This is a genomic window from Rhodococcus sp. P4_F3_2 (assembly GCF_056401335.1).
Genome location: NZ_JBFUJN010000001.1, coordinates 380,552 through 495,894, shown reverse-complemented (window position 1 = coordinate 495,894; position 115,343 = coordinate 380,552). Strand labels below are relative to the sequence as shown.

The 115,343-nt window shown below is 62.0% G+C and carries 104 protein-coding genes, 3 pseudogenes and 2 riboswitches (2 of these 109 running past the window's edge); of the genes and pseudogenes, 61 read left to right on the top strand and 46 right to left on the bottom strand.

Annotated features, from left to right (window positions below):
• Positions 1-491, top strand: partial view of a sigma-70 family RNA polymerase sigma factor gene (locus tag AC1DWA_RS02415; RefSeq protein WP_060938147.1) — the 3' portion only. It extends 472 nt beyond the left edge of the window; the window shows 491 of its 963 coding nt (coding positions 473-963); the start codon falls outside the window, past its left edge; it ends in the stop codon at positions 489-491.
• On the opposite strand, the gene AC1DWA_RS02410 is transcribed toward AC1DWA_RS02415, so the two are convergent.
• Positions 467-2,188: an FUSC family protein gene (locus AC1DWA_RS02410; RefSeq protein WP_477846839.1), complete on the bottom strand. Its 1,722-nt coding sequence runs from the start codon at positions 2,186-2,188 to the stop codon at positions 467-469. The genes AC1DWA_RS02415 and AC1DWA_RS02410 overlap by 25 nt on opposite strands.
• A gap of 187 nt (positions 2,189-2,375) precedes the next feature.
• Between AC1DWA_RS02410 and AC1DWA_RS02405 the strand changes: the two genes are divergently transcribed.
• The gene (locus AC1DWA_RS02405; protein WP_477846838.1) at positions 2,376-3,554 is read left to right on the top strand and encodes an acyl-CoA dehydrogenase family protein; all 1,179 of its coding nucleotides are present in this window, start codon (positions 2,376-2,378) and stop codon (positions 3,552-3,554) included.
• A gap of 4 nt (positions 3,555-3,558) precedes the next feature.
• Here AC1DWA_RS02405 and AC1DWA_RS02400 read toward each other — a convergent pair whose 3' ends face one another.
• Complete coding sequence (locus tag AC1DWA_RS02400) at positions 3,559-4,185, bottom strand: TetR/AcrR family transcriptional regulator (protein WP_477846837.1); 627 nt, start codon at positions 4,183-4,185, stop codon at positions 3,559-3,561.
• Positions 4,182-4,838, bottom strand: a complete 657-nt coding sequence (locus tag AC1DWA_RS02395) for a TetR/AcrR family transcriptional regulator (protein WP_477846836.1) — start codon at positions 4,836-4,838, stop codon at positions 4,182-4,184. Before AC1DWA_RS02395 ends, AC1DWA_RS02400 begins: the two co-directional genes overlap by 4 nt.
• A 183-nt stretch (positions 4,839-5,021) precedes the next feature.
• Here AC1DWA_RS02395 and AC1DWA_RS02390 point away from each other — a divergent pair, with 183 nt between their 5' ends.
• The 7 genes from AC1DWA_RS02390 to fadD11 are packed head-to-tail and all read left to right on the top strand — an operon-like array spanning position 5,022 to position 13,291.
• A complete protein-coding gene (locus AC1DWA_RS02390; protein ID WP_477846835.1) occupies positions 5,022-6,578 on the top strand; it encodes a flavin-containing monooxygenase in 1,557 nt (518 codons plus the stop codon).
• A complete protein-coding gene (locus AC1DWA_RS02385) occupies positions 6,578-7,510 on the top strand; it encodes a metal-dependent hydrolase (protein ID WP_195790563.1) in 933 nt (310 codons plus the stop codon). The genes AC1DWA_RS02390 and AC1DWA_RS02385 overlap by 1 nt, the downstream gene beginning before the upstream one ends.
• Positions 7,507-8,598 (top strand): PDR/VanB family oxidoreductase, encoded by a 1,092-nt coding sequence (locus AC1DWA_RS02380; protein ID WP_020908820.1) that lies wholly within the window; start codon positions 7,507-7,509, stop codon positions 8,596-8,598. Before AC1DWA_RS02385 ends, AC1DWA_RS02380 begins: the two co-directional genes overlap by 4 nt.
• The gene (locus tag AC1DWA_RS02375) at positions 8,595-9,095 is read left to right on the top strand and encodes an SRPBCC family protein (RefSeq protein ID WP_477846834.1); all 501 of its coding nucleotides are present in this window, start codon (positions 8,595-8,597) and stop codon (positions 9,093-9,095) included. Before AC1DWA_RS02380 ends, AC1DWA_RS02375 begins: the two co-directional genes overlap by 4 nt.
• A complete protein-coding gene (locus AC1DWA_RS02370; RefSeq protein WP_477846833.1) occupies positions 9,092-10,525 on the top strand; it encodes an aldehyde dehydrogenase family protein in 1,434 nt (477 codons plus the stop codon). The genes AC1DWA_RS02375 and AC1DWA_RS02370 overlap by 4 nt, the downstream gene beginning before the upstream one ends.
• Before the next feature lie 4 nt (positions 10,526-10,529).
• Positions 10,530-11,492 carry an SDR family oxidoreductase gene (locus AC1DWA_RS02365; RefSeq protein ID WP_029536915.1) on the top strand — a complete coding sequence of 321 codons (963 nt, stop codon included), beginning with the start codon at positions 10,530-10,532 and terminating at the stop codon, positions 11,490-11,492.
• A complete protein-coding gene (fadD11, locus tag AC1DWA_RS02360; protein WP_477846832.1) occupies positions 11,489-13,291 on the top strand; it encodes a fatty acid--CoA ligase FadD11 in 1,803 nt (600 codons plus the stop codon). Before AC1DWA_RS02365 ends, fadD11 begins: the two co-directional genes overlap by 4 nt.
• Here fadD11 and AC1DWA_RS02355 read toward each other — a convergent pair.
• The 5 genes from AC1DWA_RS02355 to AC1DWA_RS02335 form a co-directional block, all read right to left on the bottom strand.
• The gene (locus AC1DWA_RS02355; RefSeq protein WP_477846831.1) at positions 13,267-14,352 is read right to left on the bottom strand and encodes a sulfate/molybdate ABC transporter ATP-binding protein; all 1,086 of its coding nucleotides are present in this window, start codon (positions 14,350-14,352) and stop codon (positions 13,267-13,269) included. The genes fadD11 and AC1DWA_RS02355 overlap by 25 nt on opposite strands.
• Positions 14,349-15,158, bottom strand: coding sequence for an ABC transporter permease (locus tag AC1DWA_RS02350; RefSeq protein WP_020970514.1), 810 nt, complete (start codon positions 15,156-15,158; stop codon positions 14,349-14,351). Before AC1DWA_RS02350 ends, AC1DWA_RS02355 begins: the two co-directional genes overlap by 4 nt.
• Complete coding sequence (gene modA, locus AC1DWA_RS02345) at positions 15,155-15,964, bottom strand: molybdate ABC transporter substrate-binding protein (protein ID WP_477846830.1); 810 nt, start codon at positions 15,962-15,964, stop codon at positions 15,155-15,157. Before modA ends, AC1DWA_RS02350 begins: the two co-directional genes overlap by 4 nt.
• A gap of 24 nt (positions 15,965-15,988) precedes the next feature.
• A complete protein-coding gene (locus AC1DWA_RS02340; protein ID WP_020908827.1) occupies positions 15,989-16,384 on the bottom strand; it encodes a TOBE domain-containing protein in 396 nt (131 codons plus the stop codon).
• Between the two features lie 137 nt (positions 16,385-16,521).
• Positions 16,522-17,088 (bottom strand): carboxymuconolactone decarboxylase family protein, encoded by a 567-nt coding sequence (locus AC1DWA_RS02335; RefSeq protein WP_477846829.1) that lies wholly within the window; start codon positions 17,086-17,088, stop codon positions 16,522-16,524.
• Positions 17,089-17,223: 135 nt separating this feature from the next.
• Here AC1DWA_RS02335 and AC1DWA_RS02330 point away from each other — a divergent pair, with 135 nt between their 5' ends.
• Entirely contained in the window at positions 17,224-18,414 is a 1,191-nt protein-coding gene (locus AC1DWA_RS02330; RefSeq protein ID WP_477846828.1) for a pyridoxal phosphate-dependent aminotransferase, read from the top strand.
• Positions 18,411-19,421: an AraC family transcriptional regulator gene (locus tag AC1DWA_RS02325; protein ID WP_019744973.1), complete on the top strand. Its 1,011-nt coding sequence runs from the start codon at positions 18,411-18,413 to the stop codon at positions 19,419-19,421. The genes AC1DWA_RS02330 and AC1DWA_RS02325 overlap by 4 nt, the downstream gene beginning before the upstream one ends.
• Here AC1DWA_RS02325 and AC1DWA_RS02320 read toward each other — a convergent pair.
• Positions 19,418-19,843 carry a VOC family protein gene (locus AC1DWA_RS02320; protein WP_003940409.1) on the bottom strand — a complete coding sequence of 142 codons (426 nt, stop codon included), beginning with the start codon at positions 19,841-19,843 and terminating at the stop codon, positions 19,418-19,420. The two genes, AC1DWA_RS02325 and AC1DWA_RS02320, sit on opposite strands and share 4 nt — an antisense overlap.
• Positions 19,844-19,900: 57 nt before the next feature.
• Entirely contained in the window at positions 19,901-20,341 is a 441-nt protein-coding gene (locus AC1DWA_RS02315) for an Lrp/AsnC family transcriptional regulator (RefSeq protein WP_020970517.1), read from the bottom strand.
• A 79-nt stretch (positions 20,342-20,420) separates the two neighbouring features.
• Here AC1DWA_RS02315 and AC1DWA_RS02310 point away from each other — a divergent pair, with 79 nt between their 5' ends.
• The 4 genes from AC1DWA_RS02310 (at position 20,421) to AC1DWA_RS02295 (ending at position 23,282) form a co-directional block, all read left to right on the top strand.
• A complete protein-coding gene (locus tag AC1DWA_RS02310) occupies positions 20,421-21,158 on the top strand; it encodes an AzlC family ABC transporter permease (RefSeq protein WP_020970518.1) in 738 nt (245 codons plus the stop codon).
• Complete coding sequence (locus tag AC1DWA_RS02305; RefSeq protein ID WP_070385591.1) at positions 21,151-21,480, top strand: branched-chain amino acid transporter permease; 330 nt, start codon at positions 21,151-21,153, stop codon at positions 21,478-21,480. Before AC1DWA_RS02310 ends, AC1DWA_RS02305 begins: the two co-directional genes overlap by 8 nt.
• A 140-nt stretch (positions 21,481-21,620) precedes the next feature.
• Positions 21,621-22,754: a Nickel transporter NicT gene (nicT, locus tag AC1DWA_RS02300; protein WP_477846827.1), complete on the top strand. Its 1,134-nt coding sequence runs from the start codon at positions 21,621-21,623 to the stop codon at positions 22,752-22,754.
• Positions 22,755-22,880: 126 nt separating this feature from the next.
• Complete coding sequence (locus tag AC1DWA_RS02295) at positions 22,881-23,282, top strand: hypothetical protein (RefSeq protein WP_197941789.1); 402 nt, start codon at positions 22,881-22,883, stop codon at positions 23,280-23,282.
• Positions 23,283-23,306: 24 nt separating this feature from the next.
• Here the strand turns inward: AC1DWA_RS02295 and AC1DWA_RS02290 are convergent, their stop codons facing one another.
• Positions 23,307-23,768 (bottom strand): hypothetical protein, encoded by a 462-nt coding sequence (locus tag AC1DWA_RS02290; RefSeq protein ID WP_020970521.1) that lies wholly within the window; start codon positions 23,766-23,768, stop codon positions 23,307-23,309.
• Positions 23,769-23,851: 83 nt separating this feature from the next.
• The gene (locus AC1DWA_RS02285) at positions 23,852-24,643 is read right to left on the bottom strand and encodes a MerR family transcriptional regulator (RefSeq protein ID WP_197941788.1); all 792 of its coding nucleotides are present in this window, start codon (positions 24,641-24,643) and stop codon (positions 23,852-23,854) included.
• A gap of 246 nt (positions 24,644-24,889) precedes the next feature.
• Between AC1DWA_RS02285 and AC1DWA_RS02280 the strand changes: the two genes are divergently transcribed.
• Complete coding sequence (locus AC1DWA_RS02280; RefSeq protein WP_477916456.1) at positions 24,890-25,117, top strand: hypothetical protein; 228 nt, start codon at positions 24,890-24,892, stop codon at positions 25,115-25,117.
• Positions 25,118-25,161: 44 nt separating this feature from the next.
• Here the strand turns inward: AC1DWA_RS02280 and AC1DWA_RS02275 are convergent, their stop codons facing one another.
• Positions 25,162-25,578: a DUF7144 family membrane protein gene (locus AC1DWA_RS02275; protein WP_003940106.1), complete on the bottom strand. Its 417-nt coding sequence runs from the start codon at positions 25,576-25,578 to the stop codon at positions 25,162-25,164.
• Positions 25,579-25,725: 147 nt separating this feature from the next.
• On the opposite strand from AC1DWA_RS02275, the gene AC1DWA_RS02270 reads away from it, so the two are divergent.
• The gene (locus tag AC1DWA_RS02270; RefSeq protein WP_151531549.1) at positions 25,726-26,358 is read left to right on the top strand and encodes an alpha-ketoglutarate-dependent dioxygenase AlkB; all 633 of its coding nucleotides are present in this window, start codon (positions 25,726-25,728) and stop codon (positions 26,356-26,358) included.
• On the opposite strand, the gene AC1DWA_RS02265 is transcribed toward AC1DWA_RS02270, so the two are convergent.
• Together AC1DWA_RS02265 and AC1DWA_RS02260 are read right to left on the bottom strand one after the other, a co-directional pair.
• Positions 26,351-27,889 (bottom strand): AMP-binding protein, encoded by a 1,539-nt coding sequence (locus tag AC1DWA_RS02265; RefSeq protein ID WP_021332179.1) that lies wholly within the window; start codon positions 27,887-27,889, stop codon positions 26,351-26,353. The genes AC1DWA_RS02270 and AC1DWA_RS02265 overlap by 8 nt on opposite strands.
• Positions 27,886-28,713 (bottom strand): crotonase/enoyl-CoA hydratase family protein, encoded by an 828-nt coding sequence (locus AC1DWA_RS02260; protein WP_019744984.1) that lies wholly within the window; start codon positions 28,711-28,713, stop codon positions 27,886-27,888. Before AC1DWA_RS02260 ends, AC1DWA_RS02265 begins: the two co-directional genes overlap by 4 nt.
• Before the next feature lie 105 nt (positions 28,714-28,818).
• Between AC1DWA_RS02260 and AC1DWA_RS02255 the strand changes: the two genes are divergently transcribed.
• Entirely contained in the window at positions 28,819-29,592 is a 774-nt protein-coding gene (locus AC1DWA_RS02255; RefSeq protein ID WP_019744985.1) for a hypothetical protein, read from the top strand.
• A gap of 22 nt (positions 29,593-29,614) precedes the next feature.
• Here the strand turns inward: AC1DWA_RS02255 and AC1DWA_RS02250 are convergent, their stop codons facing one another.
• Positions 29,615-30,307 carry an SDR family NAD(P)-dependent oxidoreductase gene (locus AC1DWA_RS02250; RefSeq protein ID WP_113683351.1) on the bottom strand — a complete coding sequence of 231 codons (693 nt, stop codon included), beginning with the start codon at positions 30,305-30,307 and terminating at the stop codon, positions 29,615-29,617.
• Positions 30,308-30,441: 134 nt separating this feature from the next.
• On the opposite strand from AC1DWA_RS02250, the gene AC1DWA_RS02245 reads away from it, so the two are divergent.
• From AC1DWA_RS02245 to AC1DWA_RS02210, 8 genes and pseudogenes are all read left to right on the top strand, one after another.
• Positions 30,442-31,359 (top strand): LysR family transcriptional regulator, encoded by a 918-nt coding sequence (locus AC1DWA_RS02245; protein ID WP_047889918.1) that lies wholly within the window; start codon positions 30,442-30,444, stop codon positions 31,357-31,359.
• Between the two features lie 139 nt (positions 31,360-31,498).
• Positions 31,499-32,824 (top strand): annotated as a pseudogene (locus tag AC1DWA_RS02240) (MFS transporter); the annotation flags it as partial.
• 25 nt (positions 32,825-32,849) lie between these two features.
• The gene (locus AC1DWA_RS02235) at positions 32,850-33,731 is read left to right on the top strand and encodes a shikimate dehydrogenase (protein WP_477846824.1); all 882 of its coding nucleotides are present in this window, start codon (positions 32,850-32,852) and stop codon (positions 33,729-33,731) included.
• Between the two features lie 44 nt (positions 33,732-33,775).
• Entirely contained in the window at positions 33,776-35,728 is a 1,953-nt protein-coding gene (locus tag AC1DWA_RS02230; RefSeq protein ID WP_477846857.1) for an NADH:flavin oxidoreductase, read from the top strand.
• On the top strand, positions 35,725-36,549 hold the full coding sequence (locus AC1DWA_RS02225) for an aldo/keto reductase (protein WP_084325180.1): 825 nt from the start codon (positions 35,725-35,727) through the stop codon (positions 36,547-36,549). The genes AC1DWA_RS02230 and AC1DWA_RS02225 overlap by 4 nt, the downstream gene beginning before the upstream one ends.
• Positions 36,549-37,643: a Gfo/Idh/MocA family protein gene (locus AC1DWA_RS02220; RefSeq protein WP_084325179.1), complete on the top strand. Its 1,095-nt coding sequence runs from the start codon at positions 36,549-36,551 to the stop codon at positions 37,641-37,643. Before AC1DWA_RS02225 ends, AC1DWA_RS02220 begins: the two co-directional genes overlap by 1 nt.
• The gene (locus AC1DWA_RS02215; RefSeq protein ID WP_084325178.1) at positions 37,640-39,367 is read left to right on the top strand and encodes an FAD-dependent oxidoreductase; all 1,728 of its coding nucleotides are present in this window, start codon (positions 37,640-37,642) and stop codon (positions 39,365-39,367) included. Before AC1DWA_RS02220 ends, AC1DWA_RS02215 begins: the two co-directional genes overlap by 4 nt.
• On the top strand, positions 39,364-40,167 hold the full coding sequence (locus tag AC1DWA_RS02210) for a sugar phosphate isomerase/epimerase family protein (RefSeq protein WP_084325177.1): 804 nt from the start codon (positions 39,364-39,366) through the stop codon (positions 40,165-40,167). The genes AC1DWA_RS02215 and AC1DWA_RS02210 overlap by 4 nt, the downstream gene beginning before the upstream one ends.
• Before the next feature lie 54 nt (positions 40,168-40,221).
• Here AC1DWA_RS02210 and AC1DWA_RS02205 read toward each other — a convergent pair whose 3' ends face one another.
• Positions 40,222-41,310, bottom strand: coding sequence for a 3-deoxy-7-phosphoheptulonate synthase (locus tag AC1DWA_RS02205; RefSeq protein WP_003940571.1), 1,089 nt, complete (start codon positions 41,308-41,310; stop codon positions 40,222-40,224).
• Between the two features lie 355 nt (positions 41,311-41,665).
• Between AC1DWA_RS02205 and AC1DWA_RS02200 the strand changes: the two are divergent.
• Positions 41,666-42,589: pseudogene (locus AC1DWA_RS02200) on the top strand (ABC transporter substrate-binding protein); the annotation flags it as partial.
• Here AC1DWA_RS02200 and AC1DWA_RS02195 read toward each other — a convergent pair.
• From AC1DWA_RS02195 to AC1DWA_RS02180, 4 genes are read right to left on the bottom strand one after another with little or no spacing between them, the layout of a single operon-like run.
• The gene (locus tag AC1DWA_RS02195; protein ID WP_477916459.1) at positions 42,566-42,700 is read right to left on the bottom strand and encodes a hypothetical protein; all 135 of its coding nucleotides are present in this window, start codon (positions 42,698-42,700) and stop codon (positions 42,566-42,568) included. The pseudogene AC1DWA_RS02200 and the gene AC1DWA_RS02195 overlap by 24 nt on opposite strands.
• Entirely contained in the window at positions 42,701-43,801 is a 1,101-nt protein-coding gene (locus AC1DWA_RS02190) for a DNA alkylation repair protein (RefSeq protein WP_400819209.1), read from the bottom strand. It abuts the gene before it with no gap.
• Positions 43,801-44,118, bottom strand: coding sequence for a nuclear transport factor 2 family protein (locus tag AC1DWA_RS02185; RefSeq protein WP_317830558.1), 318 nt, complete (start codon positions 44,116-44,118; stop codon positions 43,801-43,803). The genes AC1DWA_RS02190 and AC1DWA_RS02185 overlap by 1 nt, the downstream gene beginning before the upstream one ends.
• A complete protein-coding gene (locus tag AC1DWA_RS02180) occupies positions 44,115-45,785 on the bottom strand; it encodes a PucR family transcriptional regulator (RefSeq protein WP_477846823.1) in 1,671 nt (556 codons plus the stop codon). The genes AC1DWA_RS02185 and AC1DWA_RS02180 overlap by 4 nt, the downstream gene beginning before the upstream one ends.
• Before the next feature lie 195 nt (positions 45,786-45,980).
• Here AC1DWA_RS02180 and pruA point away from each other — a divergent pair, with 195 nt between their 5' ends.
• The gene (gene pruA / locus AC1DWA_RS02175; protein WP_060938131.1) at positions 45,981-47,642 is read left to right on the top strand and encodes an L-glutamate gamma-semialdehyde dehydrogenase; all 1,662 of its coding nucleotides are present in this window, start codon (positions 45,981-45,983) and stop codon (positions 47,640-47,642) included.
• Complete coding sequence (locus AC1DWA_RS02170; RefSeq protein ID WP_477846822.1) at positions 47,642-48,607, top strand: proline dehydrogenase family protein; 966 nt, start codon at positions 47,642-47,644, stop codon at positions 48,605-48,607. The genes pruA and AC1DWA_RS02170 overlap by 1 nt, the downstream gene beginning before the upstream one ends.
• On the opposite strand, the gene AC1DWA_RS02165 is transcribed toward AC1DWA_RS02170, so the two are convergent.
• The gene (locus AC1DWA_RS02165; RefSeq protein WP_477846821.1) at positions 48,604-49,902 is read right to left on the bottom strand and encodes an NtaA/DmoA family FMN-dependent monooxygenase; all 1,299 of its coding nucleotides are present in this window, start codon (positions 49,900-49,902) and stop codon (positions 48,604-48,606) included. The two genes, AC1DWA_RS02170 and AC1DWA_RS02165, sit on opposite strands and share 4 nt — an antisense overlap.
• Before the next feature lie 113 nt (positions 49,903-50,015).
• Entirely contained in the window at positions 50,016-50,561 is a 546-nt protein-coding gene (locus tag AC1DWA_RS02160; protein WP_020908856.1) for a CGNR zinc finger domain-containing protein, read from the bottom strand.
• A gap of 68 nt (positions 50,562-50,629) precedes the next feature.
• Here AC1DWA_RS02160 and AC1DWA_RS02155 point away from each other — a divergent pair, with 68 nt between their 5' ends.
• The 7 genes and pseudogenes from AC1DWA_RS02155 to metE all read left to right on the top strand — a co-directional run.
• Complete coding sequence (locus tag AC1DWA_RS02155; protein WP_097386986.1) at positions 50,630-51,577, top strand: EamA family transporter; 948 nt, start codon at positions 50,630-50,632, stop codon at positions 51,575-51,577.
• 45 nt (positions 51,578-51,622) lie between these two features.
• Positions 51,623-52,579: an ABC transporter ATP-binding protein gene (locus AC1DWA_RS02150; protein WP_019745004.1), complete on the top strand. Its 957-nt coding sequence runs from the start codon at positions 51,623-51,625 to the stop codon at positions 52,577-52,579.
• Positions 52,579-53,373: an ABC transporter permease gene (locus AC1DWA_RS02145; RefSeq protein WP_019745005.1), complete on the top strand. Its 795-nt coding sequence runs from the start codon at positions 52,579-52,581 to the stop codon at positions 53,371-53,373. The genes AC1DWA_RS02150 and AC1DWA_RS02145 overlap by 1 nt, the downstream gene beginning before the upstream one ends.
• Positions 53,374-54,498: a sensor histidine kinase gene (locus AC1DWA_RS02140; RefSeq protein WP_477846820.1), complete on the top strand. Its 1,125-nt coding sequence runs from the start codon at positions 53,374-53,376 to the stop codon at positions 54,496-54,498.
• Positions 54,495-55,124, top strand: a complete 630-nt coding sequence (locus AC1DWA_RS02135; RefSeq protein ID WP_019745007.1) for a response regulator transcription factor — start codon at positions 54,495-54,497, stop codon at positions 55,122-55,124. Before AC1DWA_RS02140 ends, AC1DWA_RS02135 begins: the two co-directional genes overlap by 4 nt.
• A 220-nt stretch (positions 55,125-55,344) precedes the next feature.
• Complete coding sequence (locus tag AC1DWA_RS02130) at positions 55,345-55,782, top strand: helix-turn-helix domain-containing protein (protein ID WP_019745008.1); 438 nt, start codon at positions 55,345-55,347, stop codon at positions 55,780-55,782.
• 97 nt (positions 55,783-55,879) lie between these two features.
• A riboswitch (cobalamin riboswitch) is annotated at positions 55,880-56,088 on the top strand.
• Between the two features lie 159 nt (positions 56,089-56,247).
• A pseudogene (metE, locus tag AC1DWA_RS02125) lies at positions 56,248-58,437 on the top strand (5-methyltetrahydropteroyltriglutamate--homocysteine S-methyltransferase); the annotation flags it as partial.
• Between the two features lie 20 nt (positions 58,438-58,457).
• On the opposite strand, the gene AC1DWA_RS02120 reads toward metE, so the two are convergent.
• Positions 58,458-60,056, bottom strand: coding sequence for an ABC transporter substrate-binding protein (locus AC1DWA_RS02120; protein ID WP_084325169.1), 1,599 nt, complete (start codon positions 60,054-60,056; stop codon positions 58,458-58,460).
• Positions 60,057-60,230: 174 nt separating this feature from the next.
• Complete coding sequence (locus tag AC1DWA_RS02115; protein WP_477846819.1) at positions 60,231-60,845, bottom strand: TetR/AcrR family transcriptional regulator; 615 nt, start codon at positions 60,843-60,845, stop codon at positions 60,231-60,233.
• A gap of 104 nt (positions 60,846-60,949) precedes the next feature.
• Between AC1DWA_RS02115 and AC1DWA_RS02110 the strand changes: the two genes are divergently transcribed.
• From AC1DWA_RS02110 to AC1DWA_RS02090, 5 genes are all read left to right on the top strand, one after another.
• Entirely contained in the window at positions 60,950-61,501 is a 552-nt protein-coding gene (locus AC1DWA_RS02110; protein ID WP_019745012.1) for a MarR family winged helix-turn-helix transcriptional regulator, read from the top strand.
• Between the two features lie 109 nt (positions 61,502-61,610).
• Positions 61,611-62,810, top strand: coding sequence for a homogentisate 1,2-dioxygenase (locus tag AC1DWA_RS02105; RefSeq protein ID WP_084325167.1), 1,200 nt, complete (start codon positions 61,611-61,613; stop codon positions 62,808-62,810).
• Positions 62,807-63,676, top strand: coding sequence for a hypothetical protein (locus AC1DWA_RS02100; RefSeq protein ID WP_019745014.1), 870 nt, complete (start codon positions 62,807-62,809; stop codon positions 63,674-63,676). Before AC1DWA_RS02105 ends, AC1DWA_RS02100 begins: the two co-directional genes overlap by 4 nt.
• Positions 63,673-64,863 carry a fumarylacetoacetase gene (gene fahA / locus AC1DWA_RS02095; RefSeq protein ID WP_029256074.1) on the top strand — a complete coding sequence of 397 codons (1,191 nt, stop codon included), beginning with the start codon at positions 63,673-63,675 and terminating at the stop codon, positions 64,861-64,863. Before AC1DWA_RS02100 ends, fahA begins: the two co-directional genes overlap by 4 nt.
• Before the next feature lie 78 nt (positions 64,864-64,941).
• A riboswitch (SAM riboswitch) is annotated at positions 64,942-65,035 on the top strand.
• A 4-nt stretch (positions 65,036-65,039) separates the two neighbouring features.
• Positions 65,040-66,869 (top strand): FAD/NAD(P)-binding protein, encoded by a 1,830-nt coding sequence (locus tag AC1DWA_RS02090; RefSeq protein WP_477916455.1) that lies wholly within the window; start codon positions 65,040-65,042, stop codon positions 66,867-66,869.
• Here the strand turns inward: AC1DWA_RS02090 and AC1DWA_RS02085 are convergent.
• From AC1DWA_RS02085 to AC1DWA_RS02065, 5 genes are all read right to left on the bottom strand, one after another.
• Complete coding sequence (locus AC1DWA_RS02085) at positions 66,862-69,285, bottom strand: ATP-dependent Clp protease ATP-binding subunit (protein ID WP_283567790.1); 2,424 nt, start codon at positions 69,283-69,285, stop codon at positions 66,862-66,864. The two genes, AC1DWA_RS02090 and AC1DWA_RS02085, sit on opposite strands and share 8 nt — an antisense overlap.
• A 114-nt stretch (positions 69,286-69,399) precedes the next feature.
• Positions 69,400-69,915 carry an Rv2253 family sensor-like surface protein gene (locus AC1DWA_RS02080; RefSeq protein ID WP_019745018.1) on the bottom strand — a complete coding sequence of 172 codons (516 nt, stop codon included), beginning with the start codon at positions 69,913-69,915 and terminating at the stop codon, positions 69,400-69,402.
• Positions 69,916-69,927: 12 nt separating this feature from the next.
• Positions 69,928-70,917 (bottom strand): MFS transporter, encoded by a 990-nt coding sequence (locus AC1DWA_RS02075; RefSeq protein WP_477916458.1) that lies wholly within the window; start codon positions 70,915-70,917, stop codon positions 69,928-69,930.
• The gene (locus tag AC1DWA_RS02070; protein WP_477846859.1) at positions 70,887-71,126 is read right to left on the bottom strand and encodes a hypothetical protein; all 240 of its coding nucleotides are present in this window, start codon (positions 71,124-71,126) and stop codon (positions 70,887-70,889) included. The genes AC1DWA_RS02075 and AC1DWA_RS02070 overlap by 31 nt, the downstream gene beginning before the upstream one ends.
• The gene (locus AC1DWA_RS02065) at positions 71,123-72,025 is read right to left on the bottom strand and encodes an NAD(P)-dependent oxidoreductase (RefSeq protein ID WP_046379105.1); all 903 of its coding nucleotides are present in this window, start codon (positions 72,023-72,025) and stop codon (positions 71,123-71,125) included. The genes AC1DWA_RS02070 and AC1DWA_RS02065 overlap by 4 nt, the downstream gene beginning before the upstream one ends.
• Before the next feature lie 102 nt (positions 72,026-72,127).
• On the opposite strand from AC1DWA_RS02065, the gene AC1DWA_RS02060 reads away from it, so the two are divergent.
• Entirely contained in the window at positions 72,128-72,712 is a 585-nt protein-coding gene (locus tag AC1DWA_RS02060) for a CGNR zinc finger domain-containing protein (protein WP_019745021.1), read from the top strand.
• Here the strand turns inward: AC1DWA_RS02060 and AC1DWA_RS02055 are convergent.
• The gene (locus tag AC1DWA_RS02055; RefSeq protein ID WP_477846817.1) at positions 72,709-73,338 is read right to left on the bottom strand and encodes a TMEM175 family protein; all 630 of its coding nucleotides are present in this window, start codon (positions 73,336-73,338) and stop codon (positions 72,709-72,711) included. The genes AC1DWA_RS02060 and AC1DWA_RS02055 overlap by 4 nt on opposite strands.
• A 213-nt stretch (positions 73,339-73,551) precedes the next feature.
• Positions 73,552-73,800 (bottom strand): hypothetical protein, encoded by a 249-nt coding sequence (locus AC1DWA_RS02050; protein ID WP_477916454.1) that lies wholly within the window; start codon positions 73,798-73,800, stop codon positions 73,552-73,554.
• Positions 73,801-73,852: 52 nt separating this feature from the next.
• Here AC1DWA_RS02050 and AC1DWA_RS02045 point away from each other — a divergent pair, with 52 nt between their 5' ends.
• From AC1DWA_RS02045 to AC1DWA_RS02035, 3 genes are all read left to right on the top strand, one after another.
• Positions 73,853-74,785: an MFS transporter gene (locus tag AC1DWA_RS02045; protein WP_477916453.1), complete on the top strand. Its 933-nt coding sequence runs from the start codon at positions 73,853-73,855 to the stop codon at positions 74,783-74,785.
• A 16-nt stretch (positions 74,786-74,801) separates the two neighbouring features.
• Positions 74,802-76,469: an amidohydrolase gene (locus tag AC1DWA_RS02040; RefSeq protein WP_477846815.1), complete on the top strand. Its 1,668-nt coding sequence runs from the start codon at positions 74,802-74,804 to the stop codon at positions 76,467-76,469.
• A gap of 93 nt (positions 76,470-76,562) precedes the next feature.
• Entirely contained in the window at positions 76,563-77,222 is a 660-nt protein-coding gene (locus tag AC1DWA_RS02035) for an LppP/LprE family lipoprotein (protein ID WP_060938120.1), read from the top strand.
• Between the two features lie 94 nt (positions 77,223-77,316).
• Here AC1DWA_RS02035 and AC1DWA_RS02030 read toward each other — a convergent pair whose 3' ends face one another.
• Entirely contained in the window at positions 77,317-80,772 is a 3,456-nt protein-coding gene (locus tag AC1DWA_RS02030) for an indolepyruvate ferredoxin oxidoreductase family protein (protein WP_195790535.1), read from the bottom strand.
• 321 nt (positions 80,773-81,093) lie between these two features.
• Between AC1DWA_RS02030 and AC1DWA_RS02025 the strand changes: the two genes are divergently transcribed.
• Positions 81,094-81,849, top strand: a complete 756-nt coding sequence (locus AC1DWA_RS02025; protein WP_019745027.1) for a MerR family transcriptional regulator — start codon at positions 81,094-81,096, stop codon at positions 81,847-81,849.
• Positions 81,850-81,855: 6 nt separating this feature from the next.
• Here the strand turns inward: AC1DWA_RS02025 and AC1DWA_RS02020 are convergent, their stop codons facing one another.
• Positions 81,856-84,375, bottom strand: coding sequence for a helix-turn-helix transcriptional regulator (locus AC1DWA_RS02020; protein WP_477846814.1), 2,520 nt, complete (start codon positions 84,373-84,375; stop codon positions 81,856-81,858).
• A gap of 364 nt (positions 84,376-84,739) precedes the next feature.
• Here AC1DWA_RS02020 and AC1DWA_RS02015 point away from each other — a divergent pair, with 364 nt between their 5' ends.
• Positions 84,740-85,741 (top strand): helix-turn-helix domain-containing protein, encoded by a 1,002-nt coding sequence (locus tag AC1DWA_RS02015; RefSeq protein ID WP_477846855.1) that lies wholly within the window; start codon positions 84,740-84,742, stop codon positions 85,739-85,741.
• A 747-nt stretch (positions 85,742-86,488) separates the two neighbouring features.
• Here AC1DWA_RS02015 and AC1DWA_RS02010 read toward each other — a convergent pair.
• The 3 genes from AC1DWA_RS02010 to sthA all read right to left on the bottom strand — a co-directional run bounded on the left by AC1DWA_RS02010 (position 86,489) and on the right by sthA (position 89,910).
• Complete coding sequence (locus AC1DWA_RS02010) at positions 86,489-87,355, bottom strand: class I SAM-dependent methyltransferase (protein ID WP_047889873.1); 867 nt, start codon at positions 87,353-87,355, stop codon at positions 86,489-86,491.
• Between the two features lie 88 nt (positions 87,356-87,443).
• Entirely contained in the window at positions 87,444-88,346 is a 903-nt protein-coding gene (locus AC1DWA_RS02005) for a hypothetical protein (protein ID WP_019745033.1), read from the bottom strand.
• Between the two features lie 151 nt (positions 88,347-88,497).
• Positions 88,498-89,910 carry a Si-specific NAD(P)(+) transhydrogenase gene (gene sthA / locus AC1DWA_RS02000; protein ID WP_007733953.1) on the bottom strand — a complete coding sequence of 471 codons (1,413 nt, stop codon included), beginning with the start codon at positions 89,908-89,910 and terminating at the stop codon, positions 88,498-88,500.
• Positions 89,911-90,381: 471 nt separating this feature from the next.
• Here sthA and AC1DWA_RS01995 point away from each other — a divergent pair, with 471 nt between their 5' ends.
• The 6 genes from AC1DWA_RS01995 to AC1DWA_RS01970 all read left to right on the top strand — a co-directional run bounded on the left by AC1DWA_RS01995 (position 90,382) and on the right by AC1DWA_RS01970 (position 96,739).
• Positions 90,382-91,896 carry a condensation domain-containing protein gene (locus AC1DWA_RS01995; protein WP_477846812.1) on the top strand — a complete coding sequence of 505 codons (1,515 nt, stop codon included), beginning with the start codon at positions 90,382-90,384 and terminating at the stop codon, positions 91,894-91,896.
• Positions 91,829-93,301: a condensation domain-containing protein gene (locus tag AC1DWA_RS01990; RefSeq protein ID WP_477916452.1), complete on the top strand. Its 1,473-nt coding sequence runs from the start codon at positions 91,829-91,831 to the stop codon at positions 93,299-93,301. Before AC1DWA_RS01995 ends, AC1DWA_RS01990 begins: the two co-directional genes overlap by 68 nt.
• The gene (locus tag AC1DWA_RS01985) at positions 93,301-94,683 is read left to right on the top strand and encodes a condensation domain-containing protein (protein ID WP_477846810.1); all 1,383 of its coding nucleotides are present in this window, start codon (positions 93,301-93,303) and stop codon (positions 94,681-94,683) included. Before AC1DWA_RS01990 ends, AC1DWA_RS01985 begins: the two co-directional genes overlap by 1 nt.
• Positions 94,684-94,761: 78 nt before the next feature.
• Positions 94,762-95,223, top strand: a complete 462-nt coding sequence (locus tag AC1DWA_RS01980) for a MarR family winged helix-turn-helix transcriptional regulator (protein ID WP_003940568.1) — start codon at positions 94,762-94,764, stop codon at positions 95,221-95,223.
• Positions 95,220-95,648 (top strand): organic hydroperoxide resistance protein, encoded by a 429-nt coding sequence (locus AC1DWA_RS01975; protein WP_003939720.1) that lies wholly within the window; start codon positions 95,220-95,222, stop codon positions 95,646-95,648. The genes AC1DWA_RS01980 and AC1DWA_RS01975 overlap by 4 nt, the downstream gene beginning before the upstream one ends.
• The gene (locus AC1DWA_RS01970; protein WP_477916451.1) at positions 95,645-96,739 is read left to right on the top strand and encodes an NADP-dependent oxidoreductase; all 1,095 of its coding nucleotides are present in this window, start codon (positions 95,645-95,647) and stop codon (positions 96,737-96,739) included. The genes AC1DWA_RS01975 and AC1DWA_RS01970 overlap by 4 nt, the downstream gene beginning before the upstream one ends.
• Here the strand turns inward: AC1DWA_RS01970 and AC1DWA_RS01965 are convergent.
• From AC1DWA_RS01965 to AC1DWA_RS01950, 4 genes are all read right to left on the bottom strand, one after another.
• Positions 96,634-97,509, bottom strand: coding sequence for an oxidoreductase (locus AC1DWA_RS01965; protein WP_477846808.1), 876 nt, complete (start codon positions 97,507-97,509; stop codon positions 96,634-96,636). The genes AC1DWA_RS01970 and AC1DWA_RS01965 overlap by 106 nt on opposite strands.
• Positions 97,510-97,560: 51 nt before the next feature.
• Entirely contained in the window at positions 97,561-98,517 is a 957-nt protein-coding gene (yidC, locus tag AC1DWA_RS01960; RefSeq protein ID WP_477846807.1) for a membrane protein insertase YidC, read from the bottom strand.
• A gap of 113 nt (positions 98,518-98,630) precedes the next feature.
• Positions 98,631-98,936, bottom strand: coding sequence for a DUF6412 domain-containing protein (locus AC1DWA_RS01955; RefSeq protein ID WP_029256089.1), 306 nt, complete (start codon positions 98,934-98,936; stop codon positions 98,631-98,633).
• A gap of 34 nt (positions 98,937-98,970) precedes the next feature.
• On the bottom strand, positions 98,971-99,867 hold the full coding sequence (locus AC1DWA_RS01950) for a LysR family transcriptional regulator (protein ID WP_021332143.1): 897 nt from the start codon (positions 99,865-99,867) through the stop codon (positions 98,971-98,973).
• Between the two features lie 203 nt (positions 99,868-100,070).
• Here AC1DWA_RS01950 and AC1DWA_RS01945 point away from each other — a divergent pair, with 203 nt between their 5' ends.
• Positions 100,071-101,537 (top strand): MFS transporter, encoded by a 1,467-nt coding sequence (locus AC1DWA_RS01945; protein ID WP_477846806.1) that lies wholly within the window; start codon positions 100,071-100,073, stop codon positions 101,535-101,537.
• On the opposite strand, the gene AC1DWA_RS01940 is transcribed toward AC1DWA_RS01945, so the two are convergent.
• Positions 101,476-102,369: an alpha/beta fold hydrolase gene (locus AC1DWA_RS01940; RefSeq protein ID WP_477916450.1), complete on the bottom strand. Its 894-nt coding sequence runs from the start codon at positions 102,367-102,369 to the stop codon at positions 101,476-101,478. The genes AC1DWA_RS01945 and AC1DWA_RS01940 overlap by 62 nt on opposite strands.
• 299 nt (positions 102,370-102,668) lie before the next feature.
• On the opposite strand from AC1DWA_RS01940, the gene AC1DWA_RS01935 reads away from it, so the two are divergent.
• Both AC1DWA_RS01935 and AC1DWA_RS01930 read left to right on the top strand, forming a co-directional pair.
• Positions 102,669-103,208 (top strand): C40 family peptidase, encoded by a 540-nt coding sequence (locus AC1DWA_RS01935; protein ID WP_021332140.1) that lies wholly within the window; start codon positions 102,669-102,671, stop codon positions 103,206-103,208.
• A 190-nt stretch (positions 103,209-103,398) separates the two neighbouring features.
• The gene (locus AC1DWA_RS01930) at positions 103,399-103,635 is read left to right on the top strand and encodes a PhlB family protein (protein WP_020970572.1); all 237 of its coding nucleotides are present in this window, start codon (positions 103,399-103,401) and stop codon (positions 103,633-103,635) included.
• On the opposite strand, the gene AC1DWA_RS01925 is transcribed toward AC1DWA_RS01930, so the two are convergent.
• Together AC1DWA_RS01925 and AC1DWA_RS01920 are read right to left on the bottom strand one after the other, a co-directional pair.
• On the bottom strand, positions 103,610-105,970 hold the full coding sequence (locus tag AC1DWA_RS01925) for an ATP-binding protein (protein WP_046379118.1): 2,361 nt from the start codon (positions 105,968-105,970) through the stop codon (positions 103,610-103,612). The two genes, AC1DWA_RS01930 and AC1DWA_RS01925, sit on opposite strands and share 26 nt — an antisense overlap.
• A gap of 88 nt (positions 105,971-106,058) precedes the next feature.
• On the bottom strand, positions 106,059-108,392 hold the full coding sequence (locus AC1DWA_RS01920) for an ATP-binding protein (protein ID WP_477846804.1): 2,334 nt from the start codon (positions 108,390-108,392) through the stop codon (positions 106,059-106,061).
• 197 nt (positions 108,393-108,589) lie between these two features.
• Here AC1DWA_RS01920 and AC1DWA_RS01915 point away from each other — a divergent pair, with 197 nt between their 5' ends.
• The 3 genes from AC1DWA_RS01915 (at position 108,590) to AC1DWA_RS01905 (ending at position 111,731) form a co-directional block, all read left to right on the top strand.
• Positions 108,590-109,315 carry a GntR family transcriptional regulator gene (locus tag AC1DWA_RS01915; protein ID WP_020908886.1) on the top strand — a complete coding sequence of 242 codons (726 nt, stop codon included), beginning with the start codon at positions 108,590-108,592 and terminating at the stop codon, positions 109,313-109,315.
• A gap of 107 nt (positions 109,316-109,422) precedes the next feature.
• Complete coding sequence (locus AC1DWA_RS01910; RefSeq protein WP_029256096.1) at positions 109,423-110,997, top strand: NCS1 family nucleobase:cation symporter-1; 1,575 nt, start codon at positions 109,423-109,425, stop codon at positions 110,995-110,997.
• A 5-nt stretch (positions 110,998-111,002) separates the two neighbouring features.
• The gene (locus AC1DWA_RS01905; protein ID WP_256063150.1) at positions 111,003-111,731 is read left to right on the top strand and encodes an aspartate/glutamate racemase family protein; all 729 of its coding nucleotides are present in this window, start codon (positions 111,003-111,005) and stop codon (positions 111,729-111,731) included.
• Here the strand turns inward: AC1DWA_RS01905 and AC1DWA_RS01900 are convergent.
• A complete protein-coding gene (locus tag AC1DWA_RS01900) occupies positions 111,698-112,873 on the bottom strand; it encodes an MFS transporter (RefSeq protein ID WP_031333776.1) in 1,176 nt (391 codons plus the stop codon). The genes AC1DWA_RS01905 and AC1DWA_RS01900 overlap by 34 nt on opposite strands.
• A gap of 99 nt (positions 112,874-112,972) precedes the next feature.
• Positions 112,973-113,284, bottom strand: a complete 312-nt coding sequence (locus AC1DWA_RS01895; protein ID WP_021345375.1) for an ArsR/SmtB family transcription factor — start codon at positions 113,282-113,284, stop codon at positions 112,973-112,975.
• A gap of 339 nt (positions 113,285-113,623) precedes the next feature.
• Here AC1DWA_RS01895 and AC1DWA_RS01890 point away from each other — a divergent pair, with 339 nt between their 5' ends.
• Both AC1DWA_RS01890 and AC1DWA_RS01885 read left to right on the top strand, forming a co-directional pair.
• Positions 113,624-114,874 (top strand): MCE family protein, encoded by a 1,251-nt coding sequence (locus AC1DWA_RS01890; RefSeq protein WP_153211727.1) that lies wholly within the window; start codon positions 113,624-113,626, stop codon positions 114,872-114,874.
• A gap of 82 nt (positions 114,875-114,956) precedes the next feature.
• Positions 114,957-115,343 carry the 5' portion of a class I SAM-dependent methyltransferase gene (locus AC1DWA_RS01885; protein WP_029256099.1) on the top strand. The gene runs 366 nt beyond the window's last position, so 387 of the gene's 753 nt are visible here — the first part of the coding sequence; it begins with the start codon at positions 114,957-114,959; its stop codon lies off the right edge, out of view.

Below are 115,343 nucleotides of genomic sequence, written 5' to 3'. Positions count from 1 at the left end.
TCGAAGTAGCCACTGCCCGTCAGTTGGCCTCGCGGGCCCGTAAAGCCGCAGCGTCGGCGCCGGTCCCGGTCAGTAGCGAGGAGCATGCTGCCGCCGTCGAACGATTGGTGACGGCTATCGCGAGTGGAGATCTGAACGCCGTGATCGATGCACTCGATCCCGATGCCGTCCTGATCGGTGACGCAGGCGGAACTACCCGCACGGCTGTCAACATTGTGCGCGGCAGCGATCGTGTGGCGCGGTTCTACCTGGGATTGGCCCGCAAGTACGGACCGGCAGCGGTGTTCTCGATGTCACCGGTTCTCGTCAACGGACGGCTCGGCGGTGTATTCGCCGGCTCACCAGGGGATGACCAGTACCCGAAGTTCGCCGCTCGCGTTGCCGGCTTCACTGTCCGCGACGGAGTTGTGTGCGCAGCCTACGACATTGCGAATCCAGCCAAGTTCAGCGCTGTGCCGATGCTCGATCACACCGAACCCGAACGCAAGTAGCGAGACTCCCATTCCTCGAGGTGTGATCTGGACACCTGCGTTCCGAACCACAGTCGGTGCAGTACATCCGATCCCAGATGATGCAATTCGGTGTGCGTCCTCCACTGCTGCGACGCCCACTCGGGTTCGTTGTGGGCGGCGTCGATCCCGGCCATCGCGCTACCTCGCAGTTCGAAGTCCAGGTCCCGTCGAAGCTCCGAAAGCTCCGACCAATTCGCCTGTGGTGCATAGTGCCTCGCGCGAATTTCAGTCAGTAGCTTGAACAGGACGCTACTCGCCCGTTCGTCGACCCAGATCAGAGTGCGTCGATGCGCACCGCGCCCCACCGTCCACAGGACCACCAACGCCACGACGACGCCGATTGCCGTCTCGAGCATGCGGCTGAGGATCAGATGTTGGACGGTCCCGTGCGCACCACCGGCCGCGCCGAGGAGAATCGCGAGGGCGGTGATGAAGATGACGGCTATCCCGTAATTCCGCACCAGGAAGAGCTCGATCCCGGCCATCAGGACAGCAAGTACCGCCACCAACCACAGACCGGTCGGACTCCAGGCGTAGATGGCACCCAACAGAATCAACCCGAGGACGGTTCCGCCGATGCGGTGAATTCCGCGATAGGTGCCCAGTATTCGATCCGGTCCTTGATGAAGGACCATCGCCGCGGCGATCACCGCCCAGTCCGGGCGATCGATGCCGAGCAGGACGGTGAGGGTTCCCGCGGCCATGCAGGCAATGGACAGCCGAAGTGCCGTGACCGACGCTCGGCTGGACGGATTGCAGGCGCGGAGGAACCGATATCGGATCGTCGGATCGGGCAGAGGCGGGTGAGCCCCGACCTCGTCGACGTCGAACGCGGGGTCCGCCATGAGCTCCGGATCGTGGTCGTCGGAGATCGCTCTGGCCATCGAGATCTGCGCTCGTTCGAGTTCACGGGTCAACGGGTGGTCTTTCCCGACGATTGCGCCGCGGTAAAGGCACTGCCACGCGTCGTGCAGCCGAAGTGCTGCAGCGTGGCGTTTGTCTCGCGTGAGTTCGGGTGGGGCGTACGCCGCCTGAGCGTCCGTGTACTCCGCAACGGCCGATACGGCTGCCTGTACAGCGCTGCGTTCGACAGCTCTCGGTGCCCACAGGATTCCCGTCATCGAGACGACCACCGCGCTGATCCCACCGATTGCCGTCCACATCGCGACCTCGACCGGCGGCTGGCCGGGAGTGGCGATCACGGAGCTGATCTCGGTGGTGAGCAACAGAAAGAACGCGCCCGGTGGACCCAATCGAAGCGCGTCGACGGTGAAGGCGCAGGTCGACACCACGACGGCCATGATCAGCACGACAAAGACGAGCAGCACCGTCGGCGCTCCCTCGGCGATGGCTCGGTGGACGGGCTCACCCACTGATGCCCCGATGAAGGACAGGATCGTCAGCGTCGTCGCGGCGATACCGACTGCCTTCCACCTGCTCCGGTACGGACGACCCTCACCGTAGATCGATGCAAATGCGCCGAGGCCGACCAGGAGCGAAGCAGACCCGAATCCGAGCAGTGTGGCGATGGCTGCCGGAATCGCCAGGGCGAGGGCGACGCGAACTGCTCCGGGGTACCGGTTTCCCACCGGTGGCAATCCGAACAGGACACTGCGCGCCGGCCGCGGAGCCGGGAGGTTGGACTCGTGACCCGCTGATGTTTCTTCGGGGTCCACTGCCCATCCTTCGCGCCGGCCTGTTCGTGTCTGTGTCCTCCCATTCTTGCGGGCGGCCGACGTGGAATTCGAGGCGGGTCCGGAGGTCGATTCGACCACCCCGTTATTGACACTCTGTCAACAGTGTGGATGATAGGTGGAGTCGGATCCGCTCGCGGGTCGCACTTCATCGATCGGGAGAATCACGATGACGCAAGGATCTACCGCAACCCGAACCACCGAACGCCGGTCCCCGTGGATGGACGACGAATTGGAGGCCGTGGCCGACCTGGCAAGGAACTTCTTCGCCAAACACGTCACACCGCATCAGAAACGCTTCGCGTCCCAGGGTTTTCCCGACAAATCCGCATATCGGGAACTCGGGACGCTCGGGCTCGCCGGCATGTCGATCCCCACCGAGTACGGCGGCGGAGGAGGAACGTTTGCGCACGACGCCGTGCTGTTCCACGAGCAGGTCATGGCGGGCGATCATTCACTCCAACTCGGCGTGCACTCGGGAATCGTGCCGCACTACCTCAATGCCTACGCCGATCACGAGCACAAACTGCGCTGGCTACCGAAGCTGGTGAGTGGCGAGTGGGTGGGCGCAATCGCCATGACCGAGCCCGGCACCGGATCCGACTTGCAGAACATCACCACCCGCGCCGTCCGCGACGGTGACGACTATCTGATCAGCGGCGCAAAGACATTCATCTCGAACGGTCGCAATTGTGATCTGGTGATCATTGCCGCCAAGACCGATCCCAGCCTCGGAGCGCGTGGAGTGTCGCTCATCGTGGCCGAGGTCGATGACAACACACCGGGTTTCGAGCGCGGGCGAATACTCGAGAAGGTCGGACAGAAGGGCCAGGACACCACCGAGCTGTTCTTCGAACGCTTGCGGGTGCCTGCAACAAACCTGCTCGGGGACCGCGAAGGCACGGGGTTTGCCCAGCTGATGCAGCAGCTACTGCCCGAACGATTGATCTGTGGGGTTGCAGCCACTGCGGCAATGGAGCGTGCCGTCGCCCTCACCGTCGAGTACACCAAATCCCGAAACATGTTCGGACAACCGCTCTTCGATCTGCAGAACACCCGCTTCGAACTTGCCGAGTGTGCGTCCATCGCTCGTATCTCACGAACATTCATCGACGACTGCATCGTCAAATACCTTGCCGGGCAGCTCGATGCGACTACCGCCGCGATGGCCAAGTACTGGCTCACCGACCAGCAGTGCGCCGTGATCGACCGCTGCGTGCAACTACACGGCGGGTACGGCTACATCCTCGAATATCCCATCGCTCAGATGTACGCCGACGCTCGTATTCAGCGAATCTACGCCGGATCGAACGAAGTCATGAAAGACCTCGTGGCGAGATCACTCTGAGCAATCAGGAATCCGCCTCGCACGCCGGCAGAACGTCACGCACGATGGCGAGCAAACTGCGTACCAGCAGAAGGTGCACCTGTTCGCGGTCGAGCGCTCCCGTCACCAACCACTGCTTACTGGCGGCCTTCGCCAATCCTCCGTACGCCACGATCATCGAATGAACAGCAGCCTCGCTGCCTTCGCTCGGTCGAATCGCGAGCGCATCCATCATGCGTCGCGCAGCAACGTCGTCAGCGTCCCGCAGGATCCGATCCATCTCGCGGTCACGGCGGAGGTCGTCGGACATGACTGTCGAGATCCACATGTCGCGATGACGCCAGGCGACGTCGAGCCACCGATCGATCACGGCGCCGATCCGCTTCTCCTGGCTCGCCGATCGCGGAATGCGGTCCACCGCCACTTCGGGAATGAAGACGAATCGCCGCACGACGTCGAGGTACAACTCCCGCTTGGAGCCGAAGTAATGATTGAGCAGCGGACGACCGACCCCGGCCGCCTTGGCCAACTCGGTCATCGAGACGTCGGCAAAAGACTTCTCCTCGAAAACCTTTGCCGCGCTGACAATGATCTGCTCACGCCGGTCTTCAGGACCGAGACGCTTTCCGCCTGTGGCCGACGCGGACGTCATTCTTTTCTCGCGGGCGTGCTGTTGACCGTCGCCTGCGCTTCGACCATGAGCGAAATGTGTTCCACCAAACGCTTTCGAGAGATCTTGGAGGACGGGGTGTGCGCCTGATAGATGAACGCGAGGGCACCGAACAGCCCCACCGAATTGAGTTCGGAGTTCGCGGAGTCGGTTGCCTCGCCGCCGTACATCAGCTCGAGCGACGCGGAGATCGGATTGGTGAACTCCGCCATCAATTCTCGCCCTCGATCCCACAGCGCAGGTTCCGCCTGGGATTCGACGAACATGATGCGTCCACGGCGCGGATCCTTGAATACGTAGGTGGTGAAGGCCTTCACCACGTGACGGATCAGGGCCGACGGTTCGGAAGGCGCCGCCTCGAGAGCGTCCAGAATAGTGTCGCGTGCCCCGAGAACGACCTCGTCGAGCACGGCGACCAGCAGTTCGTCACGATTGGCGAAGCTCTCGTAGAAGTACCGTTCGGTCAGCGCAGCCTCGCGGCAGGTCGCACGCATGGTCGCGGCGGCCGCACCCTCGGTGCCCATGATCTGCAGCCCGGCTTCGATCAGCCGTGCCCGGCGCGCGGCGCGGCGATCTTCTGGTTCCTGCCCACGCCACCTGCGCGGGCCGGTGCGCCGAGCCTCGGTATCCGTCATGTCCCCATGTTCTCACTGACCGGCACTGCTCTCGACCTCAGGTTATCGCGGCGACCTCGGCAAGCGAACTGACATCGCACGATGTCAATCAATTCAATTCTGACATCAATCGCTGTTGACATCACTTGATGTCAGACTTACTCTTCGTTCAGTTGTTCACGCACCAATCAGGAGGCGTCACACATGGTCGACATCGACCCAACCTCGGGGCCATCGGCCGGTGACGAGGAAACTCGAACTCGCCGAACACGAGTCGTCGTCATCGGAGCCGGTTTCGGCGGCATCGGAACGGCTGTCCGCTTGAAGCAGTCCGGGATCGACGACTTCGTCGTTCTGGAACGTGCCGCGGAGCCCGGGGGGACCTGGCAGGTCAATACCTACCCCGGTGCACAGTGCGACATCCCGTCGATTCTGTACTCGTTCTCGTTTGCGCCCAATCCGAACTGGACGCGGCTGTATCCGCTACAGCCCGAGATCTACGACTATCTCCGGGATTGCGTCCATCGCTTCGGACTGGCCGGTCATTTCCACTGCAACCAGGACGTGACAGAAGCTTCGTGGGACGAGCAAGCCCAGATCTGGCGGGTACACACTGCGGAAACCGTCTGGGAGGCACAGTTCCTGGTCGCGGCCACCGGCCCGTTCAGTGCCCCCGCCACACCCGACCTTCCCGGGCTCGAATCGTTTCGTGGTCAGATGTTCCACACCGCGGACTGGAACCACGACCACGACCTTCGCGGTGAGCGGATAGCCGTGGTCGGCACCGGCGCCTCTGCGGTGCAGATCATCCCCAGACTGCAACCGCTCGCGGACACGTTGACCGTGTTCCAGCGGACACCGACGTGGATCCTGCCGCATCCGGATCAGCCGATGACCGGCTGGCCAAGCGCTCTCTTCGAGCGGGTGCCGCTCACCCAACGACTGGCACGCAAGGGACTCGACCTGCTTCAAGAAGCCCTGGTACCCGGATTCGTGTACAAGCCGTCACTGCTCAAAGGGCTGGCCGCACTCGGCCGAGCACACCTTCGCCGGCAGGTGCGGGACCCGGAGCTTCGCGCAAAGCTGCTCCCCCACTACGCATTCGGATGCAAGCGTCCGACGTTCTCGAACACCTACTATCCCGCGCTGGCGTCACCCAATGTGGAGGTGGTGACGGACGGAATCGTCGAGGTGCAGGAGCGCGGAGTTCTCACCGCGGACGGCGCCTTCCGGGAAGTCGACACCATAGTCATGGGAACCGGCTTTCGGATGGGAGACAACCCGTCTTTCGACATCATCCGAGGCCAGGACGGCCGCAGCCTCGCGCAGACGTGGAACGGCAGTGCCGAGGCCTTCCTCGGCACCACTATCAGCGGTTTTCCGAACTTCTTCATGATCCTCGGCCCCAATTCCGTGGTCTACACCTCGCAGGTCGTCACGATCGAAACCCAGGTCGAGTACATCGTGAGCTGCATTCTTCAAATGGACGAGCGCGGCATCGGCAGCATCGACGTCCGCGCAGACGTGCAACGCGAGTTCGTACGCGCAACAGACCGCCGACTCGCCACCAGCGTGTGGAACGCCGGCGGGTGCAGTAGTTACTACCTCGTCGACGGCGGCCGCAACTACACCTTCTATCCCGGATTCAACCGATCATTCCGCGCCAGGACCAAACGAGCCGACCTCGCTCACTACGCGCAGGTACAACCCGTCTCGTCCGGAGCACTCACCACTGCTCGAGAAACCGTGAGGAGCCGATAATGCTCGGCATCAACGCCTTCCGAGGCACACCCGTCGTCGCACCGTCCGGCGCTCGCCGCTACACCGACGAAGCACATGCGATCGCCGCCCGTGACGTCGAATTCGACTGGGACGGCGTACCACTGCATTACGTGCCGAACGAACCGATGGTCACCCACGTCATCAACTTCATGCATCTCGTGTTACCCGAGGGAGAGCGCGCCATGTCCGCAACGCTCGCCGAAGCACTCCCGCTCATCGAGGACGCCCGCCTGCACGAAGAGGTGGTGGGATTCGTCGGCCAGGAAGCAACACACGCGTCGTCGCACAAAGGTGCACGCGAGCATCTTGCGGACCTCGGCATGGACATGAAACCGATGTCACGCCGGATGGACTGGCTCGTGGACAAGATATTGGGCGACAAAGGATTGACCGGAAAAGCCAAGCACGCCTGGCTCTGTGAACGTCTCGGCTTGTTTGCCGCCATGGAGCACTACACGGCAGTGGTCGGGGAATGGCTGCTCACCGATCCCGCCCTCGAAGATGCCGGCATGCACCCGATGATGCTCGACATGGTGAAGTGGCACGGCGCCGAGGAAGTCGAACACCGCAACGTAGCCTTCGACGCCTACATGTACGTGGACGGCAGCTACGCCAGACGTGTTCGCACGGCGCTGCTGGCCAGCTTCACGTTGTTCGTGCTGTTCATCGCCTCGATGAACTACCTGTTCCGACAGGACCCGTCCGCGACGAAAGGCCGACTGTGGCCTCTCCAACTGATAAGCGCCACCCGTCGTGGCCTGGTACCCAACATGAAATTCCTGATCACCGAGATTCCTCCGTATCTGCGGCCGAGCTTCCATCCTTCCCAGATCGGGGACATGGACGTCGCCATGCGTTACCTCGCTCGCTCGCCTGCTGCCAATCGTTCTTCCGAAGCGAGCGCAGGATGAACAAGACGACTGCCGACAGTTCCCACGACGCACCCGACTTCACACCGACCCGGTCGTTGAGGTTTGCCGCGCAAGCCACCGGCGCATACCGCCGAATCTTTGCAGCAAGTCCAGCAGCGCACATACTTTCGCGCCCCAGCCCGGTCCGCTACAGCGGGTTCGACATGACTCTGGACGTGAAGTCCGTCCGGTCAGAGTGCGACGACGTCCTGAGTGTCACCTTGACCCCGAGGGAAGGAATCACCCTTCCGTCGTGGATTCCCGGCGCCCACCTCGACATCTTTCTCCCCTCGGGAAGGCAACGACAGTATTCGCTGTGCGGCGACCCCGACGACTTGTCCTCGTATCGGATCGCCGTCCGGAGGATCGACGAGGGTGGGGGCGGCTCGCGCGAGATACACGAGTCGCTGAAACCCGGCATGGTTGTGGACGTCCGAGGGCCACGCAACGCATTTCCGTTTGTCGCGGCTCCGTCGTACCTCTTTGTTGCGGGCGGAATCGGGATCACTCCGCTCCTTCCCATGGTGCAACGTTGTCACCGCCGCGGAATCCCATGGCGTTTGGATTATCTCGGACGAACTCGGACGGCCATGCCATTTCTCGACGAGATCGAGGAATACTCCAGCGGCCGGGTAACCATCCGACCGGACGACGAGTTGGGCCCGACGGATATCGAAACACTGGTCGCTGCTGCGGATCCCGGTGCCGCGGTGTACACGTGCGGACCGGCGCCGCTGATGAACATGGTGCGCGCGGCGACCTTCGCCGGCAATCCGACCGGATCGGTGCACAGCGAGAGGTTCTCCCCACTCCCGGTAGTCGACGGCAAGGAGTTCACGGTGCATCTGGCGCGCACCGGTCTCACCGTCGATGTGGGCGAGTCCGAAAGTGCTTTGGCTGCGATACGACGTGCACTTCCCGGAGTCGCGTATTCCTGCCAACAGGGCTTCTGCGGTACGTGCAAGGTTCGGGTGCTCTCGGGGAGCGTCGATCATCGAGACACCTTGCTCACCGAATCCGAACGTGCCGATTCGATGTTGACCTGTCGATCACGTTCCACCGGTGCTTCTTTGGTGGTGGACCTGTGAGGGGAAAATTCTCTCTTGCGGCAGCCGACGCAGACTTCGTCCGATCCGCGCCGCTGGTGATCACTCACCGGATCGAATCCGAAGCGACGTGCGAAAGCTTGTGGCAGACGTTGACCGCGGACGGAGCGCTCACGTCGTGGGCGCGCGGGATCACCGGAGCCGACTGGACCTCGGCCAGACCATTCGGCATCGGGACTACCCGAACCGTGCGCGCCGGCGCTTTTGCTGCACTGAACGAGAGATTCTTCCGCTGGGACGAGGGGCACCGAATGACGTTCTACGTGGAGTCGGCGTCACTGCCGGGGTTCAAACGCTTCGCCGAAGATCTGGTGCTGGAACCGACTTCGACTGGCAGCCGCCTCACCTGGACGTTCGCTGTCCAAGCGCAGCCGTTGTTCGCCCCGATTCTGTCTCTGTCCCGACCGATCCTCGAACGCGTCACTCGCAGCTGGGCCGACGGCGCCGTCCACCACACACTTCAAGGAACTCCACAATGACGGCGACCGAGATCGACACGACTACACAGGCGTCCGACGACACGGTGACACAGGCAGTGCGCGACGCCCGAACTGCTTCCGAGTGGTGGGCAGAACTGACATTCGAGCAACGCGCTCGTCGACTGGATCGGTGGCGTGGAATCATCGCTCGTCGAGCATCCGAACTCGCCGACGTCGTGCACCGGGACATGGGCAAGCCGCACCCTGACGCGATGCTCGAAATCGCCATGGCACTCGAACATCTCGCGTGGGCGTCGAAGAATGCCCGAAAGGTATTGGGCAGGCGCAGCGTCCGCTCCAGTTTGTTGACGGTCAATCAGGCCGCCTCGGTGGAGTATCGACCTCTCGGGGTGATCGGTGTGATCGGTCCGTGGAACTATCCGGTCTTCACCCCGCTCGGTTCGCTCTCGTTCTCGCTGGCTGCAGGCAATGCCGTGGTCTACAAGCCGAGTGAGTTCGCCCCGGCAGTCGGGCAATGGTTGGTCCGAGCGTTTGCCGAGGTCGTCCCTGAACATCCTGTGCTGCAAGTTGTCACAGGCGACGGTTCAGTCGGCGCGGCACTGTGCCTGGCCGGTGTCGACAAGATCGGGTTCACCGGATCGACCGCGACGGGCAAGAAAGTCATGGCAGCGTGCGCCGGGCCCCTCACACCGGTGTTGATGGAATGTGGCGGTAAGGACGCACTCATCCTTGATGCCGACGGAAATGTTGGTGCCGCCGCGGATGCTGCGGTGTGGGGCGCATTATCCAACTCCGGTCAAACCTGTCTGGGCGTCGAGCGTGTATACGTGCACGAACAGGTCTACGACGAGTTTATCGACAAGACAATCACTTTGGCTGCCCGAGTTCATGCCGGTCCGGGTGCCGAGGACAAGATCGGTCCGATCACCATGCCCGCGCAAGTGGCTGTAATCCGGCGCCACATCGACGACGCGGTGTCTCGAGGTGGACGTGTCGTTCTCGGAGGGCTCGGCTCGATCTCCGGCCAGTATGTGCAACCGACCATCATGGTCGACGTCCCCGAAGACAGCCTCGCCGTCACGGAGGAAACTTTCGGCCCGACGATGACGATCACCAAGGTCGCCTCGATGGACGAGGCTGTGGAGTTGGTCAATGCGTCGCCATATGCATTGGGAGCAAGCGTGTTCGGCAAGGATGGAGTGGCTGTTGCCGATCGGCTCCGATCCGGAGGAGCGTCGGTGAACTCTTACGTGATGTATGCCGCGGTTCCCAACCTGCCACTGGGTGGGGTCGGAGCATCTGGTTTCGGACGCGTTCACGGCCCAGATGGTCTGAAGGAGTTCACCTATGCCCGGTCGATGACCAGGCAACGATTCCGTTCGCCCCTACCACTGACGACGTTTCGACGGACCGCCCGAATCGAGTGGCTGGTCAAGGTTCTCATCCGCGCGCTACACGGAAGGCACTGAAGCAATGACGGGACGCATGTCCGCAATTGCGGGAACAGTCCGCGATCTGGGCATTCCACTGCCCGGACGCCGAATCGACTACGACGTTGCCGGAAAGGTCGTGCTGATCACCGGCGGAGGCGACGGTATCGGTTCCGCGCTGGCGCGCACTCTCCACCGGCGTGGGGCCACCGTGGCGCTGGTCGACGTCAACGAAAGTTCATTGGCAACGGCCGAGCGCTCATTCGAGTCACAGCGAGTCGTGACGGTCACGGCCGATGTCCGAGATCGGGACGGCATGACCGCAGCCGTGCAAACGATCATCGAGCAGCTGGGCAGAATCGACGTCGTGGTGGCCAACGCCGGAATCACCCCTCCCCCGGCAACATTGCGCCAGATCGATCCCGACGCCTTCGATCGCGTGCTCGACGTCAATCTCACCGGCGTCTTCAACACAGTGCATCCGACCATCGACGAGGTGATCCGCAACAGTGGGCACATCGTCGTCGTGTCATCGGCAGCGTCGTTCGCCCCAGGTTTGGGCGGCGCTTCGTACATGATCAGCAAGGCTGGGGTCGAAGCGCTCGGCCGGGCGCTGCGTCTCGAGGTTGCCGGCTACGGCGCCACTGCCGGCATCGCGTACTTCGGGATGGTGGATACACAACTTGCACGCGCCACACTCGACGACGACGAGATCGGGCGCAAACTCGACGCTCGACTACCCGGTCCCCTCCGTCATCGAATCTCCCCGGACCGTGCCGCCACGGTGATCGCAGACGCGATCGCGCGCCGCGCCGCGCGGACCCTTGCCCCCGCTGCCTGGGAACCCTGGGCGTGGGGACGCGGATTCATCAATGTCCTGGCCGACGGCTATCTGGCCAGGGACAAACAGGCACACGACCTGATCCGCGAACTCGAAGACAGAACCACCGCTGCGGCCCCGACGAATGCATCAGCCCTGACAAAGGCATCCAGGAGATCATCATGACCACGTTGTGTGCAGCCTTCCAGCGAGTGTCGGCGGTAGCGCCCGACGCGGTGGCCCTGCGAGACATCGGCGATGCGCGAACACTGACGTGGCGCGAGTACGCCGAACAGGTCCGCGAGGTTGCCGCGGGATTGGCCGGAATCGGCGTGGGACACGGCGATACGGTTGCCCTGATGATGAGTAACCGCATCGAGTTCTATCCGATCGACGTCGGTGCCCAACATCTCGGCGCGACGTCCTTCTCCATCTACAACACGTCGGCACCCGAAGCCATCCGTTACATCCTCGCCAATTCCGGTGCACGGGTTCTCGTCTGCGAAGACCGGTACGTGGATACGGTCCTCCGCTCGGGCGCCACACTCGAGACGATCGTCGTCGTCGACGCGCAATCGCATGTCCACCAGCCCGGCACCGTGACCCGGGAGCAGATGAAGAATTCTGCCGCATCGGATTTCGATTTCGAGGGCACCTGGCGTGCGGTGAAACCGAACGACGTCGCCACGTTGATCTACACCTCCGGCACGACCGGCAACCCCAAGGGCGTCGAGACGACTCATGCATGCCTGTTGTTCGAAACCAACGCCGTAAGCGCTGTACTCCCCGTCGAATTCGGTGACCGCATCACCTCGTACATGCCGTCGGCGCACATCGCCGATCGGCTCACCTGCCTGTACATGCAAATGGTGTTCGGCACCCAGATCACTGTCGTACCGGATCCGAGCCAGGTAGCGGCCGCGCTTCCGGACTGTCGTCCCACGATCTGGGGCAGCGTCCCCCGTGTGTGGGAAAAGCTGAAAGTTGCAGTCGAATCGGCTGTCGCCAACGAACCGGACGACGCGCGGCGAGCGGCGTTGCAGTGGGCACTCGACGTCGGTCGCACTCGTCTCGCACACTTGCGAGCCGGTGAAACAGTCCCCGCCGAACTGGAAGCGGACTACGCCCGAGCCGATACGATGGTCCTGTCCGCTCTGCGTGCGAAACTCGGCTTTGCCGAACTGAAGTGGGCCATCTCTGGCGCCGCACCGATTCCGCCGGAAACCTTGGCATTCTTTGCGGCCCTGGGAGTTCCGATCTCGGAGATCTGGGGAATGTCCGAGCTGACATGCATCGCAAGCACCGCGCCGGCCGAGCCGACCAAGCTCGGAACGGTCGGAAAGTTGCTCCCAGGCATGGAAATGCGCATCGAGGCGGACGGCGAGCTACTGGTTCGAGGACCGTTGGTCATGAAGGGGTACCGCGGCGAACCCGCAAAAACGGCCGAAGCGATCAGTGCAGACGGGTGGCTCTCGACCGGAGATGTCGTCACCGCCGACGCGGACGGCTACCTCACGGTGATCGATCGCAAGAAGGAGCTGATCATCAACGCGTCGGGAAAGAACATGTCACCGGCCGCCATCGAGACGGCAGTGAAGACGTCGTCGTCGTTGATCGGTGAGGTCGTGACGATCGGAGACGGCCGAAAGTTCAACACAGCGTTGATCACACTCAGCGCCGACGCCGCGGTCGGAGCGGCACGCTCACTGGGACTTGCGTCCGAGGCCGCGGTACTCGCCAAGGACGCTCGGATCGTCGACATCGTTGCAACTGCTGTCGCCGAGGGAAACTCGCGTCTGTCGAGGGCCGAGCAGATCAAGCGGTTTCACGTACTCACCACGTTCTGGGAGCCAGGCGGCGACGAGCTGACACCGACGATGAAGCTCAGGCGCAAGCCGATAGCCGAGAAGTACGCATCCGAAATTGCAGCCCTCTATGCGGATTCGGTCGTAGAGGACGTCTACGAGCCTGCGCCCTGTGCATAGATCAGCGTCTCGGTGGCCTTGACCACAAACGTAGCGGCCGATCCCGGAACGAGATCGAGTTCGGCCGCTGCGCTCGCCGTGATGTCGGCAGACAAGCCCGGCTGGCCGGCTTCGTCCTCCGCTCGCACTCGGACGACATCGCCTCGGTTTTCGATCTCCGCGATCGTGACCGCAAACGCATTTCGTGGGCTGCCGTGCGGCGGATCCAGGTAGACCGACACTGCTCGCGGCTCGAAGACCGCCACGGCGGCACTGCCGGCCGGTAGGTCGGTCTCCGTCTGGCCCGCGATATCCACCCCGACCGGACTTCTGAGCACTCCGTCTCCGGCCATCGTGCCGCTGCGCAAGTTGATCCCGGCGATGCGTGCTGCGAATGCACTACGCGGGCGGGTCAGAACTGTTCGTACGTCACCACGTTCGACGACCCGGCCACCGTCCATGACGACAACCGTGTCGGCCAGCGCAAGTGCGTCCAGAGCGTCGTGCGTGACCAGTACGGCAGTGCGATCGCCGGTCCTGAGCACTCGGCGCAGTAACGACCGCAGCGCGGGGGCGGAGGCGACATCGAGCGCGGACATCGGTTCGTCGAGTAGAAGCAGTTCGGGTTCAGCAGCCAATGCCCTCGCCACTGCAATCCGTTGCGCTTGGCCACCGGAGAGTTGTGAAGGCTTGCGGTCAGCCAAATCACCGGCGTCGACTGCGTCCAGCCAATGGCGCGCGGACTCGGCGGAATCGCGACGCGACCGCCCTGCACTGCGCGGCGCGAACGCCACGTTCGCAGCCGCACTGAGATGGGGAAAGAGAAGTGCCTCTTGCGCGAGTAGGGCAGTGCCGCGCCGATGGGGTGCCAACGCGACTCCCCTACGGGTATCGGTGAGAACGCGGGAATTGAGTTCGATCAATCCGCGCCGCGGATGATGCAGTCCGGCTACCGCCGCCAGTACCGTCGACTTGCCGGCGCCGTTCGGCCCGAGGATGGCGGTCACCTCGCCCGCCGCGACGTCGAACGTCGCAACGACGTCGCGCTCCGGAATCTCGATGTCGACGTGGAGGCCACTCACAACGAACCCGCCGATCCGCGTCCACGCACCGCAACCACGATGACCACCGCGACTACGACCAACACCAGCGAAAGCGCTACCGCTGCATCCGGATCGGTCTCGCGCTGGAGATAGATTTCCAGCGGCAGGGTACGCGTCACCCCTTGCAGACTCCCCGCGAAGGTCAGCGTCGCACCGAATTCCCCCAGTGCGCGAGCGAAAGCCAGAACTGCCCCTGACACCAGACCGGGAAGCACCAGCGGCAGAGTCACCCGGCGAAGCACGGTGGTCGGGCGGGCTCCGAGCGTCGAGGCAACGGCCTCGTATCTTGTACCCGCAGTGCGTAGTGCACCTTCGAGGCTGACGACGAGGAACGGTAGCGCAACAAACGTCTGCGCCAGGACCACCGCGGTTGTCGAGAATGCTATCTGGATGCCGAGCACTTCCAACTGCTCACCGATCAACCCTTTGCGCCCGAACGTGTACAGCAACGCGATACCGCCCACCACGGGCGGCAGAACCAGCGGGAGCAGAATCAAGGATCGAAGAACGGACAGCCCCCGAAAATGACTGCGCGCCAACACCGCGGCCATCGGTACCCCGAACAGGATGCACAGCAGCGTGCTCATTGCCGCTGTCTTCAAACTCAGTTTCAACGCGGCAACCGACGATTCGGAAGTCACGAGTTCCCAGAACTGCGACCACTGCACGGTGGCCAGCATCGCCGCCAAGGGCGCGATGACAAACGCTCCGCCGATCAGCGCCGGAAGGTAAATCCATACCGGCAACCCGAGCGGAGCCCGGACTGCCGGTCTTAGGTGTGTCACGGGGCAGCGAATCCCGCGTCACTCAGAACTGCCAGGCCCTTGGGCCCCTTCACGAGATCGACGAATTTGGTTGCCGTTCCCGAATTCTTCGAATCCTTCAGCACCGCAATCTGGTACAGGTTGACCACCGTGGTGGCTTCCGGGAACGCGACCGTCTGCACCTTGTCACCCGCGGACTTCGCGTCGGTGACGTAAACGATGCCGGCATCGGCCTGCCCGGACGTCACCTTGTTGAGAACGTCCGTCACCGACGATTCCTCACTGACGGGCGAGAGGGTCTCACCTGTGGCCGTCTCGACCTTCTTCGTAGCCGCGCCACACGGGACCTGCGGAGCGCAGATCACCAGTTGTGTCCCCTCCTTTGCCAGATCGGCGAAGGTCGCGATGCCCTTCGGATTGCCAGGCGGTACAACGATCGTCAAGGTATTGCTCGCGAAATCCGAGGGCGACCCCGCGACGACACCGGCATCGGTGGCCTTGGTCATGTTGGCGGCGTCAGCCGAGGCGAACACGTCAGCCGGTGCGCCCTGGGTGATCTGGGCGACGAGATCCGAGGACCCGGCAAAGCTGAATGTGACCGATGAACCGGGGTTCTCGGACTCGAACTCCTTGCCGAGTTCGGTGAAGCTGTTCTTGAGTGACGCCGCCGCGAAGACGGTGATGCTTCCCGTGGCACTGTCACTGGAAGTGGTCGTGGTCGGAGCGGCCGACGACGTCTCCGACGACGAATTGTCGGAGGAACTACAACCGGTCACCAGGGCAAGCGAAAAGGCACCTGCTGCAACAAGTCCGACTACACGCTTCACGAATTTCCTCCAGTATGTTCAGAACTACGGCGTTTCCACGATGACCGTGGTGGCCTTCACGATTGCGACTCCGATACTCCCGACCTCGAGTCCGAGCTCCCGAACCGCGTCGGTACTCATCAACGAGACGACAGTGAAGGGCCCACACTGCATTTCGACCTGGGCCATCACCTTGTCGGTGACGACCTTGGTGACGAGGCCGGCGAACCGGTTGCGGGCCGAACTCGCACCCGCGAGCGGATCGGCCGGTGCGGGTCCGGCGTTGGACCGGGCGAAGCCCGCCAACTCGGCACCGTCGATGACCTTGCGGCCGGAGTCGTCCGTCCTCGCGGTGAGAAGCCCACCGTCGACCCACCGTCGAACGGTGTCGTCACTGACACCGAGCAGACCGGCAGCTTCGCGGATTCGAATGTTGGGCACCAGGTGATCGTAGGTCGCAAGTGCGGACCTAACAAGCCGAAATACTCCGCAGATGCGTGAACTAGTCAATCATGATCACGTATCTGCGGAGCATTGTCGATAGTTGCCGTAGACGAGTCAGCGCATCATTCTTCGGCCTAGGGCACGCGGCAGGAGTCGGTGCTGAACCCTTGCTCGGTGATCCCCAACGCCGAATACATCCGGGCGCGCATGTTTTCGAGCCCGATCTGATAGGTCAGTTCCACGACGCCCGCTCGCCCGAACCTGCGCTCGAGATCCGCGACCTGCTCGTCCGTCACCCCGTTCTCCCCGTGCGGGTCACCGGTCATGGCATCGGCGTAGGCGATCGCGGCCCGCTCGTCCTCGCTGTACTTCGGTGAATCCCGGTAATTCGCGATCCCTTTCAGCTTGTCGATGTCCAAACCGTCCAAGCGCGAGAGCATCGTCCCGAAGTCGACACACCACGAGCAGCCGACAGTCCAGGCGACGCGATAGACGGCCAGTTCACGAATGTTCGACGGCAGCACCTTCGACGCCTTCTGCACGGCCAACTCGTGACGGGCAGCCGCGACGAACAATTTCCGATGGTTGGCCAGGACGGCAAAGGGCTCGGGGACTTCGTCGTACTGCCTGGCGGCGAATTTGTATGCCACTTTGATCAACGGACTGGCTTCCGACGGTGTCACTGCGGGAATGCGAGTCATGGCAAGCCTCCGTATGTTCTGGGGCACCGGATTCGATGCTCTCTACAGAGTTGGACGATGGCGGCGAATCAAACGTGACAAGCACCGCGTCCGAGCGGATGTGAGGATGCGGTGTCAGCCGACTAAGCTGCAAAGATGCCTTCGACGCCCCGCAACCGCACCGTCTCGCGTCTGCAGCCGTTCGCATCCACGATCTTCGCCGAGATGACAGCGTTGGCCACACTTCACGACGCGGTCAACCTCGGTCAGGGCTTTCCGGATACCGACGGTCCTGCGGCCATGCTCGAAGTAGCGCGCCGAGCCATCGCCGAGGGCGTCAATCAATACCCGCCCGGTCCGGGCATGCCCGTCTTGCGTCAGGCCATCGCGGAGGATCGGCGCATCCGCTACGGACTCGACAGTGATCCCGACTTCGAAGTTCTGGTCACCGTCGGCGCCACCGAGGCGATCAGTGCTGCAATTCTCGGACTGGTCGAACCCGGCGAAGAAGTAGTGCTGATCGAGCCGTACTACGACTCCTACGCTGCATCCGTCGCATTGGCAGGCGCTGTGCGTCGGACTGTTCCGCTGGTCGCCGCGGGAGACGGATTCGCGGTCGATCTCGATGCATTGCGCGGCGCGATCACCGCCAAGACGAAGATGCTGATCGTCAACAGTCCTCACAACCCCACCGGCACCGTATTCACCGATCATGAACTTCGAGCGATCGCCGAACTCGCGTGCGAACGCGACCTGATCGTGTTGAGTGACGAGGTCTACGAGCACTTGGTCTTCGACGGCCTCACCCACACACCGATGGCGTCGCTCCCGGGCATGCGTGAGCGCACCGTCACTGTGTCCAGTGCCGCAAAGACTTTCAATGTCACCGGCTGGAAGACCGGCTGGGCGATCGGCCCCCGAGAACTCATCGACGGAGTCCGTGCCGCCAAGCAGTTCATGTCATTTGTTGCCGGTGCACCATTCCAACCGGCCGTTGCCTACGCGCTGACCAACGAACAGCCGTGGGTCGTCGAACTTCGACAGAGCTTGCAGGGCAAACGGGACGTACTCGGAAAAGCTCTGACCGAGGCCGGTTTCACGGTGCATTCCGGCGGCGGCACGTACTTCCTCCTTGCCGACATCAGACCGTTGGGTGAAACCGACGCGGGAGATTTCTGTCGCGCACTGCCCGAGCGTATCGGCGTCGCGGCCGTACCGGTCGACGTGTTCGCGGACAACCGCGACGATTGGAAGCACCTGGTGCGCTTCGCCTTCTGCAAGCAGGACCACATTCTTTCCGAAGCTGCACGCCGTCTCCACCTGCTCCAAGAAACAGCGCACCCATGACAGCGCGGACCATCCCGACCGCATTCGTCCACCGCTACCTCGCGTTCTCGCCGGACAACGACGTCGATTTGTCTGGTGCACTGCGAGCTGCTGGGATCGACCTGGAGACATTGTCGGACGCTCGCGCGCGGCTGACCCCAACTCAGGTCACCACCTTCATTCAAACCACCTGGCAGATCACCGACGACGAATTGTTCGGCCTCGGATCCGCCCCGGTCCCCCGTGGCACTTTCCGATTGATCTGCCTGACGTTGATCCATTGCCCTGACCTCGGATCAGCGTTCGCTCGAATGTCCGACGTGATCCGTGCGCTACCGGCTCTGGCCCCACTGGCGATCGAAAAGGGCGAGGAAAGCACGCGGGTGAGCTTCGCAGTCCGCGCTCGCGAAGGCGTCGCCGAACCTGATGTCGCAGAACGTGTCACAACCGATTTTGTCCTGATCTTGCTGCACCGATTTTCCGCGTGGTTGATCGGAAAGCGCGTCCGACTTCGGGCAGTCGAATTTCCGTACTCGGCACCGGATGCGCGGTTGGCGCAGGACTACGACTACATCTTCGGAGCGCCGGTCACCTTCGGCGCGCAGCGAGCGGCACTGGAGTTCGACAACTCGGCCATGCGCGCACCGATCATCCAAACCGAGGAGACGTTGGAGGAGTACCTCCGAGAATCTCCGATTCAGCTCATGTCCGAACGCGATTACGACAGCACTGCGTCGGCGCAGGTGCGACGGGTCCTGGAACTCGGGGTGAAGGGGCGAACCTCCACGGCCGAGGAGATCGCCGAGATGCTCTCGATCAGCGTTCCCCATCTGCGTCGACTGCTGCGGCGTGACGGAACATCACTGAATCAACTACGCGAGGAAGTGCTCCGCGACGTAGCCATCGCTGGTTTGCGGCGCGGAGAATCCGTCGAAGTACTCTCGGCGCGATTGGGGTTCTCCGAGCCCAGCGCGTTCCGTCGGGCCTTCAAACGATGGACCGGCGACACTCCGAGTTCGTACCGCTAGCTGACGCAGAACTCGTTTCCTTCGGGATCGGTCATCGTGATCCACACGCTCGGCCCCTGCGCTCCCCGGTGCAGGATCGTCGCCCCCACCGTCTCGAGGTGCGCTGCGACATCCTCGCGCTTGTCGCCCACTCGTATGTCGAAATGGAGCCGGTTCTTCACCGTCTTCGATTCCGGAACCAGTTGGAACAGAACGCGGGGACGTTCGGGATGCTCCGGATCGCTGATGGCTGCACCTTCGCGCCAGACGAGAACTCCCTCGAAGGTCGTGGTGTCAGATTCCTTGGCGTGACCAGCAGCGACGAGGCCCCTGATGAAGTCTTCGTCGCTGGGCTCCGCTGCCCACCCGAGTGCTGCGGCCCACCACTTCGCCTGTTCGTGCGGGTGTGCCGAATCTACTGTGACTTGAAATTCGTATCCCATGTTCCGACGTTAACGCCGACCACCGACACCTAGTGAAGGTTCAGCCGAGCCCGGGCATCAGTCGACACTCTTGATGGTCTTCATGGTGATCAGCGATGTCACCCGCGAGACAGCCGGAAGCCCGCTGAGCTTGGTGACCATGAAGTTCTCGTACGTCGCGAGATCTTTCACCGCGACCCGAATGAAGTAGTCGGGAATTCCGAACAACCGCCGACATTCGATCACTTCGTCGAAGGCGGCGACCTGGGATTCGAAGTCCTCGATGGTCGCCTGGTCGTTGACTCCGATCTCGGCGGTGACGATCACTTGAAATCCTCGGCCAAGCGCTTCCTGACTGACGATCGCGCGGTACCCGGTGATGATTCCGTCGGCTTCGAGCTTTTTCACGCGGCGCAGGCAAGGGGACGGTGTCAGACCCACCAGATCCGCCAATTCCGTGTTCGTCAGACTCGAGTCCTGACGGAGGTGAAACAAAATTGCGTCATCCATGGCATCCATCGCACTATTATTGCGCACTGTTCAATATGTGGGCATTCTGAGCAATCGATCACCTCGATCTTTGTTATAGATTTGCGTCGTGATCGAACCAGCATCGTCGACGGCCGCGCCTGCCGTCGAACTCTCGCCGCGAACCCCGGCGTGGCGGCATGCCTTCCAACTGTCGCTGCCGGTCGGATTCGGCCTGCTCCCACTCGGGATAGCCCTGGGCGTTCTTGTGGTCCAACAGGGCCTCAACCCTTGGTGGGCAGTCGCTTTCACCTCGCTGATCTACGCCGGATCGCTGGAGTTTCTCGCCGTCGGAATGGTCGCGGCCATGACACCACTGCCGTACGTCGCTCTGACCGCACTGCTGGTCAACTTTCGACATGTGTTCTACGCCTTGAGTTTTCCGCTGGAAAAGATTCGCAACCCATTCGCTCGCTTCTACAGCATGTTCGCGCTGACCGACGAGGCCTATGCGATGTCGGTAACTGCCGATCCCAAGGCACTCACCGGACGCGTCATCGTCTACTCCCAGCTGTACCTCCACGGCTACTGGATCGGTGGCGCGATCCTGGGCGCGACGGCAGGACAGTGGATTCCAGATTCGATAGTCGGTCTCGACTTCGCTCTGACCGCACTGTTCGTCGTCCTCTCGATCGAGGCAATTCGCGCACAAAACGGATTCGCGGTGCCGGTCGCTGCGGTCACCTGCGCTCTGGTCGCCCGGCTCGCAGCCCCGGATCACATGCTGCCAATTGCAATGGGCGCCTTCGTGCTCTTCCTGATCGGCCGCTTTGTCTACGACTCACGAAAGGCGAAGATCGATGCCTGACACCTCGTACATCTTTGCGGCGGTCGCAGTCATGGCCGTGGTCACCTTCGCGCTGCGCGCAATCCCCTTCGCCGCGCTCATGCCGCTGCGCTCCTCCGCCCTGGTCGGCTACCTCGGCATCTACATGCCGGCGGGCGTCATGCTGATCCTCGTGATGTATTCACTCAAAGGGGTGTCGATCACCGCCCCGTCTCACGGCCTCCCCGAACTGATTGCAGTGTGTGCCACGATCGTCGCGCACCTGTGGCGAAAGAATGCCGTCCTGAGCATCGTTGTCGGAACGACGATCTACGTTGCGCTGGTCAATACCGTGTTTGCCTGAGCAATTCCCATCCGGGAGCAAAGCAGCTTTACTCCCGGATGGGTGATTTGTAACCTCCAGGCGCTTATCTGAACAGTTGAACACTTATACGATTTCAGTAGGGTGGCCGCCGGCCGCGACTGAAAGATCGGTGAGGTTCGATGTCCACGACAATGACCACGACGGGCACCCGAATCGCCGGCGCTTGGCACAGTCTGGATCGAGGCCAGCGTCGAAGCATCATCGGAATGACCGTCACCGTCGTTGCACTCAACGTCGTCGGGTGGGCAGTTCTTCTCGGTCTGGTTGTCCCCGGCCACTACACGATCGAAGGCAGTGTCTTCGGCATCGGACTCGGTGTCACGGCGTACACGCTCGGCATGCGCCATGCTTTCGACGCCGATCACATCGCCGCCATCGACAACACCACTCGGAAGTTGGTGGCGGACGGCAAGAAACCGATGTCCGTCGGTTTCTGGTTTTCACTCGGGCACTCCACCATCGTCTTTGTTCTCGTCGCACTTCTGGCGTTGGGTGTGCGGCAACTTGCCACCAGCCTTTCCGACGACAACTCCGATCTGGAAAAGTGGACCGGCTTGTTCGGCACCACCATTTCCGGAACGTTCCTGATCTTGATCGGCCTCCTGAATCTTTTCTCTCTCATCGGGATTCATCGGGTGTACACGAAGTACAAGGCCGGAACCTTCGACGAGGAGCAACTCGAGAAGGAACTCGACAGCCGCGGCGCCCTCAACAAGATCCTGGGCCCGGTGATGAAGATGGTTCGCAAGCCCTGGCACATGTACCCGGTCGGCCTACTGTTCGGACTGGGATTCGACACCGTCACCGAAGTGGGACTGTTGGTGATCGCCGGCGGCGCGGCAGCGACAGGGCTCCCGTGGTATTCGATCCTCGTTCTACCGATACTCTTCTGCGCCGGGATGTCTCTGTTCGACTCGATCGACGGATCGTTCATGAACTTCGCTTACGGTTGGGCATTTGCCCAGCCGGTACGAAAGATCTACTACAACATGGTGATCACCGGACTCTCGGTGGCAGTGGCACTGCTGATCGGGACCCAGGAAATCATCTCGATCTTCACCGACAAACTCGACATCCACGACGGGATTCTCGGCGCCATCGGGAACTTGGATCTCGGCGCGATGGGCTTCATCATCGTCGGACTCTTCGTCGTCACATGGATGATCGCCCTCCTCGTGTGGCGGTACGGCCGCATCGAAGAACGGTGGCAGGCACAATCCGTTGCCGCCGCACCTCGATCGACCGCTGCATAGTTTGGCAATCCGAGTCTTCTACGCACATTCAGTGCGTTTCCCACATTTATCGGAAGACGCATCCCGCGGAGTTGGCGAGATGCAATAGTGGAGTTCGAACGGGGTCAGCCCCGGCTAGGAGAAACGGTGCGGATACGTCATGCGGTAGTGGGTGCGGCAATCACGGGACTTGTTCTTGCAGTGGCAGGCTGCGGTAGCGGCGACGGCGAAGCTGCCGAAGGACCAGGCATCGCCGTGGCGACGGAAACCAAGCAAGTTCCCGACCGGGTGACCGTGCATCGACCTGGCTTCATCGACACCAGCATTTCCCCGTTCGACGTGCCTGCATGGCCAGGGCCGCACCCCTCCGAATTCCTCGAGCCCAACCCGCCGTCGGGCGAGAGCGGTGAGATCGCCGGCGACCAAGCTGCGGCAACGTACGCGGCCTCGCTCGACAACCCCGGTGCACTATGGAATGTCGGTGGCACGGTGCAATGGCTGGTTGTCGATCCGTTCCGTGAAGGTCTTCCACCGAGGTCTCCGCACTGACCGGATCCAACGATCGTTGCGAATTCAGTTCGGCCCCAATGCAGCACAGAACTCGCCGGGTTGATCGACATGCAACCGCAGCCCACCGATCGTGGTGGGACTGGCCTTCGAGAGCCGTTTCGGGAGCGTGACCGAGAGCGGCCGATCGAAGTCTATGTCCACGACAGTGCCGTCGGGCCCCGGCAGAACCAAGCGATCGTCGACAATCACATTTGCTGTCTCACCGAACCTTCGGACCATGCTCGCCCGCGAAATCCGTGATCGGTCCACCTCGACTCGAATGCCCGTGCCGGATCGAAACACTACCGTTCGAGCCGAGACGAGGTGCGGGTGCACGACGCGTCCGGCAAGCCAACCGCCAATCGCAATCAGCGACAACACCGTTGCAACGAGCAGCACGACGCGAAGCCACTGCCACGGCACCAGGAAGTGAATCGCTACGGCCTCGATCACACTCGCCGCAACAAATGCCACCGGTATCGACATTGTCCCCCTCGCGTAGCCGAAAGTCGCTGTATCACTGGAACCTCCGTCTCTCCGACCCGTCGAGAGCAACCACAGTGATCGGATCACTCTGTACCGCCTGACATGAGACGTGTTGAGACGCGCGCGACCACTTCACGTTGCGCTGGATCGGGCACCAGGTCCGCGATCCCAACCGAGAATCCCACACCTGCGGAGTCTCCGTCTGAGTACACATCGCCGAGCACCCCGTCCAGTGATTCCTCCAGTTCGTCCGACAAGTACGCGATCTCGTCTGCAACCTCGGCTACCTCGCGCCCAGACAGAGCGGCGAAACGACGGTACAGATCGACAATTCTCTTCCGGTCGCCCTCGTCGGACAGCAATCGCGCAGCCGTGGAGAACAGTTCGTGTGGCGCTGCTCCCGAGATCGCCACCAATTCCCACATGTCGCGTTCACGCTCGAACAGACGCCGAACCGAATCCGTCGGGGACGACGCGATCAACTCGTCGAACGCAGACAGCAACTCCACCGGAAGCGGCGAGACCACCCGGCCGGCGCCTCGCGCCGAGAGCATTTCCTGGAGGCGCACTCGCTGGTCTGCGAGGACGCGCTGTTTCCGGTCTATCTCCGCGATCACGGAGGAAAGATCTTCGGCGAAGTCGTCCGGTTCTCGTGCATCGATCGGCTTCGGTTCGATCATCGCGGCAATGGATCCGAGTGGAATGCCGGCGGCGGAGAGCCAACGAATGCGCATCAGCCTGACCAGATCGGGAAGTTCGTAAGTTCTGTAACCGTTGGACAGTCGTCTCGGCTCGGCCAGCAGCCCCAGTCGGTGATAGTGCCGAACGGTCCGCGGAGTGGTGCCTGCCGCACTGGCCACGTCGCTGATTCGCATACGAACAGCATCAACTATGACGCTACGTCATAGTCAAGGCCGGCATGCCGGCCTTGAGGCCTAAGGTCCTGTTCTGCCTGCCAATAGTTTCGCAGACGAATTTCGCGGGTATTGATCACTTGCGGCGGCGATTTCCAGAGCGAGGGGTCAGCCGCGCAAGGTCTGCCCCCGGCTGTCACTCGCCGGGTGGCGGGCCGCCAAAACCAGCGGGCCGCCKAAAACAATCTGTGCCAGGCGATGATTTCGATGCAAACGACACGACTCGACACCATCCTGATTCTGATCGTCGGGACGGCAATCGGACTGAGCGTCTGGCTGGCCACGCAGGAACCATTCGTGTCGATCGGACTCGGAATCGCAACGGTGGTGATCTGCTGGATCTCTTGCTCGATGATCCACGGCTTCCCACACCGATCGACGAAGGACATGCGTCCGCGCGAGAACCAGGATCGCGAGTCACCGAAACGGCAGTGAGTGGTTCACCTGTCGCAGGTGAACCACTCACTTCGGTCAGAGGATCACACCTCGTCAGGTCGCCAGGTCGCGACGGCCCAGATCACGGCGACGTCGAGGGCGATGATCACGATCGACCACAGCGGGTAGTACGGCATCCACAGGAAATTCGCCACGATCGAGAGCGCCGCGATCACGAAGGCCATGCCGCGGGCCCACGTCATGCCGACGAACAATCCCAGCGACACCGCGATGCCGATGATTCCGAGCACGATGTGGATCCAACCCCATGTCGTGACATCGAATTCGAAGGTGTAGTTGACTCCGACGATCAGCAGGTCGTTGTCTGCGAGAGCCGCGATGCCCTGGAGCAACGCGACGATTCCCGCGACGAAGAGCAGGCAGGCTGCCGCCACCGTGGTCCCGATGGCAAAGCCCTGTCGGACAGGATGGTTCGCATGAGATTGGTGCGGAGCAGTCATGACGTCCCCTTCTTCGGCGAAATAGCGTGAGAACAGTATTCAAAGGTTCACGCCGACGGACATCACCCAGCAAGGATGAACAGCCGTCCAGCACTGCAATCAAAATTCATGGGAACATATGTTCGATTTCGGTGTACGGTGGAGCCTATGACCGCCACGATGCAACCGTCTCTGTTCGACAACGGTGAGCTCGGCGTTTCTTTGGCCGATCTCGACGGCACGGTGCAGCGACGTATTCTCACCGCCGGCGCATGGGTCGACCATCGCCCGGCCTGGCTGACCGGATCGGAGGCCGTGTTCGACAATCTGGAGGCTACGGTGCCGTGGCGTTCCGAACGGCGTCAGATGTACGACCGCGTTGTCGACGTCCCTCGTCTGGTGTGTTTCTACGCAGAGAATCAACCACTGCCGGACGCGCTTCTCACCGAAGCCAAAGACGCGCTGAGCAGTCACTACTTCGACGAACTCGGTGAACCATTCGCCACGTCGGGTCTGTGTTTCTATCGCGACGGTTCCGACAGCGTTGCCTGGCACGGGGACGACACGGGACGAAGTCGCACCGAGGACACGATGGTGGCCATCCTGTCTCTCGGTGCGGCTCGCCCGCTCCTATTGCGCCCTCGTGGGGGCGGCGAATCCATCCGCTTCAATCTCGGACACGGAGATCTACTCGTCATGGGCGGATCCTGCCAACGCACGTGGGAACACTGTGTCCCGAAGAGTGCGCGGGCCCTCGGGCCGAGAATCAGCGTTCAATTCCGCACTCGCGGAGTTAGATAGCGTCGCGGAGTTCGTCTCGCAGCGCCTTTCGATTGAGCTTGCCGACGGCCGTCTTCGGTATGGATTCTGCGAAAACAACCCGACGCGGTTTCTTGTACGACGCCAGTCGTTCGCCGACGTGCGCGACCAATGATGCTTGCAGTGCGTCGTTTTCGACGGTCCCGTCCTCGAGTACCACCACAGCCGTGACCGCCTCCACCCACTTGGCGTCGGCGGTACCCACCACGGCGACCTCACGGACAGACGGATGCGTCAGGAGTGCATCCTCGACTTCACGGGGGTAGACGTTGTATCCGCCGCTGATGATCATGTCCGAAGCTCGGTCCTTCAAGAACAAGAATCCTTCGGCGTCGAACTGACCGATGTCACGGGTGTGAACCCAGCCGTCTTCGGTGAAGGTGTCCGCATTCAGTTCCGGTGCATTGAAGTATCCGGCGATCGCCGATGGCGAGCGGATCACGATTTCACCCGGTTCTCCCTGGGGCACTTCGTTTCCCTCGCCGTCGAGCAGCCTGATCTCGACGTCGATGGCGGGCTGACCACAGGACAGCAGGCGATCTTCCGTGTGATCCTCGGGCCGTAGGACTGCGATACACAGCGGTGCCTCGGTCTGCCCGTAGTACTGGAGAAAACGGTGTTGCCCCCACGCCTGCATTGCACGTTCGATGGTGGCCAGCGGCATCGGCGACGCACCGTAGATCACGGATTTCAGACTCGAGATGTCTGCGCTCGCAAAATCAGGGCGTTCGAGGAGCATCTGAATCATCGTCGGCACCAGATTGATTGCCGTAGCCCGATGCTCGGTTATCGAGTCCAAGAAGGTCGACGGGTCGAATCCGGGAAGGATGACGGTCTTGCCGCCACGCAGCCAGAACGGAAGCACGAAGACACCGCTGGCATGAATCAGTGATGCCGCGTGCAGCATCGTGTCGTCCTGAGTCGCCGGAAGCAGATTGAGCAGAACATTGCGGCAGATGCCGGCGTAGCTGCGCTGAGTGTGCTGCGCGGCCTTCAATGTTCCCGTGGTCCCGGAGGTGAACAGCGTCAGGATCACATCGTCGGGAGCTAACTCGACGTCCGGTGTGTCCGAAGGCATGCTCTGTGCTTGGTCGAGCAGCGAACGCTGCCGCGCCGAACCTGTTTCCAGCCCGATGAACGTACGTTCGGGGAACCTGGCGGACAGTTCAGCGGCGCGGTCGGCGAGGTCACTACCGAAGACGACGTGCGAGGTGTCGGTGTCCTCGAGCATTCTCGCGTGCTCGTCGAGCGAGAGACGCGAGTTGAGCGGAACCCTGTTGATGCCGGCTTTGACACAGGCAAAATCGACGGGGACGCTGGCAAGAGAGTTGTTGACCAGCAATGCAACCCGTGCACCACGCCCGATACCGAGGGCGATGAATGTGTGCGCCAATCGGCTGCTGAGTTCGTCCACTTCCGTGAACGTCATCGATCGATCGCCGAAAACGACGGCTGTTCGCGATCCGTGCTGTCGCGCACCACGGGCGATCAGGTCTCTGGTTATGGGCATCATGGTTCAGTTTCCTCGTTCGAATTCGGGTTGTTCTCGAACCGGCCGTGCCGGCCGGCGCCCGCGGCGAACGCAGCAGCGCCGCGCACACCTTCAGCGATGACAATGGGATTTCCCGCGACGCCCTCGGCCCGCAGTGCTTCGGCAAGTGGTAGATCAAAAGATCGGTAGGCCGACGCGCGATCCGCGAGCATGCAGAGTTGAGGGAAAGCGGACAACTGGTGCGCAAGCTCCTTGGCTGCCTGGAGTGACTGCCCCACTGGAACAACACGATTGGCCAGTCCGAAGGCCAGCGCCTCCGGAGCGTCGACCGGGCGACCGGTCAAGATCATGTCGAGCGCTCGCCCCTGCCCGACGATTCGCGGCAGTCGCACGGTCCCACCATCGATGAGAGGAACTCCCCAGCGCCGGCAGAAGACTCCGAAGACGGAATCCTCCTCGCAGATCCTCAGGTCCGCGAGCAATGAAAGCTCGAGCCCTCCTGCAACCGCGTATCCGCTGACGGCGGCGATCAACGGTTTGGACAACACCAACCGACTCGGCCCCATCGGGCCGGTGCCGCCGCCTTCCGGATGCAACTCGTGCACGCGGGCGGGGTCGGAGACTGCGGTCAAATCCGCACCGGCACAAAATGTGCCGCCCGCGCCCCACAGAATCGCCACCTTCTGACTCTCGTCCGATTCGAACTCCAGGAAGGCATCACGCAACTGCGCCGCCATCGGCCCGTCCACCGCATTCTTGCGATCAGGGCGATTCATCACGATGACGGTGACGCCACCGTCACGCTCCACATAGACATCGCCACCTGGTCGATCGGAGTCGGTCACGATATTTCCTCACTGCTCGCGGATAAGGTTTCCCGGTACCCACCATGCCACTTGTAACAGAATTTGTCAGGAGTTGTTCAAAAGTTGTTACAAACTGATCGAAGAATGTCCGCAACCCGAGTTGTGCTGGACCTCGCAACGGCGAGTCCGGACACCGAGTTCAGCACTGCAGTGCTGACCCGGGCCGGCGAGATCGTCGGTGTCAGCGCATCGAGCGTTCGCGTGGCAACGGGCCGCCTGTGCCGCGAGAACAAACTGCGTCGCACCGCTCGTGGAACGTACGTCCTCAACCCGGACGGCATCCCCACCTACAGCGAGGTCGAGGGGTGGCGAACTCGTACCGATCGCATACGCCCCTGGGACGGCACGTGGATAGCCGTCGAGCACTCAGCGCTCAAACGAAGCGACCGCACTGCCGCCCGAAGACACGATCAGGCGCTGCGCCTGGCGGGCTACGAGGAGTGGAAGCCCACACTCGCCGTCCGCCCGAACAATCTGCTCGGCGGCACGGACAGCGCCCGCCGCACTCTCCGCCGACTCGGCGCCGCCCCCGAATCGGCTGTCATGGAAATCGCTCACCTTGCCCCCGAGGATGATTCGACAATCCGCACACTCTGGAACTCGGAAGCACTGTTGGTCGACATCGCCGAGGCCCGTGAAGCACTCACACAGGCGCAAACACGCCTGGCGACAATCAGCCGCGAGGAGGCTGCCCGTGAATCACTTGCCTTGGGCAGCGCGGTGATCGCGGTCATCGTGCGCAATCCGCTCCTTCCGGAAGAACTCGAACCGACGCAGCCACTGCGTGAACTGATCTCGCACATGCTCGAGTACCAGGACGCATCTCGCGAACTGTGGCAGTCACTGCTCCAGTTCTGATCGACTTCTTCCAGAAGGTAATTCAGTACGTTGCGCGGCCACCGCTGGCGTCGTACACAGCACCCGTCGAGTAACTCACCGCCGACGACGACAGCCAGGAGATCAGTTCGGCGATCTCGTCGGCCCGCCCCATCCGTGCCATCGGCGTCAAAGACTGCGAACGAGCGAGGATGGCCGGATCGGTGCCGGCATTCATAGGACTTTCCACGGCCGCGGGAGCAATCGCGTTGACCAGCACACCGGTGGTGGCGACCTCTTTGCCGAGCGACTTCGTCAGCGCGACGACTGCCGCTTTGGACGCGGAATATGCACTCTGATTCGGGTTTCCGTCCTTGGCCGCAATACTCGCGAGATTGACGACCCTCCCCCACCCCGACGCAACCATCCCCGGCACGAACGCCCGGCACATCAGGAATGTTCCTTCGACGTTGATGCGGAACGTACGCCGCCAAGCCGTGAGGTCGACGTCGACGAGTGGCGCTGATGGTCCGACGATTCCCGCACTGTTGATCAAGATGTCGACCCTGCCGAGTCTGGTCCGAAGCGCATCGACTGCTGTCGGATCACTCACGTCGAGTTGTTCGTCCGCACCCTGGGCAAGATCTGCCGTTACCACCCGAACTCCCCTCTCCGTCAACATCTTTGCACTGGCGGCGCCGATTCCGCTCGCACCGCCGGTAACGAGCGCGGTGACGCCCTCTGGATAGCCCTGCATCATCTTCACTCCCGAGTTTCTGTGCGCTACGCACTCAATTTATGTTGCAAACAGGCATAATTGCCGTCACACTGTGTAGAAATTCTGAATATATGGCGTTTGTTGTCGACGTCAAATACCTGGAGGCCTTGCCGATGGAAACCCGCTGGTTGCACGCGTTTGTCGCGGTTGCGGAAGAACTTCACTTCGGGCGGGCCGCATCACGGCTCCAGATGGCCCAGTCGCCGCTCAGCCAGATGATCCGAAAGCTCGAAAAGGACATCGGCGTCAAGTTGTTCGAACGAAGCACTCGCAGCGTCGCACTCACGTCCGGCGGACATGCCTTTCTCCCCCACGCCTATCGCGTCATCGAGAACATGGAGACGGCACGACACGCTACGCGTGCGTCGTCGGGAGGCGTCTACGGACGAGTCACGATCGGGTTCACCGGAGTGCTCAACTATCAAGCACTTCCGCCGCTCACCCGCGCGTTGCGTCAGCGCTATCCGGAAGTCGAACTGACACTCCTCGGCCGAATCATGACGCGCGACGCGATCATTCAACTCGAGAGCGGCGCCCTCGACCTCGCCTTCGTCGGACTACCGGTGGAATCCGCATCACTGTCTACCCGACTGATCCGACGGGAGGCGTTCGGCGCCGTACTTCCGATCGACCATCCCCTTGCCGAGAGGGACGCGATCGATCTCCGCGAATTGGCCGACGACGGATTCGTGACCACCCCGCTCTCGGCCGGCTCGGCCCTCCAGGAAACCGCGATGCGCGCCTGCATGAACGCAGACTTCAGGCCTCGCGTCGTCCAGGAGATCACCGATCCGTACATGATCCTCATGCTCGTTGCCGCCGGCGTCGGTGTAGCGCTGATGACGTCCGGCATGGCTGCTATCACCCCACCTGGCAGTGTGTTCGTCCCACTCACCGGCGAGCCGACGTTCATGAACCACGGAATTGCCTGGTCACCCCGGCATATGACCGATGCACTCGCCGTCGCACTGGAGACGTCCGAGGAGATTCTGCCGACGCCGGAGATTGAGACCAAAAACGTCATTATCTGAGACTCATTTAGTGTTGGACGCGCCATAGTCCTTCGTGGCACTGTCGTCTCAGCCGCCGAAAGGTGAGGGACGTCACCGATGCGTGGTGCATCACCAAACGTGCCGCCACGGCCGGCCCATCGGGACGAAAGGACTTCACATGGCACCACCGATCACCTCCACCGGTTCCACGCACTCCACCGAAGAGCATCCGAATTCGAACGCGCGCCGCGCCGCCGTTTCGGGCTTCCTCGGCAGCACCCTCGAGTACTACGACTTCTTCATCTACGGCTCCGCAGCCGCGCTCGTGTTCCCCAAGATCTTCTTTCCTGGCGGCGGCTCGACGGCAACGCTGCTCTCGATCAGCACCCTGGGCGTGGCCTACGTCGCCCGCCCACTCGGCGCAGTGCTGTGGGGACACCTCGGCGATCGGTACGGACGCAAGAACGCGCTTCTCGCCTGCCTGCTCCTCATGGGTGTTGCGACGGTCATCGTCGGTTGCCTGCCGACCTACGACCAGATCGGCATCGCCGCGCCGATCATTCTCGTCTTGCTTCGCCTTCTTCAAGGGCTCTCTGCCGGCGGTGAATCACCCGGCTCTTCGGCACTGACGCTCGAACACGCACCTGATCACCGTCGTTCGTTCTTCACCTCGTTCACCATGAGCGGGATCATGTTCGGCATCGTCGTCTCCAGCCTGGTATTCATCCCAGTGGCGAGCCTGCCCGACGAAGACCTCTACTCGTGGGGTTGGCGAGTTCCCTTCTGGCTCAGCATCATCGTGACCGTCGTCGCGCTGTGGCTACGTCGCGCCCTGGATGAGCCCGAGGTATTCGAGGAACTCAAGGAACAGGACGAGACGGCCGGAATTCCCGTCGTCGAGATGTTCCGCTCGCACTGGCGCACCGTGATCCGTATCAGCATGAGCTCGACCTTCGCGATGATCAACACCATCGTCAACGTCTTCGCCCTGGCGTACGCCGTCGAATCCGGCTTCGAACGCTCCACGATGCTGTGGGCCATCGCGACCGCCAATTTTGTTGCCGTACTGACTCAGCCGCTGTTCGGCATTCTCTCGGATCGCTACGGACGTAAGCCCATCTTCGTCGTCGGCGCCATCGGAGCCGGCTTGATGATCTTCGTCTTCTTCCATTCGATCGGAACCCAAAGCGTCCCCATGGTCTTCGCTTCGGGAATCGTCATGATCGGAATCTTCTACGCGATGCCCAACGGCACGTACCCGGCATACTTCCCGGAGCAGTTCCCCGCGAAGGTCCGATACACCGGAATGGCCGTCAGCCTCATGCTCGGACTCCTTGTCGCCGGCTTTACACCGGCTATCGCCCAGGCGATCTCGGCCGGAGACAAGAGCAACTGGACACCGGTTGCATGGATGTGCCTGGGCTTCGCCGTCATCTCCGCCATCGCGGCAATGACCGGACCGGAAACGTACCGCACGCCCACAGCAGAATTGCCGCGAGGGGCCGTCCCCACTTATGCAGGAGAATGTCATGACTTCCGAATACACACGTCACCGTATCGGCCTTGTCGGGTCGGGTATCGCCACCTCACTCTCGCCCGCGTTGCACGCACACGAAGCAGCAGCACTCGGACTCGACGATTACAGCTACGAACTGATCGATCTCGAGAACCTGAACATCTCGGTCGAGAAAACCGGTGAGGTGGTGCGTGGCGCCGTCGCGGGCGATTTCACCGGACTGAACATCACCCACCCGTGCAAGCAGGTTGTCGTGGACGCGCTCGACGAGCTGTCCGGCAACGCGCGGTTGCTCGGTGCCGTCAACACGGTGGTGGTCGACAACGGCCGTTTGATCGGCCACAACACAGACCACAGCGGATTCCTCACAGCACTGCAGCGCGGTTTGCCCGACGCCGCCTTGGACCGAGTGGTGCTTGCCGGGGCAGGAGGGGCGGGTTCCGCTGTGGCACACGCACTCGCCGCCGCCGGTACCACGGATCTTCGCATCGCAGATATTGATCCCGATCGCGCTGTCGATGTGTGTTCTCGCGTCACCTCGGCCTTCCCTGGCACGCGCACAACGGCTTTGGCGATCGATGAGATCGCCGTCAACCTGACGACGTGCGACGGCGTCGTCAACGCATCTCCGATCGGCATGGTGGGTCACCCCGGAACTCCATTCGACCCCGCTGCGCTCCACTCCGGATTGTGGGTCGCTGACATCGTTTATCGACCGATGCGCACCGAATTGCTCGACGCTGCAGCTGCTCTCGGATGCGCGGTTCTCGACGGTGGGCAGATGCTGGTGGCTCAAGCCTCTGACACCTTCACACTCCTGACCGGTGTCGAAGCCGATACGGATCGCATGCGCAGCCATCTGAGCGAGCTGCTCTCCGAGACGGCATGCGCATGAGCACAACCGAACACCTACTTTCTCGCGAAGTACCAGGAGCACTGATGAAGGTGACTGCGCCTTTCGCCGAACCTCTCGACATGGGCAGCGTCCGCCTCCGGAACCGGTTCGTGTCCGCCCCGATGGAACGCAACTACTGCGAAGTCGACGGCACCATGACGGACGAGTACATCGCGTACCTCGCCCGCCGCGCCGAAGGTGGTGCTGCACTGATCTTCACCGAAGCGAGCTACGTGCGTGCCGACGGCAAGGGACGCATCCGGCAGATGGGCGTCGACGTCGACGAACGGATTCCCGGCATCAAGAAGATGGCCGACGCGATCCACGCACACGGCGCCCTCGTCGGAGTCGAACTCAACCACGGTGGACGTACGGCGCAAGGTTCTGTCAGCGGGTTTGTTCCCGTTGCCCCGACACCGATTCCGTGTTTGGTTGTCGGCGGCGAGATGCCAGAACAACTCGACGCCGACGACATCGAGCACATCATCGAATGTTTCGGTGAAGCCGCAGCGCGCTGCCAGCAGGCGGGCGTCGACGTCATCTCCCTGCACGGTGGCCACGGGTATCTGATCCACCAGTTCCTCTCCCCTGCTTACAATCACCGCGACGACGAATGGGCCGACCCCACCTTGTTCGTCAACAAGGTCATCGCCTCCGTCCACGAGCATGCTCCGGGAATCACTCTGGGACTTCGATTCTCAGCCTTCGAAGGCATTGACGGCGGACTCGACGCCGAGACGACCCGCGTGCGCATCGACGCCATCGACACCGACCGACTCGATTTCCTCGACGTCTCGGCCGGCAACTACGAAGCGGGACAGTGGATCATCCAGCCCGGTGAATGGTCCCGTGGACTCCTCGCGCCGTACTCCGAGCAGTACCAGCGCGACTTCGACATCCCGGTTGGTGTGGCCGGACGCATCACGTCGCCGGAGATCGCCGCGCAGATCATCGAATCCGGGCAGGCGAACTTCGTCAGCATGGCCCGTACGTTGCACGCCGATCCGGACTTTCCGAATCGCGCTGTCGACGGTGGCCGGTACCGCCCGTGCATCGCCTGCAACTACTGCATCGACAGCCTGGCTGCCGGTCCCATTCCCTGCTCCGTCAACCCGTGGGTCGGACGTGAACTGGATCAGCCCACGAAGCCGGCTGATGCCACCGTACGCGTCGCCGTCATCGGTGCCGGTCCGTCCGGAATGGCCGCTGCCCGCGACCTCGCACTTGCCGGTCATCGCGTCGACCTGTACGACGAACGACCCAGCCTCGGTGGCGACTTCGCTCTGGCATCGAAGCTGCACGAATATCCCGAATACGGGCGTATCGTGGACTGGTACCTCGCGGAACTGGCCGAACTCGGGGTGCAGTGCCACACTTCGACCAGAGCTGACGCAGCATTGCTCGCAAACAGTGACTTCGACGCGATCGTCCTTGCTGCCGGTGGGCACGGTCCCGTGACTGACCTCCCCGGCGCGCAGACCCGAACCGTCCGYGACGTGCGCGAGTTCCTGGTTTCCGGAGATCCGGCCCCCGAAGCAATCACCATTTTCGGCGCCGACCGCGAGGCTGCTGCCGTCGCAGACGATCTGCTCCAGAAGGGCACCCAGGTCGTCATGATCGGGCCGCAGGAAACCATCGCGCACGACGTCGGCCGGCGCGGCAAGATCGTACTGCTGCCGCGCCTGGCCGCAAGTGAGAACCTCACGACCTACCTGAGCTCGATCGTCACCAAAGTCGACGCCGATCGGGTCACGATCTCGACAGGCGGTGTACTGAGCGAAGTCGACGCCCCCGGCGAGCTGCTGATTTCACAGGGCGTCGAGCCGCGCTCGGAGCTTCTGGCCGAACTACGTTCACTGGCACCACGACTCGGGGTCCATACCGTCGGCGACGCGAGCGGTGACGGCGGATCCATCCATGCCGCACTCGTGACCGCAGCCGACGTTGCCGTCGCCATCACCGCCGCCGCTGCGGCCCGTCAGGAGGTTCACGCATGAGCGCACACACAGCCGCACCGGTGGCAACTGCGTTGCCACCCATCGGACTCGGAACCTGGCCACTGGTCGGTGCCGACGCCACGAAGTCGGTTCTCTCCGGCATCGAGGCCGGGTACCGCCTCATCGACACCGCCGCGATCTACGGCAACGAGGACGCCGTCGGCGTAGCGTTGGCGGAGTCTGCTCTACCGCGAGAAGAACTGTTCGTCACCACCAAACTTCGTGGAAACGACCAGGTTTCCGGTGACATCCGCGGAGCGCTCGAGCAGAGCCTGGAACGACTGGGACTGGATCAACTCGATCTGTTCCTGATCCACTGGCCGCTCCCGCGAATCGATCGTTACGTTGCGTCGTTCGAGGCGATGCTTGCCTGCCGCGACGCCGGACTGGTTCGGTACGTGGGTGTGTCGAACTTCCTCGAGCACCACGTGCGCCGCGTCGTCGCCGAAACCGGCGAGGCACCGGCAGTCAACCAGATTCAGATGGACCCGTCGCTCGCGCGAATTCCGGTGCGCCGCGCCAACGACGAACTCGGAATCTTCACGCAGTCGTGGAGCCCGCTCGGCCGGGGTGATGTGCTCGACAACGCCGTGGTCGGGGAGATCGCCGGCCGAATCGGTTGCACACCAGCTCAAGTGGTCCTCGCGTGGCACGTCGCGCAGGGTGTGGTTCCGGTCGCGCGATCAGCGAACCCGACGCGTCAGGCCGAGAACCTGGCAGCACTCGACGTGCCCCTCTCCGGCGAAGACATCGAAGCACTGAACAGTCTCGACCGCGGCGAGTCTGCGGCGCGGGACGTCGAAGCAGAGGAACATTTCTGATGACGTTGAAAGTCGGAATCGTCGGCTGCGGCAAGATCGCCGGCAACCATGCCCGAGCCCTGCAACAAGTCCCCGGCGTCGAGGTAATCGGCTGCTGCGATCCCGATCTCGGACGCGCCCAGGAGTTCGCGGCAGCGCACGGCATTCCCGCAGCCGTGAGTTCAGTGGAGCAACTTCTCGCCCTCGGACTCGACGCCTGCACCGTCTGCACGCCACACCCGGTACATGAAGAGGTAGTCGTGGCCGCTGCCGAAGCGGGTGTACATGTGTTGTGCGAGAAGCCCATCGCAGTCGATGTTGCTGCCGCCGACCGCATGATCGAGGCCGCCGACCGCGCCGGTATCACGTTCGGAGTGCTCTTCCAACGCCGATTCTGGCCGGCCGCGCGTCGGATCCGGGACGCCATCGACGACGGCCGGATCGGACTGCCCACGCTCGGCGAGGCGTCGGTGATCCTGCACCGCCCGTCGAGTTACTACTCGGCCGACGCGTGGCGCGGACGCTGGGACACCGACGGCGGTGGCGTGCTCATGACGCAGGCGGTGCACCAGATCGACATGCTGGCCTGGTTCATGGGCGAGGCCGTCTCGGTCAGCGGCTTCATCCGCACCCACACCCACGGTGAGCACATCGAGACCGAGGACAGTGCGTCAGCTGTAATTTCCTTTGCTTCGGGCGGCACCGCCACCGTCACCGCGACTACCGGTGCCAATCACAATCTGGGCAACCGCGTGACAGTGATCGGGCGCACCGGCGCCATCGCCAGCGTCCTCGAATTTCCTGAAGGGCACGAGGGTGTCAACGAAATCTGGACCGTGCCGGGCGAAGTCGAGTTCCAGTCGCCGTATTCCGCCGACATCGACGCCAATCTCGATGTGGGAGCGGTCAATGCGGCACTCACCGACTTCCACACCTTGCAGGTTCAGGACTTCGCCGACGCCGTCCTGACCGGGCGCGAACCCGCCGTCACCGGCCGGGACGCCCGCGCATCACTTGCCATCATCGCCGCAATCTACGAATCGTCACGAACCGGGAAGGTTGTCGAGCTGACATCGACACCGACCCTCGCAGCAACTGCCAAGGAGCAGAAATGAGTAGCAGTACCCCCCTCACCTACGACGTGGTTGTCGTGGGCTCCGGCGCAGGCGGGCTTTCCACAGCAATTGCCGCAGCACATGGCGGCGCGTCGGTACTCGTTGTCGAGAAGGCCGACACCTGCGGCGGCGCAACGGCCTGGTCAGGCGGGTGGATGTGGACCCCGCGCAACATGTTTGCCATCGCCGACGGGGTTGTCGAAGATCGTTCGGCGCCGCGGGCATATCTGGAGAACCGACTCGGAGACAACTTCGACGCCGCCAAAGTGGATGCTCTTCTCGACGGCGCACCGGAGATGGTCGAGTTCTTCGAACGCAAGACTGCGCTGAAGTTCGTTCCCGGAGCCAAGATCGCCGACATTCACGGCGACACACCGGGAGCCGGCACGGGTCATCGTTCCGTCGGACCGAAACCGGTGAGCTTGCGAAAGCTCGGACCCGACGTCGCGGCGCTGCTCCGTCGACAGTTGTACGAGACGTCATTCCTCGGAATGGGCATCATGGCCGGCCCCGACCTGCAGGCATTCCTGCACTCGACTCGATCGCCGAAAGCATTTGTGCACTGTGGCGTTCGCGTGACAAAGCACATGTTCGATCTCGCCACCAAGCGTCGTGGCCAGCAACTCGTCAACGGCACTGCGCTTGTCGGAATGATGCTTCGCTCAGCGCTCGATCTCGGCGTCGAGATTCGGGTGAAAACGTCGGCAACATCGCTGCAGACTGACGATGACGGTCGCGTTGTCGGTGTCCGCCTCGAAGGTCCGGATGGTGCGTACTCGGTAACTGCCACGCGCGGCGTCGTACTGGCCACCGGCGGCTTCGCCCAGGACATCGACCGCCGACGTGAACTGTTCCCCCGTACCCCCACCGGAAACGAGCACTGGTCACTCACTCCGAAGACAACCACCGGCGACGGCATCACCCTCGGCGAATCCGTGGGTGGTCGCCTCGACCGCACTCTTGCCTCCCCCGTCGCGTACTGCCCCGTCTCCATCGTTCGCTACCGCAACGGCAAGGAAGGGGTGTTCCCGCACATCCTCGACCGCGGAAAGCCCGGTGTCATCGGAGTTCTCGCGAACGGCAAGCGTTTTGTCAACGAGGCACTCGGCTACCACGACTACACCCTCGCGATGGTCGAGCAGGTTCCTGAGGGCGAAGAAGTGTGCTCGTGGTTGATCGCCGATCAGCAGTATGTGCGCTACCTCCCGCTGGGCATGGCCAAGCCCCTGCCGATCCCGATCCAGCCGTACCTGCGCTCGGGATACCTGACACGGGGTCGCACTGTTCGCGAACTGGCGGAGAAGATCGGCGTTGATCCGACGCAGTTGGAAAAGACAATCGAGGCATTCAATGTAGGGGCCGTGGCCGGTGAAGACCCCGAGTTCGGTCGCGGCACAACACCGTTCAACCGGGGATCCGGCGATACCGCCAACCCCTGGCCGAACCCGTCGCTCGCGCCCTTACAGAAGGGTCCGTACTACGCGGTGAAGGTGGTGCCGGGCAGTTTCGGTACCTTCGCCGGGCTTGTCACCGACTCGTCGTCGCAGGTTCTCGATGACAACGACCGCCCCATCGAGGGATTGCTCGCCGTCGGCGTCGATCAGGCCAGCGTGATGGGCGGGCACTACCCGTCCGGCGGCATCAACCTCGGCCCGGCTATGACGTTCGGTTACCTGGCAGGTCGGGAACTGGCCGGAGCCAAGACAGTTGGAGCGCACGCATGACACTCTCACTCGGGCTTGCAGCCCTCACGGTGCTGGACACTGCTCCGATGCAGCACGTCGACTTGGCCGAAAAGCACGGCTTCGACACCATCGGCATCCGCCTGATGCCTGCGGCACCAGGTACGACGGCCTACCCGCTGCACGAGGACAAGCAGTCGTTGGACGAACTGGTGCGTCGACTGGATGATTCACCCGTTGAGGTATTCGACCTCGAAATCATCCGCCTTGCAGCCGACTTCGACCCCACCGACTACGTTCCGCTTCTCGAAGCGGGTGCACAGCTCGGAGCCAAAGCCGTTCTGGTGGGCGGCGACGACCGCGACCGCGCTCGGCTCACGAACTCCTATGCCCGCCTCGCTGAACTGTGCGCGAACTACGGCATCGTCGCCTCGCTCGAATTCATGCCGTGGACTGCGGTGCCCGATGCGCGTGCGGCCATCGAGATCGTCTCGGCGGCAGACGGTCCGGCTCGTAGTGTCCTGGTCGACGCACTCCACACCGACCGCTCGGCGACCACGCTGGAGGATCTTGCGTCCATCCCGCGCGAGTGGCTTCACTACGCCCAGATGTGCGACGGTTCGACCCCCGCTCCTACGGAGGACGCAGAACTGATCCGTCACGCCCGCGAAGAGCGTCTGGTGCCCGGCACCGGCGGCATCGCCCTGGCCGACATCTGGTCGACATTGCCTGCCGGACTGCCGGTCAGCATCGAATTGCCCAACGAGCCGCTGCGTCAGGCCGTCGGCACGGACGCCTGGCTGAAGCGCCTGGTCGAGGCCACGCGAGCAGTGTTGGCCTAGCGGCCCTGTGCGCGTTTAGCGAGTCCAGGCACTCCCTAAACGCGCACGGGGGCGTCAGCCCCTCCGAGCCGCAACGGCCTGCGCCAGACGGTCCAACTGCGCTGCGGTGGTGGACCAGTCGATGCACGCGTCGGTGATCGACTGACCGTAGGTGAGCTCGTCCGCCTTACCCAAGGTCAGGTCCTGACGGCCGGCCTCGATGAAACTCTCCAACATGACGCCGGCGATTCCCTGCTCACCCTCGGTCAGACGTCGGGCAATGTCGTCCAGCACGATGACCTGACGCTCGTGGTCCTTGCTGCTGTTACCGTGACTCGCGTCGATGACCACGCGCTCGGGCAGGTTCGACTTACGCAGGCGAGCAAGGGTATCCGCGACGGTCTCGGCATCGTAGTTCGGTCCGTCGCTGCCGCCACGAAGAATGACATGGCAGTCCGGGTTGCCCGCGGTCCGAATCAAGGCAGCCTGGCCGTCGAGATCCGTTCCGGGGAACACATGGCTCGCCGCCGCGGCGCGGGTACCGTCGACGGCTACCTGCACATCACCTTCGGTGGAATTCTTGATGCCGACGGGCATGGACAGCGCGCTGCACAGCTGACGGTGAACCTGACTGGCGGCGGTCCGGGCGCCGATTGCACCGTAGCTGACCAGGTCGGCGATGTACTGCGGCATAATCGGATCAAGGAACTCGCAGCCGACAGGCAGGCCCAGACTCGACACGTCGAGAAGCAACTTGCGGCCGATACCGAGCCCGGTGTTGATGTCGAACGTGCCGTCGAGGTGGGGGTCGTTGAGCAGGCCCTTCCACCCGAGAGTGGTGCGAGGCTTTTCGAAGTAGACGCGCATGACGATGTGCAGATCGTCCCGCAGTTCTTCGGCCTTGGCAGCCAACCGGCGGGCGTAGTCCATCGCCGCTTCCGGATCGTGCACGGAGCACGGACCGACAACGACGATCAATCGATCGTCGTCACCGTTGAGGATGTTGATCGTGTCGGCACGGCCGGTCCGCACGGTTGCGGCCGCGACCTCGTCCGGAGCGTGCTGAGCACGAACAGTCGCCGGTGACACGAGCGGACTGATACTCACAGTGCGCTGATCGTCGAGGCTGTCCGAAGCTGCGGTGGTGTCGATGGTGACAGTCATGGGGTTTTCGGTTTCCTGTTCTCAGGCCGACCCCAGAGATGAAGAGAAACTCCAGCGAGCCGGTCTGTAGTCCGGCTCTTGGGTGGAGGTTGTCAGCGCGTGGTTACGCCGGCAGGCCCACCCGGGGCCGGCCTGCTAAACCAGAAATAGACGCGCTGCATGACGGCCACGATACCTCGAGTTCGGATCAGATGGGCGCGCCCCTCCACAACAAGCCGAATCCGAGGGGCGAGTCCCGTGGCACGAGTCCGTGAAGAATGGCCAAATCCGCTGAGCGGTTGGCGCTTTCGAGTAAGGCTCCGGCTGCGAAGTTCGAATACGTTGGTTAGGCACCTGCCAATGCCCGGAACATCAGATGGAGCTGCGCCTTCTCATGCCTGTGATCGAATCGACCAAAACCTTCCACCCGACGGTGTCCCCTTCTGCGACCGAAACCCCCTTGCAGTCGACAAAAGATGTGGACGACGAATTCACCCGTCTGATCGATTCCTTGACACGACGCGGGTTCCTGACCGGTGCGGCGGCGCTCGGTGCACTGGGCGCACTGTCTGCATGTTCGAGCGAATCCAGCGGCACCGAAGCCTCGGACGAGTGGGTCGACATCGTCGTCGCAGACCAGACCTACCGTCTCCCGCGGGACCCCAAGCGTGTCGTGGTGCTCGAAGCCCGAGGCGCCCTCGATTTTGCACTACTGGCCGAGTACCCGATCGTCGCGACCAATTGGGATCCGAAGTCTCAGCTCATGCAACAGGTACCCGCCGGCGCAGCTCGCCTCGGTGGGACGAACAACGAACCGAATGCCGAATCGATACTGAGCTACGACCCCGATCTGTTGGTTGTCGGGAAAGGCTGGTGGGATTACTACCAGGACAGGGGCCTGCTCGGCACTGACATCGCCCCGGTGCTCGTCGTTGACGAGGGCACGACGGGCTCGTCCTGGAAACAGGCCATGACCGCGCAGCTCACGGCGCTCGATCGCCGCGAAGTCGCCGAACGCGTCATCGCCCGATACAACGGAGAACTTGCTCAAGCGCGGGCCAAGATCGGTGGTCTCCTCGAAGGCAAGTCGATTGCGATCGCCGGTGCAGACAGCGGTCAGATCTGGCTGCAGAACAACACGTTCGCCGTGTCGGTTGCACAGGACCTCGGCCTGAACGTCTTGACTGACGCCGCCCATGCCGCACCCGATCGGAAGGATTCGACTTTCTACAGCCTCGAGGAGCTCGCGATCTTCGACCAGGCCGACTTCGTACTGCTACAGAACCCCGACGCCGTCGAAGCCGAGTCGCCCACGTGGAGACGAGTCCGCGCTGTCCAGGACGGACATGTCGGACAACTGCGATACGACCTCAACAACGGCCTCGCGCTGCACCACACCTGGTGGGGTCACTCACGCCTCCAAGCGGAATTCGCCTCGCACCTGGCGTACACCGTTGATCTGCACTTCGACGGCATGGTCGCCGGCGTAGTACTTCCGGGTACTGATCGGTTTGAAGGAATGCCTCTTCGCGATGCGGGCCGGCACCCCAGGCTCGAGCGTTCGTGTTGTCAGTTTGAAGACCTTCGGCGTCGTGGTCCCGTTGGCCTTCACGTGGTGGACGATGTAATCGATCACGACGGTGACGGACTCGCTGCCGTTGTTCGTGACAGCGAAGTCGAAGGTGAGTTCTCCACCCGCATCGACTATTTCGCGGTCGATGACGAACCCTTCGACCACGACGTCGGTGGGCGGCGAGAACCCCAGAAGAGACAGAGCATCTGGGTCGCCGGCCTTGATCAACGTCCGCAATGCATGTTTGACGATTTTCAGTGTGTTGGAATCCGGTGTCTGTAACCAACGCTTCGCAGTCGACACGGCGAGCGCTGCGTCAGCACGACTGAGATCGTTGAGATGGTTTGCGACCGAACGTCGTACGTATTCCGAATCATCCTGATACAGCTCGTCGAGAATGGCGATTGTCGACTCGGGACACGCCGTCAATTCTTTCACTCGTCTTCCCCAGGGCAAACGAGTACGAGTGCCTTCGGTCGCCAAGCGCCGGACGTGTTCGTCTTCATGGCCGGTCCAGGTGAGTGCGATCGCCAGCGAACGGTCAAGGTTCGTTTCGAGAAATGTGCGAATTGCGAATTCGGCCGTCAGACGCGACGTCAGCTCGGCAAGGAGAGCCATTCCCTCGTCGAAGTCCGACTCGGAGCCACTTCGTGTCGCCGTGACGGCGACGGCTTCGGTCACCGGCCAGATCATCCAACCAGTGAAGGTCTCCGCTGAAAGCGCACGGCGGATGATCTCGGCGAAGGCCGGAAGATCCTGAGGCAGTTCGGCAGTCATCGCGTCCCGCACGACGCGGGTACGTTCGCCGAGACTCATACCGTCGAATTCGGATGTACTACCCCGAACGAGGGCGAGGCGTGTCTGACCGGAGGCTCGCTCGAGGCAGCCTGCCAGATCGGCGACGACGGATTTCCCGAGCAGTTCGTCAGCGGTGGGCATCAGGGGCACACCGTGAGAGCGGAAATCCGATCACCGTCGAGAGAAAAATGGTGATGCAACCGGACGGGGCTTCCGGGAAAATCACCCTCGACCTTCACCGACACGACAACGGCCGAGCCTGGGGTGTTGACCGACTCGATCTTCTGGGTGAAGGTGAACGCCGTCGACACGGCGGACTTCCACGCCACGATTTCTTCGATCCCGACATACGTCCGGCCGTCGTCACGCACCACCGCGTCTTCGGTGAACACGTCACGGACGTCTCCGCCGTCGAAATATGCGCGCGCTGCGCCTGGCACCTTCGCTGAGTCGATCATTCGCGAAGAGTACTGCTGGGGTCCGACAGGTTCGGCGAACTCACTGCGCGAGCGGACGCCGCCAACTGAATCTCCATCAACAGCCTCGTCGAGGGCTCGGACAGGTCGGTATCTGTTATCTCCTCGACCCTTTTGATCCGATACCTGAGTGTGTTCGGGTGAATGCGAAGCTGCTCGGACGCGCGTCGGACATCGCCCGAATGCGCGAGGTAAACGGACACGCTTTCACGCATGTTCGACCCGTTACGCCTGTCGTAGACGTCGAGCGCGTCGATTCTCGGATCGTGCAGTTGCTCGTCGGCCGCAATCGCGTCCATGATTTCGCCCAGCAGCACCGGAGTGCGCGAGTCCGCGAGGGTGGTCACACGAACATCCCCCGACGTTCCGTCCAAGACCCGATCCACTTCGGCGCGAGCCCTAGCCACCTCCGCAAGCGTCGAAACCGGCGACGAGACTGCGGCCCGTAAACCCGAGGGCGACACCTTGTCCAAACGCGCGACAACTTCACGGGTCCACGAGTCTGTGGATTTCACGGATTGGGTTCGCGGAAACAGCACATAGATCCGGGCGCCGAATGCACTCACCAGCGATTCACGGTGAAAGGCACTGGCGTGCAGGCGCAACGACGACACGAGCTCACCCGAAGCCGACAACACGCTGCTCCCGACACTCGCCACGCCGATCACCATCGCGGGTCCGGACATCGGGATGGACAACGAGGCCGCCAGAGAAGGAACATCGACGCCGCCGCCGAGAACCCCGAGCAAGCGCTGAACCTGTATCGCCTCGTTACTCGGCGCGTCTCGGATGCGCGAAATCAGCCGAGCTGCAATGGCCGCGGCACCGCGGAGCACTCTGTCGACATCGCCGGCGATGGGAAGCGGGCCTTCCTGAACCCAGATCGTGCCGAGCAGATCAGAACTGAAACCGCTCTCCCCCTTGATGTTCTCGGAGATCCTGCGTATCGGAACCACCAACCGTCGCCTGATCGCGAGGTCTTCGTGCGCAGGCACCTCCACTACATCGTCACTTCGCCGCAAGCTTTCGAAGACGCCCCACTCCTGCAGCTTCCGGAGGTATTCCCGAGGTCCTTCACGGCCGAGGATCGACTGCCGGCGGAGCTCGTCCGCAGCATCTCCTGATGCCGAATAAGCCATCACGTGGGAACGCTCGTCCTCGATGCTGACCATCCCCCGGGTGAGTGACGCGACGTTCTGCGCCAGCTCGAACAAGTCTGTGTCACTGCCGAATACAACGTCCTCCGAATCCTGACGAGATACCGAATGATCGAGCACGCCCCGGATCGTGGTGAACAATCGATCCCAACGAGCGTCCGGATGGACTGCCATCAAGGCGATCCCGGCGCGCTGTGCCGCCGCGCGCACCGACGTGTCCGAGGCCTCCTTCGACATGACGGCCCGAGGCGCTGATCCCTTCTGATCGACGCGGTTCAGCCAGGCTGCCAATTCGGCTGCGCCGATACCGACAGCGAGCCAGAGTTCAGAGGATTCGACGTCCGCGGTTCCGGGGCGTGTGAGGTCCCCGACCTCCGCGAACACCACGGAGTCGACGAAGACGTCATCACCTGACGGCGCGAAGACGAGCTCGACAAAGGCTCCGCCCAGCGCCCGAAGGACCGCGTCGAGCCTGACCTCACGGATAGCCACGTACCACCCACTTTCCGGACCGTTCCAACGCCTCAATTTCGAGAATAGTGCATTTTCCTGCGGAAACGGTTCATCCGATCGAACAAACAGCGTCCGAGAAGTTTGGCCGATCAGCGGATTACTCGCCGACTCCTTTCGGCTTGACTGATGACGACACGACAACTGCCCCACCCATCAGTCTGCCGAAGGATCGTCATGGACGCCGTCACCAATGTCCCCCACCCCTCCAACGAGCCGGTCAACAATTACGGGCCGGGAAGCCCGGAACGATCACGCCTACGCACCAAACTGACCGAACTGGCCGAGGCACCCACCGACATCCGACAGGTCATCGGGGGCGTCCACCGAACTGCGGAGGGCAAGCGGGAGAACGTAGTTCAACCACACCGTCACAGCTCGGTCATCGGATCGTTTGCGGGCGCAACGCACTCGGATGTTCGTGATGCCATCGACGCCGCTACACTCGCCGCCCCGGCCTGGCGCGACCTCTCGTTCGACGATCGAGCTGCGGTCTTCCTCCGCGCCGCCGATCTACTCTCCGGCCCGTGGCGCGAAACCATCGCCGCCGCAACAATGCTCGGTCAGTCGAAGACCGCATATCAGGCCGAGATCGATGCCCCGTGCGAACTGATCGATTTCTGGCGTTTCAACGTCGCGTTCGCTCGTCAGATACTCGCCGACCAACCCGTTTCCGCTCCGGGAGTGTGGAATCGCGTCGAATATCGACCACTCGAAGGTTTTGTCTACGCGATCACTCCCTTCAATTTCACCGCCATCGCCGGAAATCTCCCTACCGCACCGGCCCTGATGGGCAACACCGTGATCTGGAAGCCGTCACCGACGCAGGCCGTCGCGGCATACCTCACGATGCAACTACTCGAAGCCGCCGGCCTCCCGCCCGGGGTGATCAATCTTGTTCTCGGCGACGGACCCACGGTGTCCGAAGTCGCGCTGGCCGACCCCCGCCTGGCGGGCATCCACTTCACCGGATCGACCGCAACGTTCCAGCGTTTGTGGCGTGAGGTCGGAGCCAACATCTCGAACTACCGGACGTATCCGCGTCTCGTCGGCGAAACCGGCGGCAAAGATTTTGTACTCGCACACAGTTCAGCAGACCCCGACGTACTCACGACGGCATTGATCCGCGGGGCCTTCGACTATCAGGGACAGAAATGCTCGGCCGCGTCACGGGCATTCGTCCCGAAATCGGTGTGGGCCAAGATGGGCGACACGTTCATCGACACAGTGTCGTCACTGAAGTACGGCGACGTCACGGACCTGACGAACTTCGGCGGCGCCGTCATCGACCAGCGTTCCTTCGACCGCAACGCCGCCGCGATCGTCCGAGCCAAGTCGACCGGCAGCCTCACCATCGCAGCAGGCGGCGACTACGACGACCGCGAAGGATTCTTCATCTCGCCGACGGTCCTGCTCGGTGACGACCCCAGTGACGAGGCCTTCAGCACCGAGTACTTCGGCCCCATACTCTCCCTGCACGTCTACGACGACTCCGCACCGAATGCCTACGCCGACATCCTCGCTCGTATCGACAGCGGATCCGCGTACGCCCTGACCGGTGCCGTGATCGCCACCGACCGTGCGGCCGTCGATCAAGCTCACCACGGTCTGCGGTTCGCCGCCGGAAACTTCTACGTCAACGACAAGCCGACGGGCGCGGTAGTCGGACAACAGCCCTTCGGCGGCGCTCGAGCTTCCGGTACCAACGACAAGGCCGGTTCACCGCAGAACCTGCTCCGTTGGGCGTCGACACGCACCGTCAAGGAAACCTTCGTTCCTCCCACCGATCATCGCTACCCCCACCAGGACGTCGATCCAGCCGAGAGCGAGAACCGTTGATGAGTGCCGTCTCGCTGAGCAACCCGCTGCGCCCGGTACTCCTCGCGGCGGCACGCTCGTCGCGGCTGGAGAAGACAGTCTCCGGGATGACCGTGACCCGCAAGCTGGTAGACAGGTTTGTCGCCGGGGACGCGGAACCCGCAGCGGTCTCTGCCGTACGCGACATCCTCACCAGTGGCCGGTTCGTGACGGTCGACTACCTCGGCGAGGACACTACCGATCCAGCTCAGGCAACAGCTACCGTCGACGCCTATCTCTCCCTTCTCCGCTCGTACGCAACGCTTTCCGAAGCGGCTGGGACGCAACACACCCTCGAGGTTTCGCTCAAGCTCTCCGCGTTAGGGCAGTCACTTCCCGGTGACGGCGAGAAAATCGCCCTGGCGAACGCTCACCGAATCGTCACAGCGGCAGACGAAGTGGGCGCGTGGGTCACCGTCGATGCGGAGGATCACACCACCACCGACTCGACACTGTCCATCGTCGAAGAGTTGCGCCGCGACTTCCCGACGCTCGGCACGGTCCTGCAGGCGTATCTGCACCGCACCGAGGCCGACTGCCGGCACTTCTCCGGATCAGGTTCACGAATTCGGCTGTGCAAGGGTGCATACAAGGAACCGGCCGACGTTGCGTTCCAAAAGCCCGGCGAAGTCGACGCGTCGTACCTGCGTTGCCTGAAGGTCTTGATGGAAGGTGACGGGTACCCGATGGTCGCCTCCCACGATCCCACCATGATCGACGCCGCCCTCGAACTCGCCACATTGACCGAACGGACAGCCGAGGATTTCGAGTTTCAGATGCTCTACGGCATCCGCGACGGCGAACAACGCAGATTGGTAGCCGCAGGCAATCACCTGCGGGTCTACGTTCCCTACGGCAGCCAGTGGTACGGCTACTTCATGCGGCGCCTGGCGGAACGGCCGGCCAACCTCATGTTCTTCATGCGCTCACTCGCCTCCAACAACTAGGTGCTGGAAACCGGTGGCAGCGGTGGCAACTCGAGGTTCTCACGGAAGGTACCCCCGACGTAATCTGTTCCCACGATTCTGCGCTTGCGTAGTTCCGGCAGCAGTCCGTTCGTGACGAAATCGCGTGTACGCGGATCGGCAAGGTCACCGAGCGTGATGACGTCGAGTACGCCCGCGTCGTATCGTTCCTCGATCGCGTCCACGAGCTGTTCCGGGGTGCCCGCCGCTGCCCAGTGGCCGGTGTCCTTGGACGCGATGATCAACTCACGCAGAGTCTTTCCTTGTGATGCGAGCTTGCCGAAGATCTCGACCCGGCCCCGTCGTCGATTCACCGACGAAGGGTCCGGCAACAACGACTCCGGGATCGGCCGGTCCAGCGGCAATTCCGAGAAATCCACGTCACCGCCGAACATGTCGGCAAGCCTCGTGCGACCGGCGTCGAAGTCCGTCGATTCCTCGGCTTCTCTGACCAATCGTTCGACTTCGGCTTCGGTAGCGCCGTACGTTGCGTGGAACGAGCTGAAAATCAGTGGCAGTTCGTCCCCACGCCCCAACTCTGCCGCCCGGGCGCGGATCGTCTTCGTGTAGGTGACCGCGTCCTCGAAGGTTGCGAGAGAAGTGAATACGACCTCCGCGAAGCGAGCACCCAGTTCGATACCTCCGGCAGATTGGCCTGCCTGGAATTGGACCGGACGACGCTGCGGCAGGGAGGGGATGTTCAGCGGCCCCTGCACCGTGAAGTACTTGCCTCGATGCTCGATGGGGACCACCCTCGACGGATCGAGCACCGCTGAGCCCTCTCCCCGGGTCAGGGCGCCGGGCTTCCAGCTGTCGAAGAGCGCGTTGACCACCTCGAGCGATTCGGCCGCTCGGGCGTACCGCTCCTCCGGACTCGGCAGGTCCAGGTCGCTGTAGTTCTCTTCTCCGAGTGAGGAAGTGACGGCATTCCATGCGGCTCGACCATTGCTGACGTGGTCCAGGGTGCCGAACAACCGTGCCAGGTTGAAAGGGTGATGAAATGTGGTCGTGACGGTGGCGATCAGCCCCACATGGGTGGTGACCGCACTCAGCGTGGCAAGGAAGATCAACGGCTCCTGCGCACCGATCGCGCCCTGCGCGCCGAAACTCAACAGGTCGGCGGCAAACAGTCCGTCGATCTTGTTCGCCTCGGCCGTCTTTGCGACGTCGATCGCGGACGCGACCGTCGACGTCGTCGGATCGATCGCGGCGTCGTAGATACTCACCGCCCCGCTGACACCGGTCACCGTCTTGAGTGGACGCCTACGATCGGCCACCGACCATCCTCCTGGCTTCGCGAAATCTGTTCCGAATTCACAACGCTAGACCGATCCTGGCTCCCGACAAGGTATTCACTCAGCCTGGTTCTATCCCTCCGCACACCGCTTGGTCACGCACCGGATTTACGGGCACGATAGGCGGCGACATGCGCCCTGTTCCCACAGTTTCCGGTGTCGCAGTATCGCTTCGAACGATTGCGCGACAAATCCACGAAGACCGCCTCGCAGTCCGGGGCCTCGCACCATCGCAACCTCGAGAATTCGTCGGTTCGGATCAGATCGAGCACACCCATCGCCGCTTCTGCGGCCATCCGGTCCACCAGTGGCGAATCGTCAGCGGTGACGTGCAGATGCCAGCCGAGGTCGTCGTGCCTGGTGAGCCGCGGCCTCGCGCCCGATTCGAGTAGCAGTGTGTTCACCACCTCGACGGCGTCGTCCACTCCCGCGGCTTCCCAGAACTTTCGCAGTCGTGGACGCAGCGCACGAACCGCCGTCAATTCCTCCCGCGTGCCGTCCCGCCTGCCGGTCCAATGATCCGCGTCGAGAAACCGTGTCAGCTCCTCTTGATCCGGAAGCAGTTCAGCCCCGCCGCGGGCCGTGTTGACCAACGACGCGGCGAAGACGAGCGCCGATTCCGTGTCACCAGCAAAATGCACTTTGACTCCTGAGCTCTATCAACCTAATGTCAGCATCGTAATCGCTTTTACTCCTGACGGGTGACGACGTGAACTCTCGCAACGGCTTGATCTTCGCTCTGCTGTCCGCGGCAACGTTCGGCGTCTCGGGCCCGTTCGCGAAGTCTCTCATCGAATCGGGGTGGTCCCCCGGCGGCGCAGTGTTCGCGCGCGTTGCCGGCGGCGCACTGGTGATGATGGTGATCGCCGTAGCCACCCAATGGCCTCGCCTACGACAGGTGAGCGCCCACACGCGAACGGTACTGCTGTACGGGGTGTTCGCGATCTCGGGCGTTCAACTGTGCTTCTTCAATGCCGTGCAACATCTTTCGGTCGGCGTCGCGTTGCTTCTCGAGTACCTTGCACCGATCATCGTCATCGGATGGGTGTGGATAACCAAGGGCGCGCGTCCGAGCGTGCAGACGCTTCTCGGTGCGGCGGTTGCCATGATCGGCGCCGCCGTGGTGATCGACGTCTTCGGATCGGCAGAGATCAGTGCCGTCGGAGTCGCCTGGGGACTGGCCGCCGCGGCATGCCTTGCAGTCTATTTCGTCATTTCCGAACGTGCGGACGGTGATCTCCATCCTGTTGTGCTCGCGGCATCGGGGCTCACGGTCAGTGCAGTGGTCATCGGCGCGCTCGGACTCGTCGGCGTCCTCCCCCTCCAGTTCTCGGCCTCGAACGCCGTCGTGGCAGACCATTCGGTGAACGTATGGCTGCCGGTGGTGGTCCTGGTCCTGGTCAGCACTGTCATTGCCTATCTCACCGGCATCGCCGCAATCACGCTGCTGGGGCCGACAATCGGATCTCTCGTAGCGCTGACCGAAGTGCTGTGCGCGGTCCTCGCCGCGTGGATCCTGGTCGGGGAATCCGTCACTGCACTCCAAGCTGTGGGTGGCGCAGCAATCATCGCGGGGTTGGTCCTCGCGCGCCTCGGCCAGGTTGCACCGAATCAGATACCGGCCGACCCGATGACAAATGTCATGGCAGAAGAATGACGGACGGACGAGGGATTACGACCTCGAAGCGAGCAGATTCTATGTATGACCTCAGCACAGGCACGGCATTCACCACAGGCACTGCACACACTCACTGAAGGATCGGCACACGACGCCGTCCGGTTGACCGGACTTCGCAAGAGTTTCGGAACCGTCGACGCCGTCAAGGGTATCGACCTGAGCATCCGCCCCGGCGAGATCGTCGCGTTCCTCGGCCCGAACGGCGCAGGCAAGACGACAACCATCGACATGATCCTCGGCCTGTCCCGGCCGACGTCGGGCGACGTGAGCGTCTTCGGAATGTCACCGCGATCGGCGATCGCCCGCGGACTCGTCTCCGCAGTCATGCAGACCGGCGGACTACTGAAAGAGCTGACGGTTGCCGAGACGGTGCAGCTGACCGCCAGCCTGTACGCCCAATCCCGTCCGGTCGACGAAGTGCTGGGGAGAGCCGGAATCCTCGACATCTCCGATCGCCTGGTCAGCAAATGCTCAGGCGGACAACAACAGCGGTTGCGATTTGCGATGGCGTTGCTGTCGAACCCGCAATTGCTCATTCTCGACGAGCCCACCACCGGCATGGACGTCGAAGGGCGTCGGGACTTTTGGTCCGCCATCCGCGCCGACGCAGATCACGGTCGCACTGTGCTTTTTGCGACGCACTACCTCGAAGAGGCCGATGTCTACGCCGACCGCATCATCCTGGTCAGGCAAGGCACCGTGGTCGCAGACGGGACCACCGCCGAGGTCAAGGCGATGGCGTCCGGACGCACCCTGCGCGCGACTGTTCCAGGCATCACCGACGAACTCCTGCGAGCCATACCGAACTCCGACGCCGTCGAGGTGCGCGGTGAGTCACTGCTCGTGCACTCGGGTGACACCGATGCCGTTGCACGGTTCCTGTTGACCAATACCCAGGCTCGCGATCTCGAAATCGTCTCGCGTGGCCTCGAAGACGCATTCATCGCACTCACGTCGAACAACTCCGAAGGACAGAAGTGATGACCACTGCAACCGAAGCGAACACCTACGGAGCCGAGCGAACCGTCGTACCTCTCGGCGGATTCAACACGACGCTACTGCGACTGGAATTTCGTCGCCTGACTCGCAATCGGCGCACGATGATCTTCACGCTCGTCATGCCGGTTGTCTTCTTCCTCGTCTTCGGTCTCGGTCAAGGCGACGACGACCACGGGATCGGACACGGCAATGTCGCCGCGTACATCATGATCAGCATGGCTCTCTACGGCGCGATGCTGGCCACCACCAGCGGCGGAGCGATGGTCTCGATCGAACGAGCGTCCGGATGGAGCCGACAACTTCGGCTGACTCCCCTGACCCCGGTCGCCTACATCGCCGTCAAACTGATCATGGCGATGCTGCTCGGTCTCGTCTCGATCCTTGTCGTCTACGTCGTCGGCGCGTTCACCTCGGCGCAGATGGACGGATCACTCTGGTTCACAACGGCATTGATCGCCTGGTTGGGATCGTCGATCTTCGCGGCCTTCGGCCTGTTCATGGGGTATCTACTCCCCAGTGAGAACGTCATGCAGTTGCTCGGACCGGGACTGGCTCTGCTCGCCTTCGGCGGCGGACTCTTCGTGCCGCTCACCGACGGTTCCGTATGGGCGACCATCGCACAGTTCACCCCGATGTTCGGCATCAACGCCCTCGCCCACGCACCGTTGACGGGCAATAGCATTCACTGGACCTGGATCGTCAATATCCTGGTGTGGTTCGCCATCTTCGCCGGCGGAGCGATCTGGCGGTTCCAACGAGATACGGAGCGTGTGTAGTTGTCGCAAACGACTGACCGAGAAGATTCCGTCGCGCTCCCGCGGCGGAATCGTTTCGGCGTTCTCTTCGCGGCGGTCTGGATGGTATTTCTCGGCGGGCCGCTGATCGAGGGATGGAATCTGCGCGACGAACTGCGCGGCTGGACAGGGATTCTCGCGACGGTCGCCTTCGGTGCGCTCTATCTCTACACGTTCGCCACAACGCAGCAGCGGCGTCGAATGACAATGACTCGGCCGACGATTCGCGAAGCTGCACTGGCTTTGGCCGCCTTGACCGCGTTGGCCGCCGTGATGATCGTCAGCGTCGGGCCGACTGGTTTGGCAGCCGCACCGTATCTCGCGGTGACAGCGGTGACGCTGCTGCCGACCGTCGCGGGCGGCATTCTCGCCTTGGTGTTCGCGGCCTCCGTGGAGATAGTCAGCCTCTCGTCCGGGTGGGGGAACTACTCCGGACTCTCGCTCGGAGTCTGCGCGGCCGCATTCGCGACCTGGGGCATCATGTCCCTGATCAGCCGCAACTTCGCCATGCTCCATGAACGCGAAGAGCAGGAGCAGCGGGCAATCATGGAGGAGCGAACGAGGATGGCGCGCGATCTGCACGACATCCTCGGACACTCGCTGACCGTCATCACGATCAAAGCCGAACTGGCCAATCGCCTACTCGATGTCGATATCGAACGTGCGCGCAACGAACTCGACGACCTCGAAAGACTTTCGCGTGACGCGTTGGCAGACGTGCGCTCGGCCGTCGAAGGATTTCGTGGGATTTCTCTTCCCGTCGAAATAGCCCGAGCACGAGAGGCATTGCGTGCGGCTGGCATCGAGGACGAGGTGCCGAGCAGTACCGACATGGTTCCCACGCGTCTTCGCGAACTCTTTGCATGGACGATCCGTGAGGGCGTCACCAACGTCGTTCGACACAGCGGTGCGACCCACTGCCGGATCACGGTCGACGAAAAAAGTGCGTCGGTCGTCGACGACGGGCAAGGGGCCGGGTCGACGTCTTCCGGCAACGGTCTGATCGGATTACGCGAGCGCGCCGGAGCGTCGGGCGCACGAGTGATCATCACTCATCCCCAGCCGCAGGGGTTTGCACTTCAGGTAATCGAACAGGAGACAGAGTGAACAGCCAGGGCGATCGAGCAACCATACGGCTGCTCTTGGCGGACGACCAGGCGCTCGTGCGAGGAGCGTTGGCCGCACTACTCGATCTGGAATCCGACCTCTCCGTGGTGGCCGAGGTCGGTCGCGGCGACGAGGTTGTGGCCGCTGTTCTCGAACACCGCCCGGATGTCGCGCTTCTGGACGTCGAGATGCCCGGCATGGACGGAATCGCCGCGACGGCGGCCCTTCGCGAGGCAGCACCCGACACCCGAGTCCTGATCGTCACCACGTTCGGACGTCCCGGATTTCTTCGCAAGGCCCTGCACGCCGGGGCCGGCGGGTTCGTCGTCAAGGACACACCCGCCAGGCAGTTGGCCGACGCAGTCAGGCGTGTCCACGCCGGACTGCGCGTCGTCGATCCCACCCTTGCGGCCGACAGCCTCGTCAGCGGCGAGTCGCCTCTGACGGAGCGTGAGACCCAAGTACTGCGCGCCGCTCACGACGGCGCACCCGTGGCAGCCATCGCAGGGGCGCTCTTCTTGTCCGCAGGGACAGTTCGAAATCATCTGTCATCCGCAATGGGCAAGACGGGCGCGTCGACGCGCGCGGAAGCCGTCAGAATCGCCGAGTCGAACGGCTGGCTCTGATCCGCGTGGCCGGAATCCACTTCCCCGGCAAATAGTTCGCCGTTCGATTCTTGACGGCGATTTGTCCAGATCACTCAAAGTAGGGACCTTCTACCCTAGGGATTTTCCCTGCAAACAACCCCCTTCGCGAGAATCCAAAACAGCTAATCGTTCGATAACTGGCTATGATGCAGTTAATTGAATCGACGGAGCCTGTGCGTAACGGGGGAAGGGACGTCTCATGTCGAACCAGTTCAACGATCGCTTGAACTCGCTGTTCGAGACTGCCGACTTTCACGTCACCAACGCGATGGTCGTTCGCGGCATGACCGAGTTCGGCTGCCGCATCTCGACGCCGTACCTGTCCCAACTGCGCACCGGCGTCCGAACCAACCCGTCACCCGAAGTGGTTGCCGCCCTCGCCCACTTCTTCAACGTCCATCCGGACTACTTCTACGCCCCGTCCGATCAAACTCCGCCCGCGATCTCGGGCGGCGAGGCGGACCTCTCTCTCCTCGAACAGCTGCACAACGTGCGCCTGCGAAACCTCACCTCTCGCGTCGTCGATCTATCGCCGTCTTCGCAGGATCTGCTTGTCGAAATGGCGGAGAATCTACGTTCCTCCGAGAATCTTCCGCGCGTACCACCGGACTCGAATTCCTACATGTCACGCGCGTAGCGCCCTTCGCCGACTCTCCTTGACTGCTCAGGGAGGGTTGGCCTTATGCTGGTCGATGCAGCTGGTTCGCCCGGCGCGGTCATGAGGAGCCCCGAAGACCGTTCCCGGCGTCGAAGCCCCGTCAGCGCAAGCTGTCGGAGTGAGAGGGAACCCGGTGAAAATCCGGGACTGTCCCGCAGCGGTAAGCAGGAACGACCGCCGTTTATGTGCACTGGGCATCCGCCTGGGAAGCGACGGCCAGTAGGTTCGATCCAACTCGATCGAGTGCCCGCGAGTCCGAAGACCTGCCGACTGTGTCGGGCACGCCGTGCCCGACGGTCCACCGCCTCGTGGAATGGGCGTGTAGATCTCCATCGGATCTCGTGTGCGGTGCGGGCAGTACTGTCCGCCGAAACTCGAGGTCTCGTGAGGTGTACCCGTCTGCCGGCAGTGGCCATCAATGCATTGGCAATCTGGAGAAACTCCGTGACAACAACATTCACTTCGACCGTGCTGGGCTCACCGCGCATCGGTCCTCATCGAGAACTCAAGCGGGCAACCGAAAGCTACTGGGCAGGGCGCATCGACGCCGACGCCCTGCAGGCTGTCGCCCGTGACCTCCGTCGGCAGGGCTTGGCCGACCTCCGCGACCTGGGCCTCGACTCCATCCCGGTCAATACCTTCTCCTTCTACGACCAGATGCTCGACACCGCAGTTCTTCTCGGCGCGCTGCCCGACCGCGTCGCGTCGGTCGCCGATCCGTTGGACCGCTACTTTGCCGCTGCCCGTGGGACGGACACCATCGCGCCGCTCGAAATGACGAAGTGGTTCGACACCAACTACCACTACCTGGTGCCGGAGATTTCACCGTCCACCACGTTCGCACTCGACCCGTCCAAAGTCTTGTCCGAACTGGCAGAAGCACTTTCCGACGGCATTGCAGCCCGCCCGGTCGTCATCGGACCGGTCACCTTCCTGCTGCTCTCGAAGGCTGTCGGCACAGACGAGCCGCTGCTCTCGCGGCTCGACGAACTACTCCCCCTCTACGCGGATCTACTCGGTCGGCTCGCGAAGGCCGGTGCGAGCTGGGTTCAGCTCGACGAACCCGCCCTCGTGGGCGATCGCACCGACGAGGAAATCGAAGCGGCACGCGCTGCGTACGAACAGCTTTCAGCGCTGTCCGAGCGGCCGTCGATCCTGTTGGCGTCGTACTTCGGTTCGCTGCGTGACGCGTTGCCCGCGCTTGCGTCCACCGGCGTCGAAGGATTTGCCGTCGACCTGGTGGCCGGTCAGGATTCGATCGGCTCCGTACCTGAACTCGCCCGCAAACTAATCGTCGCCGGAGTGGTCGACGGACGAAACATCTGGCGGTCCGATCTGGACTCGGCACTGAGCACTTTGGGTGCCTTGCTCGGCAGCGTCGACACGCTTGCCGTCTCCACGTCGTGCTCCCTGCTGCACGTTCCGTACACACTCGACGCTGAGTCCGATGTCGACAAGGCCCTGCGCTCGTGGCTCGCGTTCGGCACCGAGAAGGTCAAGGAAGTAGTAACTCTCGCAACCGCTCTCACACAGGGCCGAGAGTCGGTGGAGGACGAGTTCGCTCTGGCACGAGCGGCCGCGTCGACCCGCAAGGACGATCGCAGACTCAATGATGCGAGTGTTCGAGGCCGTCTGGACGCGGTGCTGAACTCGGCGACCGGTCGCGCGCCCGCCGCCGAACGTCGCGCTGCCCAGGACGAGCTGCTTTCTCTGCCGCCGCTGCCCACGACGACCATCGGTTCATACCCGCAAACCTCGAAGATCCGCATCGCTCGCGCAGCACTGCGCAAAGGTGAGATCGACGAAGCCGAGTACGTCAACCGTATGCGCGCCGAGATCGCCGAAGTTGTTGCGCTCCAGGAAAAGCTGGACCTGGACGTGCTTGTTCACGGTGAGCCGGAACGCAACGACATGGTCCAGTACTTCGCGGAGCAGTTGGACGGATTCTTCGCCACCGCCAACGGTTGGGTCCAGTCGTACGGCACCCGCTGCGTGCGTCCGCCGATTCTGTACGGCGACGTCTCGCGCGCGAAGCAGATGACCGTCGACTGGATCACGTACGCACAGTCCCTGACCGACAAGCCGGTCAAGGGCATGCTCACCGGACCCGTCACCATTCTGGCCTGGTCGTTCGTCCGCGACGACCAACCCCTCGCCGACTCGGCAAATCAAGTCGCACTGGCCATTCGAGACGAGACCGTCGATCTGCAGGCCGCCGGAATCGGAATCATCCAGGTCGACGAACCGGCTCTGCGAGAACTACTCCCACTGCGTGCCGAGGATCAGCGCGCCTACCTGGACTGGTCGGTCGGCGCCTTCCGGTTGGCCACCTCGGGCGTCGCGGATTCCACCGCGATCCACACGCACCTGTGCTACTCCGAGTTCGGAGCGGTGATCGGCGCCATCGCCGGCCTCGACGCGGACGTCACGTCCATCGAGGCGGCACGCTCACACATGGAGGTCCTCGACGATCTCAGTTCGGTCGGGTTCGATCTCGGCGTCGGCCCCGGTGTCTACGACATCCACTCGCCGCGGGTGCCGAGCGTCGACGAAATTGCCGAATCACTGCGTGAGGCACTCAAAGCTGTTCCGGTCGAGCGGTTGTGGGTCAACCCGGACTGCGGTTTGGGCACTACCAAAAAGGCGCACGGGGGTCAGCTCAACCACGTGTTGCCGAAGAGCAGAATCCCGTCCGCACTCGGCATCACTCCGTGCACGTTCTCGCGCCACGGGATGAAAACCTTGCCGGAGTTGACCACAGCCATCGGCGCCGTCTCGTTGACCACGGTTTGAATATCGTCGATGACGGCTCGCCGCTCATCCTCGCCCGACGCTGTTTGCAGCTTGCCGAGCAACTCGTCCATCCGAGCGTTCTTGTAGCCGAGAATGTTCGACGGCGATTCGCTGAACAGGTTGCCGTACATGCGCACGAACGGTGACTCTTCCAGCACGTTGAACGCGAAGTAGGACACGTCGTAGTCATGCTTCGCGTACAGCATGGAAATCAGATCGTTGATGCTGGTTGCGTAGGTGATGTCGACCGTGAAACCCACTGCCTGCAAGAGCGACTGAAACGTCAGCGCGCTGCGCTGCGTCGCTGGATCGTTCATACCGACGTACGTCAGTTTTCCGTCGTAACCGTCGGCCTTCGCCTCGGCGAGATACTTCTTCGCCGCCTCGGGGTCGAAGCCGTTCCCGGCCACCGATCCGTGCCACTGCGACCACGACGCGAACATGTCGGTGCCGGGTTCGCCGAAGCCGCCCTGAACTCGCTCGTTGAACGTAGTCGGGTCCACCGCAGCGACAATCGCCTTACGCACGCGCTCGTCCTTCGCTGCCCGATCGTCGCGCTGATTGATTGCCAGAACGCCGGCCATGCTGGCCGAGTACACAAATCCGGGATCACCGGCTTCGAAAGCCTCGTGTATGAAATCGGGAGACTTCAGATAGGCGACCTGAATTCCGTCGGTGTGCAATCCCTCGAGTTTGCTCTTCTCGTTGACGATTGCCGGAAAGCGCAACTTCTCGAGGTACGGTGCCCCGTCCCAGTACGTCGGACGGGCAGCGAGCACCAATTCGTCCTGGGAGGCGAACTTCTCGACGGTGAACGGGCCTGCCCCGATCGGGGTGAACGTGCCGGTAGCCATCGACGAGGGCGCGACGATCATGCCGGGACCGGTGGTGAACATGATCGGGAACTCGTCCCACGGCTGCGCCAATGTGAAGACGACCGTACTCGGATCCGGTGAATTCGTCTCGCGCACAGTGGTCTTCCACACCAGCGCGTGAGTTCCCTTCTTCTGCAGATAGTGATCGATGCTCCACAGGACTGCCGCACTGTCCATCGGAGTGCCGTCGCTGAAGGTGACGCCGTCGCGCAATTTCAGTGTCCACACCGTGTTCTCGCCGTTAGCCGACAAAGACTGCGCCAAGTGGGGAACGTATTCGCCCGCCGCCGTATCGAAGCGCATCAGAAGGTCGTAGATGGCTGCCATTTCGCTACCACCGGTAGCGCCGCCGTCCTGACGGTCAGCCGGATCGAGACTGCTGATCCCGTTGTAGGTGGCAAACGACACGGTGCCACCCGAGCGCGGCTCTCCCCCGTTGTTCTGGTCACCGACAACTCCGACCGTCACGTCCGATGCATCCGTGGTCGTACCTTGGCTGCTACCGGCGCACCCCGTCACCACCAGTGTCGCCGACGCCAGGACAACCATCCAGATTCGAGAGCGAGCTCGGTACGAGCGCTTCATTGCGACTCACTTTCACAGTTCACGGACACGTCGATCCCTGGATCGGACATCCCGGCAGTTTTGTAAGTGAATTCTAGGTAAGGACGCTTCCTGCGTCTTCGTTTTCACGAAGCTGAAGCGATGATTCGCATTCACAGCGACAGAAACAAGAACTGAATTCTAGAGTGACACCGTTCAGCGAAGTACCAGGCCGATGACGTCTTCGACGTTCCGCTGGGCCTCTGCGAATCCGATCCGGCCACTGGTCCACAGCGCAAGGGCCGTCAACATCGTGCCGCCCATTGCCACGGCCGCAACCCGCGCCGTCTCGGCCGGAATACCGTCCATCAATTCGAACAGCATTCTCCGATGTGCAGCCGCGCGCTGATCCAACGACTCGATCACGAACTGATCCGAGGACGAATGGAGTTCGATCTCGAGTCGAGCGAAGTGAGGCCTACGCTCGAATGCCTTCATCTCGCGGCGATGAAGTGCCAGAACCCGTTCGTACGCGTTGCTCTCTTCGCCGCCTGTTCGCGACTCCTCAGGACGACGAGCCGATTCGAGCCCGCTCCACGTCGTCATCGCCGCAGCAAGAAGTTGCTGTTTGGTCGGAAAGTAGCGATAGAGAGTGCCTAGCGCCACGCCTGAACGCTCCGACACTTCTTTCATCTGGATTCGATCCGACGGCATCTCTGCAAGCATCTCGACCACCGCCGTGGTCAATCGTCGTCTCCGCTCGAGTTGCCCCACCGACATGAGGTCGGTATCCAGGGGAACCTCGTCGCTGCGCACAGTCACGCGCGTCACGATAGTTCAGAACCTCGACCGCAGTGCCAGGTTGCGAAGTTTCATCAGAACCCCGAAATCTAGTACATAGATTAATCACCTGCCGATCGCGCTAGGGTTAGTCCATGAATGACCGGACAACCGATGACCAGTCAACCGTCGGCGAACTCAATTTCTGGTCGTTCATCGAACTGGCCAACAAAAAGCTGGCCACCGAACACGGCTTTCGCGATCAGCTCGCCACCGAGGTTCTCCTGACACTCAACCGAGCCTCCAACGTCGTCACGTACGATCTCGAGTCGTCGATCCACCGCCCTCGAGGCTGGTCATGGTCCTCCTTCCGACTGTTGTTCGTCACCTGGCTGGCCGGTCCGATCGAGCCGAAGGCAGCCGCCGAGCTCACCGGAATGAGTAGGGCAGCGGTCTCCAATCTGTCCAAGTCGCTGCTGGCAGACGGATTGATCGATCGTCGGCCCACCGAGAACGACGGCCGTTCGGTCCAGCTGTACCTGACCGACAAGGGCCGAGAAGCCATGGTCGAAGCGTTTCGCGAGCAGAACGAACGCGAACACGCCTGGGTCAGCGTCCTGAGCGAGGCCGAACAGCGAATTCTTGTCATGCTCCTGGACAAACTGATCACCAACCGCAGCCAGTTCGACGTACGCGGACGTAACTGACATAGACCCGAACCCCCTTGGAGGGTTGCGCCCATCACATCATTTTAGTTAATGTATTTACTATCTGGTGGAGGTGAGCCAGGCAGAACAGCACAGAAGGAGCCCCGTCATGGCGTTCTATCGACAACTCGGCAACATCCCACCGAAGCGTCACACCCAACACCGTGACGAGTCCGGCAACCTCTACTACGAAGAGCTGATGGGCGAGGAAGGTTTCTCCTCGGATTCTTCGTTGCTCTACCACCGCGAGATCCCGTCGGCCATCGTCGACGCAACGGTCTGGGAACTGCGCGATCAGAGCACAACCCCCAACCATCCCCTCAAACCGCGCCATCTGAAACTCCACACGCTGTTTCCCGAAAGCACCTGGAACGAGACCGACGTGGTAACCGGCCGTCGTCTCATCCTCGGAAATGCCGACGTGCGACTGTCCTACGTCGTTGCGGCGGCGCCATCTCCCCTGTACCGCAATGCAATCGGCGACGAGATGGTCTACATCGAATCTGGCGAGGCGACCGTCGAGACTGTCTTCGGCACACTCGAGGCCTGTGAAGGTGACTACGTCCTGATCCCGATGTCCACAACGCATCGATGGATCCCCAAGGGTGACAAACCACTTCGTGCCTACGCAATCGAAGCGAACAGTCACATCGTCCCGCCCAAGCGCTATCTTTCCCGCTTCGGCCAGCTACTCGAGAACGCACCGTTCTGTGAACGAGACCTGCACGGACCGACCGCGCCCATGATCGCCGAAGGCGCCGACATCGAGGTACTGGTCAAGCACCGCACGTCGGCGGGCATCGTCGGCACCCGAATGGTTTATCCCACGCACCCTTTCGATGTCGTCGGTTGGGACGGATGCTTGTACCCGTACACCTTCAACATCTCCGACTACGAGCCGATCACGGGCCGTGTTCACCAGCCGCCGCCCGCGCACCAGGCATTCGAGGGGAACAACTTCGTGATCTGCAACTTCGTGCCCCGCAAGGTCGACTACCACCCCCTGTCGATCCCCGTGCCGTACTACCACTCGAACGTCGACTCGGACGAGATCATGTTCTACTGCGGCGGTGACTACGAGGCACGCAAGGGTTCCGGCATCGGGCAGGGTTCGATATCGATTCATCCCGGCGGCCACGCCCACGGCCCACAACCCGGCGCGTACGAGCGAAGCATCGGCGCCGAGTTCTTCGACGAGCTGGCCGTCATGGTCGATACGTTCCGGCCCCTCGAATTGGGTGAGGGAGCCTTGGCCTGTGAAGACGAAGCGTACGCCTGGAGTTGGGCAGGGCGGGGGCCTAAGCAATGACGATCATCTCCCCACTCCTGCGCGGCCTGTGCGACGACGCAGCACTCTTCCCACCCGGCAATGCTCCTCTCGCCGAGGCAGTTCCGGCCCACGCGGCCTACCAGCAGGCGGACTATGACGCACTGGTCGGGCCCTTCGTCTTTCCCGCGCCGCGATTGAGCGAACTGGCCGCGTACGTTTCAGCTGACAACCCGGTGACGCTGAGTCTGACTGTGCCGGCCGGTCCAGCCGATACGGCGGCGGCACTGTCGAACGCGCTCGCTATCCCCGGTGTCAGCGTCGCCGCCGTCGAAGTGGGAATTCCTGACGGGTTGGACGCCGAAGCCGCCTTCGAGGAACTCGCTCCCGTCCATGCCGCTCATCCCGACCTGGACATTTTTGTCGAGGTACCCCGCGGTGATCGACGCGTGGACTTTCTGACGGCGCTCGAAACCGCCGGGTATTCCGCGAAGTTTCGCACCGGAGGAATTGTCGCCGAAGCGTACCCGGACGAGGACGAGCTCGCCGATGCCGTGATATCCGTTGTCCGAGCGGGTATCCCGTTCAAGGCGACCGCGGGACTGCATCACGGCGTGCGCAATACCGATCCGGAGACAGGTTTCGAGCAGCACGGCTTCCTCAACATCATGGTGGCCGTCAACGCTGTGAGGCGGGGCGCCGACCGCTCGGAAGTTGTTGCTGCTCTGGCGCAACGCGATGGCGAATCGATCGCGCAAGCCCTGGCCGAACTGACCGCGGACGAGGCCGGCGAGGTGCGTCGCCGCTTCCTCTCGTTCGGGACCTGTAGCATTTCGGACCCTCTCACCGAGCTCGAAGGTCTCGGATTGATCGTCCGCTCCGACAAAACCGAAGGAACACTCGTATGACCGTCACGACCATCGACATTCCCGCCGACTCGTTGTTCGGGATCGACAATCTGCCATACGGCATCTTCTCCCCCGCCGGAGGATCACCGCGTGTTGGTGTTCGGGTCGCCGACTCGGTGGTCGATCTCGCAGCGACACTGGGAGATTCCGTCTTCGCCGAACCGACTCTGAATGCGTTCATGGCGCTGGGCCGGGATCAGTGGGTATCGGTGCGTAATCGGATCACGGATCTAGTGACCGGCGAAATAGACTCGGACGCAGTGTTTCCCGTCGACTCAGTCACAATGCACTTACCGATCGCGGTGGCCGACTACGTGGATTTCTACGCGTCGGAAAATCATGCGACCAACCTCGGACGCCTGTTCCGACCCGACGCTGCCCCCTTGATGCCGAACTGGAAGCACCTTCCGGTCGGATACCACGGGCGCTCGAGCACCATCGTCGTCTCCGGCACCGATATCGTTCGCCCCTGCGGACAGCGCAAGTCACCCGATCAGGAGAACCCGGATTTCGGACCGTCCCGCCGCCTCGACATCGAGGCCGAAATGGGCTTCATCGTCGGAACTCCCTCGAAGATGGGCGATTCCATCACCCCGGACGACTTTGCCGAGCACGTCTTCGGCGCCGTCGTCGTGAACGACTGGTCCGCCCGGGACATCCAGGCGTGGGAATACGTCCCTCTCGGCCCGAATCTCGGGAAGAGCTTCGCGACGTCCATTTCTGCGTGGGTTGTTCCGTTGCTCGCGCTCGAAGCTGCCCGAATCGATACGCCGGTGCAGGACCCCGAACCTCTCTCTTACCTGCGCGGCGAGGAGAAGTGGGGGTTGGACATCGACCTGGCCGTCGATTGGAACGGTCACGTCGTCTCCCGGCCGCCCTACGCCCAAATGTACTGGTCGCCGGCGCAGATGCTCGCGCACACCACTATCAACGGCGCAGCAGCGAGCACCGGCGATCTCTTTGCATCCGGAACCATTTCCGGACCGGACAAGGATCAGCGCGGCGCCTTCATCGAACTGACCTGGGGTGGCAAGGAACCCGTGACCGTGGGCTCCGAGACTCGAACCTTTCTCGAAGACGGCGACACCATCGCCATCTCAGCCACCGCTCCCGGCGTCGGGGGATCACGAATCGGCTTCGGGGATGTTCACGCTCGGATCCTGCCGGCAACGCAAACCGAAAGATAACGATTGACAACTGTTTGATTCACGCTGATCTGATGTCCGGAATTCCTTGCCTCACGATTCTCCGAAGATAAGCTGGACTAACCATCCAGAGCGATCGAGAGTCCTGGCTCCGTGACGTCGCAGCAACCCCCTCTGCTGAGGTGCGGGTGCTTTCTGCCAGGTCCGATGGAGGACTCGTGCCAGGCGATCGACCCCGTACCTCAGTGGGGACAGCAGCTGTCGTCGTGATCGTGGGCGGTGGCCCCCGCGGGACCGGCGTACTCGAGCGAATCCTCGCTCACGAATCGGTGAACGCCGATCCCGTACCGATCGACATTCACGTCGTGGACCCGTATCCGGCAGGCGCCGGCCGCATTTGGCGAGGCAGCCAGGCGCCGCTTCTGTGGATGAATTCGACAACCGCGGACGTCACGATGTTCACCGACGAGACCACCGCCGTGACCGGCCCGGTGCTGCCGGGTCCGACCCTCGCGGAATGGGTCGCCGAGCACTCGACTGAACTTGCCGAATTTCCCGAAATCGCGGCAGAAGTTCCGATGATCACCCCGTCGTCGTTTGCATCGAGGTCACTACAGAGCCGATACCTGAACTGGGTGTTCCAGACCGCGGTCGACTCTGCACCAGCGCACGTCGACGTTCGGGTTCATCGACGATCCGTGGTCGACATCGTGAACGTCGGCGAGATACAGACGGTTCATCTGGACGACGGAGTTGTCATCGAAGCGACGGCCGTCCTTCTCGCGCAAGGGCACCCCGATGCGTTGGCTGCCCCGCGTGAAACCGCGCTGACCAGCTTCGCGTCCGAGCACGGGTTGACCTACGTAGGTCCGGGATACACCGCCGACCTCGACGCCGATGTCATTCCCGAACGCGAACCGGTTCTGATCGCCGGGCTCGGGCTGGCTTTCATCGACTGGATGGTTCTCCTCGCCGAGAGCCGCGGCGGCGTCTTCGAACGCGGTGAGGACGGCACCCTCACTTACACTCCCTCGGGTCGGGAACCTCTGTTGTACGCCGGATCTCGTCGAGGCGTGCCGTACCACTCCAAGATTTCGTACTCGATCGCCGACGCGCGGCCACCGCTACCCCGGTTCTTCACCGCTGATCTTGTGCCCGGCGACGGGCCGTTGGATTTCCGAAACGACATCTGGCCGCTGGCGTCGAAAGAATTGGCAGGCGCCCACTATCACGAACTGTTCGCGTCGCACCCGGATCGGACGGTGGGCACCTGGGAGGAGTTCGACGCCGAATTCGCCTCGCTGGCTTGGGGATCGTCTCGATTGCAGGAACTGGTCGAGAACGCAGTTCCGAAGCCGGAAGACCGTATCGATCTCGAGCGACTGAACCGCCCACTCGGCGGTGAGCGCTACGACGGACTTGCCGAGGTCCAATCCCGGATCAACGAATACATCTCGGCAGACGTCGCGCGGAGGTCGGACCCGTATTTCAGCGCCGACGCCGCTGTCTTCTCAGCGCTGCTGTCGACGTACATGACTGTCGGAGAATTGCTGCGGCGCGGCAGAATCCCGGCCGAATCCGTCGCCAAGGACGTCGAGGGTTGGCTTCATTCGTTCTTCAGCTTCATCGCCAGTGGTCCGCCACCCGAGCGACTGGAACAGTTGATCGCGCTCAACGAGGCCGGCATCGTCCAGTTCCTCGGGCCGGATTCGGCGTTCTCCACCGAAATCGACCCGGTAACGGGGGCTGGGATCTTTGTCGCTCGTAGTGCGTCGCACACCGACATCGTGGCCGCGAACACCCTCGTCGAAGCACGCTTGCCGGTTGCGTCCATCAGCGCGAGCGGTGACTCGCTCCTGCGGACGCTTCACGGTCGGGGGGAGGCAGTCGAACTTCGTGCGACCGTCGACAGTTCGGCGAAGCTCGCCGTCGACGGTACTTCACGAATTCTCGACCAGGACAACACAGCTCATCCTCGCCGCTTCGCGGCCGGGCCGTGGGTTGCAGGCTCCCTAACCGCTCACAGGGGCTGTGCCCCTCCTAGCTGAACACCAACTCACCCTCGTCAACCGCGACGGTGATACTGCCGCCCTCTTCGAGGAGATCGTCGAGCAGCATGTCGGCGATCTTGTCGTCGACCACACGCTGAATCGAACGACGCAACGGGCGAGCCCCGAACTCGGGTTGATGCCCGTGCTCGGCAATCCAGTCCACTGCGTCGGCGGTGAACTCGATGTCGATGCCCTTGGACTGCAACCGCTTCCGGCTGTCGTCGAGCAACAGATCAGTGATCCGGTGCAGTTGCTCGGTGTCGAGCTTGCGGAAGATCACTATCTCGTCGATGCGGTTGAGGAACTCCGGCCGCATCGATTCGCGCAACCTGGCCATCACGCGGTCGCGCAGTGGCTTCTCCGCCGACTCTGCATCACCTGTGGTGAAGCCCAGTCCACCGGACTTGCTCGAAATGATGTCCGAGCCGAGGTTGCTGGTCATGATCACGACGGTGTTCTTGAAGTCCACCGTCCGACCCTGGCCGTCGGTCAGACGCCCGTCGTCGAGCACCTGGAGCAAGGTGTTGAACACGTCCGGGTGTGCCTTTTCGATCTCGTCGAGCAGGATCACCGAGTACGGGTTACGACGCACCTGTTCCGTGAGCTGTCCGGCCTCGCCGTAGCCGACATATCCGGGAGGAGCACCGACCAATCGGCTTACCGTATGCCTCTCACCGAACTCACTCATGTCGAAGCGCAGCATCTTGTTCTCGTCACCGAAGAGTGTGGCAGCCAGAGCTTTTGCGAGCTCCGTCTTGCCGACACCGGTAGGTCCGAGGAACAGGAAGCTACCGACGGGACGATCCGGATCGCTCATACCGGTCCGGCTACGACGCACCGCACGCGCGATTGCGCGAACGGCGTCATCTTGCCCGATGACACGACCGTGCAGTTCCTCTTCCAGACGGCGCAGGCGATCTTTCTCTGCTTGAGTCATCTGGCTGGCCGGAATACCCGTGGCACGGGCGACAACCTGGGCGATCTGTTCAGCAGTCACATCCGGAGCTTCCTCGGAAGGAACCGAGGATCCTGCCTTCTCGAGACGCTTTGCGACGCCGTTGATCTCGTCACGCAAGGTCGACGCCTTCTCGTACAATTCATCGGCGACGGCTTTCTCCTTGTCGCTCTCGAGCTGCTCGAGACGTTGCTGCAGAGCAGCGGTGTCCACGGTGGCAGTCTTCAAACGAAGCCTGGCGCCGGCCTGGTCGATCAAGTCGATTGCCTTGTCCGGCAAGAACCTGTCGCCGATGTAACGTGCCGACAGCTCCACCGCAGCGGTGATCGCCTCGTCGGTGTAGTGCACCTTGTGGTGATCCTCGTACCGACTGCGCAGTCCGCTCAAGATGGCGATTGCGTCCTCGACCGACGGCTCTCCGACCTGTACGGGCTGGAAGCGCCGCTCGAGCGCGGGATCCTTCTCGATGTTCTTGCGGTACTCGTCGAGCGTGGTGGCGCCGACGATGTGCAGTTCACCGCGAGCGAGCTTGGGCTTGAGGATGTTTCCGGCATCCATCGCACCTTCGGCGCCGCCTCCGGCACCGGCGATGGTGTGCATCTCGTCGATGAAGACGATCAGCTCGTCCTTGTGTGCGGTGATCTCGTCGATCACCTTGGTCAGCCGTTCCTCGAAGTCTCCGCGGTAGCGAGTACCCGAGACCATGCTCGAGAGTTCGAGCTGGACTATCCTCTTGCCCACCAACGATTCCGGGACATCCCCGTCGACGATGCGCTGGGCGAGACCTTCGACGATGGCAGTCTTGCCGACGCCGGCCTCACCCACCAGGACGGGGTTGTTCTTGGTGCGGCGGGAGAGGATCTCGATGGTCTGTTCGATCTCGTCGGCGCGGCCGATCACCGGATCGACGCCGCCGTTGCGTGCGCGATCGGTGAGATCGACGCCGTACTTGTCGAGCGTCGGTGTGGTGGACTCGTCTTCGACTGGACCGGCTGCAGGATTCTGAACCGCTGCCTGCAGCTTCTCCGGCGTGATGCCGGCCGAAGCGAGCAGACGACCCGGAACATGATCGGGGTCACCAGCCAATGCGATGAAGAGGTGTTCGGGATCGATGTACGTCGATCCCAGGGCTCGGGCCAGTTGATGAGCCTCGAGTAGAGCGGTTTTCACGGCGCTGCTGAGCGCAGGAGCAGAGTAGGCCCCCTGCTCACGGCCTTGTGGCAGCCGCAGGTCGACGGCGTCGACCACGGATTTCGGGTCGGCTCCGGCGCGCTGCATGAGCGTGCGGACCGGATCCTGCTCCGCCATGACGCGGAGAACGTGCAGTGCATCGAGATCCGAATCACCGCGAGCAGCCGCTACACGTGCAGCGTCAGCCATGAGTTGCTGGGTGGCCCTGCTCATGAGCCGGGAAATATCGATGCGACCGGGACCCTCGGGCCCGAAGAATGCTGGCATTCCGAAGCCTCCTTGCAGAAAGTTGAGCGTTACTGACTCAATTAACGTGCATGGGGCTCGATCAATTCCCGCGGGCTCAGATTTGTTTCAACACCTTCGGGCCACAGATCGTTCTCAACTACCGAAGGATCCGGTAGATCGACCGACCGGGTACGCCTCGACGTGCATGATCACCGATCCCTCGCAGGGACCACTCGCGATGTCGGTACGCCACGAACCTTTCAGACTGCCATCGGGCTGAGGTGTGTAATACGCCTCGGAGTGCGCCGGTGCCCACACCTTGGGCACGCCTTCCCCCTGGTAGCAATCCCACTCCCAGTCATAGGGGTGCACCCAACTGGTTCCGTCCCAGGTGTATCGCGCAGGCTGCGGCAACGTCGGATTGGCGGGAGCCGGACCGCCGACCACTGTGGCGATACAGACTCCGCTCGAGCAATCCGTCTCGAACGTGTATGTATCGGAGAAATCCGGCTCCCACTGGCTGGCGGCCAGACTTGTGCCCGTCTTGGTCGCGGCGAAACGCTTGAGCGAGTAATCACCGGACCAGTTCGCATCCGCAGCCCCCGCGGGCATCGCTCCGGCGACAAACCACGTAGCAACGAGAGCAACCACCAGCAATGACTTTCGCATGCGTGAAGTGAATCACAAGCTATGTCCGAATTGTCGGATACTGACCACAAGAACACCGACGACGATCAGCACCAGCGAAACCAACGGCAACGCTCCCGCACCCCTGTCCGCCAAGATCAGCCCGCCCACGACGCCGCCCGCTGCGATCGCCGCATTGAAGATCGTCACGAAAACCGATTGCGCAGTGTCCACAGCGTCGCCCGTCGTGTCGGCGAGCGCATTCTGAAGGAGAGTGGGAGCGCCTCCGAATGCCACGCCCCATACCGCAACGCTGAGTGCGATCACTGSGAAGCTGTCACCGCCGACGCCCAACGCGGTCAAAGCTGCGGCAAAGACCACCAAGCTCAGCACGGTGAGACTTCGAAGGGCCCGGTCGACAAACACCCCGACCACACCGATGCCCACGAAGGCGAAAAGTCCGAACACGAACAAAACGATTCCCAACCGATCGCCGAAACCGATGCGATCCAGAAACGCCGCCAGATACGTGTACACGATGTTGTGCGCGAAGATCCACAAGAACGCGACAAACAGAATCGGTCGTACGCCCGGCAGGACCAGGACTTTCCGCACCGACAGCTGCCGATCCGCTTGTTGCCCGGGAAAGTCCGGCATCACCGTGAGTATCCACACGACCAGAAGTAGCGCAGCAACCGACATCACGGCGAAGACTACGCGCCAATCGGCCAGGGTCCCGAGCCACGCACCCATCGGAACGCCGATTGCCAGCGCGATCGGCTGTCCGACGGAGGCAACCGCAACGGCCCGCCCCTGCAGACGAGGGGGCGCCATCCTGCGTGCGTACCCAGCAAGCAACCCCCACACCACACCTGCTGCCATGCCCGCCAGAAACCGAACACCCAAGGTGAGAACAAGATTCGACGACAGCGCTGTCACCAGATTGAAGACACCGAATCCAACAGTCGCCGACACCAGGACAGCACGTCGTCGCAATCCCCGGGTCAATGCGATCAGTGGTACCGCCCCGACGACAGAGCCCAACGCGTATGCAGTGACCAATTGCCCGGCACCGGAGACAGATACGGACAGTCTGACCCGATCTGCACCAGTAGTCCGGCCGGCATGGTTTCGGTTGTGATCGCTATGAAGCCTGCCATTGCGAGTGCCGACAACCCGGCCAGCGGTAGTGTCCGGACGGAATCGGTCTCCGCCAGTGCAGAAGTCGCAGTCCCGTCCGAGTTCGCGCTCACCTCGTCGATGGTTCGGGACTGCCTTCACCCGACTGGCCGGAACGGACCAGTTCTGCAATCGACGCCCAGTCCATCTCGCCCTGACCGTTCGCCAGAGCCTGAGCGAGCACGCCTCGAAGTACGCCGCCGAACGGCAAATCCAGATCGACGCTGTCGGCGGCGTCGAGCGCAAGCCTCAAATCCTTGAGGCCCAGAGTGGTGGTGAATCCTGCAGGCTCGTACTGACGCGTCGCGACGAGGTTTCCGTAGCTGGAGTAGACCGGCCCCGGGAAGATCGTCGAGGTCAGCAGTTCTACGAGTTGGCTTCCGTCCACACCTGACCTCTCCCCCAATGTGATTGCCTCACCCAAGGATTGAATCGCGGCAAGGATGAGGTAGTTGCCGATGATCTTGACGATGTTGGCCTGCTCCGGACGCTCACCCTGTGGCCACGTGCGAGCCCCGATGACGTCGAGGAAGGGTTGCACTCGCTCGAGGAGGGAACTGTCGCCGCCGGCGATGATGTTCAACTGGCCGGCCTGAGCAACAGAAACGCGTCCGAATACCGGCGCCGCGATGTACCCGATGCCGTACTCGGCGTGCAGTGCGGCGGCGCGCTTGGCAAGGCCGACGCTGACGGTGGCCATGTTGACGTGCACGGTTCCAGTCGGAACGGATGCGAGTACGGCGGGATCCAGAATGGCCGCAGACACGGCCGAATCATCCGCCAACATCGACAGCACAACACCGGACTGGAATGCCTCGGCAACGGTTTTCGCGCCGGTCGCCCCTTCCGCGACCAATTCGGCCACCGCTTCAGGGCTGCGATTCCACACCGTCACGTCGAAGCCTGCACCCATCAGATTTCGAGCGATGGGACGACCCATCGCACCCAAACCGACCACGGAAACAGAAGTCATGGATTTCCCTCTCGAAAATGCTGAACCATCTAAGACGGTTCAACACTCTCACACAGGTACAGTTGCTGTCGAACCGGTTGAGGTGGTTCGCTACAAAGGAGGATGAAAGTGAACGAAGCAGGAGCTGATCAATCCGCTCGGGACGTGTTTCGACTCGACAACGACACGCTCGCCTTCCGCTTCACCGCCACCCTCACCAATCGGAACGGCTCGAGGTTCGAACGACTCACGAGCCCGCAGCGACTCGAATTATGGTTACGCGCCAACGATCTGATGGACACCCCAGCAACCGCGACAGAAGACGACCTCCGCGGCGCGCAGGATTTACGTGAGGCCATTCATCGCATCGGAACCGCCGTATGCGAGGACCGCCGCGCCTCACGCGCCGATGTCGGGATCGTCAACACCGCATCCGAACTCGGTGATGCCCACCTCGTCCTCGAGAGTGGCCGGGCCCTCTGGAAATCAGCCGGACACAATCCGATCCGCGACGCTTTGTCGATAGTGGCTGCCGACGCGATCGCGGTGCTCGGTGGACCCGACCACGACCGCGTCAAAGCCTGCCAGGGCGACGGGTGCACCGGCCTCTACGTCGACACCAGCCGCGGCAACAACCGACGCTGGTGCTCGATGAACATCTGCGGAAACAAAGCCAAGAAATCCGCGATGACCGCTCGCGCCGACTAGCTCATCTCACCTTCACCGCGACTCCACTTCGCCGCCACTCGGTTCCACAGCTTCTCGATCGGCGTCGACAGCAGGAGAAGAAACAGCGGGAAGTACGACGTCACCGGAACGAGCACACTGACGAGCAGCGCCAACACCATGATCAGGAAAGTGACGATTTCAGCGGTGAAATGCGGCTTCGCATTCTCTTCACTCAACGAAGGGTTGCGAACCAGACCCCACGCGACCACCGCCAGGCACGCAGCACTGGCTGCCATTGTCCCGATGTAGAGAGCCCTGGTTCCGAGATCCTGCGACGGCGCTGCAACGAGCGCAGTCGGGAACGGCAAGAACACGATGGTCATCACCCACAACCCCAGCCCGCGCACAACCACCTTGTCTCCGTCGACCACGAAACGAAGCAGCCGATGCTGCGACCACCAGAGACGGAAGATCACCAGAAAGCTCAGGGCGAACGAATAGAACTGCGCAGCGTGATCGCGCAGGAGTTCCGACGTGGTGCCGTGGTGGTCACTGGTGAGTTCGACCAGCGGCAGGACGAGCAGCGTGATCGCAATGGCGACAATCGCGTCGACGAAAGTGACGTAGCGCTCGAAGTAGCGGGTGCGTTCCGCAATCTCAGCCATTGCGGAAGCATAAGCCTCACAACAAGAAACAGACCGGCGACGCCACTTTGCGGGAGGCGGTATCCCGAAACATACAATTAACGAATCAAATTCGTTATACCCCTTGACCGAGGCAGGGCCCATCCCCATACTTAACGAATCACATTCATTAAGTGACTCGCATCACGCCATCAGGGGTCGGTTCCGCCACCCCCTTCAGGACATGGGGTTGCCCTAGTGCCAATCAACGCTTCTGCGATTACGCAGTCCGACCGGGTTCCACTCACCGCCAACCGCGGTATTGCCGTCTTCAGCATCGGTGTCATGGGATTCATCACCGCGAACCTCATCCCCCTGATGATCGTGGCAATGGTCGAGGACCTCGGTGTCACCGAATCCGCCGCCGGTGCCGTCCTGACCGCATCGCTGCTGGTCTGCGCGTTCACCTGCCTCGCCACCACTCGTATCGCATCGGGTCGGCATCGTCATCTCCTCGGCCGCGTCAGCCTGATGGCAATGGCAGCCGCATTCGGCGTTGCGGCCATCGCACCGTCCACGCCCCCTCGGCGGCATCGGCGCTGGTGGATCTGCATCCGTTGGTGGAGCGGCACTGGCCGCGCTCACGAACCCGGACCGGGCGTCAAGCATCAGCGGCCTCGTGAACCGTGTCGTCGTCACAGCCGTCCTCGCTCTCATACCCATCCTCGGCACACACATGACCAACGCATTCGGCATCGTCGCAGTCCTGGCACTGGCTACCGCAGCAACGGTCACCTGGTTGCCGTCATCCCCGGTGAAAGAGTCGCCGGAGACGGCGAAGTCCGCCAAGACGACCACCACTCTCCCCGCCGGGGTAAGCGCGAAACGACTCACTTTTGCCGGAACCGCATTTCTCGCGATGCTTGCAGTCTGGGCGATCAGCGAAGACTCACTGTGGGCAGTACTCGGCATCATGGGTTCCGAGCACGCCGGACTCTCGGATCAACAAATGAGTCTCGCGCTGAGCGCATCAACGGCGGGTGGCGTGCTCGCGGCTGTTACTTTGACCGCGTTGGGTTCTCGGGTCAGTCGGACAGTATCGATCTCCGTGCTACTGATACTCGGGGCAATCCTGAAGCTGTCTGCCAGCCTCACCACCGATCCCACGATCTACCTGGTACTGGTCATCGCCTGGAACACTGTCTACGCGGCCACGTTCATCGTCTTGGTTGCCATCTCGGCCGCGCTCGACGCCGCTGGCCGATGGTCGGCCCCACTACTGGGCACCTACCTCATCGGCTCCGCGTTCGCGCCGCTGTTCGGCACTTCGGTGACGGCCAGCCTCGGGTATCCGACCTTCGGAGTCATCATCTCCGGGATCAGCTTCGTTCTATTAGTCCCGTTCGCCTTGGTTTCCCGACTCTCCGCACGTACCGAGGGTGCGTATCGTCACCACAGCGCCGCCATCACTACTACCGTCATCGCGTAAGGATCACGTAGAAGTCATGAATGACAGCTTCACTCACTACCGCAACGGAAAGATCTTCACGGCTGCCGACGACGGATGGGCCGAATCGATAGTCGTCGAGAACCACAAGCTCAGATTCGTGGGCGAAACCGTCTATGCCGATATCCTGGCTCCCGACGCCGAGGTGATCGATCTCCAAGGCGCCGTCGTGCTACCCGGTTTCGTCGACGCCCATACACATTTGGTCATGATGGGATTCGCGCTGCAGAAGTTGGATCTGCGTGATGCCACCGATCTCGCCGACATTCAGTCCAGCATCAAGCAATTCGCGGAATCGAACCCGGACGCACCACGCCTGCTGGGTCGCAGTTGGTTGTTCTCCGCGCTGGATGGAGGGCACCCGACGCGAGAGATGATCGACGCCGTCGTGCCCGATCGCCCGGTGTACCTCGACGCCAACGACGTACATTCGGTCTGGGTGAACACTGCAGCACTGCGAGAACTCGGCATCGACGCGGACACGCCCGATCCGATCGGCGGTCGTATCGGCCGGGATCCGGACACCGGAGAAGCCACCGGAATGCTGTACGAGACGGCCATGATGCTCTACGTCTGGCCGAAACTGGCGGAGCTCGCATCCGACGAGGACCGGGACGCCGCCCTCGCGCTCGCGTTCCGCCACTATCTCGAGGACGGCGTGACCGGCGCGGTCGACATGGCTCTCGGCGCGGACGAATTAGCTTCGCTGGAAAGAGCATTGGACGCAGGAGACGGCACATTGCCGCTGCGCGTCGCGGCTCACTGGCTGATGACCCGCGAGGACAACGAGGCCGACAACGTCCGACAAGTTCACGACGTGATCGAACTCCACGAGCGCGTCCAAGGTCCGTGGCTCCGTATCGCCGGAATCAAGATCATCATCGACGGTGTGATCGACAGCTGCACTGCCGCAATGAAAGAGCCGTACTCTGACGGCACCAACGCCGAGCCCATCTGGGATCTCGAGTCCTTGATCCCCGTCGTGACAGCCGCTGACGCCGCAGGTCTGCAGATCGCGATGCACGCGATCGGCGACGAGGCGTCGGAGATCGGATTGACGGCACTCGAGTACGCGATCGCCGCCAACGGAGACATTCCCCGCAGGCACCGAATGGAACACTTGGAGTCCATCACCCGGGACAACGTCGAAAGGCTTGCCCGCCTGGGAATCATCGCCTCGATGCAACCGGTTCACGCGGACCCTGCTATCCAAGAGAACTGGCAGGCGATGCTCGGCGACTACCGGGTGAATCGCGCGTACCCCTGGCCCGAATTCACCGAGGCCGGAGCGGTTCTGGCGTTGGGTTCGGACGCTCCGACGGCGCCCCACCCGCCGCTGCCGAACATGTTCATCGCCACCACCCGTCGATCCGCAATCGATCCGTCACTGGCACCCAACCTGCCGGGGTACGCACTCCCCCTCGCGGACGCGCTGGCTCACGCAACCCGCGACGCTGCCTACTCGTGCCGGTGGGAAGATGTGACCGGCCAACTGGTTCGGGGAAAAGCAGCCGATTTTGTCGTACTGAAACAAGATCCGTTCACCGAAGGGGTCGATTCTCTCCTGACCACGGAAATCGCGATGACCGTGGTGGCCGGATCCGTGCGATACGACTCCGCTCGAGCCACAAACACCGAAGCCGTCAACACGAAGCCCGATAGCTGATCGTTATCAGTTGTTCGATAACGCACGCATGCGGCCCGGCGACAGAACGAGGGAGGGACTTGAACACGTGAACCCACACTCTCTGGAGGACGCATGCGCAGGAAAGCTCCGATTTCGGCCGCCGTCGCTGTCTCGGCACTGGTGACGGCCACTGCCCTGATGGTCGCCGGTTGCGGGTCGACCGAAGGAACACCCGAGGCGGCGGCGAGTTCAACAGCGTCAAGCTCAACGGCGTCGGCGACCTCGACGGCAAACGAATCCGGGACGACGGTAACGAGTTCTCCCCCGCCGCAATCGGGCACCCCAGCAAGCGAATCCGTGCCGGCGACGACGCCTGCAGTCCCGGCTTCAGGTCCCTGTGTCGACGTCGACTCCCCGGTCGTCACGGACGCAATCGGCACCTTGGGAACCGACGTCAACGGCGGCAGCTGGATACCGAGATCCGCGAGCGAGGAGCAGATCGGTAATTGTCCTGACCTGCTCTGGGTTTCGGTCGATGGTGACGGCGTGGGCGATGCGACGTATCAGTCACACGTCCTGTTCTTCCACGACGGGACTTACCTGGGCACGGCTACCAGCAAGCCGTACTCGTACACACACGTCATCGACAGCAACAGGAATTCGGTGTCCGTCCAATACCGATGGTTGCTCGACGACGACGCATTCTGCTGCCCTCAAGGCGGACCGAATATCGTGAATTTCACGTGGAACGGCAGCGCTGTGGTCGCCGACGGCCAGTTCCCGCCCTCCTGAACCCGTTTCCGTACGATACAGCTCTGAATACAACTGTGCCCCAGCGACAACGGTCGCTGGGGCACAGTCTTCTTCGATCTACTCGCCGGCGCTCCTACTCACCGACACCGAGTTCGCGCAGGCGAGTCTTGTACAGCTCGATGTTGCCGAGCTTGATGTCCTCGTAGCCGCGAACCACGTCCGGCAGCGCCGCGATCTCGACGGCGCGATCGTATCCGTCGGTTGCGAGCGTACGAGAGAGATCAGCGATCATGGCCTCGTACTCGGCGAGCAGTTCACGCTCGACCTTGCGGACGTGCATGTAGCCGAAGGGATCGAGCTTGGTACCGCGCAGCTTCTTGCCCTTGGCCAGAACCTTCAGTGCAACATGCGACTTGGGCCCGAGGCCGATCTTCTTCTTGCGGCCCATCACTCGGAGGATCGGGGGGTGGAGCTTGTAGGTCAGGTTCTCCCCGGCCGGCACCTGCGACTTGACGTCTTCGATGAAGGCAGGATCGACCAGCATGCGAGCAACTTCGTACTCGTCCTTGTACGCGGTGAACTTGAACAGGCCGCGGGCGACCGCTTCACTGAAATCGGTCCGCTCGGTTGCGGCACGTTCAGCAGTCCAGACTGCCTGAACCTGATCGATGTAGCGCTGGGCGATCTTGACGGACTGGAACTCGATGAGCTGTGCCGCACGCAGTTCGACCAGTCGCAGGGTTTCACCGGTGAAGGTGGTTCCGGCGAACATGTGAGCCGGTGCGACAACGGGTTCGCGGACGGACTTGGCCGGCGTGGTGACGGCCGAGAACGCTGCAGTGTCGGCAATTGCTGCACGGCCCCAACGGAATGCCGCGATGTTCGCGTCCACGGCAACGCCGTTGATGCCGATCGCTTCTTCGATGGCCTCGGCCGGCAGACGAAGTCCACCGCTCTGGTAGGCAGCACCGATCAGCAGGAAGTTGGCGGCTGCGGTGTTACCGAACAACTCCTGTGCCGCGGCGAGTGCGTCGAACGAGCGCAGGGTGCGCGACACCTTGTCGAGACGGGCGAGGAGTGACGTCTCCTCGGGGTAGCGAACAGCCTTGTCGTAGACCATGTCTCCGGTCGGCGTCTGCGACGTCGATGCGATGGAGACCGTCTTCTCGGGGTTGCCGTAGTCGAGGTTCTTGTTGTCCGTCGCGGTCAGCAGGTCGAAGGCGACGATGCAATCCGCGCTGCCCGGGGTGAGGCGGTTGGACGGCTCGAGCGCGCTGGAGCTGAAACGCAGGTGCGAGACAACCGGTCCGGCCTTCTGGCTCAGGCCGATCTGGTCAAGGCTCTCCACCTCGAGGCCGGCGCGCAGTGCCGCCGTTGCGAGCACCTGGTTGACGGTCACGATACCGGTGCCGCCGATGCCCGCGAGGAACACGTTCTGCGTGCTGGTGAGCGGTCCGAAATCGGGATCTGCGACGACGGGCGGGACGGGACGTGCGGCCTTGGGAGCCTTCTTGCCCGGCACCAGTTCGACGGTCACGAATGAGGGGCAATCGCCGTCCATGCAGGTGTAGTCCGTGTTGCAGGACGTCTGGTCGATCTTCGTCTTGCGACCGTACTCGGTGTCCACAGGCTGGACCGAGAGGCAGTTCGACTTCACACCGCAGTCACCGCAGCCCTCGCACACTGCCTCGTTGATGACGACGCGAGTGTTGCGAGTGGGCAGCGTGCCACGCTTGCGCTGGCGACGAGCGTCGGCCGCACAGTGCTGGTCGTAGATCAGTACGGTGACGCCCTTGATCTCGCGAAGCTCCTTCTGAGCCTCGTCGAGGCGATCGCGGTGCCAGAGCTTGGTGCCCTTGGCCAGGGCGCGCTTGTTGTGGCGCGAAGGCTCGTCGGCGCAGATGATGATCTGCTTGACGCCCTCGGTGGTCAGCTTGTGGCTGAGTTGAGCAACGGAGAGGGCACCTTCTGCGTCCTGTGCACCGGTCATCGCCACTACTTCGTTGTAGAGCAACTTGTAGGTGATGTTCACGCCTGCGGCGATGCATGCCTGGACAGCCAACTGACCGGAGTGGAAGAAGGTGCCGTCGCCGATGTTCTGGAACAGGTGAGGCACGTCGGTAAACGGTGCCTGCCCGATCCACTGGCTGCCCTCGCCGCCCATCTGCGTCAGGCCGGTGACAGCGCTGTCCTCACGGCCGGACATGGTGACGAGTGTGTGGCAACCGATTCCGCCGCCGCCGATTGAGCCCTCGGGGATAGCGGTGGAACGGTTGTGGGGGCACCCACTGCAGAAGTACGCGGTTCGCTTGGCGGAGAGCACGTTCAGCGACAGCGGTGCCGGGAGGGTGCGCTTGAGCTCGACGTGCGGCTTCAGTACGCGCCGCAACGGGGCGAGCAGCCGGCCTGCGGTCAGTTCACCACTGGCAGGCATGAGCAGGCGGCCCTGGCCGTCACGCTTGCCGATGATGCGAGGAGCATCGTCGGTGCCGTACAGGACTTCCCGGATCTGAGCTTCGATGAACGCGGTCTTGTCCTCGACCACGACGATCTGCTCGAGACCTTCGGCGAACTCCTTGATCTTCTCGCCCACGACGGGGTAGCACATTCCGATGCGAAGGAGACGGATCCCGGCGCGGTGCAGCGCCGCATCATCGACGCCGAGGTCTGCCAGAGCTTGGCGGACGGAGTCGAAAGTTGTACCGGTGGCGGCGATACCGATCTTCGCACCGGAGGGGTTGACCTCGATCACATCGAGATTGTTGGCAGTTCCGTACGCGTGAACAAGATCCCATCGCGGGCCGTACAGATCGGCCTCGGCGATGACACTGTCCGGCGGCGCAGCCATCTGACGCTGCTTGTAGACGAAGGGCTTGCCCTCGAACTGCACTTCCGGAACCACGATGTCGAAGTCCGCGATGCTGCCGTCGATCGTCCAGGCACCGTCGGCGACGTCGGCGACGATCTTCAGCGCTACTACGCAACCGGACACCCGCGAGAGTGCAACGGCGTGCATACCCATCGTGATGATCTCTTCGGCATTGCGCGGAAAGAGAACCGGCACACCCATCGCGGCAAGCGAGCGCTCGCTGACGGCCGGAACCGTGGAGGACTTCGACGCCGGGTCGTCGCCCACCAGCAGGACGACGCCGCCCTTGGGGTTCACGCCGTACATGTTGGCGTGGCGAATGGTGTCGGTAGCGCGGTCGACGCCGGGGCCCTTGCCGTACCAGACGCCGGTCACGCCGTCGTGGGTCGCGGTTCCGGCCGGGAGATCCGTCTGGCTTCCCCATACCGCGGTGGCAGCGAGCTCCTCGTTGAAGCCGGGGATGAAGGTGATGTCGTGTTCCGCGAGAACCTTGGGCATGCCGTGGAGCATCTTGTCGACGCCGCCGAGGGGGCTGCCCTGGTAACCGGAGACAAAAGTGGCAATACGCTTACCCGCCCGGATGTCGCGAACGTGCTGCTCGACGAAACCGCGTGCGATTGCCTGAACACCGGTCAGCAACACCGGTCCCGATCCCGACCGGTACCGATCATCGAGGTCATAGGGCTTGGCCTGGGCTACGCCCGACACCAGTTCAGTCATCGTGGACCACCGTTCCGTCTGCAGTGCATTTCAACTACCGTGCATTTTCAACAACCGCGTAACTCGATCTGTTCAGATGATCGTGGTCGAGGTATGTGAAAGCGTCAACAGAGGCTTGTTCAACTATTCAAATTGGCAATTTGTGAGCCAAATCACGTGACCTAGGTCATCGAATCAATCAGTTGGAGACCCGTTCGTGGCGATACGGCGAAACGGACATAAAACGTTCCCGACAATGCACACCGAGAACTTTCTTGACATTGACGCAACGTCAACTTGCATGCTGAATGAGCACAACCGATCCGAGAGTAGGAACTCCACGTGAGCGAATGGTCCATCCAAGAACTCGCCAAATCCGCCGGTACCACCAGCAGAACGCTGCGCCATTACGGCGATCTCGGACTCCTGGAACCAAGCCGCATCGGCGCCAACGGCTACCGCTTCTACGACGAAGACGCCCTGGTGCGACTGCAACGCATCCTGCTGCTTCGGGAACTCGGACTCGGATTGCCGGCCATCGCCGAAGTCCTCACCGGTGAACGCGACACGGCCGCCGCGCTGCGTACGCACCTCGAACTCCTCGAGCAAGAGCGCACGCGGATCTCGAGACAGATCGAATCGGTCAACAGGACGTTGAACAAGACGAAGAAAGGTGAATCACTCATGCCGGAAGATGTTTTCGACGGGTTCGACCACACCCGATACAAGGACGAGGTCATCGAGCGTTGGGGCAAGGACGCCTATACCAGCGGCGACAACTGGTGGCGGTCGATGTCCGAGCAGGACCGGAAAGCACATCTGCAAGCTCAAGCTGACATCGCAGCGGCATTCGGAAAAGCACTGACAGCGGGCCTACCCGCGGAAAGCGACGACGTCCAGACGATTACCCAGAGACAGTTCGAGTGGATAAAAATCGGTTGGCAGGGAAGGACTCCCAGCGCCGATGCCTTCACCGGACTCGGCCAGATGTACGTCGACGATCCCCGCTTCACTGCAAACTACGACAAGTACGGAGAAGGCACCGCTTCGCTGGTCCGTGACGCGATGAAGATCTACTCCGAGCGCAATTTGCACTGACGTCGATCAGTCCTGCCCACTGCCGAGGAGGTTGTGTCGGTGCGCTGCCGCGACGGCCTCTTCGCGGGAATGCGCACCGAGTTTGCGATACAGGGCTCGCAGGTGACTCTTCAATGTGTTGTTGGATACGAACAACTTTCGCGCTATCTCGCCGATCGGAATGCCGAGACCCAGTTCCACGAGAACGTCCATCTCCCGCTTCGTCAATTGGACTTGAACGATAGCCGCCGGATACATCTGCGGCACTTCGGATTCGAGAAAGGTTGCGACGGCACTGCTCGGGCCCTCGGCCCGCTCTTCCAGTTGCCTGATCAGATCACGCGGTATGGTCGCCAGCGCCGACAGGACACCTGAGGTTTCGAGCAGTCCGCGAGCCTCCTCCCACGGACTGGCGGCAGCGGGGATTCTCCCCAGTTCGCACAGCGCAGCGCATTCGATCAGCAGGGACTCGAGCCGAAACCTCGTGAGATACTGCTCGCTCCAGTCGATTTCGCGACACAGTTCCAATGCCTGTGACGGAGCCCCCGTCAGGAGATGCGCACGAGCGACAGAAACCGTGACAACAGCAAACGTATGTGACGCAGCGACTGATTCCTCCAGCGCCTTGGTACCCTCCCCGGACGCCAACAGAAGATCGATACGCGCCGCGGCGAGAAGTGCGTCACCAAGTGATCGTTCACACGGATTCACGTGCCCGTGCGTTGCCACTGCGCGCTGGAGCGAAATCAGCCCTGAGAACGGATCCGATTGCAGCAGTGCGAATCTGGAGTAAGTGTAGGCCGCGAACGCCCACAGGTCGCCCGGCGGTGTGATCTCGGCGAGCGCGTCCATCGCGGCAGCGCCGGCATTCAGGTCCACGCGATCGCACGCCACCAGTGCCCGCGCGATCGCTCCCCCCATGTGCGAGGGCGGTCCCAACCATCCCGAAACGTCCGGGTGTGTGCTTTCGAGGTGAAGCCAGTCTGTCGCGTGCGCGACGTCCCCGATCAGCGCGGAGTTGAGCGCGGCATTGCCAGCGGCGTGCCGCAGGACGAACTCCGGACCGTGTTCCATCGCACCCTGATAGGCGAGTCGCAATTCCACCGCGGCATCACCGAGGTCACCGGTCAGTTGATGCGAAACACCCCAGATCAGGCGCAGGGCGGGCAGTTGAGACCCCAACGCGCCCAACGACTCGTCACCGAGTCCGTACACGACGTGAGCCAACTTGCGCGTGATCTCGGTAGAGCGTTGGTACTTACCGGATGTTCTCAGCACAACCGATTGGACCGTCCCGACGTTCAACAAGCTGTGCGCATGCGAACTACCACCTATCGCACGCAATTCCGCCGGTTCCGTCGGCAACGAATCGCCGTTGACCAACTGCGGCCGTAGGCGTGATTCGAGCAGGTCACGGCCCACCAGAATCGAAGAGTTCGAACTGAGTACGTCGCCGGGTATGGATTGCAACGCAGTCCGGACCAATCCGGTGTGATCGACCAGAAGATCGGCCCAGTGACGCTCGAGTATGTCGAGCACCCTGGTCCAATGGCGTCCGTCCAAGGCGTAGTGAACGGCACCGGCTATATCCGAAGTCCCGAGAGCGTGATCGACGAGAACCTGGAAGGGATCGTCGAATCCATCCCCTTGTTCGGTCCGTATCTGCATGAATGCCAGTCGAACTGACGGCGCAAAGTACCAGGATGCTTCTCCCTCGGGACCGTCCCGAAAGATCAGACCGAAAGACTCGAGCAAGTCCAGTTTGCCCTCCACGTCAAGATCGTCGGACAAGACACGAGCGATCTCTGGTGTGACGGTGCGGGCGGCGGCGATCGTAGTCGCGAAGTCGAACAACTCGAGCGACTTGCCCGATCGAGGAGCGGTCCGACTGACGTACGCGTGGATCGCCTGGTCCACTCGCTGCTGAACGCGTTCGCGCCCACGACTCGGTTCACTCAGCCCCGCAACCGCACTCAGAGCAACCTTCATCAGCACAGGAACGCCGGCAACACGCTCGCAGATCGAATGGACGATGCCCGAGGGAAGGTGGATCCCTGCCTCCGCGAACAGAACTGTGGACTCGTCGAGCGTGTACCTGAGGTCGTTCGCGCACAGGTACTCGTCCACGCGGACGTCCTCGAGTAAGTCCGTCGCAGACCGATCCTGCAGCGTGACGATTACTTTCAATCCGGGAAGCCGCACGATCAGATCCACGATTCGGCGTCCCACCTCGTCACCCTCAACCAGGTCGATGCGGTTGAACACCAACACGAATGGAGTGGGCGACGAGTCGAGTAGTGATTCGATTGCCCCCACCGGATCCTCGCGCATTCGTGGCGGGGCCTCGAGTGATTCCAGAGAATCTTGAATCACTGCGAGCGCAGTGTTCCAGTACTCGAGGGGGGTCATCCGATTCGATGGCGCCGGCACCCAGACAACTGGTCTGATGGGCATGTGCCCGAGAGTCGTGAGCCACAACGCGGCGAGGTCCGTCTTCCCGAACCCACGCGGCGAATCGATGACCGTCAATCCCGCTGAGCGTTCCATCAACCCGAGCAGACGAGGACGAATCGCCGTGGCTCCACGCCCGGCGAGCCGTCTTTGCAGCGTGCCCCGTCCTCGAGGATTTCGCTTTGCTCGAGATAGCTGCGACCGATTCGAAGTGGATGTCATGATGGCCGACAAACGAGCAGTCGATCCCCGCCGAACTCGAGATTTCGTTCGAGCATCGAACTCCCAACCTGTCCACCCATAACGAACAACATAGACAGAATCACCGCGACACGCGAGCACTGGCCGTCTCACAAATACGCCCGATTTGTCTCATTATGTGGGCTCGGTCACTATTGACGTTTATTTGCGGGAGAGTGACTGCGACCTGCGGGATCTGACATATCATGCCCGCGTGCCGATGAATTCCGCCCGCATTCGCGTGTCGACTCGATCGGTGGACCCTGCGGACGCCAACGACTTCTGGCGTGTCGTCACGCGTCCGTTCTTCGTCACCGAGCCGATAGGCGCCGACACGCCCCTCCAAGGCTCGATCTCCGCCCTGCCTATCGGGACCTCGCTGATCGGTGAAACGACCTTCAACGCGCAGAAGTACAACCGCAGCAAAGTTGTGATCGCCGAGAGCGGACTCGACGATCAGTACATGATCCAGGTCGTCCTCGGCGGACAGGTCAGTGGTGACGCCGACGGAGTGGATTTTGTCGCCCGCCCTGGGGACATCGCGTTCTTCGACCTCGGGCGAACCTGGACTGCTGACGTCGAAACCGAGGCGACCGGACGCACCATCACACTCCTGGCGCCGCGCTCCCTCGTCGAAGCGGAGTCGAAGGGTCGATCTCTACACGGGACGGTACTGCGCGGAGTTCCTGCCGTCGTGCTCGCTCAGTGCATGCAAGCGGTCGTACTCGCGCTACCGCATCTCGATCCCGATGCTGCGGCCGGCTACGAGGACGTCGTCGCTTCCCTCCTGCGTGTCAGTTTGGGTATCGCCGAACCTGATCTGTCGCCGCGGCTCGATCACTCGCTCCGCGATCGTGCGTACGCCTACATCGCCGAGCATCTCTCGGAGACCTGGCTCGGCCCGACGAGCATGTGCGCAGCATTGTCGGTCTCCCGAGCACAGCTCTACCGCGCATTCGCATCCGACGGCGGAATTGCTCTTGTCATACGGCGCAAGCGCCTCGAACTCGTCTACCGCGAGTTGACCAGAGCCGAGATGTCGAACGAAACGATCGACGCGTTGGCCCTGCGATGTGGCTTCACCTCGAAATCCCAATTGGCGCGCGCGTTCAAAGACTTCTACGGGATGACTCCGAGCCAAGCTCGTACCGATGGCAGGCGCACGATCGGGGACCCGTCGATCGCACGGCTGCACCGTCGACTCGAGTTCTTCAGCCCCTGAATCCGAAATACTCCACAGCCTCGGGATCGCGCCTGTGTTCTAGTTGTTCCATGAGCTGGGTCGACAAGGATTTCCGACATCCTTGATCGTACTGGCGGTCATCGCCGCAGTTACGTACGTGTTCTCCTACCTGCTCGCCCCCGCCCAGGCCTCCCAGACCCCGTAAGAACCTCTGCTTCATCACGATTCGGCCTCCGAACCGCGGTGGAGATCAATAACTCCTTGCCAGGCAGCGAGCTCAGATCACTTCAGCTGGAAATGAACCGGAGAACAAACTGCTCGATGCCTTCCGAAATGACTTTGGTCAGCGCAGTGAAGTCGTTCGACCAACGTTGAATATCCAAGCTGCTCATTACTTTCCTCCGGTCTACGACCCGGTGCCTGTGACCGCACAACGTATGCGAGGCATCGGTCGTGCATTAGAACTATCTGCGAAAATGCGGTTTCCGTTACCGCTGGACCGACCGAACAGCGACGCAGGTTCACTCGAACCTGATATTGCAAATTCGTCGAACGGTTGCATCAACGCCGAGCAGAGTTCGAGCGAAAAGCGCTATCCACCAAAAGTATTAGCTTGAAAGAACTACGATTCACTCGATCCCTGGACACACGACACTCGACGCGCCGACTTGCGATAGGGGCGAGTTGGCAGGCAACAACCGGGACAAAGCCATCCGACGATCATGCACGAAATACGGCCACGCCACTGCAGGAATTATTCGAAGTCTCCCAAGGGATCGGCTCTGCTCACTCACTTCGCTGATTTCGCCTGGCGACGATGGCGAAGTTCAAAGGGATCCGCGGAGAGTGGCTCGGCAGAGTCCATCCGTTGGCGCATGGAACGAGTTCGGGGAAGGCCGGCCAGTCCATGTAGGGAAGTTCCGAAACTGATTCGATATGAAGACCCACATCCAGCAAGGAACCAATGACCTCGCCTAGGTCGTGGCGCCATTCGTGGTTGGCGGTGTGCGCTATCTGTCTGTCGGAGTTCCCGGTATAGGTCGCCGAGTCTTCGTACGATCGCATGCCGCCTCCGGAGAGGTAGTCGTCGGTGATCATCCACGGCTCGAATGCCATTGCGCCGAGGATCGGATGATCGTCCCGGATCTGAAACACCCCACCCGGCTCGAGGAGGTCGTGGATCGACTGGGCCCAGGTGGCGAGTTCCGGCAACCAGACGATTGTCCCGGCGCTGGTGACGATCGTGTCGAAACGTCGGTCGATCAGCGTCGAGGCGAATCGCGCATCACCTTCCACCCACGTGATCTCGCGGTCGTCGGCCTTCGCGATACGCGCTGCGTGGCGCAGAGAGTTGGGCGAAAGATCGAGCCCGTGCACCTCCACCGCACCAAGGCGCGCCCAGGAAATGGTGTCGATACCAATGTGACACTGCAAGTGTAGGAGCGAGCGATCCCGCACTCCCGACGCCGGCAGATGCGTAGACAGACTCGACAGATCGTTCTGCACGACTCTGGAAATGACCGCTCTGTCGGCGAGAAACCCTCCGACGTCATACATTTCGGAGCGCACATGCACCTCGGCACGATCGTCCCAATTCGACCGGTTGCCGGCGATGGCTTCTGCCTCGTGCTTCGCTTGGCCCTCGTGCACCATTGACCCTCCGCCATCGACTTGAAGTGTCTTTTTAACACGTCTGTGTTCGTGTTCGCGTTCCAGTTTTCGAAGGGCTGTGGTTTTCGAATCAGACGGTCACTTCTTCGGCAGGTTTCCCCTCGTGGCTCGCCGCGCCGAAGACGGCTACGGCGACGGCGCCCGCGATCGCTCCGACGAATCCGACGATGGCAAGCCATTCCAGGCCCGGTCGCGACGCGTCGCCGAGCACCACGACGCCGACGATTCCCGGAACGACCGTCTCGCCTACAACCAGTGCCGCTGTCGCTCCGTTGACGGATCCCAGTTGCAACGCCACCGTGTGCAGATAGAAACCGCCCAGGCCCGAGACGAGGATTGCCCAGCCGGCCGGATCGCGGAGCATCGTGCCGATTTCGAACGGATCGATTCCGTAGACCACGCGTACGGCAATGGCCAGACAGCCGAACAACACACCCGAGATCAACCCGGCGACAACTGCTGCGCGTGAGCCCAACCATCGGATCAAACCGATACCGATCGACAAGATCAACGCCGAGCCCACCAGGACACCCCAGTGGACGACGTCGTTGGAACTCCCGCCGCCCGCGTGACCGGAAGACAAACCGAGCAGCAGGAGCGATCCGATCACCGCGGCGATCGCGAACCAGTCGCGACGATGCAACTGGATGCCCAGGACCACGGTCCCCAGCACTGCCGTGATGACGAGATTGGCACTGACCACTGTCTGCGACAAGAACAGTGGAATGAGCCGCGCGGAGATGGCACTACCGGCGAATCCGACCGCATCGAGCACGGTGCCCAGGATGAACGACGCCGTCAGCGCGGCGGCGAACGTCGAACGCAAGGTCGGGCCACCCGTCGCCGTCACGTGTCCGGCCTCGCCTCGCTGCTCGGCGGCAGCTGCCGACTTGCGCGCGCCGTACGCCTGCAACACCGACGCCACGCCGTATCCGACGCACGCCACGATCGCGGCAATCAGTCCGATCAGCATCGAAATTCCACACGAAGTTCATGGGCAATGGTCATAGAGATAGACCCTGCCCTATTTTCCCAGGCCTGACATCACCCTCAGGTATTCGAACAAGTGCTACCCGAGAAGTACACCGACCGACCCTGACCGGTACCTGGGGACACCCCGACCCCTAGTGGAATTGCTTGAGAGCCCTGATCTTGTTCATGACGTCGAGTGCCGCCACCTTGTACGCCTCGGACAGTGTCGGATAGTTGAAGACGGCGTCGACAAGGTATTCGACGGTCCCGCCGCACCCCATCACCGCTTGGCCGATATGCACGAGATCCGTTGCACCCGAGCCGAAGATATGAACGCCGAGCAGTTTCAGGTCATCCGTCGACACCAGGATCTTGAGCATCCCGTAGGTGTCGCCTGCGATCTGCCCGCGCGCGAGTTCACGGTATCGGGAAACCCCGACCTCGTACGGCACCGATTCCTTGGTCAGATCGACCTCGGTGGCGCCTACGTACGACACCTCGGGAATCGAGTAGATGCCGATCGGCTGCAGATCCATCAGCTTCGCGCCTGGTTCGTCGAAGGCGTGGTAGGCCGCGAGTCGACCTTGATCCATCGACGTCGCCGCCAACGCCGGGAAGCCGATGACGTCACCGACGGCGTAGATGTGTTCGACCTTGGTGCGGAAATTGTCGTCGACGTAGATGCGGCCACGTTCGTCGGCTTCGAGCCCGGCGTTCTCCAGCGCGAGTGGCGCTGTGAGGCCTTGCCGTCCCGCCGAGTACATCACGGTCTCGGCGGGAATCTGCTTGCCGCTGCGCAGCGTCGTAAGTGTTCCGTTCGCCCCGACGTCGACGGCCGTCACTTCTTCACCGAATCGGAAAGTGACCGCCAGATCGCGTAAATGGAACCGAAGCGATTCGATGACCTCGGGGTCACAGAAGTCCAGCATCGACGTTCTCTTCTCGACGACGGTGACCTTGGTGCCGAGTGCCGCGAACATCGACGCGTACTCGATACCGATCACTCCCGCGCCCACCACGACCATGGTGGTCGGGATGGAGGTCAGATCGAGGATTCCGTCGGAGTCGAGCACCCGGTGACTGTCGAAGGACACCCCCGCCGGGCGGGCAGGCAACGTTCCGGTCGCGATCACAACGAATTTCGCCGTGATCGTCATCTTGTCTCCGCGCGAGGCGTCCTCGACGAGGATGGTGTGCTCGTCGACGAACGAGCCGACCCCTACCAGCAATTCGACGCGGTTACGCAGGAGCTGAGATCGCACGACTTCGATTTCTTTGGTGATGACATGCTGGGTTCGCGCCAGCAGGTCGGCCGGAGTGATGTTCTCCTTGACGCGGTAACTTGCGCCGTACAGTTCGCGTTGGTTCATCCCGGTGAGGTAGAGAACCGCCTCGCGCAACGTCTTCGACGGAATGGTGCCGGTGTTGACGCACACTCCCCCGAGCATGTTGCCCTTCTCGACCATCGCTACCCGTTTACCCAGCTTGGCCGCCGCGATGGCGGCCTTCTGCCCACCCGGGCCGGAGCCGATCACAACCAGGTCGTATTCCATCGGATCAGTCATCGCTTACAAATACCGTCTGCATACGACCGGCAGATGCCGAGCATGTCAATACTCGGTGAACAATCCGCGCGCCGAACGGGCACGACGGCTGTACACGAACCCTGTTGCAATTAAAAGAGATACAGTCAAACACTTACGAAAATTGCTACACACGAACATATTCCGACATTCGCATGCGCACATTCTTCGCCGTCCGACGGAGTTCACAACGGTCTGTTGAAATTTGTTTCACCCCAGAGTGATTGATCGATCAACTGACAGGTGACCAGGGCAGTAAACCGGATGTCCAGTATTCGAATTGTCCGAAATAACGAGCAGAATGTTCCTCGTCACATCCCGGACCGAAGCAGTTGCGCGGAGCCTCAGGTCGCGTTCTACTTGCCTTGACTAATCATCTGTCACTCTCGGTTACAAACATCCGCCCCGTTCACGATCCCCACCTTTCGCCATCTCGAGAGATCAGGTTTCCCAATGGAATTCACGGAACTTGCCGACTATCCCCTACCTCCTGGGACCGTCACCGAGTGGACTCCTGCCGCAGTGAATCCGCCCGAACTGTGGCCTGTCGACCAGCGTCCCGCCAGCTACATACACGAAGCACACTTGAAACATGCCGAGCAGGCGAAACGGCAGGCGCACCATCACAACGACGGATGCACTCCGTCGTGGCTGGGCACCTCGTTTCGCATCCACGACCGACTCGACCGAAGGATCTGGGCGGCCACTCTCGATCACTGGATCGATCGCCACGAAGTGCTCCGAACACGAGTCGCCATGGAGGGCGAAGCGATAGTCCGACGCACCGCGGGTCCCGGGGACGTCCGAATTCTGGGTAACGAAGTCGGACATCTTGCGTCCTCGATGTCCGTCTTCACGCATCTGCAGCAACTGCTCGACCGGTCGACCGATCCACTTGTGTGGCCTGCGTACCAGTTCGCGACGATTGAAGGTCCCAACCATTTCACCGTGGTCTTTGCCGCTGATCATGCTCTGCTGGACGGATATTCGGTGGCGTTGACCGCGCACGAACTGCAGACGATCTACCGTTCGTCGAGCGAGGGAAGCCCTCCCTCGCCGCCGGAGACCGGAAGCTACATCGACTTCGGCACCAGGGAACGAGATCTCGTGGGACACGCGGACTGCTCTCACCCGGCGGTGCAGACGTGGCGCGAGTTCTACGCGCAGGGCGAGGCTCCGCTCTTTCCAGCGCTGCCCGAACCGGTCGCCGGACGCCGAGTCCCTCAGCAGAGCCTGTCCGCCTGGCTTCTGAGCGCCCGGGGAGCCGAACGCCTGGCAGAAGCGAGCAAGCGCAGCAACCAAGGATTCCTGGCCGCGATACTCGCGTGCGCGGCCAAGGTGACCGGCGATCTCACCGGTGCAGACGAATTCCGCGTCGTGGTGCCGCAACACACCCGTTCGGAGCTTCGATGGGCCGCGTCGCTGGGATGGTTCATCGGTGTTGTGCCGGTGAGGATTCCGATTACCCCCGCAGCAACCGTGAGCGATCTGGCCAAGGTTGCCGGCACGGAGATGCGACGCGTCCGCCCCGCAGCGGCCCTGCCGTACTCGAAAGTGTGCGAGCTGATCGACTCCCCGCAGCACCTGCCGTTCGTGCTCTCGTACATGGACGTTCGTCACGTTCCTGGTGCCGAGCAATGGACGAGCTGGCAGACCAGAGGCCTTCGTAGTCGCGATCATTCGGGAACCGACGTCTACATCTGGCTCACACGGACTCCCGAAGGGCTCAATCTGGCCATACGCCACCCAGGCAACGCGCGCACAAGCCGCCACATCCATCAGTTCGCGGGACTCCTACGCCGCGAAATGGAGGACTTTGCCTTCTCGACCGACACATGCTCACCTCCGACCAACACCGCTGTACCGATCAATACCGCTGCACCGATCGAGGAGAACTCTCATGGAAATGACACCCATCGATCTCTGGGCACCGAAAGCCGGGACGCTCACCGAGTTCAGGCCTACTGAGCAGTCCCTGACGGCAGCATCTCGAGCACCACTGAGCGACCAACCTCTCTCGTTCCTCCAAGAGGGACACATTCGTAYCGCCGATCACAAGCGCGCACAAGGCGTCGACTGGTCACCGTGGATCGGATTCACGTTCACTCTGCCCGGTGATCTCGATCGGGAGGCACTGCGTCGGGCTGTCCAGGCGTTTGTCTTGCGGCACAACACACTTCACAGTTGGTTCGAGGTGAGACCATCCGAAGATCCTGGCGGCAGCGGGGTCATCGACCGTCATGTGGTGGATGAATCGACGATCGAACTCGCGCCGCACAGCGTCGGTTCCCTGAACACGACCGATGCGGTTCGCGAGCATGTCAGCCGAAGTTTCGCAGGCGATACCAGCCCACTGCAATGGCCTTCGTTCACCAGTGGCGCCGTCGAGCACGGCACCGGCGCCGGTTTCACCATCTACTACGGCGTCGATCACTCGCACACCGACGGCCTGTCGCTGATGCTGGGCGTCGAAGAACTTCGTGCGCTGTACATCGCCGAAAGCGCCGGCATCGACGCTCAACTTCCCTCTCCCGGTAGCTACGTCGAGTACAGCGGCGAAGAACAGGCAGCGGCGAAGAACCTCGACCTAGCCGCAGAACCTGTGCAGCAATGGATTTCGATTCTCGCCGCCAACGCCGGACAACTCCCGACGTTCCCCCTCGACCTCGGCGTCGCGCAGGGCGAACAGACCCGGTCGACCCGCACACATATCGACGTTCTCGACAGCGACGAGTCAGCCGCGTTCGCAGCGCTGTGCAAGTCCAATGGCGTCGGATTCTCCACGGGGATCTTCGCAGCCCTCGCCCTCACCGAGATCGAAGTTGCTGACAGAGCGAACTACTTCGCGCTCAACGCAGTCGGTACTCGTTCCGATCCGAGATACCTGTTTTCTCAAGGCTGGTTCATCAATCTCGTCCCGGTCTCGTTCACGCTGAGTGGTGTCACCACCTTCACCGATGCACTCCCCCTTGCTCACGCTGCTCGCGCAGCCGTGAAGGGACTCGCGGACGTGTCCATTCACTCGGTGATCGCCCAGGCGTCGAAGTTGACCGGATCCGACATCGGCGGAACCTCGGTCCCGCCGATGGTGTCGTACATCGACATGCGCCTGATTCCAGGTGCCGAGCACCACGACGAACTCGAAGCGCGCGCACTTGGTGGGCCAGGAACGACGGGTGATCTGTCGATGTGGATCAACCGGAAGGAAGACCGTACGTACGTGATGGTCAGTTTCCCCGATACCGAGCAAGCGCACACATCGGTGGATCGGTACCTTCGACACCTCCGCAACGTCCTGAGAACGGTCGCCGATACCGGCGACTACCGTGTCGTTCGTCAGGTGGATGCACGTCAGGAAGTGGAGACCGCCTGATGCACATCACCTTTCTCGACAGGTTCGAGGCACGGCCGGGCCGCATCCTGCAGTGGACGCCGAGCGAAATCTCCACCGGATCGACGTATCCGGTTCCTCCGACCTCGAATCAGCAGCTGCATCTTGCCGGGAGCCGCGGCGATACGACTTGGCTCGCCGCCACTTTCGACGTTCCCGGCCCGATCGACACGGACGCACTCCGGGCCAGCTTCGAGGAATGGACGTCCCGTCACGACGCCCTGTCGTGCTCGTTCTCCCAGGCCGAAGAAGCGGATGAATCCTCGGCGCTGTTCGTCGACGTCGCCGATGTCGTCGATCTGCGCCTCCGTGAGGAAACAGTGGCGGACGCGCGAACGCCGGAACAGGTGCGAAAACTCTTGGGCGAGCGCTTGGATCGATGGTGCAATCCTTTTGCGTTTCCCGCCTACTTTCTCGGGGCCATCACCCGCGAGGACCAGTCGACAGTGATCTGCGGATTCGACCATGCCATCTGCGACGGCTGGTCCATGAGCATCGCAATTACCGAGATCAGCACTCTGTATCGTGAATACACGCGGGCGGAACGTAATCCGATCGCGTCGGATCTCTTGCCCGAGCCCGGGAGTTTCCTCAACTACTGCTTCCGTGAATCGGCAACCGCGGATCCAGAGCCCGGCGACCACCGCATTGCGGGGTGGCGGTCCTTCCTTCGAGCTTGCGGGGGTGACACTCCCCATTTTCCCGTAGATCTGGGGCTGCCCGCCGGGACCATGTCGCCCCAGGGCACAGACACCCGAATGCTCCTCGACGCCGACGAAGCAGAGCTGTTCGACCAGAACTGCGCCGATCATCGACACTCGTCGTTCGGTGCGATTCTTGCGTCGATCGGTTTGGCCACAACACAATTGACCGAAAAGCGAGACACACGCCTTCTATTCCCTGTTCACACGCGTCGGGAACCGCGGCACAACCACACCTTCGGCTGGCTGGTGGCCAATGCACCCATGACCGTGACGAGCATGGATGATCTTCACAGCACTGCTCGGGCAGTCAATCTCGCTTTCCACGAGGCACTTTCACTGTCGTCCGTGTCGTCGAGACAAGTGTTGAGGAGCTTGGGACCCGAGGTTTCGCCCACTCGCCGAGACATCTTCTCGGTGTCCTACGCCGACTACCGGACCATGCCCGGTGGATCTCGCCCCCGCGAATCACGGCCCGGCGACTCACAACCTGCGCCGATCAATCCGCAGCAACTCAGTCGCGTGTCGAGCGCCGACGACGTTCAGTTCTGGTTCTCACGCACCCACGACGGGCTGGCAGTGCGCACCCGATTTCCAGCACCCGCGGCCCAGGCAGTGTTCGCCTTCCTCGGGTGCGTATCCGAGATTCTGTCGACGCCGTAACCAGACGGCTGTGCATCCGCAGATCTATTTGACACTTCTTTGTTGTGCACAACTTAACTGTGCGCTACAGTTGCTCTCGTGACCAACCCACTCGCTCTCGAACGCCAGGTCTGCTTCGCCCTCTATTCGGCGTCGCGGGCCACTACGGCCGCGTACCGGGCAATGCTCGACGACCTGGGAATCACGTATCCCCAGTACCTCGTCCTGTTGACACTCTGGGAACGAGACGGCCGGGGCGTGCGTGAGATCTGTGAGGCACTCGATCTCGATACCGGAACTCTGTCGCCGCTGCTCAAGAGGCTGGAGGGTCTGGGATTCATCGAGCGCCGCCGCCTCACCACGGACGAGCGTCGCGTCGAGATTCACCTGACCGAGGCGGGTTCCACCTTGCGCAGCAAGGCCGAGGACATCCCGGCCAAGCTCGCAGGCGCCACTGGTCTGAGTAACGACGAACTCACCGAACTCCGAGACGTTCTCACTCGTCTCGGTGAGTCACTTCAAGCATCCAACGCCCACTCCGACGGAAAGAAGAAGTCATGAACATCGTCTACACCGCAGAAGCACTTGCCACCGGCGAAGGCCGCAACGGTCACGCTCGCACTTCGGACGGACGCCTCGATCTCGGCCTCGCCATTCCCAAGGAAATGGGTGGCAGCGGCGAAGGCACCAACCCCGAGCAACTCTTTGCCGCCGGATACGCAGCATGCTTCCACTCCGCTCTGCAGATGGTCGCCCGCGCCGAGAAGGCCAACGTGGCTGATTCCGCAGTCGGTGCGCGGGTCGGCATCGGCCCCAACGGCGCAGGAGGCTTCGGACTTGCTGTGACGCTGGAGGTTTCACTCCCCCATCTGCCCCATGATCAGGCCGTCGAGTTGACGGAGAAGGCGCACCAGGTGTGCCCGTACTCCAATGCAACTCGCGGCAACATCGAGGTCACCCTCGAAGTAAGTAAGGACGACGAATGAGCACCACCACTGTCAGCCGGGAAATCCGTCTCGCTTCACGCCCGAACGGTTGGCCAACCTCGGAGAACTTCGCCACCGCCGAAGTAGAACTCCCCGAACTCGAAGACGGCCAGATCCTGGTCCGCAACATCGCCATCTCCGTCGACCCGTACATGCGCGGCCGAATGAACGACGTGAAGTCCTACCTTCCGCCGTTCCAGGTCGGTGCGCCGCTCGACGGTGGTGCTGTCGGCGAGGTCGTCGAATCCAAGTCGGCTGATCGCGCTGTGGGCGACGTTGTCGTCCACGGCCTCGGATGGCGTKAATACGCCATCCTCGACGGATCCGCAGTGACTCCGGCCGACACGTCCATCGCGCCGGCGACGGCCTACCTGGGTGCCCTCGGCATGACTGGCCTCACCGCGTATGCCGGCCTCACCGCGGTTGCGGAGTTCAAGGAAGGCGATACCGTATTCGTCTCCGGCGCAGCCGGTGCCGTCGGATCGCTCGTCGGTCAGATCGCCAAGTTGCTTGGAGCGAAGCGAGTAATCGGCAGCGCCGGTTCACCGGCGAAGGTTGCCCGACTTCTCGAACTCGGATTCGATGCGGCATTCGACTACCACGACGGCCCGATCACCGAACTGCTCGCCGCTGCCGCCCCTGAGGGCATCGACGTGTACTTCGACAACGTCGGTGGCGAGCATCTCGAAGCCGCCATCGATGCCATGAACCAGGGTGGCCGGATTGCCTTGTGCGGAGCCATCGCTCAGTACAACACCACCGAGAAGCCCACCGCTCCCCACAACCTGGCACTGGTGATCGGCAAGCAGCTCACACTGCGCGGATTCCTCGTGGGCGGCTACCGTCACCTCGGTGGCGAATTCCGCACCCACATGGCAGGGTGGCTCGCCGACAACAAGATTCAGTGGGACGAGACCATCGTCGAAGGCCTGGAGAATGCACCGCAGGCTTTCATCGACCTGATGCGGCCACCTTCATATCTGAATCAGATCCCGAACGAGACTCCGGTCAACTTCTCCGACAGCGTCCACAAGCCCGAGGCTGTCTTCGAATCGTGTGACTTCTTGTTCGACCCCACGACCTTCGGATAACCTCGCTGCTCGAACGGACCGTCCGGTCCGATGTAACTGCCACCGAAGGCATCCGGTGCGGTTGCCGCCCACAGTTCGGGAAGGGCACCCATCTCCGCAGACTGCGCGAAGATCGAATTGCCGATTCCCATCAGCTTGTCCTGGATCGACTCGGTGTGCCCCTGCAGGTTCGTCGACGCGTATCCCGGATGCGAAGCGAGCGCTTTGAGCGAAGAACCCGAGGCCGCAAGCCTGCGTTGAAGTTCGTACGTGAACAACAAATTGGCAAGCTTGGACTGCCCGTAGGCCAACCAGCGGTTGTACTTCCGACGCTCGAAATTGAGATCGTCCAAATCGACAGTTCCGAGCTGATGCAGGGCACTGGACATCGTCACGACACGGTCGGTGAGCTTGTCCTTCAGCAATCCGGTCAACGCGAAGTGCCCGAGATGGTTTGTGCCGATCTGCATTTCGAATCCGTCGACAGTCCGGTGGAACGGAACCGCCATCACGCCGGCGTTGTTCACCAGGACGTCGACCTTCTCCGTTGCGTCGGCAAAGGCTCGTACCGACGACAGATCCGAGAGGTCCAATTTGCGGACAACCGCGTTGGGTCCGATCTCGGCGGCTACGGCGTCGGCCTTCGTGGTGTCACGACAGGCGAGGACGACGTCGGCCCCGGCTTTGCCAAGCGCCCGTGCGACTACCTCACCCAGCCCGCTGTTCGCCCCCGTGACGACAAATGTGCGGCCGGTCTGATCGACTACGTCTTCTGCGGTCCATTTGGTCATGCATTCCAGCGTACGTGCCTTACCCGCCGGTAGGGAGGGGTCGCTTTTCTGTCATCGCTTGCGTTTGGCGCGGATCGGCTTTGCACCCGGCAGCGGCGGTGCTGCAGCCACCCTGGGCGACTGGGGCGCAGTCACTCCGGGTGTCGGCGACGATTCAGCTTCCTTCTGCTCCGCCGCGATCCGGCCGTAGACCAAATGCTGTTGTCCCAGCGTCCAGCAGTTGTTACTCACGAAATACAGCAGGATCGCCACGGGCGCGAAAGCACCGAAAGCGATCACACCCACCGGAAACACCCACAATGCGAGCTTGTTCATGATCGCTGTTTGAGGGTTGACGGTTCCGGTGACCACTTGGCGCGCGATGGACGCCCGCGACGTGAAATGTGTAGCGACGGCGGCGAAGATCATCAGCGGTACGGCAACCAGAATGATGGAGATACGGCTGACGTCGCCGAACGCTTCCAGTTGCGCTGCCGGACTCGAAATCATGGCGGACAACGGCGCGCCGAACAGTTTGGCGTCGAGAAACGACTGCACGTCCGAGGCACTGAAGAAGTAGTTGGCCGTATTCGCGTTGTCCGCCACCGACATCGGTTCGGTCGGGCTCAGAAACGGGACGTGCGATGCCGCTCCAGTCCGATTGAACGATCGCAGGACGTGATAAAGGCCGATGAACACCGGTGCCTGAACGAGCATCGGCAGACAGCCGAGCAACGGACTGTAGTTGTGTTCCTTCTGCAGCTTGGCCATCTCGACAGTGAGTTTCTGCCGGTCACCCGAATACTTCTTCTGCAACGCCTTGATCTGAGGTTGCAGCTTCTGCATCACCAGTTGGGTGCGGACCTGCTTGACGAAGGGTTTGAACAGCAAAGCCTTGAGCGTGAAGACCAGAAATACGACCGACAACGCCCATACGACGCCGTTGTCGGGTGATCCGGAGATCAGTGAAAAGACCTTGTGCCAGAACCAGAGGATTCCGGACACGGGGTAGTAGACAAAATCGAGCATGACGAATGAACCTCACCGAGAGGCACGCTCACAGGAGATGAGAGCGCGGGAATGGTCGTGGACGCAAGACGTCTGACCGACCTACGACGAGTTCACTCCCGCCGACGGCCGATCTACAGACCGATTCCCGGAGCTCGAGGCTGTGGACGGCCGGGCGCGTCCGGGCTGCTCTGCCTGCGGAAAGCGCCACGCAGGCAGCGTTCGTCATCAGAGGGGCCAGTGGCCGAAACCGCGCACAGCTGCAGAAGTTCGTACTTCGACGACGTTGCGAGGGCTGCGACCACGAAGACGGCAATCGCAGTTCCCAGCACCGCGGCGCTACCCGACGATCCAAGCGGAGGCACGGCGAGAAGAGCGATGAACGGCAGCAGAAGCAGCAACAGTGACCGTGTCACCGTTCCCGTGCTCCGCTGTTGCATGACTGCGAGAGTACAGAACATCTGCCGAATCCAGCTAGACGCTTGCCTCACGTACTTGTTCGCGCAGCCATTTGTGTGCTGGATCGTGGTCCAGCCGACCGTGCCACTGTTGGTGGATGGTGACGGCCGGTAGTTCGGTCGGCACCGCAAACCAGGCGACATCGAGGCGAGCGGCAAAGTATCGGGCAAGCCTTTCCGGCACCAGTGCAACGAGATCGCTGTCGGCCGCCATGAGCGCCGCCGCAACGGGCGAGGCAACCACCGCGATCACCCGCCGGCGCATTCCGACTGCGGACAACGCGTCGTCGATCGGTCCGTGTGTCCGGCCACGTCTGGATGTCGAGACATGTGGATGCTCACACAACTGCGCGAGTGTCGGCTGAGCCGTGCGGGCCAACGGCGACGACTTCGATACCAAGCCCACATGACCCTCTCGGTAGAGAATCTCACTGCACACATCAGAGGACGGCAACGGATCAGCGCCGATATCGAGATCGATCGAACCGTTCCGCAGCGAGTCGACGTCCTCGTTTCCCTCTCCGACACAACGGATTACAGCGTTCGGCGCTTCCGCCGCGAAACGCCTGACCAGAGCCGGGGTGAGGCTGGCCGCCGTGCCCTCGTTGATTCGGATCACGAAAGTCCGCTCGAGCTCTGCTGGTTCGAAGTTCTTGCGGTCGATCAACAGGCCTTGCGCCCCTTCCAGGAGCGATCGGACCTGAGGTGCTGCACGCAACGCAAAGGGCGTCGGTACCAACCCACGCCCGGCACGAACAAAGATCGGGTCACCCATCGCACGCCGGAGACGCCCCAAAGCCCTACTGGTWGCCGGTATCGACAAGTTCAATCGCTCGGCCGCGCCGGTGACACTGCCCTCCGCTACCAGAGCGTCGAACACTCTCAAAAGATTGAGGTCCATATCCATCGCCATAGTTGCACCATACGCAACTATCTACTGCAATCTTTGCAGTAGACGCACGTTACCGAGATCCCTACTGTCGTTTCAGTAGCCGAATTGGCTGTCGATCAACAACTCCCGCAATAGAACAAATTTCCGCAAAGAGGTGCGTCTTGTCCACATATACTTCGATACCGACGGAGGGTCGGGCGAACTCGGACGCGCGACAAGGATTGGTGCTCGCAACGTTGTGCGCGGTCACCGTCCTCGTTATTGCGTTCGTCGCGGCCATCAACCTGGCAGTTCCGCTCCTGACGTCCGGTTCTCTGCATCCTTCCTCGACGCAGCTTCTATGGATCGTCGATTCCTACGTCACGGTCTTCGCCTGTCTGGTGATCCCCTGCGGGGCACTCGGTGATCGCTTCGGACGCAAAGGGGTGCTGACCATCGGGTTGATCCTCTTCGCAGCAGGCGCCGCCGTGTCCGCGAGTTCCCCCACAGTGGCGGTGATGCTGATCGGCCGCTGCGTCACCGGAGTCGGAGCCGCCTGTGTTCTGTCGAACAGCCTCGCAATCCTCATGCACGCGACTCCCCCACAGAAGCGTCCTCGCGCAATTGCCATTTGGGCATCGTCGACCGGATTCGGCGGCGTGGCAGGGAATGTCGGTGGTGGCGCGCTTCTGCAGACCGGGTCCTGGCGCTGGTTGTTCGTCGCCGTCGTACCCATCGCGTTGGCAGGTGCTGCCGCAGTCGCCAACCTTGCTCCTCGCACCCCTCGAAATCACCGCGGTCTCGACCCCGTCGGAACCGTCTTGCTGACGGCGGCGACGTTCGGGTTGCTGGTCGGCGTCATCGAAGGACCCGAAAGTGGTTGGGGCAGTACTACGGTGATCACAGCGTTCGTCGCGTCGGCGTCGCTTTATGCGGCATGGATCATCGTCGAACTCCGCGTCGAGCAACCCTTGCTGGATCCGCGGTTGTTCCGCCTTCCTCTGCTTCGCGCGGGATGCCTGGGAATGACCGTCGCGTTCTTCGGTCTGTTCGCACTGTTCTACGTCAACGCATCATTTCTGCAGTACGCCAAGGGATTCAGCGTTCTCACCACCGGCCTGGCGGTGATACCGCTGACCATTCCACTGCTGTTCGGTGCTCGCTTCGTGCCGCTGATCTCGGCTCGTCTGGGTTCCACCATCACCGTGGCGGCAGCATTCGCGTTCATCGGGGTCGGCATGTTCGGGCTGTCGACCAGCACAGCCCACACTCCCTATATCGCCTACGCGTTGTGGCTCGTCGTCATCGGCATCGGCGCGGCAGCCGCGCTCCCCGTATTGACTCACGACATCGCGGACTCGCTGCCCCTCGAACAGGCAGGCGTCGGTTCCGGACTGCAGGCGACGGCACGAGAATTCGGCAGCGCCTTGGGCGTCGCCGTCATCGGCACCATCTTGACCAGCCGTTTCATCAGCGCATTGCCCGACTCGATGCGCAATGGAGACGGCGCCGCGCCGCGCACGGTCGCAGACGGACTCGAGATGGCCGACACTCCCCTCGCTCACGACGCCGTCCTGAGTGCCTTCACCACCGGCGCGGACAGCGCCGTGCGCGTCATCGCGGTCATCACCCTGATCGCCGGCTGCCTGGTCACTGCGCAATCCGCGTGGTCGAACAGAACGCGAACGAAGGAGACAGAACAGGCGCACTGACAGCGCGTCCGTCCAGTGATTCCGTCAGCACCTGGCCGAACAATTCCGCATCGTCGATAAGCCAATTGTGATTGCCCGGAACCTCGCGAACCTCGGGATCACCCAAGGCGGCGCAGACAGCATGAAAACTCGTTCGCGGAATCACATGATCATCAGCTCCCCACAACACGACAACAGGCATCGCGCGGACTGCGATCTCTTCGAGTGCATCGATGAGATCCGCAGTCCGCGCGAGGTTGCCCGTTTGCCACACTCCACGGGCGTTGCGAAGCGCGTTGAACGCGAACTCGTCGAGTCGAAACTGCGGGATTCTGCGAGCGTGTACCGACTCGGCAGCCTCGACCATCGCCGACCCACACCAGTTCCACCACGGACGTTCACGAATCGGGCGCTCCTGACCACCAGCACTCGACCACACGCCACCACCAACCGAGTTCACCAGAACCAAGCGCGAGACTCGCGTGGGGAAGTCCCGCGCCACTGCTGTCGCTACACCGCCGCCGAACGAATGCCCGACGACGGTCACCGGACCGGTAACTCCGGCCGCGTCGAGAAACCGCGTCACCCACGCCGCATAACCTTCGAAGTTGCGATCGGCTCGGTCTAGTTCAACCGTACCGCCAAGTCCCGGAAGCGCAGGCGCAATCACCCTGGATCCCCGGTGAACGACGGCAGCAAGCGCAGATCCATAGGCGCGAGGGGACAACCCCCAACCGTGCAGAAACAGCACTGTCTCGCCGTGCCCACCGACGCCGAAGTCGACAGGTCGAGAATCGACCACGGCGGTGCGCCACTCGATGAATGCATCGGTTCGACTTGCGGAGACAATCATGATCAAATCCCAGTTCAGGTGAGGTTTTTCTCCGGGTGAAGTATCGAACTCGATGTTGCCGCGCACGCACCGGCGCGGCGACGACCGTAGTACCTGCATCGGTACCTACTTCTTTCTTCTGCCACTTCGCGAGACGTCACGATTGCCGACACGCCACTCGAAAACAGGTATGCATCCCGTCCAACTGACCGGCGCGAACACGTCGAGGCGAAACCAGGCTGTGTGTCACAAGCCGAAGCCCGATCACGCCCAGCCGGATACCTGCTTCGGGACGCACCGACGCGAAGGCAACACGAGAAATGTCGCACCACCGATTCACCAGCCCCAGCACGACGAAGAACGCACTCGGAAGGGCGCTTGTCATCGGCGCGCTTTCACTGACAACCCTTGCCGTCAGTATCGACACCGCGAACGCTCAGGCCCCCTTGCTTCCCGACTGGAACACCGCCGGAGTTTCCGTCGTCACGAATCCGGCGAAAGTGTCAGCTTTCGCTTCCTCGGATGGAGGCCGCGCATTGGCAGCCGCAGAGTCCAAGATCGGCGCACCGTATGTCTGGGGCGCGACCGGACCGGACTCGTTCGACTGCTCCGGCCTCGTTCAATGGGCCTATGCACAAGCGGGCGTTTCAATTCCGCGAACTACCTACGACCAGGCGGTCGGCGGAGCTCCGATTTCCCGGGACGATCTCCAGCCAGGTGACGTAGTCCTGTACTACGGCGGGGAACATGTGGGGATCTATGCCGGAGGCGGTGAGGTCCTTCACGCCCCGACGTCCGGGGAGTCGGTCAAACGCGCACCCGTGGACTCGATGCCATACTATCTCGCCCGGCGCTACTGACATGTATCACGTCAACTTGACAAAAAGTCTTGTATCGCAACGATATTCGGGCCGTTCATCACGATCCGAATGCTTGACACTCCCCCAATGCGCGGAATGTGATGCCATCCTCTCCCCCGCGAGCGCGGTCTGCACCAGGTGTCGCGGAGCGCGGTTGGACGTAACGCGGTGTTGCGGAGACGGCACTGTCGTGTCCTGGCGAACGGTTCACGGCGACCCCACGACCGTTCTCGCCATCGTCGAATTGGACGAGGGGCCGTGGCTGTACACGTTGCTCACGGAATCCCCGCGCGCGGATGCGTCCGGACCGCTGCGAGTATTGTTTCAACGGCGAGAACTAGGTAAGCGGTACCCGGTGTTCTGCCTGTGCGGCGACGATCGGGGAGAACTGCAATCGGACTTCAGCTCCGATCTGCTGAACCATTGACCTCGCGCGAGTCACGCTCCTGCGCAGTCGATACCACCCACGCCGCGATCTGCGCTCTGGAGGTGAAACCCAATTTCGTCAGCACGTGCTCCACGTGCCCCTGTGCTGTCCGCGGCGAAATGACGAGATGCTCTGCGACAGCGCGATTGGTCAGGCCCTGCGCAACCAGTTCCGCAACCTGCAGTTCACGACGAGTAAGTCGAATCGCCTCGGTCGACGATGTTTCCGGGACTCTGTGATGCTCGTCGAGCGCGTACGCGACAGCTTCACCCTCGGTCATCACAATTCCCCGGTGAAACTGCTTGTCGAAAGCACCCTTACCCAATGCCTTTTGAGCATCGTTTGCCGCCTTGTCATGGTGGGGTGACAAGATCGGAAGCCCCGCGAGCCGACTCCCGACCTTCTGCCAGTACATCGCCGCAGCGCCGAGTAGAACCGCCGATTGCTTCCAATCACGTTGCGCTGCAGCAATCCACGCCAACTGTTCGATACACCACGCCGAGTTCATTGAAGCGGCCGTGGCCCGCAGACTTCGCGCCAAATGGTCACGTGCGCGCTCGAGGTCACCTCGAAACCAGTCCACAAGCCCTAGATTGCTAAGCGCCGACGCCTGATACATCACTTCGTGCGGCGGTCCGGTGATGGCAAGGGACTCGTCGAAACACTCCACCGATCGCTCCAGCGCGCCGGTAAAGATGCAAGCGAGCCCGAGGGTAATCAAGCCGGCCACTTTGTGCTCTAGATTCTCAGCTGATTGGAAAAGCGATACGGCAGCCTCCAACTTCCTGGCGGCAGTGTCGAATTCGCCGTTGAACGTGTCGACATATCCGTCCGCCCATCCAGCCAAGCCTCGAGAGCGTACATCTCCCACGACCTCGGCAAGGCGCCAACTCTCCTCTACCTGTCCGCGCGCCCGGACGAGGTCACCCTGCATCCCATGCGCTACGGCGTCGATACACAGAATTTCCACGCGATAAGTGTCCGGCTCCCCATCGGAAGCTCTCAGGGTTCGATCCGCCCAGTGCCGCGCCGAAGCGATCCGACCGCCGAGAACCCAGAATCGGTACAGCGCCGCGACCATTCGCGTCGCTGATCGCGTCTGACCCGGCGTCGAGATCGAAAACTCCAGCGCGTCGTAGACGTTGTGCAGTTCACGACCCAGCCTTGCGATCCACGCAGCTTGCTGGTCGCTGATCCACTCGGCTTCCGCACGAACGACCAGCGCTTCGAACCAATCACGGTGGCGCCATCGAAGTTCCACGTAGTCGTTCGAGAACTCGGCCTTCTCTCGTCCGTACTCCCGGAGTAGATCGAGAAGGTGGTATCTGACTGAGCCGTCGATCTCCTCACGAATGAGGATGGACTTCTCGACCAGCGCAGTGACGAGATCGAGCACTTCCGTCGAACTCGAATCCTGCCCGCAAACACCCTCGGCAGCATCGAGATCGAACCCACCCGAGAACACCGACAGCCTCGCCCACAACCGTTGTTCACGCGGTGAGCACAAGTCGTAACTCCAATCGATCGACAATCGCAGGGTCTGCTGACGACTGGGAACATCACGCCCACCGGAAGTCAAAAGGCTGTAACGATCAGAAAGCCGATACATGATCTGCTCCGCCGACATAGATCGCAGCCGAGCAGCAGCCAACTCGATCGGCAACGGCAATCCGTCCAGATCGTGGCAGATACGGGCAACGGCATTCCGGTTCCCTTCGGTCAACACGAAACCCGGCACCACAGTCGCAGCTCTTTCTGCGAACAACAAAACAGACTCGTACCGAGCCAGCCCATCGAAAGCGCGCGGCCCCCGCAGTTCCGGCGTAGTGAGAGAAGGAACCCGCATCACCACCTCACCGCCCACACCCAGAGACTCTCGCGACGTCGCCAGAATCTTCACGCCAGCACACCGACGCAAGATCGCCCCGGCAAGCCGGGCAACCGAATCCACCAGGTGTTCACAGTTGTCGAACACCAACAGCAGACTCCGATCGGCGCAAAATTCGATCAAAGCGCGCAGCGGATCAGACGACGAAACCGGCCGCACCCCCAAAGTCACGGCGACATAATCCGCGAGCAGATCCGGATCCGACAACTCCCCCAACTCCACCAACCAGGTACCGTCGCTGAACACCCGCTGCAGCGCACCCGCAAGCCGAATCGCGAGACGTGTCTTGCCCACGCCCCCGACGCCGGTCAGCGTCAACAAACGGGACGACTCGAACAATCTTCTGGCATCGGCCAACTCACGCCGCCGACCGACAAAACTCGTCAACTCCAACGGCAAGTTACCGACAACCCGATGATCGGCTTCTGCACGCACAGCGGATGCCATCGACCGACTCGCTTTCTGCGATTCCACTCCAAAACCAACGCTACCCCCGCGAACTGCACCCGAGAAGCGCTCACCACTGCCCGCGATCTCAGCCTCGGGAGTCGGTCTCCTGCTCGGTCGACACGAACCACGCCGCGATCTGCGCTCTGGAGGTGAAACCCAATTTGGTCAGCACATGCTCCACATGACCCTGAGCCGTACGAAGCGAGATCACGAGATGTTCCGCGATAGCGCGATTGGTCAGGCCCCGCGCAACGAGTTCCGCAACTTGCTGCTCACGACGAGTCAGGTGAGGTGCCTCAGTTGACGATGAACCCGGAACACTGCGACGCTCGTCGAGCGCATACGCGACAGCTTCACTCTCGGACATCACAAATCCGTTGCGAAACGACTTGTCGAAAGCACTCTTACCCATAGCCCTACGAGCAGTCTCTGCCGCAGTGTCGTGATGCGGCGACAAACCCGGCAGGCCCGCCAGCCGACCCCCGACCTTCTGCCAATACATGGCTGCCGCGCCGAGCAGAACCGCGGAATTCTTCCAATCACGTTGCGCTGCAGCAATCCACGCCAGTGGTTCGATACACCACGCCGAGTTCATCGGGGCATCGAGAATTCTCAGACTCCGCGTCAAATAATCACGTGCGTCATCTAATTCACCTCGGAGCCAGCCCACCAGCCCGAGGGTTCCCAACGCAAAAGCCTGGAACATCACTTCGTTGGCGGGCACGGTGATCGCGAGAGTCTCTTCGTTGCACTCCACCGAGCGATCGAGGGCCCCGGAAAGAAAGTACGCAATCCCCAGGGTGTCCAGGCCGATCACCACATGCAGCAGATTTTCGTCCAATCGAAACAGCGTCAACGCGGATTCCAACTTGCCCGTTGCGGTATCGAAGTTGCCTCTGAAGGTATCGACGTATCCGTCACCCCATGCCGCCAGACCGCGTGAGCGTACGTCCGCCAAGGCATTCGCCAGGAGCCAACTCTCGTCGACCAGCGCTTGTGCCCGTTCGAGTTCCCCCTGCATCGCGTGATTCACAGCGTCGATGGCCAAGACATCAACGCGGAACGGGTCGAGCTCCCGATCCTCTGTATTCAGAGCTCGATCCGTCCAATACCGTGCCTGCACAAGCAATCCACCAGAAAGCCAGAATCTGTACAACGCACCGACCATTCGCGTTGCAGATCGCGCCTCCCCGGCAGTGGAAATCGAAAACTCCAGCGCGTCGTAGACGTTGTGCTGTTCACGACCCAGCCGTGCGATCCACGCTGCTTGCCGGTCACTGATCCACTCGGCTTCCGCACGAGCAACCAGCGCTTCGAACCAATCACGTTGGCGCCGTCGAAGTTCCACGTAGTCGTTCGAGAACTCGGCCTTCTCTCGTCCGTACTCCCGCAGGAGGTCGAGCAGGTGATAGCGAACGGTGCCGTCGATCTCCTCACGAATGAGGATGGATTTCTCGACCAACGCAGTGACGAGATCGAGCACTTCCGTCGAACTCGATTCCTGCCCGCACACTCCCTCGGCTGCGTCAAGCTCGAACCCGCCGGAAAACACGGTCAGCCGACCCCACAGCTGCTGCTCCGGAGGCGAGCACAAGTCGTAACTCCAATCGATCGACAATCGGAGAGTCTGCTGACGACTCGGTACGTCGCGTCCACCAGAAGTCAAAAGGCGGTAACGATCCGAGAGCCGATCCATGATCTGCTCCGCCGACATACCGCGCAGGCGAGCGGCCGCCAACTCGATCGGAAGCGGGAGTCCATCCAGGTCGTGACAGATATGAGCAACGGCGCGCTTGTTCTCCTCAGTGAGGGTGAAACCGGGGACGACTGAAGCCGCACGCTCGGTGAACAACGACACGGATTCGTACTGGGCAAGTCCCTCGAATTCGCGCGGCTGTTGCTGCGGCGTGGTGAGCGAGGGAACGCGCATCGTCACCTCACCGCCCATTCCCAGCGATTCTCTGCTCGTCGCCAAGATCTTGACACCGGCACATCGCCGTAGGATCGCACCGGCAAACAGAGCGACGGCATCGACCAGATGTTCGCAGTTGTCGAGTACCAACAGCAGACTGCGATCGGAGCAGTAGTCGATCACAGTGTGCAGCGGGTCCGACGAGGACACCGGCCGCACCCCCAAAATCACGGCGACGTAATCCTCGAGGAGTTCTGGATCCGTCTGCTCCCCCAACTCCACCAACCACGCGCCGTCTCGGAACACCCGCTGGAGCGCGCTCGCAAGCCGGATCGCGAGCCGCGTCTTGCCGACACCTCCGATACCGGTGAGCGTCAATAAACGGGACGACTCGAACAATCTTCTGGCTTCGGCCAACTCACGCCGTCGGCCGACAAAACTCGTCAGCTCCAAGGGCAAGTTGCCGACAACTCGCTGGTCGGCTTCTGATCGCACAACGGATGCCATCGACCGACTCGCTTTCTGCCAACCACTACAAATCAACGCTACCCCCGCGTTCGTCGCCCTGAGCAGCGCTCACTTGTGCTTCGTCATCGCAGTCGAAATGTCGGCCCCTCACAGATGCGATTCACGACGGCCATGCCGGTGTCACGCGCCCGAAACAACGGATTTCTACCCTGGCAGCGACGAGAAGGGAGACCGACATGCCACCGCGCCGTAGATCGGTACTACTGACGCAACTGGTAATCGATGCTCCCGGCAGTCCACAACAAACGATCCTCGACGAACTGCGCCGAGTGATTCTGTCGGGTTCGGCGCCTCCGGGTACCCCGATCCCTCTCGGCGACGTGGCTGATGTGTTCGGGGTCAGCCGAATACCAGTGCGGGAATCGCTGAAGACCCTGGTCGGAGAGTCGTTGGTCGACCACCGCCACCAATTCGGCTACACCGTTGCTCAGTTGACGCCGGCAGAACTGCGCGAGATGTACATCGTCCGCGAAACTCTCGAATCAGCTGCATTGGCCGTCGCCGTCGAGCAGGCCACCGAAGAGGATCACGAACACGCCGTCGAGGTGAATTCCCGTCTGGAGATCGCGTTGCGCTACGACGACTCTCAGTCCTATCACTGTGAGAGCCGAAACTTTCACCTCGCACTGACCCGACCGTCGCAAATGCTTCGACTTCTGCACATGTTCGAAGCTGCCTGGAACATCACCGAACCGGTACAGCCGATGGTCCATGTTGCCGGCGTCGATCGCCAGGTTCTGCACTCCGATCACACCGCGATGCTGGACGCATTCCTGCGTCGGGACGCAGCCGCTCTTCTGAGTGCTTCCGAAATCCATCATCGCCGACTCAACACCGTGATCGCGACTCTGCCGACAGACACCGGCCTACTGGCCGAGAAAGATATACCGATTGCGCAATAGCTGTGCAACACAGCGTCGATACCTTTCTCTCAACACAGTTTTCATCACTGACGCTGAGAGCTCGTGCACTGTCCGCTGATTTCCTGCACTGATGCACAGGAGCTGTCATGACCGACATTCTTCCGTCCCGAACGACCACTACCCCAACTCCCCCAAAGGAAACCGGCTCGGCCGACCTCGTAGAAGCCGCGGGCCACCCGGTCGGCGGCGGACTGATCAAACCGGGCTACGACCCTCGTTTGACCAACGAGGATCTGGCGCCGCTTCGCAAGCAGACCTGGTCGTCGTACAACATCTTCGCCTTCTGGATGTCCGACGTACACAGCGTCGGCGGATATGTCACTGCCGGTAGTCTTTTCGCACTGGGATTGGCCAGCTGGCAAGTACTCGTCGCCCTGCTGGTCGGTATCACGATCGTTTACTTCTTCTGCAATCTCGTCGCCAAGCCCAGCCAAGTTACCGGCGTACCGTATCCGGTGATCTGCCGCAGCGTGTTCGGTGTCCTCGGCGCGAACATCCCGGCAATCATTCGTGGCCTGATTGCCGTGGCCTGGTACGGGATTCAAACCTTCCTCGCTTCGGCAGCCCTCGATGTCGTACTGATCAAACTCTTTCCGTCACTCGCACCGTATGCCGTCGTCGAAGACTACGGATTCGCCGGACTCTCCGCACTGGGCTGGGGAAGTTTCATGCTCCTGTGGGCACTTCAGGCCTGCGTCTTCTGGCGAGGCATGGAATCGATCCGCCGCTTCATCGACTTCTGCGGGCCGGCTGTGTACGTCGTGATGTTCATGCTGTGCGGGTACCTCATCTACCAGGCAGGCTGGAGCGCTGTCGATCTCACACTCGGCGACGTCAAATACTCCGGTTTCGACGCCGTGCCGGTCATGCTCGGTGCGATCGCTCTGGTTGTCTCGTACTTCTCCGGACCGATGCTCAACTTCGGTGACTTCTCCCGCTACGGGAAGTCGTTCGCTGCAGTCAAGAAGGGCAACTTCCTCGGTTTGCCGTTGAACTTCCTCGTATTCTCGGTGTTGGTCGTCGTCACGGCGTCGTTGACACTGCCGGTGTACGGCGAACTGATCACCGATCCCGTCGCAACAGTGGCACGAATCGACAGCACCTTCGCCATCGTCCTCGGCGCACTCACCTTCACCATCGCCACGATCGGCATCAACATCGTGGCCAACTTCATTTCCCCGGCCTTCGACTTCTCCAACGTGAGCCCGCAGAAGATCAGCTGGCGCGCCGGCGGGATGATCGCGGCGATCGGCTCGATCCTCATCACCCCGTGGAACCTCTACAACAATCCCGACGTCATCCACTACACGCTCGAAACCCTCGGAGCCTTCATCGGTCCGCTGTTCGGAATCCTGATTGCCGACTACTACCTCGTGCGCAAGCAGAAGGTGATCGTCGACGAACTGTTCAGCATGTCGCCGACCGGAACCTACTGGTACAGCAAGGGATACAATCCTGCTGCAGTGATCGCCACCGTGGTGGGAGCCGTCGTCGCGATGGTCCCGGTCCTGGGCAAGGACCTCACCGGGATGTACACCGCAGCGCAGTACAGCTGGTTCATCGGTTGCGGGCTCGGATTTGCCGTCTACTACCTACTCGCCACGCGCACTTCCCTGGCTGTCCGGAATGCTTCTTCTCCCGACACTGTGACGGTCGACTGATCGTCATGAGAATCAAGGTGATCAACCCCAACACCACGTGGGCGATGACCGCCAAGATCGAGGAATGTGCCCGGGCCGTCGCAGGCTCGGGCACATTCGTCGAGGCCGTCAGCCCTGCGATGGGTCCCGCGTCGATCGAAAGCCACTACGACGAAGCTCTCAGCATCCCCGGAATCCTGGCCGAGATCGCCGCCGGAGAAAAGAACGAAGTCGACGGCTACGTCATTGCTTGCTTCGGTGACCCAGGCCTGGATGCAGCCAGAGAGCTGGCCGAGGGCCCCGTCGTAGCTGTTGCCGAAGCGGCAATGAACTACGCAAGTTTCCTGGGACGCGGATTCAGCATCGTGACCACCCTCGGTCGAACACGCGGCCGCGCAGCCGATCTGGTGGACCGGTACGGCATGCAGGCTCGGTGCCGGGGTATCCACTCCTGCGAGATTCCGGTTCTGGAACTCGATCGTGATCCCGACGCGCGAAAGGTGATCTTGGAAGCCTGTTTCGACGCATTGGAGCAAGACGACTCGGACGTCCTCGTGCTGGGTTGCGCCGGCATGGCGGACCTGTGCCAGGACTTGTCCGACGAACTCGGTGTCCCGGTAGTCGACGGCGTTGCCGCTGGGGTCACGATGGTTCAATCGTTGGTCACCCTCGGACTGTCGACCAGTGCGCGCGGCGAGTTCACACGGCCACTGCCCAAAATCTACACCGGCACACTGACACCGTTCTCGCTGTGAACGTGCCCGAGCGAGAGTCGAGCACCGATCGTCACCAGTGCCAGGACCGAGAACAATACTCCGGCCCAGACTAATTGGCGGGTTTCGAAATGCGCGAGAAACAGTCCACCGACCGCAGTTCCGAGCGTGATCCCCAAGTTGGAGAACGAGATGAAAAGGCTGTTGCCGAATTCAGGCGCGTCGACTGCGTCTCGCCCCATCCAACTCTGCGAAACCACCAGACCACCGGAATGCACTACACCCCAAACCAACACGGCTACAACCATCGCACCGAAGTACGGGCCTGCCAGATAGAGCATCACGTAGACGACGATGTACAGCAAGGGAAAAGCCACAACCGTGCGCACCACACTCTTGGCGAGCACCGCCCCGAAGACGAAGTTGCCGAAGATCATCACGACACCGAAAGCCAAGAGCATCGCGCTGATCCACGATCCGCTCATGCCCGTCACTCCGCCGAGGTATTCGGCGAAGTATCCGTACACCGAGAACATGGCTGCGAAGACGAAGGTGACGGAAAGGATGGTCAACCACACGCGCGGCCGGCGAAGGATCCCGACCTGTGCGCCGTACGACAGGCGTTGTGTCACCGGAGCCGAGGGCAGAAGTACGACAATCCCGAGAAACGCGAGAACGTTGACCACGGCACCGAAAACGAAAGCCGTGGACACCGAGAAGTTCTCGGCCAGATACGACGTCAGCGGTACACCGAATGCGAATCCTACTGTGACACCCGCAAATACTTTCGTCACAGCTGCAGTTGCTTCCTCCGGTGGCACCAGTCGAACTGCACTCGCGAGTGCGAGCGCGAAGAAGACCGGGTGAACCACGGCGGGAATGATCCGAAATACAAACATCACCTCGAAACTCGACGTGCTCGCGTACACCATGTTGGAGACCGCAAAGACTGCAATCGCCACCAACAGAACGGTTTTCCTGTTGATTCCCGAGGTGATCAGCGTCGTGAACGGACCGGTCACCGCCACGACTAGCGCAAACACACCGACCAACCATCCGGCAGTGGACGCGGTGATACCGAACTTTTCGCTGACCTGAGGCAGAACCCCGATAATGCCCATCTCCGTAGTGATGATTCCGAATACACCCAACGCCAGAACCGGTATCAACAATTTCGACTTCACGACACACTCCTTACTACTACGCCACACAAGACAGATACATATCTAGATATATAGATATGTTTGATTGAGCAAAACCGGCCGTCGAGGGCAATCCGACCGCTACAACTTTTCGCGAACAAATTCCCTGAACTCGCCGATCACGGTTTCGTTTCGTCGGTAGTACGTCCACTTCCCGATGCGCTCGGACTCGAGCAGACCTACATCTTTCATGCCCTGCAGGTACCCCGAGATCACCGACTGGGCAAGTCCCGACCGCCCCTGAATATCACCGACACAGACTCCGATATGAAACCCGAGATCCTGTTGCGTGTACGAGTCCTCGTCGAAATACTTCGCCGGATGCGCGAGCCACTCCAAGATCTGCAGACGAGTCGGGTTGGACAGCGCCTTGAAGATCGCCAAAGCATCCATGGACCGCACCCCTTCTCCTCGCCAACCGGAACGCATCTACTTTTATGGATATGTTTGGCGAAGTCAAGCCCGATTCGGACGCAAAGCTACGTACGTCACATCGACGCATTTGAAGTGAGCTGTGCCACTTACGTTTCGACGACCTGCGGAAATCTCAGCGCCGACTTTCTATCTGTGACGACTTGTTTATAGTTATCGCCAACAACGAATTGCCGGAAGTTTCCGGTTCGCCCGAGAATGCTCGCGGGTGAACACAATTCGCTCAACACCAGCCGTACCCGGCTAGTCATTCGGGAGTCGAACCATGAACACACCGCATCAGTTCAGGGCCGTCCCCACATGGTGATGTCGAAGCTCGCCAAGTGGCAGCTGGTCGCACTCGTCGTGGTTGCACTCCTGGGTTTGATCTACGTCGGAGCGAAATACGTACGGCTGGACAATCTTCTGGGATTCGGCCAATACACGGTCAAAACCGAACTGGCGACGTCCGGTGGCATCTTCACCAACGCCGAAGTGACCTATCGCGGTGTACCCGTCGGACGCGTCGGCGACATGTCGCTCACGTCCGACGGAATCGAAGTCGACCTGTTGATCGACAGCAATGCTCCACAGATTCCCGCATCCGCGCGAGCCGTGGTGGCCAATCGCTCAGCCATCGGTGAACAGTACGTCGACCTTCAGCCCGATACCGACCAGGGCCCGTTCCTCGAAGACGGCTCGGTGATCGCCGTGGGCGACACCACCACGCCGATCCCCATCGAGAACGTCTTGACCAGCGCGAACGGTCTGGTGCACTCCGTTCCGGTAGACGCACTCCACACCGTCGCGAAGGAACTCGGCGCGGCATTCAACGGCAAGGGCGAAGATCTGCAAGTCCTTGCCGACTCGCTGTCGGGGATTTCCCAGTCGGGCCTCGACACCCTTCCCCAGACCCTCGGACTGATCCGCGACAGCCAGACGGTACTCACGACCCAGTCCGATCAATCGTCGGCGATCAAGCAGTTCAGCACCGACCTCGACGCACTGACTGCGCAATTGCGCACCAGCGACCCCGACATCCGACGCGTGATCGACAACGGCATACCGGCCAGCGAACAAGTCGGCTCTCTCGTCACCGAAGCCGGCCCCGCGCTCACGACCAACCTCTCCAACCTCTCCGCCGTTGCAGCGGCAGCCGCACCGACACTGCCCTCGCTGCAGCCCTTCCTGCTCTTCCTGCCTGCGCTCGCCGGGGCGGCGCCCACCGTTGCACCGGGAGACGGCACGGTACATCTCGGCTTGGTACTCGAGACCAACAACCCGCTCTCGTGCACCGTCGGTTACGAAGGGACCATGGCGATCCTCGACGAGATGAAGCGCAAGGACCCGAACTTCGACGACACGACGCAGAACTTCCCGTTGAACACTGCCGCCAACTGCCAGGCACCTCAGGGCAGCGAAACGGGAGTTCGGAGCGCCAACCGCATCGCGTTCGCCGACCCGAACACCTCGCAACCGTGGGACAGCAAGCCCAAGGTGGACCCGGACAAGCTGAACCTGAACCCGATTGCCACTCAACTCGCACCGATGCTCGGTGCGACCCCGAAGTAGCCGTAAACAACTGGCACCGTCGACGCTCCGCGACGATGATGATGTGATGTCGCAAGGAACGCCTGAAGGCGAGTCACAGAGCATGTCACGAAGTTTCGAGGAACTTGTCGCCGAAGCCGAATCCGCCTCCGTCGACGGGTGGGACTTCTCGTGGCTCGACGGGCGCGCCACGGAGCAGCGTCCGTCGTGGGGGTATCAGAGGTTGATGGGTGAACGTCTCGGTGGAGCCGGCGCTGCGCTGGACATCCAGACCGGCGGCGGCGAAGTCCTCGCCGCTGCACCGACACTCCCGCCGGTGATGGCGGCAACCGAATCCTGGCCACCGAACGTAACCAAGGCCACCGCGCTTCTGCGTCCCCGAGGTGTGGTGGTGGTCGCGGATCCGGACGAGCCACCGCTACCGTTTGCCGATTCGGCTTTCGATCTGGTGACCAGTCGACACCCTGCGACGGTGTGGTGGGCCGAGATC

Bases quoted from the DNA above. Each gene is read 5' to 3' on its own strand.
- AC1DWA_RS02405 (WP_477846838.1), top strand. From the start codon at position 2,376: ATGACGCAAGGATCTACCGCAACCCGAACCACCGAACGCCGGTCCCCG.
- AC1DWA_RS02400 (WP_477846837.1), bottom strand. From the start codon at position 4,185: ATGACGTCCGCGTCGGCCACAGGCGGAAAGCGTCTCGGTCCTGAAGAC.
- AC1DWA_RS02395 (WP_477846836.1), bottom strand. From the start codon at position 4,838: ATGACGGATACCGAGGCTCGGCGCACCGGCCCGCGCAGGTGGCGTGGG.
- AC1DWA_RS02390 (WP_477846835.1), top strand. From the start codon at position 5,022: ATGGTCGACATCGACCCAACCTCGGGGCCATCGGCCGGTGACGAGGAA.
- AC1DWA_RS02385 (WP_195790563.1), top strand. From the start codon at position 6,578: ATGCTCGGCATCAACGCCTTCCGAGGCACACCCGTCGTCGCACCGTCC.
- AC1DWA_RS02380 (WP_020908820.1), top strand. From the start codon at position 7,507: ATGAACAAGACGACTGCCGACAGTTCCCACGACGCACCCGACTTCACA.
- AC1DWA_RS02370 (WP_477846833.1), top strand. From the start codon at position 9,092: ATGACGGCGACCGAGATCGACACGACTACACAGGCGTCCGACGACACG.
- AC1DWA_RS02365 (WP_029536915.1), top strand. From the start codon at position 10,530: ATGACGGGACGCATGTCCGCAATTGCGGGAACAGTCCGCGATCTGGGC.
- fadD11 (WP_477846832.1), top strand. From the start codon at position 11,489: ATGACCACGTTGTGTGCAGCCTTCCAGCGAGTGTCGGCGGTAGCGCCC.
- AC1DWA_RS02335 (WP_477846829.1), bottom strand. From the start codon at position 17,088: ATGACTCGCATTCCCGCAGTGACACCGTCGGAAGCCAGTCCGTTGATC.
- AC1DWA_RS02330 (WP_477846828.1), top strand. From the start codon at position 17,224: ATGCCTTCGACGCCCCGCAACCGCACCGTCTCGCGTCTGCAGCCGTTC.
- AC1DWA_RS02325 (WP_019744973.1), top strand. From the start codon at position 18,411: ATGACAGCGCGGACCATCCCGACCGCATTCGTCCACCGCTACCTCGCG.
- AC1DWA_RS02320 (WP_003940409.1), bottom strand. From the start codon at position 19,843: ATGGGATACGAATTTCAAGTCACAGTAGATTCGGCACACCCGCACGAA.
- AC1DWA_RS02315 (WP_020970517.1), bottom strand. From the start codon at position 20,341: ATGGATGCCATGGATGACGCAATTTTGTTTCACCTCCGTCAGGACTCG.
- AC1DWA_RS02305 (WP_070385591.1), top strand. From the start codon at position 21,151: ATGCCTGACACCTCGTACATCTTTGCGGCGGTCGCAGTCATGGCCGTG.
- nicT (WP_477846827.1), top strand. From the start codon at position 21,621: ATGTCCACGACAATGACCACGACGGGCACCCGAATCGCCGGCGCTTGG.
- AC1DWA_RS02290 (WP_020970521.1), bottom strand. From the start codon at position 23,768: ATGTCGATACCGGTGGCATTTGTTGCGGCGAGTGTGATCGAGGCCGTA.
- AC1DWA_RS02285 (WP_197941788.1), bottom strand. From the start codon at position 24,643: ATGCGAATCAGCGACGTGGCCAGTGCGGCAGGCACCACTCCGCGGACC.
- AC1DWA_RS02280 (WP_477916456.1), top strand. From the start codon at position 24,890: ATGCAAACGACACGACTCGACACCATCCTGATTCTGATCGTCGGGACG.
- AC1DWA_RS02275 (WP_003940106.1), bottom strand. From the start codon at position 25,578: ATGACTGCTCCGCACCAATCTCATGCGAACCATCCTGTCCGACAGGGC.
- AC1DWA_RS02270 (WP_151531549.1), top strand. From the start codon at position 25,726: ATGACCGCCACGATGCAACCGTCTCTGTTCGACAACGGTGAGCTCGGC.
- AC1DWA_RS02265 (WP_021332179.1), bottom strand. From the start codon at position 27,889: ATGATGCCCATAACCAGAGACCTGATCGCCCGTGGTGCGCGACAGCAC.
- AC1DWA_RS02255 (WP_019744985.1), top strand. From the start codon at position 28,819: ATGTCCGCAACCCGAGTTGTGCTGGACCTCGCAACGGCGAGTCCGGAC.
- AC1DWA_RS02250 (WP_113683351.1), bottom strand. From the start codon at position 30,307: ATGCAGGGCTATCCAGAGGGCGTCACCGCGCTCGTTACCGGCGGTGCG.
- AC1DWA_RS02245 (WP_047889918.1), top strand. From the start codon at position 30,442: ATGGAAACCCGCTGGTTGCACGCGTTTGTCGCGGTTGCGGAAGAACTT.
- AC1DWA_RS02235 (WP_477846824.1), top strand. From the start codon at position 32,850: ATGACTTCCGAATACACACGTCACCGTATCGGCCTTGTCGGGTCGGGT.
- AC1DWA_RS02225 (WP_084325180.1), top strand. From the start codon at position 35,725: ATGAGCGCACACACAGCCGCACCGGTGGCAACTGCGTTGCCACCCATC.
- AC1DWA_RS02220 (WP_084325179.1), top strand. From the start codon at position 36,549: ATGACGTTGAAAGTCGGAATCGTCGGCTGCGGCAAGATCGCCGGCAAC.
- AC1DWA_RS02215 (WP_084325178.1), top strand. From the start codon at position 37,640: ATGAGTAGCAGTACCCCCCTCACCTACGACGTGGTTGTCGTGGGCTCC.
- AC1DWA_RS02210 (WP_084325177.1), top strand. From the start codon at position 39,364: ATGACACTCTCACTCGGGCTTGCAGCCCTCACGGTGCTGGACACTGCT.
- AC1DWA_RS02205 (WP_003940571.1), bottom strand. From the start codon at position 41,310: ATGACTGTCACCATCGACACCACCGCAGCTTCGGACAGCCTCGACGAT.
- AC1DWA_RS02190 (WP_400819209.1), bottom strand. From the start codon at position 43,801: ATGCCCACCGCTGACGAACTGCTCGGGAAATCCGTCGTCGCCGATCTG.
- AC1DWA_RS02185 (WP_317830558.1), bottom strand. From the start codon at position 44,118: ATGATCGACTCAGCGAAGGTGCCAGGCGCAGCGCGCGCATATTTCGAC.
- pruA (WP_060938131.1), top strand. From the start codon at position 45,981: ATGGACGCCGTCACCAATGTCCCCCACCCCTCCAACGAGCCGGTCAAC.
- AC1DWA_RS02170 (WP_477846822.1), top strand. From the start codon at position 47,642: ATGAGTGCCGTCTCGCTGAGCAACCCGCTGCGCCCGGTACTCCTCGCG.
- AC1DWA_RS02150 (WP_019745004.1), top strand. From the start codon at position 51,623: ATGACCTCAGCACAGGCACGGCATTCACCACAGGCACTGCACACACTC.
- AC1DWA_RS02145 (WP_019745005.1), top strand. From the start codon at position 52,579: ATGACCACTGCAACCGAAGCGAACACCTACGGAGCCGAGCGAACCGTC.
- AC1DWA_RS02130 (WP_019745008.1), top strand. From the start codon at position 55,345: ATGTCGAACCAGTTCAACGATCGCTTGAACTCGCTGTTCGAGACTGCC.
- AC1DWA_RS02120 (WP_084325169.1), bottom strand. From the start codon at position 60,056: ATGAAGCGCTCGTACCGAGCTCGCTCTCGAATCTGGATGGTTGTCCTG.
- AC1DWA_RS02110 (WP_019745012.1), top strand. From the start codon at position 60,950: ATGAATGACCGGACAACCGATGACCAGTCAACCGTCGGCGAACTCAAT.
- AC1DWA_RS02105 (WP_084325167.1), top strand. From the start codon at position 61,611: ATGGCGTTCTATCGACAACTCGGCAACATCCCACCGAAGCGTCACACC.
- AC1DWA_RS02100 (WP_019745014.1), top strand. From the start codon at position 62,807: ATGACGATCATCTCCCCACTCCTGCGCGGCCTGTGCGACGACGCAGCA.
- fahA (WP_029256074.1), top strand. From the start codon at position 63,673: ATGACCGTCACGACCATCGACATTCCCGCCGACTCGTTGTTCGGGATC.
- AC1DWA_RS02085 (WP_283567790.1), bottom strand. From the start codon at position 69,285: ATGCCAGCATTCTTCGGGCCCGAGGGTCCCGGTCGCATCGATATTTCC.
- AC1DWA_RS02080 (WP_019745018.1), bottom strand. From the start codon at position 69,915: ATGCGAAAGTCATTGCTGGTGGTTGCTCTCGTTGCTACGTGGTTTGTC.
- AC1DWA_RS02065 (WP_046379105.1), bottom strand. From the start codon at position 72,025: ATGACTTCTGTTTCCGTGGTCGGTTTGGGTGCGATGGGTCGTCCCATC.
- AC1DWA_RS02060 (WP_019745021.1), top strand. From the start codon at position 72,128: ATGAAAGTGAACGAAGCAGGAGCTGATCAATCCGCTCGGGACGTGTTT.
- AC1DWA_RS02055 (WP_477846817.1), bottom strand. From the start codon at position 73,338: ATGGCTGAGATTGCGGAACGCACCCGCTACTTCGAGCGCTACGTCACT.
- AC1DWA_RS02050 (WP_477916454.1), bottom strand. From the start codon at position 73,800: ATGCCGACCCGATGCGATACGAGTGGTGGCGAGGCAGGTGAACGCGCA.
- AC1DWA_RS02040 (WP_477846815.1), top strand. From the start codon at position 74,802: ATGAATGACAGCTTCACTCACTACCGCAACGGAAAGATCTTCACGGCT.
- AC1DWA_RS02035 (WP_060938120.1), top strand. From the start codon at position 76,563: ATGCGCAGGAAAGCTCCGATTTCGGCCGCCGTCGCTGTCTCGGCACTG.
- AC1DWA_RS02030 (WP_195790535.1), bottom strand. From the start codon at position 80,772: ATGACTGAACTGGTGTCGGGCGTAGCCCAGGCCAAGCCCTATGACCTC.
- AC1DWA_RS02020 (WP_477846814.1), bottom strand. From the start codon at position 84,375: ATGGAACGCTCAGCGGGATTGACGGTCATCGATTCGCCGCGTGGGTTC.
- AC1DWA_RS02015 (WP_477846855.1), top strand. From the start codon at position 84,740: ATGAATTCCGCCCGCATTCGCGTGTCGACTCGATCGGTGGACCCTGCG.
- AC1DWA_RS02010 (WP_047889873.1), bottom strand. From the start codon at position 87,355: ATGGTGCACGAGGGCCAAGCGAAGCACGAGGCAGAAGCCATCGCCGGC.
- AC1DWA_RS02005 (WP_019745033.1), bottom strand. From the start codon at position 88,346: ATGCTGATCGGACTGATTGCCGCGATCGTGGCGTGCGTCGGATACGGC.
- sthA (WP_007733953.1), bottom strand. From the start codon at position 89,910: ATGACTGATCCGATGGAATACGACCTGGTTGTGATCGGCTCCGGCCCG.
- AC1DWA_RS01995 (WP_477846812.1), top strand. From the start codon at position 90,382: ATGGAATTCACGGAACTTGCCGACTATCCCCTACCTCCTGGGACCGTC.
- AC1DWA_RS01985 (WP_477846810.1), top strand. From the start codon at position 93,301: ATGCACATCACCTTTCTCGACAGGTTCGAGGCACGGCCGGGCCGCATC.
- AC1DWA_RS01975 (WP_003939720.1), top strand. From the start codon at position 95,220: ATGAACATCGTCTACACCGCAGAAGCACTTGCCACCGGCGAAGGCCGC.
- AC1DWA_RS01965 (WP_477846808.1), bottom strand. From the start codon at position 97,509: ATGACCAAATGGACCGCAGAAGACGTAGTCGATCAGACCGGCCGCACA.
- yidC (WP_477846807.1), bottom strand. From the start codon at position 98,517: ATGCTCGATTTTGTCTACTACCCCGTGTCCGGAATCCTCTGGTTCTGG.
- AC1DWA_RS01955 (WP_029256089.1), bottom strand. From the start codon at position 98,936: ATGCAACAGCGGAGCACGGGAACGGTGACACGGTCACTGTTGCTGCTT.
- AC1DWA_RS01940 (WP_477916450.1), bottom strand. From the start codon at position 102,369: ATGATTGTCTCCGCAAGTCGAACCGATGCATTCATCGAGTGGCGCACC.
- AC1DWA_RS01935 (WP_021332140.1), top strand. From the start codon at position 102,669: ATGTCGCACCACCGATTCACCAGCCCCAGCACGACGAAGAACGCACTC.
- AC1DWA_RS01925 (WP_046379118.1), bottom strand. From the start codon at position 105,970: ATGGCATCCGCTGTGCGTGCAGAAGCCGATCATCGGGTTGTCGGTAAC.
- AC1DWA_RS01920 (WP_477846804.1), bottom strand. From the start codon at position 108,392: ATGGCATCCGTTGTGCGATCAGAAGCCGACCAGCGAGTTGTCGGCAAC.
- AC1DWA_RS01915 (WP_020908886.1), top strand. From the start codon at position 108,590: ATGCCACCGCGCCGTAGATCGGTACTACTGACGCAACTGGTAATCGAT.
- AC1DWA_RS01910 (WP_029256096.1), top strand. From the start codon at position 109,423: ATGACCGACATTCTTCCGTCCCGAACGACCACTACCCCAACTCCCCCA.
- AC1DWA_RS01905 (WP_256063150.1), top strand. From the start codon at position 111,003: ATGAGAATCAAGGTGATCAACCCCAACACCACGTGGGCGATGACCGCC.
- AC1DWA_RS01895 (WP_021345375.1), bottom strand. From the start codon at position 113,284: ATGGATGCTTTGGCGATCTTCAAGGCGCTGTCCAACCCGACTCGTCTG.
- AC1DWA_RS01890 (WP_153211727.1), top strand. From the start codon at position 113,624: ATGGTGATGTCGAAGCTCGCCAAGTGGCAGCTGGTCGCACTCGTCGTG.